Genomic DNA, 111,675 nt, shown 5'->3' with positions numbered 1-111,675 from the left:
CAGGCGGGTTGACCACGGTTTTCAAGGGCGCGGCGTTGCGCACCAGCAGCGGCAGGTCGAGCACGCCGATATGCCCGTCTTCGCACAGCGCCACCAAGGTCCGCAGCACATTGCGCAATTGGCGCACGTTGCCCGGCCAGGAGAAATCCAGCAGCAGACGGCGCGCGGCCGGCTCCAGTTGCACCGCTTGCCGCCCGGCTTCCTCGGCGAGGATGAAGTCGAGCAACTGGCCCTTGTCGCTGCGCTCGCGCAACGCCGGCAGGGCGATTTCCAGACCGTTGAGGCGGTAATAGAGGTCTTCGCGGAAACTGCCGTCCTCGACCCGGCTCAGCAGGTCGCGGTGCGTGGCGCTGATGATGCGCACGTCCACCGCCTGCGGCTCGCCGCCGATGGGCACCACCTGGCGTTCTTCGAGCACCCGCAGCAGGCGGGTCTGCAAGGCGAGCGGCATATCGCCGATCTCGTCCAGCAGCAACGTGCCGCCATCGGCCTGTTGCAGCTTGCCGCGCATGCCTTCTTTACGTGCTCCGGTGAAACTGCCGCCGCGGTAACCGAACAGCTCGCTTTCGATCAGGCTTTCCGGAATCGACGCACAGTTGAGCGCGACAAACGCCTTGCCCGCCCGCTGACTGGCCTGGTGCACGGCCTTGGCGAACGCCTCCTTGCCGGAGCCGGTCTCGCCGTTGAGCAACAGCGGCACATCGCGCTCGAACACCCGCAGCGCCCGACGAAAATCGTTCTGCAGGGCCGGATCGAGCAGACAGATATCCGCAGGTTTGCTCGGCGCCGGCACACGCACCGGCGCAATCGGCTGGACCAGCGCCCGGGCCTGCCCGCGCAGGCTGGCGAACAGCAACCGGCCATCACGGGTGCGCAGCGGCCAACTGGTGCTGGCCATCGCGGTAGCGCGGCCCAGCAACTCGTCGAGGTGGCAGTCGAAGAACATTTCCACCGGCTTGCCCAGCAGGCCGCCACGGACATTGCCCAACAGGTTCAGCCCGCTCTGGTTGACCGCCTGAATCCGCCCTTCGCCGTCGAAGGCCAGCAGCCCCTCGCTGAACAGCCCGACGGATTCGGCCTGCAGGTGAAAGCGCAGCAACCAGTGGTTTTCGAAACAGCGCAGGAAATAACAGCTCTCGATCATCTTCGCCGAGAGGTTGACCAGGGCCATGGTGTGGAACTGGCTCTGCCGCGAGACCTCCGCCCGCGCCGACGACACGTCCAGCACCGCCAGCAGCTCACCGTGCGGGTCGAAGACCGGGCTCGCCGAGCAGGTCAGGCCGGTGTGGCGCCCGCGAAAATGTTCTTCCTGATGGATGGTCAGCGCCTGGCGTTCCACCAGGCAGGTGCCGATGCCGTTGGTGCCTTCGCGGGCCTCGCTCCAGTCGGCCCCCAACCACAGCCCGGCGCGCTCGAAAATGCGCCGCTCGGTGGGTGCGGTCACGCAATTGAGGATTACCCCGCGAGCATCCGTCAGCAAGACCGCATGGCCGGCGCCGGAAAGCTGCTGGTGCAGGCTGTTCATCTCGCTGTCGGCGATGCGCAGCACCTGGTGCAGGCGATCGCGGCTTTCCATGACCCGCTCGTGTTCGAGCACGGTGGGCGCCATGGCGAGGGCCGGATCGAGGTGGTAGTCCTCCAGACAGCGCAGCCAGGAGCGGGCGATCGAGGGATCGCTGCCCGGCCCCTGCAAACCGCCTTTGCCCTGGGTCACTGTAAGCACTTGCCGGGCGTGCCGGCTCAGATGATTACCCTGCACTTTTATTGTTCTCCGCGGGTGAGAGAAACCCAGCATCCTCCTCGCACTGGCGCTTTGCAATGGCGCCTTGACCACCGGGTCGCCGGCTGTACCGCCAGCGGTACAAAGTGTCACCCAGGCTGTACCGGAGGTGTCGCAGCCTGCGCCGAAACCCTCGGCAAAACTGCGTCAAGTCATTGATCCGACGTGGCCTCCGGGCACTGGCCCGACACTTGCTCTACGCTTGGAATCCTCCCCAACAAAACACATAAGCCAGGAGAGACACCATGCGTTACGCACATCCAGGTACCGAAGGCGCGAAGGTTTCGTTCAAGAGCCGCTACGGTAACTTCATCAATGGCGAGTTCGTGGCTCCGGTCAAAGGCGAGTACTTCACCAACACCTCGCCGGTGAATGGTCAGCCCATCGCCGAATTCCCCCGCTCCACTGCCGAAGACATCGATAAAGCCCTGGACGCCGCCCATGCCGCCGCCGATGCCTGGGGCCGCACCTCGGTCCAGGACCGCTCCAACGTCCTGCTGAAAATCGCCGACCGCATCGAGCAGAACCTCGAAGTGCTGGCCATCACCGAAACCTGGGACAACGGCAAGGCCGTCCGCGAAACCCTCAACGCCGACATCCCGCTGGCGGTCGATCACTTCCGCTACTTCGCCGGTTGCATCCGCGCCCAGGAAGGCGGCGCCGCAGAGATCAACGAAGGCACCGTGGCCTATCACATCCACGAGCCGCTGGGCGTGGTCGGGCAGATCATCCCGTGGAACTTCCCGATCCTGATGGCCGCCTGGAAACTCGCGCCGGCCCTGGCCGCCGGCAACTGCGTGGTACTCAAGCCGGCCGAGCAAACGCCGCTGGGCATCACCGTGCTGGTGGAGCTGATCGCTGACCTGCTGCCGCCAGGCGTGCTCAACGTGGTGCAAGGCTACGGCCGCGAAGCCGGTGAAGCGCTGGCCACCAGCAAGCGCATCGCCAAGATCGCCTTCACCGGTTCGACGCCGGTGGGCTCGCACATCATGAAATGCGCGGCCGAAAACATCATTCCGTCCACCGTCGAGCTGGGCGGCAAGTCGCCGAACATCTACTTCGAAGACATCATGCAGGCCGAACCGTCCTTCATCGAGAAGGCTGCCGAGGGACTGGTGCTGGCGTTCTTCAACCAGGGCGAAGTCTGCACCTGCCCGTCCCGCGCACTGGTGCAGGAATCCATCTATCCGAAGTTCATGGAAGTGGTGATGGAGAAGGTGAAGAAGATCAAACGCGGCGACCCGCTGGACACCGACACCATGGTCGGCGCCCAGGCCTCGCAGCAGCAGTTCGACAAGATCCTGTCCTACCTGGAAATCGCCGAGCAGGAAGGGGCCGAGTTGCTCACCGGCGGCAAGGTGGAAAAACTCGAAGGCGACCTGTCGACCGGCTATTACATCCAGCCGACCCTGCTCAAGGGCAACAACCGCATGCGCGTGTTCCAGGAAGAAATCTTCGGCCCGGTGGTCAGTGTCACCACCTTCAAGGACGAAGCCGAAGCCCTGGCGATCGCCAACGACACCGAGTTCGGCCTGGGTGCCGGCGTCTGGACCCGCGACATCAACCGCGCCTATCGCATGGGCCGCGGCATCAAGGCCGGCCGCGTGTGGACCAACTGCTACCACCTGTACCCGGCGCATGCCGCGTTCGGTGGCTACAAGAAGTCCGGCGTTGGCCGTGAAACCCACAAGATGATGCTCGATCACTATCAGCAGACCAAAAACCTGCTGGTGAGCTACGACATCAACCCATTGGGCTTCTTCTAAACCCGCCATCGCGAGCAAGCTCGCTCCTACAGAAAAATGAGCCGTCCCCGTAGGAGCGAGCTTGCTCGCGATGGGCTGCAAAGCAGCCCCAAAAACCAGAGCAACCCCTCTGGCCCGCTTCATGCACCGCATTCACCACTCAAAAACAACAACAGGTGACTTCATGCCAAGCGATCACTCCGCCGGGACACCGGCAGGTTCTTCCGTCGACTTCGAAAAGGTCGGCTCCGACTACTTCCAACAACGTGAACTGAAAAAAGGCGCCGCCGGCTGGATCCTGCTGGTCGGCCTCGGTGTGGCCTACGTGATTTCCGGCGACTATGCCGGCTGGAACTTCGGCCTGGCCCAAGGCGGCTGGGGCGGGATGTTCCTCGCCACGCTGCTGATGGCCACGATGTACCTGTGCATGTGCTTCTCGCTGGCCGAGCTGTCCTCGATGATCCCCACCGCCGGCGGTGGCTACGGCTTCGCCCGCAGCGCCTTCGGCCCCTGGGGCGGGTTTCTCACCGGCACCGCGATCCTCATCGAATATGCGATCGCCCCGGCGGCGATCGCGGTGTTCATCGGCGCCTACTGCCAGTCGTTGTTCGGCATCGGCGGCTGGATCATCTATCTGGTGTTCTACATCATCTTTATCGGCATCCACATTTTCGGGGTCGGTGAGGCGCTGAAGCTGATGTTCGTCATCACTGCGGTAGCGGCCATTGCCTTGGCAGTGTTCCTGATCGCGATGGTGCCGCACTTCGAGACGAAAAACCTGTTCGATATCCTTCCAACCCAGGCCGTCGGCGCCAGCGAGTTCCTGCCCTTCGGCTACGTCGGGGTGTGGGCGGCGATTCCCTACGCGATCTGGTTCTTCCTTGCTGTCGAAGGCGTGCCGCTGGCGGCCGAGGAAACCAAGAATCCCAAGCGCGACCTGCCGCGCGGCCTGATCGGCGCGATGCTGGTGCTGCTTGGTTTCGCCCTGTTGATCCTGGTCATCGGCCCGGGCGCCGCCGGTGCCGAAGCGCTGAAAAGCTCCGGCAACCCGCTGGTCGAAGCCCTGGCCAAGGCCTACGGCGGCTCGACCTGGATGGGCAGCTTCGTCAACCTGGTGGGCCTGGCCGGACTGATCGCCAGCTTTTTCTCAATCATCTACGCCTATTCGCGGCAGATCTTTGCCCTTTCACGCGCCGGCTACCTGCCGCGCGTGCTGTCGCAGACCAACAAGAGCAAAGCCCCGGTACTGGCGCTGATCATCCCCGGCATCATTGGCTTTGGCCTGTCGCTGACCGGCCAGGGTGACCTGCTGATCCTGGTGGCGGTGTTCGGCGCTACGCTGTCCTATGTGTTGATGATGGCGGCGCACATCACTCTGCGTATTCGTCGCCCCAAAATGGAGCGTCCGTATCGCACACCGGGCGGCATCTTCACCTCCGGCGTGGCCTTGGTGCTGGCCTGCCTGGCCGTGGTGGCGGGCTTTCTGGTGGATCCGCGGGTGGTGATCGGCGCCGCGATCATCTATGGCATCTTGATTGCGTACTTCGCCCTGTATAGCCGCCATCACCTGGTGGCCGGTACGCCGGAAGAAGAGTTCGCCGCAATCCAGAAGGCCGAAGAAGCCTTGCACTGACCGCCTCACCGCGCCGCCGGCACGCCCGGCGGCGCTCTGGAGATTCCGAATGGCAAGTTTCGTACACACGGCAGGTAACCAGACCTACCGTTTCGACAGCCTCAAAGAGGTCATGGCCAAAGCCAGCCCGGCCCGCTCCGGCGACTTTCTCGCCGGGGTCGCCGCCAGCAACGATGGCGAACGGGTCGCCGCGCAGATGGCTTTGGCCGATATTCCCCTCAGTCATTTCCTCAATGAAGCGCTGATTCCTTACGAGGAAGACGAAGTCACCCGGCTGATCATCGACACCCATGACAAACAAGCCTTCGCAGCGGTCAGCCACCTGACCGTCGGCGGCCTGCGCGACTGGCTGCTCGGCGATCAGGCCGACGAAAACAGCCTGCGCGCCTTGGCGCCGGGCCTGACGCCAGAGATGGCGGCGGCCGTGTCGAAAATCATGCGGGTGCAGGACCTGGTGCTGGTGGCGCAGAAGATCCGCGTGGTCACGCGCTTTCGCGGCACCATGGGCCTGCGCGGCCGGCTCTCGACCCGGCTGCAGCCCAACCACCCCACCGACGAACCGGCCGGCATTGCCGCGAGCATTCTCGACGGCCTGCTCTACGGCAACGGCGACGCCATGATCGGCATCAACCCGGCCACCGACAGCATCGCCTCGATCTGCGCGCTGCTGGAAATGCTCGACGCCATCATCCAGCGCTACGACATCCCCACCCAGACCTGCGTGCTGACCCACGTCACTACCTCCATCGAGGCGATCAACCGCGGCGTGCCGCTGGACCTGGTGTTCCAGTCCATCGCTGGCACCGAGGCGGCCAACGCCAGTTTCGGTATCAACCTCAATGTGCTGAAGGAAGGCTACGAGGCGGGCCTGAGCCTGAACCGCGGCACCCTCGGGCAGAACCTGATGTATTTCGAGACCGGCCAGGGCAGCGCGCTGTCGGCCAACGCCCACTTCGGCGTCGACCAGCAGACCTGCGAAACCCGCGCCTACGCCGTGGCCCGGCACTTCAAGCCATTCCTGGTCAACACCGTGGTCGGCTTCATCGGCCCCGAGTACCTGTACAACGGCAAGCAGATCATCCGCGCCGGCCTCGAAGACCACTTCTGCGGCAAGTTGCTGGGCGTGCCCATGGGCTGCGACATCTGCTACACCAACCATGCCGAAGCCGACCAGGACGACATGGACATGCTCCTGACCCTGCTCGGCGTCGCCGGGATCAACTTCATCATGGGCATCCCCGGCTCCGACGACATCATGCTCAACTACCAGACCACCTCCTTCCACGACGCCCTCTACGCCCGCCAGACCCTGGGCCTGAAGCCGGCGCCGGAGTTCGAGGGCTGGCTGGCGCGCATGGGCATCTTCACCCAGGCCGACGGCCGCGTGCGCTTCGGCGACAACCTGCCACCGGCCTTCCGCCAGGCCCTGGCGCAACTGGGATAAGCGAGCGACCTCATGGACAAGCAACCGACGCCCACCGACAACCCCTGGCTGGAACTGCGCCGCCTGACACCGGCCCGCATTGCCCTCGGCCGTTCCGGCACCAGCCTGCCGACCCAGGCACAACTGGACTTCCAGTTCGCCCACGCCCAGGCCCGCGACGCCGTGCACCTGCCCTTCGACCATGCCGGCCTGCGCGAGCAACTGCAGGCCCGCGGCCGCGACAGCCTGCTGCTGCGCAGCGCCGCCAATGACCGCCATCACTACCTGCAGCGCCCGGACCTGGGGCGGCGCCTGCATGAAGACTCCGCGCAGGTGCTTCGCGAGCATGCCCAGGGCAATCCCGGCGGGATCGACCTGGCCATCATCGTCGCCGACGGTCTGTCGGCACTGGCCGTGCACCGCCACACCCTGCCGTTTCTCAATCGCCTTGAAGAACAGACCGCCGCTGATGGCTGGTCCACCTCGCCCGTGCTGCTGGTGGAACAGGGCCGGGTCGCCGTGGCCGATGAAATCGGCGAGTTGCTGGGGGCGCGCATGACCGTGATCCTGATCGGCGAACGTCCCGGTCTCAGCTCGCCGGACAGCCTGGGGCTGTATTTCACCTACAACCCGAAAGTCGGGCTGACCGATGCCTACCGCAATTGCATCTCCAACGTTCGCCTTGAGGGCCTGAGTTACGGCATGGCCGCGCACCGCCTGGTCTACCTGATGCGCGAAGCCTGTCGCAGACAGCTTTCCGGGGTGAACCTCAAGGACGAAGCGCAGGTCCAGACCCTTGATTCGGAAACGGACGTGCAACAAAACGGAAACTTCCTGCTTGGAAAACCCTGAATGACGGCCGCTTTTTCGACGATTGCGATTTTTTTCCGCTTTAGGCAGCATCTGGGGCGACGGCTGCCCGAGATTCGCCGCCATTCCCTTCGAAACACGAGGCCTGCTTATGCGAATCATCCAAGCCACCCTTGAGCACCTGGACCTGCTTGCACCGCTATTCGTGAAGTACCGCGAGTTCTACGGGCAACTGCCCTACCCGGACTCGTCCCGCGCTTTCCTGAAAAAACGCCTGGAACGCGGCGAATCGATCATTTACCTGGCGCTGCCGGATGATGACGACAGCAAGCTGATGGGCTTCTGCCAGCTCTACCCGAGCTTTTCATCGCTGTCGCTGAAACGCGTGTGGATCCTCAACGACATCTACGTCGCCGAAGATTCGCGGCGCATGCTGGTGGCCGACCACCTCATGCGCGAAGCCAAACGCATGGCCAAGGAAACCAACGCGGTGCGCATGCGGGTATCCACCAGCAGCGACAACAAAGTGGCGATGCAGACCTACGAGTCCATCGGTTTTCGCGAGGACACCGAGTTCAAGAACTACGTTCTGCCGCTCAACTGACGACAACACGATCACTGTGGGAGCGCCGCCCGGTCAGCTCCCACAGTGGTTTGCCGCTCAGCACATTCAGCTACAAACTGCGTAAGCAGAAATCTCTCGTCGCCGTATAATGGCGCCCTTCGTATTGTGTGAATTCTTACCCTTCCTTGTGGGTAACTTTGCGCTCCTCGCACTGCCAGCCAACGTATTGAACACAGGTGTCGTACATGGACTTCAACCCGCTGGACCTCATTCTGCATCTCGACGCTTACCTCGATTTGCTGGTCAACAACTATGGTCCATGGATCTACGCCATCCTCTTCCTGGTGATCTTCTGCGAAACCGGTCTGGTGGTGATGCCGTTCCTGCCGGGCGATTCTCTGCTGTTCATCGCCGGCGCCGTGGCCGCGGGCGGCGGCATGGACCCGGTACTGCTTGGCGGCCTGCTGATGATCGCGGCCATCCTCGGCGACAGCACCAACTACGTGATCGGGCGAACAGCCGGGGAACGCCTGTTCAGCAACCCGAACTCGAAAATCTTCCGCCGCGACTACCTGCAGCAGACCCACGATTTCTATGAGCGCCACGGCGGCAAGACCGTGACCCTGGCGCGCTTCCTGCCGATCCTGCGGACTTTCGCACCGTTCGTCGCGGGCCTGGCGAAAATGCCCTACCCACGCTTCTTTGGCTTCAGCGTCGCCGGCACCATCCTCTGGGTGGGCGGCCTGGTGACCCTGGGTTACTTCTTCGGCAACGTGCCCTTCATCAAGCAGAACCTGTCGCTGATGATCGTCGCCATTATTCTGCTGTCGCTGGTGCCGGTGATCATCGGTGTAGTCCGCGGCCGCATGAACCGTGGCCCGGCCAAGGCGCACTGATCCGCCGACATGTGGAGCCTGAGCGACTGGCGTCGCCGCCGGACCCTGGCCCGGCACCCGATCGATCCACAACTGTGGCAGCAGGTGCGCGAGCGCCTGCCGATCCTCGACGGCCTGAACGACGAGGAAGACCAGTGGCTGCGCGAGGCCTGCATCCTGTTTCTGCGGGACAAACACCTCACCACCCTGCCCGGCGTCGAGCTGAACGACGGCGAGCGGCTGTTCCTCGCCGCCCAGGCGCAATTGCCGCTGCTGCACCTGGGACCGCTGAACTGGTACCAGGGTTTTCACGAAATCATTCTTTACCCGGATGACTTCCTCAGCCCCCAGCGCCACCGCGACAGCAGCGGCATCGAGCATGAATGGGACGCCGAGCACAGCGGCGAAGCCTGGCAGCGAGGGCCAGTGATCATGGCCTGGCCCGGCGTGCAGGCCAGCGGCGTGTGGGAAGGCTACAACCTGGTCATCCATGAGCTGTCGCACAAGCTGGACATGCTCAATGGCGACGCCAATGGCCTGCCGCCACTGCACGGCGACATGCGTGTCAGCGACTGGGCCGAGGCCATGCAGCACGCCTACGACGACCTCAACCGCCAGCTCGACCGCAACCCCGATGCCGAGACCGCCATCGACCCTTACGCGGCGGAAAACCCCGCCGAATTCTTCGCCGTGACCAGCGAATACTTCTTCAGCGCTCCCGATCTGCTGATGCAGGCGTACCCTGCGGTTTACGCGCAGCTTCGCGGGTTTTATCGCCAGGATCCCCTGGCGCGCCTTCAGCAACTCCAGCTCAGCCACCCGCAGTACAAAGATGCGCTGGAGTGAATCGGTCAAGCATCGGGGCGGGCATGGCAAGCGTTTCCGAATGTGCCTATAATCGCGGCCAATTTTTGGTCAAACACGGGGGCAACGCCCAATGAGCTACAGCAAGATTCCAGCTGGCAAAGACCTGCCGAACGACATCTACGTCGCCATCGAGATCCCGGCCAACCACGCGCCGATCAAATACGAGATCGACAAGGACAGCGACTGCCTGTTCGTCGACCGTTTCATGGCCACCCCGATGTTCTACCCGGCCAACTACGGTTTCATCCCGAACACCCTGGCCGACGACGGTGATCCCCTGGACGTGCTGGTCGTTACCCCTTACCCGGTTGCTCCAGGTTCGGTAATCCGCGCCCGTCCGGTCGGCATCCTGAACATGACCGACGACGGCGGCGGCGACGCCAAGGTCATCGCCGTACCGCACGACAAGCTGTCGCAGCTGTACGTCGACATCAAGGAATACACCGACCTGCCAGCCCTGCTGCTGGAGCAGATCAAGCACTTCTTCGAGAACTACAAAGATCTGGAGAAAGGCAAGTGGGTCAAGATCGATGGCTGGGGCAACGCTGATGCAGCCCGCGCCGAGATCACCAAAGCCGTTGCCGCCTACAAAGGCTAAGCTCCTCGCTTGACGAAAAAGCCCCGCACTTGCGGGGCTTTTTCATGGGCGCGTGGAATGTGAGCAGCGAATAATTAGCGACAATTCCTACGCCGCCATAGGCAATTACTGTAATTCCGACCCATCAACATTCCGAAATATCTCAACCCAATGTTTATAGGAAGCCGTGTTCCCGCCCTCTAGAATCAGTCCCCATGAATACATCCGGTGATCGACTGAAGGCACTGCTGAACGAGTGCAACCTGAGCGCTTCGGACTTCGCAGCCCAGCGCAAGGTGACGCCTCAACACGTGAACAACTGGTTCCATCGCGGTGTGCCGCAGGCTCGACTCGATGAAATCGCCGAATTGCTGTGCGTACGCAGCAAATGGCTGCGCACGGGCGAAGGTCCCAAGCACATCAACCCATTACCGCGAATACACCGCCCCCGCACACAGCCAAGAAGCGAGGTGCCGGACCACAGCGCCCTCACCACCTATGGCGAAGGCGATGCGCAGCTGCCATTTCACAGCCTGCGCAACCGCCAGCTTGAACCCATCGACAACCGCTACCTGCGCCTGCCGCGCCAGGCCCTCGACCGCCTCGGCGTCGACCCGACCCAGGCGCTGTGCCTGAGCATGCCGGACTACAACATGATGCCACTGATCCCGTTCGGCGCCCCACTGGCCATCGACCGCGGCCTGACGCGGGTGGTCGAGGGCGAGCTGTACGCGGTCCTGCACAACGGACGCTTGCGCATCCACAGCCTGAGCAAACGCACCAACGGCGTCTTGCGCCTGCACAGCCATGACAGCGAAGGGTTTCCCTGCGAAAGCTACAGCGTCAGCCAGGCTCGCAGCCAACAACTGGAGATCCTCGGCTGGGTGTTCTGGTGGGCCCAATACCGCAGCGAAAGGCCGGACTGAAGCGCATAAGCGTGCATTTTCCGCTGGGCATTGCGAGCCATTCCCAGTATGCTACGGCCCACCTCCACCCTGGCTGCCGCTTGCATGCCATGGGCGGGCGAGGCCTCACACAGCCCTCGCCTATCGACACCTCGTGTCGACCAACGATTTGAAGGCGGTTGCGGCTTACCAAAAGTCAGCCAAGACTGTCCCCGAGAAGCCGGCCACAAGCCGGCTTTTTAATTTCTACAGCCCTTGATTTACGGGGCTCCCGCCTAGACTGCCATCGCCAGCCCATACTTTGGCCCATACGTTGGCAGCAATCTGCATTCCTTCGCTACCAGTAGCGACCAGTTGAAATGGATCACCACCACAGCGCTTCCTGTAGCCGCTTCATGAGCGTGGGGTGGAAAGCATGGGGATATTTGAGGATTCGTCAGGCTTCGTCCTGTGACTGCCCCAGCAGCCTCAGAAACTCGATGGCGAGCCTACGATTCTTGGGAGTGAGCGCCTGGAAGTTCCGCCGCACCAGGATCACTTCGTTGCTCTGATCAGATGCAGCCTCTTCGCCACCTTCCGACTCAGATTCCGCGACAGCGTACAGCTCAGAGGTTTTCGTGCCCAGTGCATGACTGAGCTTGTGCAGCAGCTCCAAAGAGGGCAGTTGCTGCGATCTTTCGATCTTGGACAGGTTACCCGCGTACGTCCCCGCCTCCAGAGCGACAGCCTCCAGAGTGAGCCCCTTTTCCAGTCGAACCTTGCGTATAGCTGAGCCGATATTCATCCGGCGATTCTGTGGATGGGTTTCCAGCAGGGCAAAGTTACCGAGGAAAAATTTTCGCACATAACTTTTCCATGTGAGAACATTTGCGCAGCGACGGATTGCCTCAGGAGCAATACCGTCCGCCGGCATGGTCTCCAAGGACGGAAAGCGAATGGGTACTCAGCAGCGAAATAGTCAGAAGGCGGGATCTGGACGGGGTAGCGCTTGCGGTTTTGGGATCAGCCGGTCGCGTCTGGGGTGGCTCAGCGTCCGATTCGAAGGTGGTCCGTTTTACCCGGAGATGGTTACGATACTCAAAGAGATGGTGGATCAGTACGGAGGGCTTGTGAAACGCGGTGAAAGAATCTCAGGATATGAGTGGCTCCGACGCATCGACCAAAGAAGCGTGCCGATCACGGAAGCCCAAAGGCATGCAATCCAAACCCTTATGGGGTCCATTTGAACAAAAGCTCGGGTGTGGCGCCGCTCAGATGCTGAAATATTCAAACGGCCACATATATTCGGCTACACTGTATAATCCAATGTAGCCACTACACAACGAACTTATTCTAATCAAACAACTCTAGCTGTGATGTCCTAGTAAATCTAGCAGCCACCAAAGAACAGTCGTCTACCGGATGCAACCTCATGATTCGTCTACGTAAATTTGAAGCAAAACGATTTGGATCGCCCAAGGTACTTTCTAAAAAACGCGGCCTTACTTCCCAAGAGTGATAGGCCCCATCTGACATCAAGAACAAGCTTATGCTTCCGTCCTTATCGCAAAAGTCATTATAACTTAGAAAAATTTCTTGAAAATGCAAGTTTATGCTTTTTGAAATCGCTGAAAATAGAGTACTTTTCCCTCTTACTTCTTTGAGCTCCGACGGCCTGTACAATCCCTCATCAATAAGTTTCTGATGCTGCGTGTGATCCTTAGTAACCTGTCGGAGTTTGCCATTCTCCTTTAGATAAACGCGACAATCGCCTATATGACCGATTCTGACTCCATGCTCGTCTGCATAGCAGAACGTTAAAGTCGTAGCAGCCTCGAAGTAACTCGGGTTTTCCATAGCCAGATTGGATATACGAATTTTAATTTGCTCAAAAATCTGCCTTGTAGCATCACCACCCTCGAACGCGGATGGCGGTAGGCTTGTCAAATAATCAATAGCTGATTCAGACGCACTACTCGCGCCAGCGTATGCGCCCACACCATCTGCTACAGCCATTAAAAATCCGTCACCAACCTTACGAGGCGGCAAAATCGAATCTTCATTCTTTCTAGTCGGCTCTTTGGGAAACGAAAATGAGCTTGAGCTTAAAAGCTTAACCATTACCTTTCTCCTTGGATGGCAGCGACTAAATCATCTCGCATTTCTTGCACCTCGGCATAACGATCATTAGGCCGACGAGTAGTGCTCTTTTTAAACACTTCATGGACACCTGGACTACCCAGCAAGTCCAAATCTTCTAATAAGACACCTAAAGCAAACACATCACTTCTTTTACTATAATCTCCAGCCGCCGAAATTTCTGGAGCCATGTAATTTGCAGTACCCATAGCCATCGCAATCTTCGTAATAACTTCGGACTCGGCACTTTTATCCAGATTCTTAACCAATCCAAAATCTGAAACCTTGTACACATCGCCGAATCTGAGTATATTCGATGGCTTGATATCGCGATGCAGGTAACCCAAAGAGTGCAAATATATCAATCCTTCAAGCACCATTAAAACAACTTCAATCTTCTGCGATACCGCCAGAGCCCCACTGTCAATGTCATTCTGCAAGTCACCGTCAGCCAGATCCATGATAAACCATGGCTGCTCAGACTTTAGATCGCAAAGATAAATATTTGCGACATTGGTGTGCACACACGACGCTTGATAGGATACTTCACGAGCAAAACGCCTACGAAACTCGTCCCTTATCTCCTTCTCTAGATCGCCAAGAGACTTGCGGGCATATTCGCCACACCGAACACCTTCAATATTAAAAAGCTCAATCTTCTCGACAAACCCAAAACCACCTTTCCCAATACGCTCTATTATTCGATATTTATAGTTTCCGTGATGGCCATCCATTTTTATCCATGCTCCCTAATAATTCCAACCGAGTCATTGAAACGCATATTGCGTCGCGGGCCCCACCCGCCCCGACACGACATCATAGTGCCATGATGTTGTGCAAGGTGTCTCTAGGCTCCGCACGAAATGAGGTGTCGTAAACACCGCCGGCAGCAGGCCAGTGTCCTGGTTCGTTCATCTTCTCGGTGGTGTGACATGTGTCAAAACGAGTGGATGGCAGCGCGATCACCGCCACATCTATTCGGACAAGCGGCTGGGCCGCACCTGACCCGTAAGCGCTCCATAAACCCCACCCGATCAAATTCGAGCGGTGTGCCTAGCTCGATGATACCGGCGAGCAGTTCCACAGCAGCAAGGCTTCGTAGTTTTTCTACAGAAGTCGCCTTTGGTAGATATTCAAGTGTGTGGCGCAGCCACGCATAAGGCTCTTGGCCGTTGGCTTAAGCGGTCTCGACCAGACGGTAAAGTTGAGCACTGGCCGTGACGCCTTTTAGGGCGTCGTTAAATAGCCAGTTTTGCGACCGATAACTAAGGACAGGATGGTCCGTTCAGCAGTGCTATTATCGATAGGCAAGTAACCCGCCTCGTTATAGCATACAAGCTTGTTCCAGTTGATGGCTAATTACCCGACCGCCTTTCCCAACTCAAGATTAACAAAGCAGAGATAAGAAGCAAATTCATAACATGCACAGGACTTAGCTTACGCCAACTAGAGTGCTTCCGAGGGATGAAGCACTCTCAGTAAGTTTCCAGAAACGTTACCAAGCCTTTTCGAAAATGAATGGCGGGGGGGTAAACGGATCAGCGAGCCAATTAGCCCTTCCTTTACACTGCCAGCCTCCGGAAAAGACCGATGGATTTATCACAATAAGAAGATTTTCAGGATTTTTGAGGAAGTCTCCGGCACAGCGAAGCCCGTCTAGAAACCCCATCAGTTTAGCCTCGCTGGTATTCTCGACAAGCAGCGTTCGGTCGTCCAACAAATTGCCTCGAAGAAAGCCCAATCCACTATTTACTACCGCCAGCGATTCCCAACAGACATCCTTCAAACGCCCCCTACAAGGCGTTGAAGGGGCAGTCGAGGCATCCCCCTCGTACAATAACTGAGCATCACCCTCATGCTGAGCACTACCTGGATAGAGAAGAGGAGATGCGGCGCGACTACCTATTGCGGGTAACTGCCGCTTGGCATGCATAAAGCTCTTGTAGCCAGCAACTATTGCCGCCTCGTTAAGGGCTTGAGTGTGCTTTACCCCGCGCTCACGAGAGATTTTCTTAGCGAGACGAGAGATTCCAGCAATTGTGCTAGGAGGGGTATGAGGACGCGTCATGACTGTGCTCCAAATCTCATGGCTGCGTCACCCGTCTCCGCACCCGAACGAGACAGAGTCAAGTCGGTTTTTTCATACGTACAGTGCTGTTGCCAGCTTTAAATGACGGATGTTATGCGCCTGTCGAGCACGAATAGAAGCTATCAGATTCCAGATCTGTCGGGCAACCCTAGGAAGGCACATTCACATTGTCCCCCCGCACATGATCAACGCTTCTAACGCTCGACAGGCACTACAAATCGCGCGATGTAAACCGGCTAAAATCCCGCCCAAACGCCGACGTTCGCCTAATAACCCCTATCTTTCGACAAAAATATTAGCATAACGATGATCGTGCCCCAGGAAGTGGTGTAACTGAACTTCGTGTGATTACCAATCATGAATTTCGTTGCCAAAGGGGCAGAAAACCTAATGTTTCCCAAGGTAGATACCGGCTAAGGCGTCAAAAGCGATGCCTGATCGACGCCACTTCCCGCCTTTCGCTGATCTTTACTTGAATCAGAAATCTGCATCAAGCTGATCAGCCACCCATTGCTCGATCTCGATAGAGTCCCAACCCACAGCACGCCGTCCAATTGGCTTCCTCTGAGGGAACTTCCCTTGCTTCATCAGTGCATAGATATGGCTGCGCCGAAATCCACACATCTGCTCCGTCTCCTTGAGCCGCATGATCCGACGAACACTCCGCTGCTGAACAACCTCGATCTCTTGCTTGCCTTGCTTCATTTCTCAACCCTTACGCCTCTATGGCGGCCAATGGACTCGTGGCAGGGGAAGCTACGCAGGAAAACGCGCACACTAAGGTAATGCGCGGATTTCTTTTTTTGCCTTGTTGACCACTTTCCTTACTTGAGATGCTGACTTCTCTAACCGCTCAGCGATCTCAGAAGCAGCAAGCCCCTTCGCCTTCAGAGCAATTGCCTTTTCATGCCATGTGACCTTTTCTATTCTTTCTCTATTTTTCGCCACCGTCGCCCGCTGCTTCGCACGTACCACAGCCTTTAATTCATCGACAAGGTCGTTGACCATGCCAGAGCCTTCGATCTCTGCCAGTTGGACTAGCGAGTGGATGGTGTTCAAGTCCACAGATATCGTGCCTTGATACTCTGGCCCTTTGCGGATTTTGCGAGCGCTGTAGTACAGAGCCAGGGCGGCGATTTCCACACGGTGGAACTCATCCCATCCATCCACCTCAACAGCCCATGCAGCCGCGTTTTCTTGGCTGAGCTCTAGACCGTCCAGAACATCTGCTGGCGCGAACAGCAACAGCAACCCGGTGATTGCTTCCCCGTCCATGCGATTTCCTTATTGAGTCGTTTGCATTTCAAGATGGATGGCATCACCAAGCGCTAGCGTGCTGACGAAGGTGGCCCATGATTCCATCAACTCTCGCCGCTTCTTGAACAGATCCGAGCGCGAATAGGCTCCCTCGGTCTGATCTCGTTCGTCGTGAGCCAGCGCCAACTCACATACCTCACGGGGATGATTAGTGGTCTCTCCAGCCCAATCGCGGAACGAGCTACGGAAACCGTGGCGCGTGATGTCGTCGTGCTTCATGTCATGCAGCAAATTTCGGATCGCATTCGCGTGCATAACCCCGCTTCTCCCTCGACCAGGAAAGAGAAAGTTACTTTCTTCAACACGCGGTAGCACCTTCAACATCTCAACGACCTGTGGCGCCAGCGGAATGCTGAAGGCTTTTCTCATCTTCATACGGTCAGCAGCCAAGACCCAGATACCTGCATCCAGGTTGAACTCCGACCATTGGGCCTCTCGCACCATATGCGCACGAGCGGCGGTGAAGATGAGTAATCGGGCAGCGACCGCAGCACGGAATTCGCTCTCGGCAAGCCGGTGCATTAGCGCAGGCACTTCCTTCCAGCTCATCGCGGCGAAGTGCTCTCGTATCCGTGCTTTCTTTTTGTCGGCCTTGTTCAGCAGCTTATCCAGATGGCCCCGCCAGCGAGCCGGGTTTTCGCCATCGCGCATATTGCGCGCCTTGGCAGCATCCAGAACCAGCTCGATCTGCCCACGCACCTCATCTGCCGTTCGCGTTTTGGTGGCCCAGATAGGCTGGAGGACCTTGAGCACCAGGTCGGTATCGATCTCTCCGACAGGTATCGCACCAATCACTTCGAATGCATACAGCTCCAGCTTCCTGAGCCAGCCCTTACGCCATTTCTCAGACCATCCAGGGCCATGAGCCTCGGCATATTCCTTTGCCATCTGCTCGAAGAGCACGCGCTTCGCATCCTCGGCGCGGCGCTGGGTAATCAGGCGATCCTGCTCATCATCTCGGGCAGTTCTGGGACAGATGCCATTGGCCCGGAGCTTACGCGCGTCAGCATGTTTGATGCGGGCATCCGACAACGAGACTTCTGGATAACCTCCCAGCCCCATTTCGGTCGTTTTCTTGTTGAGCTTGTATTTGTAGATCCAGCTCGTACCGCCAGTTTCTCCAACCTTGAAGTACAAGCCGTTCCCATCATTCGCCATGTCCTTCTCGCCAACCCTGGCAAGTTGCTCCACCCTTTTGACTGTCAGCTTCCCCATGAGTCCTCCACTACACCCATCCTCCCAGCCCACACCCCAGCCCATACTTTGGTGGCTGGTTTTCCTTGGTGGCATCTGGCCTTTAGTGGACGAACATACACGGAAAACCCAGTAAAACCCAATGGCTACCGGGATCGCTTATAAAATCAGTGGAGTTCTCTGGACAACCTATAAGCCGGCCACAAGCCGGCTTTTTAATGCCCCCCGCCCTGCCCCAACAACTCCCGTCGCCGCCGCTCCCAGTTCGCCTGCCGCTTGGCAATATCCGCCGCCAGAATCTCCAGTCGCCGCTCACCCTCGGCAATGGCTTCGTCCTTTGACGGATAGAGCTCGCTGATCGGGTAGTTGTGCCCGGTTTCGGTGCGGTCGTAGGCGCTACCGTAGATGCCGCCAGCCACCAGTTCGACCTTCACGACCTGGAATGTGCGGGTCAGTCGCCAGGCGACGTAGGGGTATGTGCGTTGCTGCATCGGGGAAATCCTGCGGCTCGATCAGACTGCGGTGGTCACCGCCGGCAGAAGGCTACGCGCTTCGTTATATAGAATTCAATACAGCGGACTCGCGCCAGCGCTGTATATTTTTGTATATTCCGAATCCCGACTCCAACGCGGACCTCTCGCCGGGCTTGGGCACAACAAGGAATTCGCGATGTACATCATGCCGTTCGATCCCCGCCTCGATACGCCGCGGGGCGCCAGAAAACCCCGGCCCCGCACCGACGACGCGCCAGACTCGGTGTGCCGGACCATTCTCGACGCGGCGAGTGAAGCCTTCGCCGAGAAGGGCTACGCCGCCACCACCGTTGCGACCATCGCGCAACGGGCCGGGTTGCCCAAATCCAACGTGCACTACTACTTCAAGTCCAAGGAAAACATCTACGCCAAGGTGCTGGAGGACATCGCGCCCTCGTACCTGAGCGCCTGCATGCCGTCGCTGGACGACGATGAGACGCCGATCGAGGCGCTGACCCAGACGCTGATCCGCATGATCCGTCTGTTCGAGCGCCAGCCCTGCGCCTCGAAAGTGTTCATGGCTGAACTGCGTGAAGGTGCGCGGCGCCTGCCACGGGAGTTTTTTGCCCGCTGGACGACGCAGACCCAGCAAAGCCTCGCCGGCATTCGCCAGTGGGTCGATCGCGGCCTGCTGGCGCCCATCGACCCGGAACACGCGCTGCTGACCATCTGGGCCATCGCGCAATCCTGCGTCAGCCGTGGCTGGCAGCTTCCCGGCCTGCGCAGCGAAGCAATGGACTACGACATCGCGGTCAGCAACGCCGCGCGCCTGCTGCTCAGCGGTCTTGCACCGGGAGGCCGGGCAGCCCGCTGAGACGGGCTCCAGAGACCTCAATCAGACGGCGCTCAGGTGCTCATAGAGAATCGTCGCGCCCACCAGCATCAATACGACACCGCCAACAATCTCCGCACGTTTGCCCACCACCGAACCGAGCACACGGCCGAGCATCACACCGAGGGTGACCATGACGCAGGTGGCCAGGCCGATGCATGCGGCGGCAACCAGGATGTTGACGTTGACGAACGCCAGGCCCACACCGACCGCCATCGCGTCGATGCTGGTGGCAAATGCGGTCACCGCGAGAATCAAGAAGGAATGCTGGCTGGTTTTTTCTTCGGCTTCGTCTTCGTCCTTGAGGCCGTTCCAGATCATGTGCAGACCCAGCACCAGCAGCAGGCCGAAAGCGATCCAGTGATCCCAGTTTTCGACGAACTGGACGGCGACCTGGCCGATGCCCCAGCCGATGATCGGCGTGATGGCTTCGATCACGCCGAAGATCAGACCGGTGCGCAGGGCCTCGGCGAAACGCGGTTTATGCAGGCTGGAGCCTTTGCCTATCGCTGCCGCAAAGGCATCGGTCGACATGGCGAGCGCGAGGAAGAGGAGGGAAAAGGGATTCACGGTTACAGTCCAGTCGGGCTATGAGTCAACGACGCAACCACACGCCCGACTTCAGGCATGGATGCATCGTTGGTCTCGCCAACCAGAAAGGTGTTCACGCCACGGCTGCTGCCGAGAATGTTGACGTGAACGCTCACTGACCGGGGTCAGGAGCAGGCTACTCCCCAACAAGGGTGGCCACTATAGTGGCTAGAACGTGAAAAAAACATCAACCGCCGCACTGCCACCCGCACATCGGCAGGCGAAGCTCCGTAAAGGGCCGCACCGCGGCCCCAAGTCAACGCGAAATCACAGGTTCTCGTCGAGGAAGTTCACCACGGTGCCCATGCACGCGACCCGCTCTTCCACATGCGGCATGTGGCTGGAGTTCTCGAAGATCGCACTCTGGATACCCGGGATCAGGTCCAGGAATGGCTGGATCACCCGTGGCGTGGCTTCGTCATAGCGACCGGAAATCAGCAGGCAAGGTGCGTTGATCTCAGGCAGGTAGTTGGCGATGGTCCAGTCCTTGGTGCTGCCGGTGATGGTGAACTCATTCGGACCGGTCATCGCGTGGTACACGGTCGGGTCAGCGTCAACCTGGGCAAAGGTGCGTTCCACCTCTTCCGGCCACGGGCTGAGACGGCACACGTGCTTGTTGTAGAAGAACCGGGTCGCCGCCAGGTAATCAGCGGCGAGGTAATCACCGGTGGCTTCGTGCTTGAGCAGGGTGGCCTGAATGTCTTCGGGCAATTCTCCGCGCAGGCGATTGGCTTCTTCCATCCAGGTGCCCATGTCGACCGGCGAGTTGGCGATGATCAGGCAGCGCAGGCCGGCCGGCCTTCTCGCGGCATGAACACTGCCGAGCATGCCGCCCCAGGATTGGCCGAGCAGCGCATAGCGCTCGCTGATGCCGAGGTGCTCCAGCAGGTTGTCGAGTTCTTCGAGAAACAGGCTCACCGTCCAGAACGACGGCGGCATATCGGGCAGGTGCGTCGAATGGCCGTTGCCCAGTTGGTCATAGTGGATGACCGGATACCCGCCGGCAGCGACATCCTTGTAAGCGTCGACGTAGTCATAGGTGCAGCCTGGCCCGCCGTGGAGGATGACCAAGGGAGTGCGACCGCTTTCGAGGTCACCGGTAATGCGGTACCAGGTCTGGTGGCTGCCAAACGGGGCAAAACCTTCACGCGATTTGATGAGTTCCATTTCATCCGGCTCCGTGCGAATTGTGGCACTCACCATAACTGCTGCCCCGTCGGCGCATAACTAGAGAATTCTCTAGGTTTTCGGGATTTTTCCGCCAGCTAACCCTCTAAAAGCCGGTAATGCACGGCACGGGCCACCGCCTGCACACGGTTTTTTGCACCCAGCTTGTGCATCGCCGAGGTCAAATGAAGGGAAATCGTGGCCAGTGAGCGGTTCAATTGCTCGGCGATCTGCGCGGCGGTCAAGCCGTCGGCGGCCCAACGCAGGCATTCACGCTCACGCCGGGTCAGGCGAACGGTCTGCACGGCCGCTTCCTTGCCAAGCAAGGGATACGCCGCCTCCTGAAAGGCATGGGCGATCAGGCCAAAATCGGCAAGGCTGTGGCGCGCCTCCTCCAGGTCGCTGTCGCGGACCTCCGAGCGTAGCGCAGTCATCGTCGCCAACCCGCCACGCGGCATGTGGATGGGCACGGTAACGCCGCAGGTGAGTTGGGCATCTCTGAGGTAACTGGCCACCGGGGCGTGGCGACGGTCGATGTGCTGCTGCAGGACCGTCTTTCGCTTCGCCTCATAAGACCAGACGAACGGCGCGATGGCGGAAAGGGCGAGGTGCTGGACCGGATCGATCTGGTAGAAGCCTGAAACCCAGAGGTCTTCCCAGTCTTTCGGTGTATGACGCACGCGCACGACGGCGGGGGTGATCAATTCGCCGACGTGATCCAGCGGAACCGCGCTGTAGTCATACACCAGCGTATCGAAACCGAGTTGCGTCGCCATGTCGGCAACGCTGTCTATCTGTTCGTCCAGGCTCCTGCCAGACAACAGACGGGTATTGAGGTCAGCCAGCTTGGCCTGCATTCCTTGCACTCCCTGTGTGTATACCCCTGTTGGATTTCCATCTTGAAGTCCGGCAAGTAGAATGCCACGGCTCGGCGCGGGACTGCCAGATGAAACCTATAAGAAATACTAGCTTGTAGGTGGCGCATTCTCCTGCGCAGGGTATAGCGGTAAGCCATTGCCAACAGGAGAGTAGCGATGTGGCGTGAGATGCAACCGGACCAGCAGTTCAACCTTTCGGTCGATGGCCACAATCTCGTGGTGTACAGCTATGGCGAGGGCGACGAGGTGCTGCTGTGCCTCAACGGCGGGCCCGGCCTGCCCTGCGACTACCTTCGTGATGCCCATTCCTGGCTCAAGGACAAAGGCCTGCGGGTCGTGGCGTTCGACCAACTGGGCACCGGCGCCTCCGACCGGCCCGACGATCCTTCCCTGTGGGACATCACCCGCTACGTCGCTGAAGTCGAAACAGTGCGCGAAAGCCTCGGCCTGGGCCGCGTGCACATGCTCGGCCACTCCTGGGGCGGCTGGCTGGCGATCGAATACGCCATTCATCACCCGCAGGCACTGAAATCCCTGATCCTGGAAAACACCGTCGGCGACATCCCGCACCTGTCCAGCGAGCTGGATCGCCTGCGCAACGCCCTCGGCAGCGAAACCGTGGCGATGATGCAGCGCTACGAAGCCATCGGTAACCTCGATCATCCCCAGTACCAGGCTGCCATCACCCTGCTCAACTACCGCCATGTCTGCCGCCTGGAAGAATGGCCGGCGCCGGTCCAGCGTTCGCTGGGCGACTGGAACATGGGACCGTACGTCGCCATGCAGGGGCCCAACGAGTTCCTCTACACCGGCAACCTCAAGGACTGGAATCGCCTGAAGGAAATGGCCGACTTCCGCATGCCGGTGCTGATCACCACCGGCCAGCACGACGAACTCACCCCCGCCTGCGCCCTGCGCATGAAGCTCGCGCTCGACAACGCGGCCGAGCTGCATGTGTTCCCCAACAGCAGCCACATGCCGTTCTACGAAGAACCCCAGGCCTATTTCCCGGTGTTGCTGGATTTCCTGCAACGTCACCGGGGCTGATCGATGAATCTGGCGCGCTACCGGTTTGTCCTGACCCGTCCGTTGCAACTGCTGCCCGTGCTGCTCGGCATAAGCCTCATCACCTTCGTGCTGGTCCGCTCGATTCCCGGCGACCCGGCGCGGGCGCTGCTCGGCAGCCGCAGCACCCCGGACGCGATCCAGAAGATCCGCGCCCAGTACGCGCTGGACGAGCCGATCTGGACCCAATACCTGTACTTCCTGAAAAACCTGCTCAACGGCGACCTCGGCCAGTCCCTGCTGTACAAGATCGACGCGCTGAAGCTGATCACCACGCGCATCGAGCCGACCCTGATGCTGGTGTTCGGCAGCGTGCTGCTGGCGCTGATCATCGCCGTGCCGCTGGCCACCATCGCCGCACGCAACAAAGGCGGCTGGGCCGACAACCTGATCCGCCTGTTCACCACTGCCGGCCTCGGCCTGCCGGCGTTCTGGCTGGGGCTGATGCTGATCCTGCTGTTCAGCGTGCACTGGGGGCTGTTTCCGGTGTCCGGCTATGGGCGCACCTGGGATGACAAACTGCACCACTTGGTGCTGCCCTGCCTGACCATCGCCCTGGCGCTGTCGGCGGTGCTGGTGCGCAACCTGCGCGCCAGCATGCTGCTGGAAATGCAGGCCGACCACGTCACCGCCGCCCGCGCCCGTGGACTCTCGGAAAACGCGGTGTTCCGCCGCCACGTCCTACCCAATTCCATGGTGCCCACGGTCAACCTGCTGGCGGTCAACATCGGCTGGCTGATCAGCGGCACGGTGGTGATCGAAAGCCTGTTTTCCCTGCCCGGCATCGGCCAGTTGCTGGTCCGCGGAATCTTCACCCGCGACTACATGGTGGTTCAGGGCGTGGCGATGGTGCTGGCCTGCGCCACGGTAGCGGTCAACTTCATCGCCGACGTGGTGACCACCGCCATCGACCCGCGGGTGACGATCCAATGAGCGGCAGCCCGAGCGTCGCCGCCCCCGTTCGCTGGCGCCTGCGCTGGCAGCTCGGCAATGGCCGCCTGACCTTGTATTTCGGCCTCGCCATCGTCCTCGGCTGGATCCTGCTGGCGCTGTTCGCGCCCTGGGTCGCGCCCTACGACCCGCTGCTGCAGAACGGCGACATGCGCCTTGCCGCGCCAAGCCTGGCGTACCCCTTCGGCACCGACAATTTTGGCCGCGACATCCTTTCCCGGGTGATCTGGGGCGCGCGCATCGACCTGCAGATGGCGTTGATCGGGGTGATCTTCCCGTTCCTGCTCGGCACTTGCATCGGCGCCATCTCCGGTTATGTCGGCGGGCGCCTGGACGCGCTGTGCATGCGCCTGATCGATATCGTCCTGGCCTTCCCTTTTCTGGTGCTGATGCTGGCGATCATGGCCATTCTCGGCCCGGGATTGAGCAGCTTCTATATCGCCATGGCGCTGGTCGGCTGGGTGTCCTACGCGCGGCTGATCCGCTCGCAGATCCTCGTGCTCAAGGAAAGCGACTTCGCCCTGGCGGCCAAGAGCCTGGGCTTCAGCCACCGGCGCATCCTGTTCGGCCACCTGATGCCCAACGCCCTGTTCAGCTCGGTGGTGTTCTGCATGTCCGACGCCGTGCTGGTGCTGCTCAATGGCGCGGCGGTCAGCTACCTCGGCCTCGGCGTGCAACCGCCCACCGCCGAGTGGGGCACGATGGTTGCAGAAGGACAGAGCTTCATTACCAGCGCCTGGTGGATCTGCACCTTCCCCGGCCTGGCGGTGGTGACCCTGGCCATGGGCTTCAGCCTGTTGGCCGACGGCGTCGCCGAACGCCTGGGAGACCGTTCATGAGCGCACCGCTGCTTCAGGTCGAAGACCTCAGCGTGATCGCCCGCCTTGAGGGGCGTGATGTCGCGGTGGTCGATCGGCTGTCGTTCAGCCTCGGCGAAGGCGAGATTCTTGGTCTGGTGGGCGAAAGCGGCTCGGGCAAGACCATGGCCTGCCGCGGCCTGATGCGCCTGCTGCCGTCGCCGAAGCTGCGGGTCGAAGGCAAGGCCGTGCACCTGGCCGGAAACAACCTGCTGCACCTGGACGAGGCCGGCATGCGCCGCATGCGCGGGCGCGAGCTGGGGATGATTTTCCAGAACCCCAGCAGCCACCTCGACCCGCTGATGCGCATCGGCGAACAGATCGCCGAAGGCATCCGCCTGCACCAGGGCGCCTCGCGCCGCGAAGCGCGGGCGCAGGCCATCGACGTGTTGCGCCAGGTCGGCATTCCCGACCCACAGTCGCGGGTCGACAACTACCCGCATGAATTTTCCGGTGGCATGCGCCAGCGGGCGATGATCGCCGTGGCCCTGGGCTGCAACCCGAACGTGCTGATCGCCGACGAACCGACCACCGCGCTGGACGTCACCGTGCAGGCGCAGATCCTCCGCCTGCTGCTGGAGCTGCGCGACCGCCGCGGCTTGTCGATCATCCTCATCAGCCACGACCTCGGCGTGGTGGCGCAGACCTGCGACAGCATCGCCGTGATGTATGCCGGCCGCCTCTGCGAACACGGCAGCAAGCAGGACCTCCTCGCCCGTCCGCAACACCCGTACAGCGCCGGCCTGCTCGCCTGCCACCCGGCGGCGCAAAGCGTTCAGCGGCTGATGAACACCATTCCCGGACAACCGCCCTTGCTCGACGCCATGCCGCAAGGCTGTCGCTTCGGCCCGCGTTGCGCGCACGCCGCGCCTACCTGCCGCGAGCAGTTGCCGGAGCTGCGGGAAACCGCGCCCGGCCACCGCCTCGCCTGCCACACGCCGCTGTTTGCCGGAGGTCTGTCATGACCACGCTGTTGCAGGTCAAGGACCTGCACGTGCAGTTTCCCGCCGCGGGCAGCGGCCTGTTCGGCTTGCGCCAGCGCAAGGTCAGCGCGGTCAACGGCGCCTCGCTGGAACTGAAGGCCGGCGAGACCCTCGGCCTGGTCGGCGAGTCCGGCTGCGGCAAGAGCACCCTGGCCCGCGCCATCCTGCACCTGAACGAGACGGCCGGCGGGCAGATCCTCTTCGACGGCATCGACATGGCCCACGGCAGCAAGGCCGACATCGCCCGCCTGCGCCATGAAACCGCGATGATTTTCCAGGACCCGTACACCGCCCTGAACCCGCGCCAGAGCATCGGCCAAATTCTCGCCGAAGTGCTGCGGGTGCAGCGCAAAGTGCCGGCGCAGCAGGTCGAGGCGCGGGTCGCCGAACTGCTCAATCTGGTCGGCCTGCGCCCTGAACTGGCCGACCGCAAACCGCGCTCGCTCAGTGGCGGCCAGTGCCAGCGGGTCGGCATCGCCCGGGCGCTGGCCATCGAGCCGCGGTTGATCGTCGCTGATGAATGCGTCGCCGCGCTGGACGTGTCGATCCAGGGCCAGATCATCAACCTGCTGCTGGAACTGCGCGAACGCATGGACCTCGCGCTGCTGTTCATCACCCACGACCTGACCGTGGTACGCCGGCTGTGCGACCGGGTGGCGGTGATGTACCTCGGACGCATCGTCGAGGAAGGTCCAGTGCGCGACGTTTTTGATTCGCCGCGCCATCCGTATACCGCCGCACTGATCCAGTCGATCGCCGATATCGACCCGGCACGCCGCCTGCCCGAGCAACCGCTGCCGGGCGAACCGCCGAGTCCGCTGCACCTGCCGTCGGGCTGCGCGTTCCATCCGCGTTGCCGGCACGCCCTGCCGGTGTGCCGCGAAACCTCTCCACCCACCCATTCGCTGGGCGCACGGCGCTACACCTGCGTTCACCCGGAGCCGTTGTACTGAAGAAATAACCACACCATCAAAAGGAGCTTGAGCATGAAACCCGGAGCATTGAAGTTACTCACCGCAGCATTGCTGGCCGCCAGTGCCCTGACCAGTGGCCTGGCCCACGCGGCGGGGGTATTGACCATCGGCTGCCGTGAGGAAAGCACCACCTTCGACCCGATCAAGAGCGCGCAGAACCGCGACAGTTGGGTCTTCGCCAACGTCTACGACGTGCTGATCCGGGTGGACAACAGCGGCACCAAACTGGTCCCGGGCCTGGCGGAAAGCTGGAAGGTTTCCGATGACGGCCTGACCTACACCTTCAAGATCCGCGATGCCAAGTTCTCCGACGGCTCGCCCCTCACCGCCAGCGACGCCGCCTTCTCGCTGCTGCGCATCCGCGACAACCCCGCCTCGCTGTGGGCCGACTCCTACAAGATCATCGACAAGGCCGAAACCCCAGACGACCGCACCCTGGTGGTGACCCTGAAGAACAAGTCGGTGCCATTCCTCGCGCAACTGGGCACCGCCAACGTCTCGATCCTTTCGAAGAAGGCCATGGACAAGATCGGCGAGGACGCCTACGCCCAGGACCCGGTGACCTCCGGTGCGTTCAAGGTCAAGGAATGGCTGCGTGGCGACCGGGTAATCCTGGAGAAGAACCCCAACTTCTGGGAGGCCGACAAGGTCAGCCTGGATGGCGTGGAGTGGATCTCCATCCCCGACGACAACACCCGCATGCTCAAGGTGCAGGCCGGCGAACTGGACACGGCGATCTTCGTGCCGTTTTCCCGCGTCGACGCGCTGCAGAAAGACAAGAACCTGAACATCCATATCGACCCGTCGACCCGGGAAGATCACCTGCTGATCAACCACTCCAAAGGCCTGCTGGGCAAAGCGGAAGTGCGCGAGGCGATCGACCTGGCGATCGACAAGAAAGCCCTGGTCAACACCGTGACCTTCGGCCATGGCGAAGTGGCGTACTCGTACATTCCCAAAGGCTCGCTGTACCACAACGCCGACAACCTGCAACGCCCGTACGACCCGACCAAGGCCCGCGAGCTGCTGAAAAAGGCCGGGGCCGAAGGGCTGAAGGTCAACTACGTGGTCAACGCCGGCAACGAGGCCGACGAGCAGATCGCCGTGCTGGTGCAGAAGCAACTGGCGGACGTCGGCATTACCGCCACCCTGCAGAAGGTTGACCCGACCGCGAGCTGGCAGATGCTGGTGGACGGCGACTACGACCTGTCGGTGATGTACTGGACCAACGACGTGCCCGACCCGGACCAGAAGAGCACCTTCGTGCTGGGTGATGACACCAACCAGAACTACATGACCCGCTACAAGAACGACACGGTCAAGGATCTGGTCGCCGCGGCGCGGATCGAAACCGACCCGGTCAAGCGCGGGCAGATGTATCAGGAACTGCAAAAACTAGCGAAGCAGGACGTGCACTGGATCGACCTGTACTACAGCCCGTACATCAACATCTCACGCAGCAATATCCAGAACTTCCTGCAGAACCCGTTGGGGCGGTTCACCCTGGAAGAAACGGTGAAGCTGGAGCCTGGGGTTAAAACGGCGAAGAACTGAGGCAGAACCTCATGGCTGCATGACGGCCATGAGGCGCCAGTCCGGAGATCGGGTAGCGGCTACCAGGTTCTAGCCGACAGTTTTTCAGAGTTCTTGAGACCGAGCGCCGCGCGGGCGGCGCTCGGTCTCAAGGGCGCTGGAAAACTTACGACATGCACCTGGTAGCCATTGCCCGGCTTTATGACAAGCGCCTTCCAATCACCACATGATTGAAAGATGCGAGCCAGCGATGCTTCACTTCACCCCCAACTGCCCCCGCAAGAACCCATACAACCCACCCGCACTGCGCCGATACCCTTCGGCGCTCAGATGAATCAGATCGCCCCGCGCCAAGCCGCTTGCCTGCCACTGCAGGATCGAGCACTCGCCGCCCATGAACGCCTGCCAATCCCAGAACAACGCCCCAGACGCCTTCGCCACGTCCCGCTGAATGTCGATGATCGCCGGCAGGGGCCCCGGCATGCGCGCCGCGCAGCCTTGGGCATTGCGCTGTTTGATGGAGTCCGGCGGGCCGACCAGCAGCAACACCGCCCGCGGCATCTGCCGGCGCAGTTCGGCGAGGGTGTGGGTCAGTTGCTGGCGGTACTGGTCCAGGTCCAGCCGAGGGTCGAAGGCTTCATTGGTGCCGTAGGCCAGAATCACCAGATCCGGCCGCAGCGCCTTGAGGCTCTCCTGCCAGCCAGCCTGCCACTTGCTCATCACTTCCAGTTGCGCGCCATTGATGCCCAGCGCGGACAGGGTCACCCCGGCATTCTTCTGGCCCTGGATATACCAGCCGCCCAGCGCCTCGCCCGCTGGCGCCTCGACGGACAGTTCCAGCGGCAGCCGTGCGTTGTTCAGCACCGGACTGAAGCGCCATTGCCCGCCGGTGGCGGCGAGCATCAGACGGCGGTCGGGGTTGGTGCCGTCGCGGGCGTTGAGGCTGGCATGTTGTTGCGCCTGGTACAGCGCCGAGACCCGGTAACGCTTGTCGTCCGGCTGGCGCGCTTCGATGCGCACCGTGGCCTTCGATGCCTGCGGCAGTGACAAGTAACCGCCCAGCGGGAACTGCTCACTGTGCTGGTTGCGCGCCGACACCAATTGCCATTGCGACTCGGCCGCCTTGAGCACCACCTGCTCGTAACGGGTGCCGGGCACCGGCGTCGCCGCCACCAGGCCAATCCCGCCATCGCCGTACTCGGCCTGGAACAAGCGGCGCAGTTCGCCACTGAAGATATCGGCGGCCGTGTGCGAGTCGCCGAACTGGACGATGTTCACCGGCGCCCGCGCCGCGGAACGCAGCTTGCCGGCCAGCACGCCGAGGTTGCCATCGCGGCTGACCGGCGCGGCGCGCGGTACCTCCATCGCCGCGTTCGGGCTGCAACCAGGCAACAAGCAACTGAGCACGAGCAGGGCGAAAAAACAGGGGGCTCGGCGCATCTCAATGTCCCGTCACGGTGGGGCCGGGAAACGCGATCAGCGACAACACCTGGTTGGCGATCAGCTTTTGCCCGGGAATGGTGAAGTGAATCCCGTCGTCAGCGCGAGTGCGGATCTGGCCGCCTTGGCTGTTCTGCACGGTATAGGAAAATTCGTCAGCCCTGTAACCCAGCACGGCGTTGGCCGACACATAGTGCTGGCGATGCTGCAACGCCTGCTGCCGGTACAGGCCGCTGAGGTAGCCCATTGCCGTGGACAGCCGCGCCTGCTGCATGTTCGGCGGACCAACCCAGATCACTTGCACGCCATGGGCCTGCGCCTGTTCGAACATCGTGTCGATGCGCTGGCGGTAGGCCTGCTCCCAGGGCGCCGTCCTGAAACGCAAGAACGGCTTGCCCTTGCCTTGCGGCATGTCCCACGGATCGTTGGGACCAAGGAACACCACCATCAGACGGATCTTCGGGCGCTCATTCAAGGTCCGGCTCACCGTCTGCGGCCAGTTGAAGAAGCCCGGATACGCAAGCCCGGTGCTCTGCCGGCTGAGGTTGACGCTGCGAATGCCGTAACGCTTGAGCAGGGTGTTGGACAGGTGCGGCGCCACGCCCTGCATCATCGAGTCACCCACCAGAAACACTTCATCACCGCTGCTCAGGGTGACGACCGGCGACCCCATCGACACGGGCATCGGCACGGGCATCGCGGGCGCCGGCGCTATGGGCTGCGCCTTCGCGGCTGGCGGCGCAACTGCGGCGGCGACCACCGGCCTGGCTTTTGCCGGTGGCGGTACGGGCAGCGGCGCAGGCGCGGGCTTCGGGGCTGCCGTGGCGATGTCCACGGTCACCACCGGCATGTTCGGCGGCAGTTCGACCATCACCGGCGCTTCCACCACGGGTGCTGGCGGTGCTGGCGGCGCCTCGGCCAGTTGCTCGCGGAGGCTCTCGACAAAGCGCTCGCGGGCGTCGGCGAAGGCTTGGTTCAGGTTGCCGCCCAGGCGCCACAACGTGCTTTGCCCAACACCGGGCAGTTCACAGCTCTGATGGTATTTCTGCTGGCAATACAGGGCGATGGACTGCTGGTTCAGCCAGACCAGCAACACGCTGGTCAACAGCAGCGCATACAGCACCCGCGCCGCGCCCAGTTGCGTGTTGAACAGGTGACGGATATCAGAAGCCGGCATAGATGAACCCCGGCACACCCGACGGCGCGGCGAAGATGACCAGCGCGAGGAACAGCGCCAGCGGCAGCGGATAGAACTGCCACGGCAAGCGGCTGCTGGCGGCGAAGCCCCGGCGCATCAGCAGCAGTGCCTGTGGATAAATCGCCAGCGCGGCAATGCAGGCCAGTAGCAGCGCCCCGGTAGCGCCGGACAAACCGGCGACGGACAGGCCGCCAAGCCCGGCGAGCATATCCAGCGCGCCATCCAGGCTGGTGCTGCGGAAGAAGATCCAGGCGAACGCTACGTAGTGAAACGTCAGCAGCCGCGCCAGCAAACCCGCGCCCGGCCAGCGTGGCGGCTGCGGCAGCCAGTGATTCGAAAGCTTGTACAGCGCCAGCCCGAAACCGTGCAGCGCGCCCCACACCAGGAAGTTCACGCTCGCGCCATGCCAGAGCCCGGAGATCAGCATGGCCAGGAACATGTACAGCGTGGCGAACCAGGCACCGTGGCGGTTGCCGCCCAGCGGGATATAGATGTAGTCGCGGATGAAGGTGGACAGGCTGATATGCCAGCGGCTCCAGAACTCCCGCAGATTGCGCGCGGCGTACGGCGCATCGAAGTTGACCGGCAGACGAAAGCCCAGCAGCAGGGCGATGCCGGTGACCAGATGGGTATAGCCGCTGAAGTTCAGATAGATCTGCACGCTGTAGCCATACACCGCCAGCAGGATGCGCTCGGCGGAGAAATTACCGGGCGTCTCGAACACCGGGTCCACCCACTCGCTGGCCAGCCAGCCGCTGAGCAGGAACACCTTGACCACCGCCAGGGCGATCAGCCCGAGGGCGCGCTGCGGTTCCAGCAACTGACGCATCTGTGGCGGACGAATCTGCGGCAGCAGGTGCGTGGCGCGATTGACCGGCCCGGCCACCAGGCTGGGGAAGAACGCCAGGTACAGCGCAAGGTCCAGCAGCGGAGCCGGCGCCAGCTCGCGGCGGTTGATCGACACCAGGTAACTGACCGAATGGAAGGCATAGAAGGAAAAGCCGATCGGCACCAGCAACTGCAACACCGGCAGCGAGACGCTCAGGCCAAGCCCCGTCAGCGCGGCCTGCACGCCACCGACGAAGAACTCCTGGTACTTGAACCAATAGAAGCCGCCAAGCACCAGCACCAGGAGCAACAGCGTATTGAGGCTGCGCCCCGGATAACGCCCCGCCAGACGCCCGAGCAACCACACCGCCGCGGTATACCCCAGCAGCACATAAAGGGCCCACGGGCTGAAACTGCTGACCAGACCGTAGCTGGCCGCCAGCAATACGGCGTTCTGCAACCGGAGATTCCAGCACAGGCTCCAGTACAGGGCGAAGAACAGAATGAAGGCGAGACCGAACTCGATCGAAAGAAAGCTCACAACGTAGTCCATTACGCAACGACGGGAGGGGCGCGGACACGACAGGAACGTCTGGGCGCAGAGCGGCGGCGATTATGGCAGAGAGCCATAAGCCCCCACAACGCGCCGGACAGTGTTCGAATACGACAAAAGAAGCGGCCCCTGATTTGCCCCCACTGCCCTGCTCTGCTAGTGTCGCGCCGTTCCGACAGCCACCGAGATAGCCGCCATGGCCCGAAAAAAAGCCGCCATCGATTTCGAGCAATCCCTCGCTGACCTGCAAGCCCTGGTCGAGCGTCTGGAGAACGGCGAACTGTCGCTGGAAGACTCGTTGACCGCCTTCGAACAAGGCATCCGCCTGACCCGTGACTGCCAGGGCGCCCTGACCCAGGCCGAGCAGAAAGTGCAGATCCTGCTGGAGCGCGACGGCGAACTCGCCGCGGAGCCCTTCGACGCGGAACAAGAACAATGATCAAGGCGTACCAGGACAGTTGCCAGGCCCGTGTCGATGGCGCATTGGAGCATCTGTTCCAACCACCTTCGGTCGAACTGACCCGCCTCTACGAAGCCATGCGCTACAGCGTGATGAACGGCGGCAAGCGGGTCCGCCCGCTGCTCGCCTATGCGGCCTGCGAAGCGCTGGGCGGCGCGGCCGAACAGGCCAACGGCGCGGCCTGCGCGGTTGAACTGATCCACGCCTACTCCCTGGTCCACGACGACCTGCCGGCCATGGACGACGACGACCTGCGCCGTGGCCAGCCAACCACCCACAAAGCCTTCGACGAAGCCTGCGCGATCCTCGCCGGCGACGGCCTGCAGAGCCTGGCCTTCAGCGCCCTGCTCGACCCGCGCCTGAGCCCGCAGAGCGACGCCATCCGCATCGCCATGGTGCAGACCCTGGCCAGCGCCGCAGGCCCCGCCGGCATGGTCGGCGGCCAGGCCATCGACCTCGGCTCGGTGGGTTTGAAACTCGACCAGACCGCCCTCGAATTCATGCACCGGCACAAGACCGGCGCGCTGATCGAAGCCAGCGTGCGCATCGGTGCACTGGCCAGCAACAGGGCGGGCGACGCTGAACTGCAGGCCCTGCAACAGTACGCCCAGGCCATCGGCCTGGCCTTCCAGGTGCAGGACGATATCCTCGACGTCGAAAGCGACACCGAAACCCTCGGCAAGCGCCAGGGCGCCGATATCGCCCGTGACAAACCGACCTACCCGGCCCTGCTCGGCCTCGACGCGGCCAAGGCCTACGCCCTGGAACTGCGCGACCAGGCCCTCGACGCCTTGCGGCCGTTTGACGCAGCCGCCGAGCCGCTGCGGGCGCTGGCGCGGTATATCGTCGAACGACGTAACTGACTTACAGGCCTTATCGCAGTCACCCCAAAATGGGCAGTCACTCCCCAATGGGGTAAACTTCCGCGTCTTCAAACCTATAACGACTCGCCTGATGCCCACGACGTTTCAAGAGATCCCCCGCGAACGCCCGGTCACGCCGCTGCTTGACCGTGCCGATACGCCAGCCGGCCTGCGTCGTCTGGCCGAAGCCGACCTGGAGAACCTGGCTGACGAACTGCGTCAGGAGTTGCTCTATACCGTTGGTCAGACCGGCGGGCACTTCGGTGCCGGCCTGGGCGTCATCGAGCTGACGGTTGCCCTGCATTACGTCTTCGACACGCCGGACGACCGTCTGGTGTGGGACGTCGGGCACCAGGCCTACCCGCACAAGATCCTCACCGGCCGCCGCCAGCGCATGAACACCCTGCGCCAGAAAGACGGCATCGCCGCCTTCCCGCGCCGCAGTGAAAGCGAGTACGACACCTTCGGCGTCGGTCACTCCAGCACCTCGATCAGCGCCGCGCTGGGCATGGCCATCGCCGCCCGCCTGCGCAACGAGTCGCGCAAGTCCATCGCGGTGATCGGCGACGGCGCCCTGACCGCCGGCATGGCCTTCGAGGCGTTGAACCACGCCCAGGAAGTCAACGCCGACATGCTGGTGATCCTCAACGACAACGACATGTCGATCTCGCGCAACGTCGGCGGGCTGTCCAACTACCTGGCCAAGATCCTCTCCAGCCGCACTTACGCGAGCATGCGCGAAGGCAGCAAGAAAGTGCTGTCGCGCCTGCCCGGCGCCTGGGAGATCGCCCGCCGCACCGAAGAATACGCCAAGGGCATGCTGGTCCCCGGCACGCTGTTCGAAGAGCTGGGCTGGAACTACATCGGCCCGATCGACGGCCACGACCTGCCGACCCTGATCGCCACCCTGCGCAACATGCGCGACCTCAAGGGTCCGCAGTTCCTCCACGTGGTGACCAAGAAGGGCAAAGGCTTCGCCCCGGCCGAGGTCGACCCGATCGGCTACCACGCCATCACCAAGCTGGAGCCCGCCGACAAACCGGCCGCGCCGAAAAAGGCCGGCGGACCGAAGTACTCGGCCGTGTTCGGCCAGTGGCTGTGCGACATGGCCGCCGCCGACGAGCGCCTGGTGGGCATTACCCCGGCGATGAAGGAAGGCTCCGACCTGGTGGCCTTCAGCGAACGTTATCCACAGCGCTACTTCGACGTGGCGATCGCCGAGCAGCACGCCGTGACCCTGGCCGCCGGCATGGCCTGCGAAGGCTCCAAGCCGGTGGTGGCGATCTACTCGACGTTCCTGCAGCGCGCCTACGACCAGTTGATTCACGACGTCGCGGTGCAGAACCTCGACGTGCTGTTCGCCATCGACCGCGCCGGTCTGGTGGGCGAAGACGGCCCGACCCACGCCGGCAGCTTCGACCTGTCCTTCCTGCGCTGCATCCCCGGCATGCTGGTGATGACCCCGAGCGACGAAAACGAGCTGCGCCGCATGCTCAACACCGGCCACTTCTACAACGGTCCGGCGGCGGTGCGCTACCCACGCGGCAACGGCCCCAACGCCGCCATCGAGAACAGCCTGGAACCCCTGGAAATCGGCAAGGGCGTAATTCGCCGCCAGGGCAGCAAGGTCGCCCTGCTGGTGTTCGGCGTGCAGTTGGCCGAAGCCCTGAAAGTCGGCGAAACCCTCGATGCCACCGTGGTCGACATGCGCTTTGTCAAACCGCTGGATGAAGCGCTGGTGCTGGAACTGGCCGCCGGTCACGACCTGCTGGTGACCATCGAAGAGAACGCCATCATGGGCGGCGCCGGTGCCGCGGTCAGCGAATTCCTCGCCCGCGAAGCCGTGCTCAAGCCGATCCTGCACCTGGGCTTGCCAGACCTCTATGTCGAGCACGCCAAGCCGGCGCAGATGCTCGCCGAATGCGGTCTGGACGAGGCCGGCATCGAAGATGCGGTGCGCCAGCGCCTGGAGCGGCTCGGCCTGTAACCTCATCGCTGGCAAGCCAGCTCCCACAGGGTTGTGAACTGCGCACGATACCTGTGGGCGCTTGTCGGGGCGCCAAACCGCAGCGATAGCGATAGAACGGCCAAATGAAAATCCCCCGCCTCGCCCCACTCTTGCTCTGCCTCCCCACCCCGCTTCTCGCCGAGCCGCTGGACCGCGACGCCGCCCTGCAACTCCCTGACGTGGTCATCAGCGCCAACCGCCAGGTCGAGGACCGCAACCAGTCCGCCAGCGCCAGTACGGTCTTCACCCGCGACGATATCGAGCGCCTGCAACCCACCAACGTCACCGACCTGCTGACCCGCGTCCCCGGCGTGCAAGTCGCTCGCACCGGTGGTCGCGGCAGCCTGCCGGGGATCTTCATTCGCGGCACAAAGTCGGCGCAGAGCCTGGTGCTGGTCGACGGTCAGCGCATCGCCAACACCTCGTCCGGCGACAGCGGCCTGCAATACCTGGATATTGGCCAGATCGAGCGGGTGGAGGTGCTGCGCGGGTCACGTTCGGCGATCTACGGCAGCGATGCCATGGGCGGGGTGATCCAGATTTTCACCCGTCGCGGCAGCGAGCAGAACCTGCACGCCAACCTGCGTCTGGCCGTGGGCAGCCAGCAGACCGTCCAGCGCAGCCTCGGCCTGTCCGGCGGCGACGAGCGCACCCGCTTCAGCCTCGGCGCCAGCCTGGATGAAAGCGCCGGCATCGACGACACCCGGCAGTCCTACGCGAGCGACAGCGACCACGACGCCTACCGCAACCGCTCACTCAGCCTGAGCCTGTCGCACCAGCTCGGCGAGAACCTCGAAGTCGGCGCCAACCTGCTGGACAGCCGTGGCCGACGGGAATTCGACAATCCCTTCGGACGCTACATCGAGGACACCGGCGCCGTCGTCCCGCAGGCCCCGTACAGCGATTTCACCGTCAGCAGCGTCGGCACCTGGCTCGCCGCCCAGATCACCGAGCAATGGCACAGCCGCGTGGACCTGGCCCACAGCGAAAACCGCGACCGCAGCCGCGACAAGCTCAGCAACCAGTCCGACGTACTCAACACCTACCGCGACGCCATCACCTGGCAGAACGACCTGAACCTCAACGACCGGCACAGCCTGATGCTCGGCGGCGACGCCTACGTCGACCGCCTGCATGCCAACGTGGACTTCGCCGAAGACAGCCGCTGGAATCGCGCGGCCTTCGTCCAGCACCGCTATCAGGGCGAACACTTCTCGACGGAACTGGGCCTGCGCCGCGACCGTAATCAGCAGTTCGGCGGGCAGAACACCTGGAGCGCCAGCCTGACGCTGCCGGTCAATGTCGATAACGATGTGCTGCTGTCCTACAGCGAAGGCTTCCGCGCACCGACCTTCAATGACCTGTATTACCCAGGCTTCGGCAACCCGAACCTCAAGCCGGAGCGTTCGAAAAGCTATGAGCTGCAATGGCGCAGCCAGTTGAGCGAGGACAGCCGCCTGGAAACCTCGCTGTACCGCACCGACCTGCGCGACGCGATCATCTTCCGCGACATTCCCTACAACGTCAGCCAGGCGCGGATCATCGGTTTCGAAGCCGCGCTGAAGCAGGACTGGAACGGCTGGCAAAGCCAGTTGGCCGTGGCGCTGATGGACCCGCGCGACCGCGAAAGCGGCCACACCCTGGAGCGTCGCGCGCGGCGCACCCTGAGCCTGGACCTGGACCGGCAGTTCGACCGTCTTGGCCTCGGCGCTTCCTGGCAAGCGGTGAGCAGCAGCTACGCCGACGACAAGAACCAGCGCCAGCTCGGCGGCTACGGCCTGCTGGGTGCGCGGGCCAGTTGGCGGCTGACGCCGGAGATTCGTCTGGAACTGAAAGCCGACAACCTGCTGGACAAGGACTACGCCCGAGCCCAGTACAACCACTTCGGCACGGACTACGGCTATCGCGAGGAAGGCCGCACCTGGCTGCTGGCGATCAACTGGACGCCGGCGCTGTAGCCAGCGTTCGGCACAACTTCGCCGTGGCCTCGATCATCTGACCGCTGGGGCGCTCCAACCCCTTGTCCGGCACACGCAGCAACTGTCCGGCGCGAACCGCCGAGAGCTGCGTCCAGCTTTTCCAGGCGGCCAATTGCGCCGCGTCGCTGGCGAGGATCACCTGCGGATCGCGCAACAACACACTTTCGATGCTGACCTGCGGAGCCGGCAGTTGCAGGTCGTCGAACACGTTGCGGGCACCACAGACCTTCAAGGCATCGCTGATGATTTGTCCGGCACCCACGGTGTACAGCGGCTTGTCCCAGACCTGATAGAACACCCGCACCGGCTGTTCGCGACGGTACTGCGCGCGCAGCGCCTGCAAGCGGTCGCGCAGTGCGCTGGCGTATTGCCGGGCGGATTCGGCCCGGCCCAGTCGCTCGCCGATGGCTTCGATCTGCGCGATCAGGCTGTCAAGGTCATGGGGTTCGGCGGTGTACAGCGGGATGCCAAGGCGTTCGAGTTGGGCGCGCTGGGCCGGCGGCACGCTGGCGGGCCAGAGCAGAATGAGGTCGGGTTTGAGGCTGAGCAGGCGTTCCAGGTCGAGTTGCCCGTAACGTCCCACCGACGGGACCTGCACCAGGGCCGCCGGACGTTCGCCGGCATCGAGCACGCCCACCAGCAGATCGGCGGCTTGCAGTTCAACGACGATTTCCGTCAGCGAGGGCGCCAGGCTGACCACCCGTGGCGCTGCCGCCAGTGGCCAGGCAAGCGCCAGCGCCACCAGCAACACGAGCGCGCGCATCAGGCGAGTTGGCGGGGAATGCGGTAGAGGTAGAGGATGACCACGCTGGAGATCGCCAGCAGAATCTGCGGCACCGTCTCCAGACCCACCAGCACCGACAACGCGGCGATCCACGCCGGCAAGCAGGCGAACAACATGCCCAGGCGGCGCACCCGCGCCAGTTCGATCCAGGCGGCGGGTTCTTCTTCGGTATTGAGGGCTTTGCCGGTGGCGATCAGCGCGTGCTTGTAGACGGTGAAACGCGGCAGGGTCAGGAACATCGATGCCACGCCGGCAATGAACATCGGCATGGCCAGGACCGGAATGACCGGCTCACTGCCACCGAACGCCCAGGAAAACACCAGCAGCGGCGCCAGCGCCACCGCCAGGTACTGCAACCAGGCGATGGTCAGGCGACGACGAACCTGGCCGCGGGTCACGCCCGGCCGGCCTCACCCTGGTGCTCGTTGCCCATCATGTGGCCGAGCTTGCCGGCCTTGGTGGCCAGGTAGTGTTTGTTGTGCGGATTGTGACCGGTGTGCAGCGGCACACGCTCGGCGACCACGATACCCATGTCGGTCAGTGCCTTGACCTTGCGCGGGTTGTTGGTCATCAAGCGCAGCGAGGTGATGCCCAGGTGCTCCAGCATTGGCCGGCACATGGCGTAGTCACGCAGGTCAGCGGCAAAGCCCAGACGCTCGTTGGCCTCGACGGTGTCGGCGCCGCCGTCCTGCAGCTCATACGCGCGAATCTTGTTCAGCAGACCAATGCCACGGCCTTCCTGGCGAAGATAAAGCAGCGCGCCACGCCCTTCCCGGGCGATGGCCTGCAGGGCCGCTTCGAGCTGGGAACCACAATCGCACCGCTGGCTGAACAGAGCATCACCGGTCAGGCATTCGGAATGCAGGCGACCCAGCACCGGCTGGCCGTCGGCGATATCGCCGAGGCTGAGCACGACGTGCTCGCGGCCAGTGGCTTCGTCGAGAAAGCCGTGCATGGTGAAAGTCGCGAAAGGAGTAGGCAGCTTGGAAGCAGCAACAAAAACGACGGGCACCTTGTGCTCCTGAATATGCATGAAAATTGACGTGGGCCGATTGTAACAGCAGCTTGCCGCACCTGCTTATGCTGAATTACTGGGCCAACAGATCGAAAAGTTCGATACCAAGCCGTCGAACCATTGCCCCAAAGCCCCTACTTGCCCGACTGATCGAACGGGTATGGCTGCTTCCAGCGCTGGAAAATCGGCTTCAGTTCGCCGCTTGGCACCAGCACGTCCATGCGCTTGTCGAACAGCTCGCGCAGCGCCTTGCCCTCCGGCGTGTTGCCAAATGCCAGGTACAACGGCAGTTCTGCCACATGGGTGCTGCGGAATTGATCCGGGTGCTCGGCATGGCTGCGCACGTATTCCACTTCGGTCTGCGCATCGATATAGAAATCCACCCGCTCGCGTTCCAGCATCGGCAGGATGCCGTCGCGGCGCTGCACTTCGCGGTAGTTGCCGGTGATATTGGGCAGGTAGTTCTGATAGTCGTAGCCGCGGACCCAGGACAGGCGAAACTGGCCAAGGGTTTCCAGGGTCGGCCGCGGATGAGTGGCCAGGCCCAGGGCATAGATATGGTCGGAATCGAAATTCCAGCGCGGGTAGAGGTTGTCGTCGTTTTCGGCGGCGTAGGAGCCCACCCAGGCGTCCGCCTCTCCCCGTTTGACCAGGCCGACGGCGCGGGTGTACGGCGCGCTGAGCACCGTCACCTTGACCCCGGCAGGCTCGAAGATCTTGCGCAGCAGGTCCCAGGCCAGGCCGGTGCCATCGGCATTGGTGTAATCCAGCCAGCTCTCACTGGCCAGGCGAACCTGCGGCGGCAGCCCCTCGGCAGCAGCGATTCCCTGCATTCCTGCCGCCATGACCAGCATCAGCAGCCATTGTCGCCATACACGCATTGCCGACTCCCTTTAAATCAGACTCCATACCAACACTTGCATCGCCAGCCAGGCGAACACCCCGGCCAGCACATCATCGAGCATGATCCCGACACCGCCGTGCACATGCCGGTCGATCCAGCGGATGGGCCAGGGCTTGAGGATGTCGAAAAAGCGGAACATCAGAAAACCTGCCAACAACCATAGCCAACCCTCGGGCACCAGCCAAAGGGTGATCCACATGCCGACCATCTCGTCCCAGACGATGCCTTCATGATCGTGCACGCCCAGGTCATCGGCGACCTTGCCGCACAGCCAGAAGCCGAACAGCATGGTCAGCCCGAGCATCAGCCAGTAGCCCCAGTCCGGCAGCATCTGCCACAACGGGACGAACGGCAGCGCCACCAGCGAACCCCAGGTGCCCGGGGCCTTGGGCAGCGTGCCGGAGCCGAAGCCGAACGCGAGGAAATGCCAGGGGTTGCGCCAGACCGATGGCGGAACGTTTTCCGCTGGCACCTGATTGGGGTGGTCGGTCACGGTGTCTCCCTGAAATGTTGATACCCGCGCACAGCCGGGGTGATGTCATTGCCAGCGGCGTCGTGCAGGCTGACGCCGCTGCCCGCCTCGACCCGACCGACCACGTGCACCGGCCAGCCGGCGTCCCGCAGCCCGGCCAGTTCGGCGGGCGGCAGGGTGAAGGCGATCACGTAGTCATCGCCGCCGGTCAGCGCCGCCTGACGGGCCTGATCCAGACCGAGGAAGCCAAGCAGCGCCGGACTCAGCGGCAGCCGCTCCAGTTCCAGGCGCAGTGCCACGTTCGAGGCCGTGGCGATATGCCCGCAGTCAGCCAGCAGGCCGTCGGAAATATCCAGCGCCGCCGTGGCCTTGTTCCGCAGTGCCTGACCCAGCGCCAATTGCGGCGAAGGCGACCAATAGTGGGACAACAGCGGCTCGGCCAGGGTTGCATCGGCCTGACGCTCGCCCAGCACCAGCGGCAGCGCGCCTGCGGCATTGCCCAGCTCGCCACCGACGCAGACCAGATCGCCCGCCCGCGCGCCGCCACGGGTCAGCGCCTGCCCCACGGGAACACGACCGAACACGGTCATGGTCAGGCTCAGCGGGCCGCGCGTGGTGTCGCCACCGATCAGGGTCAGCCCGCATTGGGTCGCCATCCGGTTCAAACCCTGGGCATACGCGAGCAACCAGTCGGGACTGACGTCCGGCACGGTCAGGGCAAGGGTAAAGGCAAGGGGGGTGGCGCCCATGGCGGCCAGGTCGCTGGCCGCTACCGCCAGCGAGCGCTGGCCGAGCAGGAAAGGATCGCTGACGGCGGGGAAGTGCATCCCGGCCACCAGCGTATCGGTGGAGATTGCCAACTGTTCGCCGGGAACCGGCGCCAGCAGCGCGCAATCGTCACCGATGCCAAGGGCGATGCCTTCGCCGCCCTGCGCACAAGGCGCGGCGGCGAAGTACTGGCGGATCAGCTCGAACTCACCCATGGTCAGGCAGCGCCGGAATCAGCGCTTGAACGCCTTCACTTCGGCTTCGCGAAGCCGTGGCGCGAGCTTGTCGAGCACGCCGTTGACGAACTTGTGGCCATCGGTGGAACCGAAGACCTTGGCCAGTTCGATACCTTCGTTGATAACAACGCGGTATGGCACGTCAACGCGCTTGAGCAGTTCCCAGGTGGACAGACGCAGGACCGCGAGTTCGACCGGGTCGAGCTCTTCCAGGGCCATGTCCAGGCAAGGGGTGAGCGCAGTGTCGATTTCGGTCTTGCTTGCCGGAACCCCGTGCAGGATCTCCCGGAAGTAAGCGCCATCGACATCGCTGAAATCGTTATCGACCCGGAACTGCGCTTCGACCTCGTTCAGCGAATGCTTTGCAATGTGCCACTGATACAGGGCCTGGGTCGCGAGCTTGCGGGCTTCACGACGCTTGGCGCTTTTCGACGGCTTGCCTGCATCAGCGGGCTGCGGGTCGCGCGGGTTGAAACGATCGCTTTCGTCGCTAATCACTTGGCCTCCAACTGCGCCAGCAGACTGACCATTTCCAGAGCGGACAGGGCAGCTTCAGCGCCCTTGTTGCCGGCCTTGGTGCCGGAACGCTCGATGGCCTGTTCGATCGAGTCGACGGTCAGGACACCGAAGGCAACCGGTACGCCGAATTCCATGGACACCTGGGCCAGGCCCTTGGTGCATTCGCCCGCAACGTATTCGAAATGTGGGGTGCCGCCACGGATCACCGCGCCCAGGGCGATGATTGCCGAGTATTCACCCTGTTGGGCGACTTTCTGTGCGACCAGCGGGATTTCGAACGCGCCAGGAGCACGGATGACAACGATGTCGCTTTCGCTCACGCCATGACGAACCAGGGCGTCAACGGCACCGCTCACCAGGCTTTCGACGACGAAGCTGTTGAAGCGGCCAACCACCAAAGCATAGCGACCTTTGGGGGCAATGAAGGTACCTTCGATGGTCTTCAGGGACATTGCGGGATTCTCATCTTAAAGAGCCAGGCCGCAAAAACGCGGCCTGTGGGAGTTTTGGTCACGAAAAGCGAGCGGTCAAACACCGCCGGCTCATTCGGAGGGCACGTATTCTACAACTTCCAGATCGAATCCGGATATCGCGTTGAACTTCATCGGCGAACTCATCAGGCGCATCTTGCGCACACCGAGGTCGCGGAGGATCTGCGAACCGGCACCGACGGTGCTGTAGGTAGTCGGCGTCTTGGTCTGGGCATCGCCCGCGCTTTCGCGGATGTGCGCCAGCAGCACGTCGCCGTCCAGCGGATGCCCCAGCAGCAGCACCACGCCGCTACCGGCGTCGGCCACGGCGCTCATCGCGGCGCGCAGGCTCCAGCGGCCCGGCTGCTTGACCAGCAGCAGGTCGCGCAGCGGGTCCATGTTGTGCACGCGGACCAGGGTCGGCTCTTCGGCGCAGATCTTGCCGAGGGTCAGGGCCATGTGCACGTCGCCTTCCACGGAATCGCGGTAAGTGACCAGGTTGAAGTGACCCAGCTCGCTGTCCAGCGGCTGCTCGGCGATGCGCTGGATGGTGCGCTCGTGGATCATGCGGTAGTGGATCAGGTCGGCGATGGTGCCGATCTTGATGCCGTGCTCGGCGGCGAACACTTCCAGCTCCGGACGACGGGACATGGTGCCGTCGTCGTTCATCACTTCGCAGATCACCCCGCTCGGCTCGAACCCGGCCATGCGCGCCAGGTCGCAGGCGGCTTCGGTGTGGCCGGCGCGGGCCAGGGTGCCACCCGGCTGGGCCATCAGCGGGAAGATGTGGCCGGGGCTGACGATGTCTTCAGCCTTGGCGTCCTTGGCGGCAGCAGCCTGCACGGTGCGGGCGCGGTCGGCGGCGGAGATGCCGGTGGTCACGCCTTCGGCGGCTTCGATGGACACGGTGAACTTGGTGCCGAAGCCGGAACCGTTGCGCGGCGCCATCAGCGGCAGCTTCAGGGTTTCACAGCGCTCGCGGGTCATCGGCATGCAGATCAGGCCACGGGCGTGCTTGGCCATGAAATTGATGTGCTCAGGCAGGCAGCATTCGGCCGCCATGATGATGTCGCCTTCGTTTTCGCGGTCTTCGTCATCCATGAGGATGACCATTTTGCCCTGGCGGATGTCTTCAACCAGTTCTTCGATGGTGTTGAGCGCCACGCGGCACCCCCTTCTAATCAGGATTTCAGGTAGCCGTTGGCGGCCAGGAAGCTTTCGGTAATACCGCTGCCGTTGCTCGGCTCGGCGGCTTTGTCGCCCAGGAGCAGGCGCTCCAGGTAACGGGCCAGCAGATCGACTTCGAGGTTGATCCGGCGCCCGGGGCGGTAGTCGGCCATGATGGTCTCGGCCAGGGTATGCGGGACGATGGTCAGCTCGAACTCGGCGCCATCGACCTGGTTGACCGTCAGGCTGGTGCCGTCGACGGTGATCGAGCCCTTGTGGGCGATGTACTTGGCCAGTTCCTTTGGCGCGCGCAGGCGGAACTGGATGGCGCGGGCGTTATCGGCGCGCGAGATGACTTCGCCGACGCCGTCGACGTGGCCGCTGACCAGATGGCCACCCAGGCGGGTGGTCGGCGTCAGGGCCTTTTCCAGGTTGACCCGGCTGCCGCTCTTGAGGTCGTCGAAGGCGGTGCAGTCGAGGGTCTCGCGGCTGACGTCAGCCCAGAAACCGTCGCCCGGCAGCTCAACTGCAGTCAGGCAAACGCCGTTGACCGCGATGCTGTCGCCCAGCTTCACGTCGCTCAGGTCGAGCTTGCCGGTTTCGACATAGACCCGCACGTCGCCGCCCTTGGGGGTGATGGAACGGATGCTGCCGATGGATTCGATGATGCCGGTAAACATTGAGTCCTCCTCGAGAACAGGCCACGCCGGGGGCGCAAGCCGCGAATTATACGCCTGGGGCGGGCACAGGGATGGCAGTGACTCGCCAGTCATCGCCTACCGCGCGCATGTCAGTGATTTTCAGTGCCGGGGCTTCGCTCATCCGCGCCAGCGGCCAGTCGAGCAGCGGCCGGGCACTGGAGCCGAGAAACTTGCCGGCGATGAACAGTTGGTATTCGTCCACCAGGCCGAGCTGGGCGAAGGCACCGGCAAGGCCGGGGCCGGCCTCCACCAGGACTTCGTTGACGCCACGCCCGGCCAGCTCAACCAGCAACTGGCGCAGATCGACCTGGCCGTCGGCGCCGGGCAAACGCAGCAGCTCCTGGCCGTTGGCGGCGTAACGCGGGTCGTCCGCGGCGGCGGTGACCACCAGCGCCGGACCGGCTTGATAGAACGGGGCATCCAGCGGCAGGCGCAAGCGCCCGTCGATCAATACGCGCAGCGGCGGACGGCTCAGTGCAAGGGCGGCGGTGTCGGCGTCCAGACCCAGTTCCGCGCCACGCACGGTCATTCGCGCGTTATCCGCCAGCACGCTGCTGGCGCTGCTCAGCACCACGCTGGAGCGCGCGCGCAGCCGTTGCACCGCCGAGCGCGCCGCCGGGCCGGTGATCCACTGGCTTTCGCCGCTGGCCATGGCAGTGCGCCCGTCCAGGCTCATCGCCAGTTTCACCCGCACATACGGCAGGCCGTGTTCCATGCGCTTGAGAAAACCGGGGTTCAGCGCCCGCGCTTCGGCTTCGAGCACGCCGCTGGCGACTTCGATGCCGGCGTCGGCGAGACGCTTGAGGCCGTTGCCGGCGACTTGCGGATTAGGGTCCTGCATCGCCGCGACGACCCGTGCCACGCCAGCCTTCACCAGCGCTTCGGCGCAGGGTGGCGTGCGGCCATGGTGGCTGCACGGTTCCAGGGTGACGTAGGCGCAGGCGCCGCGAGCCAGTTCGCCGGCCTGGCGCAAGGCGTGGACTTCAGCGTGGGGCTCGCCGGCGCGCACGTGCCAGCCTTCGCCGACCACCTCGCCGTCGCGGACGATGACACAGCCGACCCGCGGGTTCGGGTGCGTCGAGTACAGGCCCTTGCGCGCCAGCTCAAGGGCGCGGGCCATGTAATGAGCGTCGAGCACGGCGCGTTCTGTGGACATGTTCACTCTTTGGACGGCTCGCGGGCCAGGCGGTCGATTTCTTCGCGGAATTCGTTGAGGTCCTGGAAGCGCCGGTACACGGAAGCGAAACGGATGTAGGCGACTTCGTCGAGCTTTTGCAGCTCGGTCATCACCAGTTCACCGACCACCAGCGACTTGACCTCACGCTCTCCCTTGGCGCGCAGCTTGTGCTTGATGTGGGCGAGCGCGGCTTCCAGGCGCTCGACGCTGACCGGGCGCTTTTCCAGCGCGCGCTGCATGCCGGCGCGGAGTTTTTCTTCGTCGAAGGGCTGACGGCTGCCGTCCTGCTTGATCAGGCGGGGCAGCACCAGTTCGGCAGTTTCGAAGGTGGTGAATCGCTCGCCGCAGGCCACGCATTCGCGGCGGCGGCGCACTTGCTCGCCCTCGGCGACCAGTCGCGAGTCGATGACTTTGGTGTCGTTGGCACCGCAGAAGGGACAGTGCATGGTGGCAGGCAACAAAAAAAGGGAGGGCCATGGTAGCGCATCCGACTGGCAAGACAAGCCAAAGGGGTTACCATCCAGTGAGGAAATACGCCCCCGAAGGAAAAACACCATGCCGTTTCGAGCGCTCGCCGTGCTCGGCTTCGCGACCCTGCTGGCCGCCTGCAGCAGCGAAGCCCCCAAACCCGTGCCACCGCAACCACCGGCCAATCCGGTGGCAAAACACGTCCATGTGCCAACGCCGCTGCCTGCCTACCAGCGTGAACTGACCGGCAGCTTCAGCAACATTCCCCGCGGCGCCGAGGTTGAAGTCGCCTTGTTGGTGATCGACGAACGCGGCCGCCCGCAGCGCCTGCTGGCCAGCGACACCCTGGACGGCACCGGCCAGGCCCTGCCATTTCAGTTGCGCTTCAATCCCGAAGTGTTCCCCAGCGGGGCCCGTGTGGAACTGCGCGCCCGCGCCAGCCAGTCCGGGCAACTGATCCTGCACCTTAAACCGCTGTCGGTGACCCGCGCCGAAACCCAGGCCTTCGGCCCGCTGCAACTGGAAAAGGCGCCGTAAATGGCGCCTGTTCACCTGCAGAGTGCATTGAGTGAATTGCTCGGCGACGCCCGTCTTGTCGCCAGCGACCTGCCCGATTGCCCTCTGAAACTGTGGTTGATCGACGCCGACAACATGGACCGCGCCTTCAGTCCCGAAGAAACCCGGCGCATCCTCGAAGAGCCGCCCTACTGGAGTTTCTGCTGGGCCAGCGGCCTGGCCATGGCCCGCTACCTGGCCGAGCGCCCGGAGTGGGTCGAGGGCAAGCGGGTGCTGGATTTCGGCGCCGGCTCCGGCATCGCCGGGATCGCCGCGAAGAAGGCCGGGGCACTGGAAGTGGTGGCCTGCGACCTCGATCCGCTGGCGCTGCACGCCAGCCGCGCCAACGCCGCGCTCAACGGCGTGGAACTGAATTACTCCAGCGACTTTTTCGCCGAGGACGACCGCTTCGACCTGATCCTGGTCGCCGACGTGCTCTACGACCGCGCCAACCTGCCGCTGCTCGACCAGTTCCTCAGCCGTGGTCGCCAGGCGCTGGTGGCAGACTCACGGGTGCGCGACTTCCGTCATCCGCTGTACCGGCAACTGGACACGCTGCACGCACTGACGTTGCCGGACCTGGCCGAGCCCCATGAGTTTCGCCAGGTCAGCCTGTACCACGCCAGCCGCTGAGTCCGTATAGTTGGCGCCATTCATGCGTTCGCGAGAGTCGAGATGAGTCAGGACAACCCGTACATATTCGATACCACCGTCGCCAACTTCGATCAGGTGGTGATCGCCAACTCGCACCACAAGCCGGTGCTGGTGGATTTCTGGGCCGACTGGTGTGCGCCGTGCAAGGCGATGATGCCGGTGCTGGCGAAGATCACCGAGGAATACCAGGGCGAACTGCTGCTGGCCAAGGTCAACTGCGATGTGGAGCAGGACATCGTCGCCCGCTTCGGCATCCGCAGCCTGCCCACCGTGGTGCTGTTCAAGGACGGCCAGCCGGTGGACGGCTTCGCCGGCGCCCAGCCGGAATCGGCCATCCGCGCCCTGCTCGAACCTCATGTGCAAATGCCGCCGCCGGCTGCCGCCGATCCACTGGAAGTGGCCCAGGCGCTGTTCGCCGACGGTCGCTACAGCGAGGCTGAAGCCACCCTCAAGACCCTGCTGAGCGAAGACAACAGCAACGCCGGCGCGCTGATTCTCTACGGCCGCTGCCTGGCCGAGCGCGGTGAGCTGGGTGAAGCGCAAACCGTGCTGGACGCGGTCAAGAGCGATGAGCACAAGGCCGCGCTGGCCGGTGCCAAGGCGCAACTGACGTTCCTGCGCCAGGCACAGAGCCTGCCGGAAGTGGCAGACCTGAAAACCCGTCTGGCGCAGAACGCCGAAGACGATGAAGCGGCGTATCAACTGACCATCCAGCAGTTGTCGCGCCAGCAGTACGAGGCGGCGCTGGATGGGTTGTTGAAGCTGTTCAAGCGCAATCGCGGCTATGAAAACGGGCTGCCGCACAAGACCCTGCTACAGGTGTTCGAGTTGCTGGGCAATGACCATCCGCTGGTGGGCGTTTACCGTCGCAAGCTGTTTGCTGCTCTGTATTGAGTCAGGCGGGGTCTCATCGCTGCGGTTCGGCGATGAGGCCCTAAGATTCAATCACCCCACCCAGTGATACACCGGCGCATCCGCCCCGCTTTCCACCTTCACCTCACTGCTGTGCCGTAACCGCACCAGCAGCCGCTTGCCCGCTCCGGTACTGCCGGACAGCCCCTCCAGTTGTTCCAGCAATGCCGGCCCGTCCAGCGAACCCGCCTTGCGTAAAAGCTTCTTCGCCGCCAGCCACTGCACATCGTCGCCCCTCGGCTGCGCCACCGGCGCGGCAGCATTCACCGGCGCCTCGGCCGGCTCCACCGCTCGCCCAGCCAGCATGGCCCACTCGGTGGGGTCCAGTTCGAGGGTCAAATCCACCGGCCATTCGCCGATGTGTCCGCGAATTCGCACGTTTCCATCCTCCACACGTCAAGGTCGCCATGCTCCCACGCTCATGAAGGATCGCCAAGGACCCTAGCAAGCCGCGCCGAACTTGTTATAACATTTCAAAACTTTTCCAAGCCCGCTCCGGAGTCCCGCCATGCGTCGCCTGTTGCTTGCGTTGCCTTTCGCCCTGCTGCCCCTGGCCGTGATGGCCCATGACGATCACGAGCATGACCACGCTCACGGCAGCCTCGGCGCCCACGAACATGGCGTCGCCCACCTCAACGCGGTACTCGACGGCAACACCCTGGAGCTGGAGCTGGAAAGCCCAGCGATGAACCTGGTGGGCTTCGAGCACGCCGCCGTCAGCGATGCCGACAAAGCCAAGGTCGCCGCGGTGCGTGCGCAGCTTGAACAACCCTTGAAGCTGTTCGGCCTGACCGCCGCCGGCAACTGCAAGGAAAGCGACGAAGAACTGCAAAGCCCGCTGTTCGGCGACAAGCCGGCCAAGGACGACGATGGCGACGGCGACGAGCACGGCCACAGCGATATCCATGCGCACTACCGCCTGGAATGCGCCAACCCCGAGAAGCTCAAGGCGCTCGACCTGGCCCCGCTGTTCAAGACCTTCCCCGCCACCCAGAAAATCCAGCTACAACTGATCGGACCGAATGGCCAGCAAGGGGTGGAAGTCACGCCCGGCAATGCCACGATCAACTTCTAAGTCACCTTTTGCCAGTGAAGCGCCCGGGGTAACCCGGGCGTCCATTTATGAGCCAGGCACTGATTGAACTGACCGACCTGGGCTTCGCCTGGCCGGGACACCCGCCCCTGCTGGACATCCCGGCGCTGCGCCTCGAAGCCGGCGAATCGCTGTTTCTCAAGGGCCCCAGCGGCAGCGGCAAGACCACCCTGCTGGGCCTGCTCGGCGGCGTGCAGAAGGCCGATCGCGGCAGCATCCGCCTGCTCGGCCAGGACCTGAGTGAACTGAGCCAGAGCGCCCGCGACCGTTTCCGCGTCGACCACACCGGCTACATCTTTCAGCAGTTCAACCTGCTGCCGTTTCTCTCGGTGCGCGAGAACGTCGAACTGCCCTGCCGCTTCTCCAGGGCACGCGCCGAGCGAGCCACGCAACGCTTTGGCAGCATCGCCAGCGCCGCCGCCGAACTGCTCGCGCACCTGGGCCTGAAAGACCCGGCGCTGCTCGCCCGCCGCGCCGACAGCCTGTCGATCGGCCAGCAGCAACGCGTGGCCGCAGCCCGCGCGCTGATCGGCCAGCCGGAACTGGTGATCGCCGACGAACCGACCTCGGCACTCGACGCCGACACCCGCGAGGCCTTTATCCGCCTGCTCTTCGCTGAATGCCGCGACGCCGGTTCCAGCCTGTTGTTCGTCAGCCACGACCAGAGCCTGGCACCGCTGTTCGACCGCCAGCTATCCCTCGCCGAACTCAACCGCGCGGCGCAGCCTGCCAGCGATACGGAGGCCTGATGTACCTGCTTCGTCTTGCCCTGGCCAGCCTGGCCAACCGCCGTTTCACCGCCTTTCTTACCGCGTTCGCCATCGCCTTGTCGGTGTGCCTGCTGCTGGCCGTCGAACGGGTCCGCACCGAAGCCCGCGCCAGCTTTGCCAGCACCATCAGCGGCACCGACCTGATCGTCGGCGCCCGCTCCGGTTCGGTGAACCTGCTGCTGTATTCGGTGTTCCGCATCGGCAACGCCACCAACAACATCCGCTGGGACAGCTTCGAGCACTACGCCAACGATCGCGGGGTGAAGTGGGCGATCCCGATTTCCCTCGGCGACTCGCACCGCGGCTACCGGGTGATGGGCACCACCGACGCCTACTTCGCGCATTACCAGTACGGCCGCAAACAGAACCTGCAACTGGCCCAGGGCCGCGCCTTCGCCAGCGACCCGTTCGAGGTGGTGCTCGGCGCCGAAGTAGCCGAAGCCCTGCACTACACGCTCGGCGACAAGCTGGTGCTGGCCCACGGCGTCGCCGCCATCAGCCTGGTCAAGCACGACGACAAACCGTTCACCGTGGTCGGCGTCCTGCAGCGCACCGGCACACCGGTGGACCGCACGTTGCACATCAGCCTCGGCGGCATGGAAGCCATTCACATCGACTGGCACAACGGCGTGCCGGCCCGCGGTGCCGGGCGGGTCAGCGCCGAGCAGGCGCGCAACATGGACCTGACGCCCACGGCGATCACCGCCTTCATGCTCGGTCTGAACAGCAAGGTCGCGACCTTCTCGCTGCAACGGGAAATCAACGAATTCCGCAACGAACCACTGCAGGCGATTCTTCCCGGCGTGGCCTTGCAAGAGTTGTGGAGCCTGATGGGGACAGCGGAACAGGCGTTGTTCGTGGTCTCGCTGTTCGTCGTGCTGACCGGGCTGATCGGCATGCTCACCGCCATCCTCACCAGCCTCAACGAACGCCGTCGGGAAATGGCGATCCTGCGCTCGGTGGGCGCCCGCCCCTGGCATATCGGCGGCCTGCTGGTGCTCGAAGCCTTCGCCCTGGCGTTGGCCGGAATCGGCGCCGGGCTGGGCTTGCTGTATGCGGGCATCGCCGTGGCCCAGGGTTACGTGCAGGCCAACTATGGGCTATACCTGCCGCTGGCCTGGCCCAGCAGCCACGAATGGCTGTTGCTCGGGATCATCCTCGGCGCCGCGTTGCTGATGGGCAGCATCCCTGCCTGGCGGGCCTATCGACAGTCACTGGCCGACGGCCTGTCCATCCATCTCTGAGTAACCCTGTAATGCGTCGTGTCCTGCTGCTCCTGCTGTTGATCGCCGCGCCCGTCTGGGCCGGCGAGCCGCGTACCCTGGAATGGCCGCAACTGATTCCGCCGGGTGCGCCGGTGATCACGCCGCAGTTGGCGCCGCTGCACAACCTCTCGCAACTCTCGCAGTTGGGCGATGCGCTGGCCGCCGAAGCGGCGCCAGCAGCTCGCCAGGAGGTGCCGGACGCACCGGTGGTCAAAGAGCTGGACGGCCAGCAGATCAAGCTGCCGGGTTATATCGTGCCGCTGGAAGTGAGCGAAGAAGGTCGCACCACAGAGTTTCTCCTGGTGCCGTATTACGGCGCCTGCATTCATGTGCCGCCGCCGCCGTCGAACCAGATCGTGCATGTGTTCAGCGAGATCGGGATCAAGGTCGAGGAGTTGTACCAGCCGTACTGGATCGAAGGGCCGATGCGCGTCCAGTCGTCGGCCAGTGAGCTGGCCGAAGCGGGTTATCAGATGGAGGCCGAGAAAATCTACGCCTACGAACTACAATGAATGCCCGCACCCCGGCGCCTTCGCTTTCATTGAGCTGAATCAAAATTCCCGAGGCGGTAGCTCCTTAACATTGGAACCAATGAATCCAAATGTCCCCCGGAGCTTCCATGAACAAGTCTTTGCTCGGCGCCTCGCTCGTTGCCCTCGCGCTTGTAGCCCCTGCCGCCCACGCCTACCAGGCCGGTGATTTCATCCTGCGCGCCGGTGCCGTCACCACCGCGCCAAACGAAGACAGCGGCGAGCTGAAGTTCGACGGCGTCAAAGCCTCCGGCACCAAAGCCACCCTGACCAGCGACACCCAACTGGGTCTGGCCTTCGCCTACATGCTCACCGATCACTTCGGCCTGGAGCTGCTGGCAGCCACCCCGTTCCAGCATGAAGTGGGCGTGAAAGGCCTCGGTGGCCTGGACGGCAAGCTTGCCGACATCAAGCAACTGCCACCGACCCTGTCGCTGCAGTACTACCCGATGGAAGCTAGCTCGAAATTCCAGCCGTACGCCGGTATCGGTGTGAACTACACCCTGTTCTTCGACGAAGAACTGACCAGCGACCGCAAGGCCCAGGGCTTCAGCAACATGAAACTGAAGAACTCGGTAGGCCTGGCCGGCCAACTGGGCATGGACTACCTCGTCAACGACCACCTGCTGGTCAACGCCGCGATCTGGTACGTCGACATCAACACCGAAGCCAGCATCGACGGCCCGAGCGCACTGTCGATCGGCAAGACCAAGGTCGACGTAGACGTCGATCCATGGGTCTACATGGTTGGCCTGGGTTACAAGTTCTAAGCATTCGAAAACAGTTGGGGCCGTTTTGCGGCTCCTTCGCGAGCAAGCTCGCTCCTACAAGGACCCCGTCGCAATTGACGCAATCCCTGTAGGAGCGAGCTTGCTCGCGAAGGGGCTACAAAACGGCCCCACTGTTTTTACGAACTCAGCGCCCCAACAACCGCGCCAGACCCTCGGCCAACGGCGTCACCACCGGAAACGCGAAACGCGCCAGCAAGCGCTGATTGTCCGCCCGCGAATGGCGGATATCACCACTGCGCGCCGGCCCATGACTGACCGCGGGCAACCCGCCCAGCACCGTGCGCAGCGCCTCCAGCAACTGATTCAGCGAAGTCGCCTGGTTCAGGCCGATATTCACCGCGCCCTCTTCCACCTGCGCCATCTCCAGCGCCTGCACCATCACCGACACCAGGTCGCCGACATACAAAAAGTCGCGGGTCTGCTCGCCATCACCGAACACGGTAATCGGCGTGCCGCTCAAGGCGCGCTCGCAGAAGATGCTGATCACCCCGGAATACGGCGAGGACGGATCCTGACGTGGCCCGAAGATGTTGAAGAAGCGGAACACCACCGGTTCCAGACCGTGCTGACGACGGTAGAAATCCAGGTACTGCTCGCCGGCCAGCTTGTCCACCGCATAAGGGGTCAGCGGCGCCTTGGGGGTATCTTCGGCGATGGACTGGCCTTCACCGTTGTTGCCGTAGACCGCAGCGCTGGAGGCGAACACCACACGGCGGATGCCGTTCAGGCGCATGGCCTCGCAGACATTCAGGGTGCCGATGAAGTTGCTCTGGTGAGTCTTGACCGGGTCTTCCACCGAGGCCTGCACCGAGGCCACCGCCGCCAGGTGCACCACCGCGCGGCAACCGGCGGCAGCCTGGTTGACCAGGGCGGCATCGGCGACGTCGCCTTCGATCAGGTGCAGGTTCGGGTGATCCAGTTGCAGGTTGTCGCGCTTGCCGGTGGAGAGGTCGTCCAGCACGCGCACGGCGTAGCCTTTTTCCAGCAGCGCATCACACAGGTGGGAGCCGATGAAACCGGCACCACCGGTGATCAGAATGGGGGCATCAGCCATGACGGTAGAATCGATCCAGTAGGGTCGGCAGGCCGGAGCGCCAGGCGCGTGGCTTGATGCCGAAGGTGTGGAGAATTTTCTTGCAGGCGAGCACCGCGTGTTGCGGTTCTTCGCTGGCGTCGGAACGCGCGGCGTGGGCCTGGGGGGTGGGGCTCTCGACCGCCAGCGTGCGCAATTGCGAGGCCTCGCCGAGGATCGCCTGGCCCAGCGCCAGCGGCGTGGTCGCTTCGTTGCCGGCGTAGTGGTAAGTGCCCCACAACGGCGCCGCGCAATCGAGTTGCTTGAGCACCGAGAGAATCACCCGCGCGGCGTCGTCCACCGGGGTCGGATTGCCGCGGCGGTCGTCGGCCAGCAGCAGTTCCTGAGCCGTTTCGGCACGGGTCAGGAAGCGACCGAGAACACCGTCGACGCTGTCGTCGAGCACCCAGCCGAACCGCAGCAGCACATGCTGCGGGCAGGTGGCGCGCACGCTCTGCTCGATGCGCCACAGCGCCTGGCCACGCAGGCCCAGCGGCACCGGTTCGTCCTTCTCGCTGTAGGCGGTGGCGCGCGAGCCATCGAACACCCGGTAGCTGGAAGGCTGGACGAGGATGATGTTGTGGTGCTGACACAGCTCGGCGAGGCGCTCGACCGAGCGCTCCTGCGCGGCCAGCCGCTGCTCGCTGACCGACTCGGCCTGGAACCAGTCGAAGTAATAGGCCAGGTTGACCAGCGCGTCCGGGCGGGTGTCGTCGAGTAACTGGGTCAGGCTGGCGGTGTCCCAGCCCTGCTCTGGCGGACGCGGCGCGAGAAAGCCGATGTCCTCCTCGGCCCCGAGACGAATCAGCGCTTGCCCAAGGGCATTTCCACCACCCAACAGCATCAGGCGCATTCGCATAACGTTTGGCAGGTCCGCTCAGGTTGATTGAAAAAGAAAGCGCGTAGTTTGCGGCTTCCGCCAGGGGAAGTCCAACCCGCCCCGAGACACAGTGTGTTTAACGTCAGGCGCAATATGCCCGCTTTCCCACACCAATAAATAAGAATTAGCTTACAAATCCAAAAGAACCCACTGACTTCTACGGTTGAAAAAACCGCCTTCAATTAGCGCTAACCGGTTACCTGTCCTGCCGTCAGGAGCCATTCGGGGCGTGGAATGCCCTAAAACCCGCCAGATCGCTAAGGAAGGTTCTCCATGCAGGACTCCGAAGTCGCCACGCTCTACTTCGATGAAGACCAGCTCGACCAACTGCACAAAGCCAGCCAGGACCTCGCTCACCACGGCGGCCCGCAGGTGCTCGGCGCTGCGCTCAAGGCCCGCCTCTGGGCCCGGTTGCTGGAGACAACCCTGAGCCCGCTGCAGCAGGCCATCATCAACCTGTTCGCCGATGGCCGGTTGTCAGTGCTGCTGTTTTCCCGCTTGCTGCCACCGCGCAACGATGAACTGCCCGAGCAGTTGCCCGCGCTCGCGGCCCTGGAACGGGACCACCCGTGCCTTTACCTCGCCTCGCGCAATCAGGTGCTGCTGGAGCTGGTCCACTACCGGGCCTTCGCCTTCGATATCGACAACGACGGCAAACACGTGCGCCTGGTCGGCAATTTCAAGGGCGGTGGCCAGCAACCGCGCCCCGATGAAGACCCCTACGAGGCCGTGGAGCTCAGCTCCCACGCCGGCCTGCGCCTCGGACCGCACACCGAGGCGCCGTACCATTGCTCGGTAGTGGCGCGCGACGGCCATTCGCCCGCCCCTTCCGCACTGATCCTGAGTGCCCGCTGGAACCCGGCGAACGAGGCCACCCATATCGTTCCGCTGCGCAGTGTCATCGAAGGGCTGGGAAGCCTGGACGTGTTGGCCCTGGCCTCCAACTCCTTCGATTTCACTCGCAGCGAATGCTTCGTCGACGGCCACGGCGACGCCGGCCACGCCACCTCCATCGTCCAGTTCGACGAACAGGGCGGGTTCAGCGTGCGTTACAACGCTTACCGTTTTTCCGTCAACGAGCAGGCCAGCGACGCCGCAGCACGGGCGTTCGATGCCTTCAAGGCACGCCTGGCGCAGACCCCGCCGCTGGAATTCGTGCTGCAGCCGGACAGCGTTCTGCTGGTCAACAACACCCGCGCGCTGCATGGCCGCGAACTGCTGCAAGACAACCGCCGCCTGCTGGTGCGGCTGTTCGGCTATTCGCGTTTCGCCCGCCCCCTGGTCATCAAGGAAGACCCGCTGCTGGTCCGCGGCTGAATGGTCTGGAGTTCCTCACACATGCTCGAAGTCGATCTGACGCTATTGCTCGCCCTCTCCGGTCTCGCCCTGCTGGCCGGCTTTTTCGACGCCATTGCTGGTGGCGGCGGGCTGATCACCCTGCCCATGCTGTTTCTCGTCGGTATCGATCCGCTGGCGGCGCTGGCCACCAACAAGTTCCAGGCCGCCAGTGCCACCGTCTCGGCCACCGTCGCCTTCTCCCGCCGCGGCATGCTCGACTGGCGCAGCGGCTGGCCAATGGCGCTAATGGCTTTTGCCGGTGGAGCCTTGGGCGCGCTGTCGGTCAGCCTGGTGCCGAAAGACCTGCTGCAGGCCTGCGTGCCGGTGCTGCTGGTGGTGGTCGCCGCCTGGTTCGCCTTCAGCCCCCGGCTGGACGATCAGCAGATGCGCACGCCGCGGATCTCCATCAGCCTGTTCTGCCTGCTGATCGCCCCGCTGATCGGTTTCTATGACGGCGTGTTCGGCCCCGGGGTCGGCTCGTTCTTCATGCTGGCGTTCATGCTGCTGCTCGGCCAGGGCATGCTGCGTGCGGTGGGCAACAGCAAACTGTTGAACGCCGCGTGTAACCTCGGTGCCCTGTCGGTGTTCGCCTCGACCGGCACCATTCTCTGGCCGCTGGCCCTGGCGATGGCGTTCTGCGCCATGCTCGGCGCGCAATTCGGGGCACGCTGCGCGGTGTACTTCGGGCCGCGGCTGATCCGCCCGCTGGTGGTCTTCGTCTGCTGTGTGATGGCGATGAAGCTGTTTCTCGATGCCGGCAACCCGCTGGTGGAGTGGGTCGCGCACCAATGGCCGTAACGCTTACTCGATCTCGAACAGGCCGTTGCTGATCGGCCCGGCGGTCAGCCGTTCACGCACGTCGTCGTCGATGCGCGGATCGTCCGGGCGATACAGCTTCACCTGGCGATAGGCGTTGATGCGGTTGATCTCCGGGCCCAGGTATTCCCAGACCACCCGGGTGCAGGCCGGGGTGCGTCGGTCGCCGCTGGACACACCGGTCTTGAGGCCATTGAGGCGGGTGATGCGGCTCTTGAAGCTGGGAATCAGGATGGTCTGGCTCATCTCGTTGACGGTCAGTGACTCGTAATCCAGCAGAAACAGCCGATCCTGCAACTGGAATGCGGCGCCCAGGTAACGGCAACGCACCCAGTCCTCGGCTTGCACATCGGTGCTGCTGGAGCGCTCCTGGCGTTCCTGGCGTTCAAACAGGAAATTGCCGTTCTCCTCGCGCAAATGCACCAGCGACAGCAGGACATTGCCCGGCACCGACATGCAGTTGGAGTACTCGAAGTAGTAACCGCAGTAGCGCGACAGGTTGCCACTGTGCTCGCGCAACGGACGCAGCAACTCCAGCAGCGGGTCGTTTTTGGCCGGCAGGTTGAGGCTGCTGCTGCGCGCACCGATCAGGCGGGCGAACTGCTCCGGTGGCAGGCACAGCTCGTAATCCTCGACGCCGAAGAAATCGCCGATGCGCTTGAGGTTGTAGGCCGTCGGCTGGCTCTGGCCGCTCAGGTACTTGTTGAACTGCGCCCGGTTGATCGAGAGCTGCCGGCAAACCTCGGAAATAGAGCGGTAGTGGCTGCAGGCCAACTTGAGGTTGGGGCCAAGGTGTTCACTCATGGGGAAATCCGGACTGATGCGATGGGCGCGAGTTTAGCATCAAGTCGCATCAAGTGAGAGCAACTGGCGAAATTGTAACCACCGGTGTCATAGCCAAACATGCGCCCCACGGACCAGGCGCGTCGACGCCGGCCGATCTGTCTTTCATGCAAAGAATAAGAATCCGAGGTCACTTCCATGCTCGAAGCGCTCAACGATTTCCTCTCGGGGAAACTCCTCATCGTGCTTATCGTCGGACTGGGCAGCTATTTCACCCTCCGCTCCCGTTTCGTCCAATTCCGCCATTTCGGCCACATGTTCAGTGTGTTCAAGGAATCGTTGCGCGGCCAGGCTGGCCAACTGAGCTCTTTCCAGGCGCTGATGCTGAGCCTGGCCGGTCGTGTCGGTGCCGGTAACATCGCCGGTGTCGGTATCGCCGTGACCCTCGGCGGCCCGGGTGCCGTGTTCTGGATGTGGGTCACCGCACTGGTCGGCATGTCCAGCAGCTTCTTCGAATGCACCCTGGCCCAGGTCTACAAGCGCGCCGATGGCGATGGCCTGTACCGCGGCGGCCCGGCGTACTACATCCAGCACGGCCTGAAGCTGAAAAGCATGGCGGTGGTGTTCTCGATCCTGCTGCTGGTGACCTACGGCTTCGCCTTCAACGGCCTGCAGTCCTATACCGTGACCCACTCGCTGCAGAACGCCTTCGGCTTCGATCCAAGCCACACCGGCATCGCCCTGGCCGTGCTGCTGGCCATCGTGTTCCTCGGTGGCATCAAGCGTATCGCCGCGGTGTCCGACCTGCTGGTTCCGGTCAAGACCCTGGCCTACATCGGCGTCACCCTGTACGTGATCGGCAGCCAGATCGACCACGTCCCGGCGATGCTGGAAACCATCTTCAAAAGCGCCTTCGGTCTTGACCCCGCCTTCGCCGGCCTGCTCGGCAGCGCCATTGTCATGGGCGTGAAGCGTGGCGTGTTCGCCAACGAAGCCGGTCTGGGCAGTGCGCCAAACGTCGCCGCCGTCGCCGCGGTGAAACACCCTGGCGCCCAAGGCGTAGTCCAGGCGTTCAGCGTGTTCCTCGACACCTTCGTCATCTGCACCTGCACCGCCCTGCTGATCCTGCTGTCGGGCTTCTACACCCCGGGCTTCGAAGGTGACGGCATCGTCCTGACCCAGAACTCCCTGGCGGCGGTCGTCGGTGACTGGGGTCGTCTGTTCGTCAGCGTCGCGCTGTCGCTGTTCGTCTTCACCTGCATTCTCTACAACTACTACCTGGGCGAAACCAGCCTGCAGTTCCTGACCCGCAACCGCGTGGTGCTGATGGCCTACCGTGGTCTGGTCCTGGCCCTGATCGTCTGGGGTTCGGTGCAGAACCTGTCCACCGTGTTCGCCTTCGCCGACATCACCATGACCTGCCTGGCCTTCGTCAACCTGATCGCCCTGGCCATGCTGTTCAACATCGGCCTGCGGGTGATGCGTGACTACGACGAGCAGCGCAAGGCCGGCATCAAGCAGCCGGTGTTCGACTCGGCGAAATTCGCTGACCTGGACCTGGACCGTGACGCCTGGCCGAGCATCACCAAGACCGAAGCCGAGACCGATCGTGCAGTCGCGGTAGGCAACGCGCAAACCCAGCGCTAAGCCTTCCTGGCTGTCGCTCGACAAGAAAGCCGCCCCTTCGCGGGCGGCTTTTTTTTGCCCCGATTTTTCTTTTCATGCTCCGGAATACCCCCATGCGCGCAGTAAAGAACCTTCTTGTCCTCTACACCGGCGGCACCATCGGCATGCTGGAAACCCCTCAGGGCCTGGCACCGGCGGGTGGCTTCGACGCGCGCATGCGTGCCTGGCTCGAACAGCATCCCGAGACACCGTGCCCGCATTGGACACTGCGCGAAATGGCGCCGCTGCTCGACAGCGCCAACATGCAGCAGGCGAACTGGCTGGCGATGCGTGATGCCATCGTTGAGGCGGTAAAACAGGATGGCCACGATGGCGTCCTGCTGCTGCACGGCACCGACACCTTGGCCTACAGCGCCGCGGCGCTGTCGTTCCTGCTGCTTGGCCTGGACGTGCCGGTGGTGCTGACCGGCTCGATGCTGCCGGCCGGCGCGCCGGACAGCGATGCCTGGGACAACCTCGGCGGCGCCCTGGCGTTGTTCGCCGCGGGCGTGGAAAGCGGCGTGCAGTTGTTCTTCGCCGGCAAGCTGATGTCCGGCGTGCGCGCCAGCAAATTGCGCAGCGAAGCCTTTGACGCCTTCGCCGCCCTGCCCCGTCATCGCGAAGGCGAGCGCGCCGCTGAAGTGCCCGCGGTGCTGAGCTACTGCCAGCCGCGCATCGCCGTGAACCTCGCGGTGGTGCCGGTGTATCCCGGCCTGCAGGCGGCGCACGTCGAGGCGCTGGTGAAGACCGGCGTGAAGGGATTGCTGCTGGAGTGCTACGGCAGCGGCACCGGCCCATCGGATGACGACGCGTTGCTCGATGCCCTGCGCGAAGCCGGCAAGCGCGGCGTGCTGGTCGCGGCGATCAGCCAGTGTGCGGAAGGCAGCGTGGTGTTCGACACCTACGCCGCCGGCAGCCGGCTGCGGGATACCGGGCTGGTTTCAGCCGGTGGCATGACCCGCGAGGCGGCCTTGGGCAAACTGTTCGCCCTGCTCGGCGCCGGGCTGGACCTGGGCACAGCGCGGCATTGGTTCGCGCTGGACCTGTGCGGCGAGCGGGCCTGAGTTTCAGGCCTTCGCGACGGCTCGGCGTGCCGAACCGTCGCGCTCAGTCAGAAACCATCACCACAGCGCAAGCGTGTAATCCACATTCACCCGCAGTTCATTGCCGTCCCTGAAGGTCGCCGCCGGGGCGAAGTCATTGCGGTACCAGGCGTGCCGCACCCGCAATCCCACGCCCTTGAAGGTTCCGGACTGCAGCACGTAGGAGACTTCGACATCAGTTTCCCGCTCGTGCCGGTCATCGCCGCCCAGCGCGGTCGGCAGGCTGATGTTGCTGCCATCGATGTAGCGCAGCATGCCTTTCAGGCCCGGCACGCCTACCCCGCCGAAGTCATAGTCGTACTTCACCTGCCAACTGCGCTCATCCGCGTTGATGAACTCCGAACTCAGCGAGCCCTCGGTAATCACCAGCGGCTCGGTGCCCGCCACATAAGGCATGGCGCTGTCGCCACTGAGGTGCATGTAGCCGGCACCGAAGGTGTGGGCGCCCAGCGCATAGCTGAACATCGCCGCCAGATTGCGGTTATCCACACGCCCCGCCTTGGCCGCACCGTCCTCGCCAGCCATGAAATAACGCACGTCGCTCTTCAGCTTGCCGGCGCCCACCGGCGTCACGTGCTCGAAGCCGACGAAGTCCTTGCGATACAGATCCTGCAAGGCGGCGTGGTAGTACTTCAGGGTCAGCGCCTCGGACCAGCGCCAGTCCGCCCCGAGAAACAGGAACTGGTCCGACTCGGCCCTGCCATTGAAGCGGCCATTGGGCGCGGCGACGGTGAATTTCTGATAGTTGCTGGAATCCCGCTGGTTCATCCTGTCGAGCCAACCAGCGTGCAGGGTGAAGCCGTCGATGTCCTCGGAGCGCAGGTAGCTGCCGCGCAGGGTCTGCGGCAACAGGCGGCTGGGGCTGGCGAACATCACCGGCAACAGGGTGCTGATGGTGCCGGCCTGCAACTCGGTCTTCGAGATTTTCATCTTGGCGGTGAGGCCGAGTTCCGAATAGTTGTCGTCGGGCTCGCGGGTCGCCGGGTCGTAGGGCAGCAGACCGGTGCCGACGCGGTCAGGCGAGGAATCCAGCTTGATCCCCAGCATGCCCTGGGCATTGAGTCCAAAGCCCACCGGACCTTCGGTGAAACCCGAGTTGAACCGGACGATGAAACCCTGGGCCCACTCGCGCGCAGCGGACTGGGCCGACGTGCCTTTGTAGTCGCGATCGAAGTAGTAGTTGCGGGCGGTCAGGCTGGCTTTGCTGTCCTCGACGAAACCCGCGGCGCAGGCGTTGGAAAGCAGGACGAACGGCAACCACAGGCCGAGCGCCCGGAGCAGAAATGCAGGCATGGTCATTCACTTTATTGTTGTTGTAAGCGAACCCGCGCCAGCGGCCTGGCGCGGGAAATGGAGTGAGGCAATCAGTCGGCCTGTCGGCTGCGCTGCGACAGGCAGAACATCGCTGCCGCGGCCAGCACGATGCCCGGCGCCGAGGCCAGCATCACACCCGCCGTGCCCGTGCCCAGCGCCAGCATCTTGCCGGCGATCAGCGGACCGCTCATGGCGCCGAGCCGCCCCACCGCCACCGCCGAACCCACGCCAGTGGCGCGCATGCGGGTCGGATAGAACAGCGGCGTAAAGGCATAGAGCACGCCTTGCCCACCCGTGGCGAACAGCCCGGCGACGAAGCCGGCCGCCAGCATGCCGGGCAACGCGTTGGCCAGGCCCAGCGCCGCCAGCGAACCGAGGATGCCGACATAAATCAGCAGCGCCATGGCCCACGCAGGCAGACGGTCCATCAGCGCGCCCAGCGCCAGCGTGCCTACCGCCGCGCCCAGTTGCAGCGCCAGCATCACCCAACTGGCCTGGCGCGCATCGAAGCCCTGGGCGACCAGCAGGCTCGGCAGCCAGTTGACCAGGATGTAGACCACCATGAGGGTGAAGAAGTAGCTCAGCCACAACAGCAAGGTGGCCGGCGCCGCGCCGTTGCGAAACAGTCCGTGCCAGACGCCGTGTTCCTCGGCGCTCGCCGTCTCGGACTGCCGGGCCTGGAACTGCGCCGACTCCGGTAGGTAGCGCCCGAGCAGCGGCACGATCAACAGCGGCACCAGGCCGCCGACGTAGAACACCACTTTCCAGCCGCCGGAAAACCCGATGATGCCGATGACCGCCGCCAGCGCCGCGCCCAGCGGCACACCGCAATACATCATGCTCACCGCCGTGCCACGCAGGCGTGGGCCGGCGGCTTCGGAGGTCAGTGCGATCAGGTTCGGCAGCGCAGCGCCGAGGCCGATGCCGGTCAGGCAGCGGGCGGCCACCAGACTATGGAAATCCCAGGCCACGGCGGTGGCCAGCGAGAACAGGCCGAACAGCGCCACGGCGGCCATCAACACCCGCTTGCGGCCGATCCGGTCGGCCAGCCAGCCGCCGACGAACGCGCCGGGCAACAGGCCGAGAATCCCGGCGCTGAACACCCAGCCCATCTGCATCTTGTCCAGCCCGAAGGCCGCGGCCATACCTTGCGCGGCGATGCCGGCGGCCTGCAGGTCGAGACCTTCCATCAGTGCCACCAGGAAGCACAGGGCGATGGTGGTGGCGAGTTGCACGCGATTTGTTGCGGTTATCCCGGTCATGGGATGTACCTCGATTTATTGTTGTAGAGGCCTTTGTTTTTGGCTACAAGGGACCTGCGTACGCAAGCCCCCCTGTAGGAGCGAGCTTGCTCGCGATTTCGGCTAATTCCGCCGAGCCAGCAGATCCAGCGCCACATCCACAATCATGTCCTCCTGCCCCCCGACCATCCGCCGCTTGCCCAGCTCCACCAGAATGTCCACGGTCTTCAACCCATACCGTGCTGCCGCGATTTCCGCATGGCGCAGGAAGCTCGAATAAACCCCCGCATACCCCAGCGCCAGCGACTCGCGGTCCACGCGAACCGGCCGGTCCTGCAAGGGCCGGACGATGTCGTCCGCCGCATCCATCAAGGTGTACAGGTCAGTGCCATGATTCCAACCGAGGCGCTCGGCGGCGGCGATAAACACTTCCAACGGCGCATTACCCGCGCCCGCACCCATGCCCGCGAGACTGGCATCAATGCGATCACAGCCCTCTTCCACCGCCGCAATCGAGTTGGCGACGCCGAGGCTCAGGTTGTGATGCGCATGCATGCCGGTCTGGGTACCCGGGTTCAACACGGCCTTGAACGCGCGCATGCGGTCGCGGATGTCCTGCATGTTCATCGCGCCACCGGAGTCGGCCATGTAGATGCACTGCGCGCCGTAGCTCTCCATCAATTTGCCCTGCGCCGCCAACTGCTCGGCCGGGATCATGTGGCTCATCATCAGGAAGCCGACGGTGTCCATGCCCAGTTCGCGGGCGTATTCGATGTGCTGGCGGGACACGTCGGCTTCAGTGCAATGAGTGGCGACGCGGACCACGCGGGCGCCAGCATCGTAGGCGGCCTTGAGGTCGTGGACCGTGCCGATCCCCGGCAACAGCAGCGTGGCGATTTTCGCGTGGCTGACCACATCCGCCACCGCCTCGATGTACTCCAGATCGGTGTGTCGGCCGAAGCCGTAGTTGAAACTGGAACCCTGCAAGCCGTCACCGTGGGCGACTTCGATGGAGTCCACTTTGGCCTTGTCCAGCGCCCGGGCGATATCGCGGGCGTTGTCGAGGGTGTACTGATGGCGCACCGCGTGGCTGCCGTCGCGCAGGGTGACGTCGGAGATGTAGATTTTTTTCATGGTCGTTCCTCAGCCGTTGATCATCGACAGGGCCATGCGCTCGGCGGTGGCCATGGCGGCGGACGTCATGATGTCGAGGTTGCCGGCGTAGGCCGGCAGGTAATGGGCGGCGCCTTCGACTTCGAGGAACACCGAGGTCTTCAGGCCGGAGAAAATCCCGAGCCCCGGAATCTTCAGGTCGCTGACCTCTTCGAACTGCACCTTCTGCTTCAGTCGATAACCCGGCACATAGGCCTGCACCGCCTGCGCCATCTCTTCGATGGACGCTTCGACCTGCGTCCGATCAGCCGCTTCGGACAGCACGAACACCGTGTCGCGCATGATCAGCGGCGGCTCGGCCGGGTTCATCACGATGATCGCCTTGCCCTTGGCCGCGCCGCCGATCACTTCGATGGCGCGGGAGGTGGTTTCGGTGAATTCGTCGATATTGGCGCGGGTGCCGGGGCCGGCGGATTTGCTGGCGATGGACGCGACGATTTCCGCGTAATGCACCTTCGCCACGCGGGACACCGCAGCGACCATCGGGATGGTCGCCTGGCCGCCACAGGTGACCATGTTGACGTTGAGCTGAGCGAGGTTCTGCTCCAGGTTCACCACCGGCACGCAGTACGGGCCGATGGCCGCCGGGGTCAGGTCAATCAGGCGGATGCCGGGTTTGATCGAGCGCAGGAAGGCGTCGTTCTTGACGTGGGCGCCGGCGCTGGTGGCATCGAAGACGAAGTCGATGTGCTGGAATTCCGCCATACGGGTCAGGCCTTGCACGCCTTCGTGGGTCGTGGCCACGCCCATGCGAGCAGCTCTCGCCAGTCCATCGGAGTTCGGGTCGATGCCGACCATCACCGACATTTCCAGGTGCTGCGCGTTGCGCAGGATCTTGATCATCAAATCGGTGCCGATGTTGCCGGAGCCGATGATGGCGACGTTGAGTTTTTTCATTGTGTTCATCTCTTGTGCACGCAGGTCGCAATCACTCGACCGTGAATTCCACGGCCACCTGGCCGATACCGTCGATCTCGGCTTCGAAGCGATCACCGGCAGCCACCGCGACCATCGGCCCGAGGGCGCCAGTGAGGATCACGTCGCCAGCTCGCAACGGTTCGCCCAGCCGGGCCATGGTCCGCGCCAGCCATACCGCGGCGTTGAGCGGATGGCCCAGGCACTGGGCGCCGCTGCCGCTGGAGACTTCTTCGCCATTGCGGGTCATGCGCATGACCGCGTTGCGCAGGTCGAGGCCATCAATGCGCCGCACCGGCCCGCCGAGCACGAAGCAGCCGCTGGAAGCGTTGTCGGCGACGGTGTCGACGAAGCGGATGTTCCAGCCCGCCACCCGGCTACCGACGATCTCCAGCGCCGGCATCACCCAGCCGGTCGCCGCGACGACTTCGGCAAACGTGGTGTCCGCGGCCGGCAAGTCGCGCTTGAGGACAAGGGCGATTTCCGCCTCGATCTTCGCTTGCTGCACACGGCCAAACGGCACGGTTTCGTTGTCGCCGTAGCACATGTCGGCGAACAACGTGCCGAAGTCGGGCTGGTCGACACCCAGTTGGGCCTGCACCTTGGGATTGGTCAGGCCGATCTTGCGCCCCACCACCCGCCGCCCGCCGGCCACGGCATGGGCGATGTTCAGGCGCTGGATGGCGTAGGCCGCGTCGCCGTTGTCTTCGCCGATGCGCTCGCGCAACGGGACGATAGCTTCACCGCTGGCTTCGGCCTGGCGCAGTTCGGCGGCCAGTTGGTCCAGGGTCTGTTGGGAAATTGTCATGCTCGACTCCAGGTCAGTGGCTGAGGAAATCCAGGACCATGCGGTTGAAAGCGTCGGCGTGTTCCCACTGCGCCCAGTGGCCGCAACGGTTGAACACATGCAGTTGCGCGTTGGGCAGGCCGGCGAGCAGACGCAGGCCGGCGTCCATAGGTACGAAGCGGTCTTCGCGGCCCCAGACCACCAGAGTCTGGGCGCTGATTTCGTGCAGCCGTGGGCCGAAGTCGGGGAACTGCTTCGGATTGGCGGCCAGGCTGGCGACGAAGTTTTCCAGGTGGTCGCGGCGCGCCAGCATGTTGTCGAGGCGGGTCTGGAACAGTTCTTCGGTGAGGCTGCTGGCGTCGAAAACGAAGACATTCATCATCTTCTTCAGGTTGTCGATGGTCGGCTCGCGGTACAGCCCATTGAGCAATTTGATGCCCTCGGTGGGCATCGGCACGAACGGGCTGGCGCCGCCGGTCCCGCCGCCCATCAGCACCAGCTTGCCGACCCGCTGCGGATTGGCGAGGGCAAAGGCGACGGCGCTGTGGCCGCCCATGGAGTTGCCGAGAATGTGCACGCGGTCGAGGTCGAGGGCGTCGAGCAGGCCCTTGAGGGCGCGGGCGTTGAGGTCCGAGCGCGAGCCGCGGCAGACGATCGGATCGCTTTTGCTCCAGCCCGGGCAGTCCATCAGGATCACCCGGTAACCGGCGGCGGTCAGTGGTTCGATGTTGCGGTTGAAGTTGGCCCAGCCGCTGGCGCCAGGGCCGGAACCGTGCAGCATGACCACGGTTTCATCACCCTGGCCAACGTCGTTGTAATGCAGTTGCAGATCGAGATCGCCTTCCTGGATTCGAACCAGACGGCTGCTGGAGGCTTCGGTTGCGGTAGTCATGTTCAGGCTTCCTTCGATGCGGTGGATACGGGGCGCGCCGCAAGGGCGCCGAAGCCGGCGATCCATTCGGGGATCGGCCGGTAATAGCGGTCGCTGGCCGCATAGGGACCGAACGCCGACAGCGCGGCGAACGCGGCGACCCAGGTCTTCACTTCATGGGTGGATTTGCCGGCCAGGGCGGACAGTTCGGCGTTGCTCAAGCCGTCCAGCTCGGCCAGCCGGCCTTCGCTGAGGGCGTCGAGAAACTGCTGGTCCCAGACTGGATTGAGCGGATGCAGCGAGTGCTGGTCCTCGACGAAACGCCGGGCGGCCTGAATGACCCGCTGTTGGCGCGCCTCGCGTTCATCGGCGGGCAAGTTGCGGCCGCTGCCCATCAGGCGGTCGGCCATGCGCGCGTCCACCTTCGCCAACTCCGGCACCGGCGGCTGATGCGACAGGCCACCGGAACCGATGAACAGCACGCGTTTGTTCAGCGTCCGGGCGTACCGGCCAATCGCCTCGCCGAACAGGCGAGCGCGCTGGAACCCCGGCAACGGCACCGCGACCGAATTGATGAACACCGGGATCACCGGGCAACGGTCGATGCCGCCGAGCAGCAGTTCCAAAGGCTGGGCGAAACCGTGATCGACCTGCATGCAGTAGGACACCGCGGCGTCCACTCCCGCCTCCAGCACCGCATCGGCGCAGGCTTCGGCGAGGTCCTTCGGTACGTTCAGCGGACCGGCGGCGGTGTCGAAATCGCCGATCGCCTGCGCCGACATGCCGATGCAGAACGACGGCATGACGTCATAGAAAAAGCCGTTGTAGTGGTCCGGCGCGAACAGGAACACCAACTCCGGGTCGAAGGCTTCGACCTGGGCCCGGGCGTTGGCGATCACACCGCCCACTTCATCCAGCACCGCCTGCGCGGGATCGACAAACCCCACCAACGGCGTGTGCGACAGGCATTGCACGAGGGCGACCATCTCAGGCCACCTTGCTGGCGACAGGCTGATTGACCAGCGGCGCGGTGGCATGAACCGCCTGCGCCAGCGCGTCGCAGGCCTTGTCCAGCGACTGTGGAATGGCCAGCGCCGCGAGGAAGCGGTCCGGGCGCACCACGGCGACGGAGGCTGGATAACGACCGAACCACTCCTTCAAACTTCCGCTGCAATCGCCGACCCGGATCACACCGTCGATGGCCTCGCGCCCAGCCTCCAGTTGCACGGCCGGCAGCACCTGAATGAAGCGGGTGCCGAGGCGTTGCCAGAACGCCACCTGCGCCGCACTCAGGCCCCAAATCGGGTTGGTGCCCCAGGCGATGATCGCAAAGTTGTTGCCGATCACGTCGTCCAGCAACACCTGGCGGCCATCTTCGGTCTGCACCTTGGGCTGGATGAACATGCGACCCACCGGCGAGTTCGCCAGTTGCGGCGTGCTGGCCACCAGGGCACCGGCGCTGTACTGCGGCATCGGCTTGAAGCGCATTTCCAGGAAGTAGCGTTTGACCGGCGGCAGGTAGTTGAGCAGCCAGGAAATCCCGTCGCGCAGCGCGCCCTGCCAACGCTTCGGCGGCGCCAGCACATGGCCCGCCAGCACCGACAGATTGATCATCGCCTGGGCGTGGTCACGACGCTCCAGTTCGTAGGTGTCCAGCAGCCCCTCGCCGGCCAGGCCCTTGACCACCATCGCCAGTTTCCAGCCGAGGTTGCTGGCATCGCGCATGCCGCTGTTGTAACCCTGCCCCTGCCAGACCGGCATGATGTGCGCGGCATCGCCGGCAAGCAGGACCCGCTTGCTGCGGAACTGCCCGGCGAGGCGCGCGTTGTGGGTGTAGACGCGGCTGCGGATCAGCTCGATGCGGTCCGGGTCCGGCAGCACCTTGGCCAGCAGGCGGCGCATGTTTTCCGGCTTGCTCAGTTCCGCCTCGGTTTCACCGGGCATCACCATGAATTCGAAGCGGCGCACGCCGTGGGGCAATGCGGCGGAAACATAGGGGCGCACCGGGTCGCAGCACAGGTACACGTTCGGCGTGCCCAGCGGATCGTTGGCGATATCGACGACGATCCACTGGTTCGGCGCGGTCTTGCCGTCGAACGAAATGCCAAGGGTGCGGCGCACATAACTGTTGCCGCCATCGCAAGCCACCAGATAGTCGCCGCGCACGGTTTCCTGAACTGCCCCAGGACCTTCCATGCGCAGGCTCACACCGCTGTCATCCTGGGTGAATTCGGTGACGTCACGGCTGAACAGGATGCGCACATTGCCGAAGCGCTTCAGGCCATTAAGCAACACGGCATCCACCTGCGGCTGGATAAAGGCATTGCGCCGCGACCAGCCGAATTCCTCCGTCAGCGGCTGAATATCGGCGAAGCAACGCCCTTTGGGCGTGAGGAAACGCATGGCGTGCCACGGGGTGGTGTGCGGCAATACTTGGTCCACCAGACCGATGGCCTGCACGGTACGTAGCGACTCATCATCGATGCCGATAGCGCGGGGGTAGTCGATCAGCTTGTCGAGCTTCTCCACCACCAGCACGTCGATGCCGGACTGGCCGAGGTAGTTGGCGATCGCCAGGCCCACCGGGCCAGCACCCAGCACCACAACCTGGGCCTTGTGGTCAGTCTGCGAGGAAAAGGTAGGGGTTGTTTTCATTGTTTTTCACCGTATCGGACAGCGTCACGGCGGCCGGCTGGACAAACATCAGGCAAGCCGGGGCCAGCCCCCGAACCTGGAAAAGTTCGTGGGTGTGAAGGTTGCAAAAGGGTTCGGTGGGCGACCTTGCTCAGAGGTGGCAGGGTCGGGCCGTCAGTGCGTCAAGACGGCGCGTCGGGCAGAGAGGGGGCGCGGGCAGGCAGCATGGTGGTTTCCCTTGTAAGGGTGTTCGTTCTTGTTGGCGCTAGTATAAGAACGCCATTTCTTGCCCTACAATCAAAAACCGCCGCGCCGTGCACCTAGTGCACAGCACTGATTTACAACGAATTTCTGGTGAATTCATGGCATCCGAAGGCGAATCCGACTACAAGACGGTTCGCGGACTGACCCGCGGTCTGCTGCTGCTCAACACCCTCAACCACCTCGGCGGTGGCGCCAGCCCGACCCGTCTGGCCGAGCTGACGGGCCTGCACCGCACCACCGTGCGACGCCTGCTTGAGACCTTGCAGGAAGAAGGCTACGTACGTCGCAGCGAATCAGACGACAGCTTCCGCCTGTGCCTGAAGGTACGCGAACTGAGCGAAGGTTTCCGCGACGACCAATGGATCTCCGCCCTCGCCGCTCCACTGCTGGCCGAGCTGCTGCAGGAGGTGGTGTGGCCGACCGACCTCTGTACCCTGGATGTCGATGCGATGGTGGTGCGTGAATCGACCCACCGCTTCAGCCGCCTGTCGTTTCACCGCTCCATCGTCGGCCGACGCCTGCCCATCCTGCTCACCGCCACGGGCCTGGCCTACCTCGCCTTCTGCCCGGATGCCGAACGCGAACACATCATCGAGTTGCTGGCCAGCCGCGACGACGAAGACAGCCGTCTGGCACGTAATCCCGAAGCGCTGGACAACCTCCTGCGCAAAACCCGCCACCGGGGTTACGGGGAAAACTTCATGACCTGGGACCAGGAAGAAAAGATCGCCTCCATCGCCGTGCCGATCCGTGGTAAGCAGCAACTGCTGGGGTGCCTGAATCTGGTGTATGTGGCGAAGGCGATGAGTATCGAGCAGGCGGTTGTGCGTTATTTGCCGGCGTTGCAGAGGACGGCGTTGCGGATTGAGCAGGAGGCGAGCAGCACGATGGGCGCGTGAGCGCTGAGTCTCAACCTTCGGATTGATACTTGATCAAGAAATTTCCCTTACCCATATATCGGAGTGAGTAAGAACCATCGCGTAGCACACCCTCCTTTCCTGACAACTCATATTCGTCAGCTAGAAACTGCTCACGCGATACGCCTTTGGCCCCCCTGAAAAGCTTCACTCCAACTGAAGACAGAAAAGCGCCAAGACTAAATACATAGCCTGGATAAAGTTGAATGTATTGAAAAAAGGTCGGACCAGATACGACACTTACCATGATGCTGTCAGGACCAAACAACATCATCAGCAATCCGATCACTGCAATTACCCCACCAACCAACGTCAACAATAGGTCGGGCACCTTATTGAGCGGACGACAGGAGGGATTTTCATCAATAAATGTTTCATATGCTTCGACAAAGCCTTTGACCTGAAACTTTTCGTCAACGCCAGATAGACTGACTGGAATCTTACTTTTCTTCGTGTGTTCTTCCCCACAGGCAACCTGCCGACCTGAATTCTCCATATGACCGGCATTTATATTGTCTGCATCCTCACCTGAAAAATCTTTGCTCGTGTAGTTCTGCACCGAAGGTGAGAAGACTACTTTTTGTTTTTCCGACTCAACCAACTTTTCTTTCATGCGTACCTCCCGAAAGAGGCCAATACTACCTCGCATGATCCTCCGATACCGCCACGAACCCGCCAGACTATAAAAATCAGAATACGCCTACAGCGGGAACTAATAGGGACTACAGAAAGCAAGCCAGAAGACGAAAGAGTGCATCTGAATTGATCTAATCCAGCAACCAGCAAACTCGAACTAAAACTTCGACAGTTTGTCCAGCCAGCATTAGCCAGACTCGTCACGCGCCCAGATACATTGCCCTTGCAGCATTGCCATTGCGCTGATCAATATCTTTAAACGGCAGAAACGAAGAACCCCCGCATGGCGGGGGTTCTGTGAGGCAACTCTACAAAGAGTTTCTACAGCTGATATCAGAACGGAATATCGTCATCAAAGCTGTCGAAATCCGGAGCCGGCTGCGGCGCTGGTTGCTGAGGAGCCGGACGCTGAGGAGCCTGCTGCGGACGAGGCGCTTGCTGGCGTGGAGCCTGCGGCGCCTGGTTGTAGTTGCCTTGCGGCGCACCGCCACCATCCTGGTTCTGCGGACGACCGCCCAGCAACTGCATGGTGCCTTGCATGTCGACGATGATTTCGGTGGTGTAACGCTTGATGCCGTCTTTTTCCCACTCGCGGGTTTGCAGCTTGCCTTCGATATACACCTGAGAACCCTTGCGCAGGTACTCACCAGCAATCTCGGCGACCTTGCCGAACATCGAGACGCGGTGCCACTCGGTGCGCTCGACCTTCTGGCCGGTCTGCTTGTCGGTCCACTGCTCGCTGGTGGCCAGGCTCAGGTTAGTCACGGCGTTGCCGTTCGGCAGGTAGCGTACTTCAGGATCCTGGCCACAGGTGCCGACCAATATGACTTTGTTAACCCCACGGGCCATAACGTTCTCCTAGGCTTCGCACGCCGCGGACGCCGGATTGACCAGGCGTTCCAGGGTCGAACGATCCAAAATTTGTGTATCCAGTTTGATATAGATGGCGGCTTCATCTGCCACCACCACTGCGTCGGTCACACCCGGCACGGCCTTCAGGCGCTCGGTCAAGCCCGCTTCGCGTAGCGCTTCGGGCGACAACGGCATGCGCAGGCTTGTCACATAAGGTGGTTCGCGCATGGTAACAGCTACGGCAAGCCAGAGCCCGCACAAACCCGCGCAGCCGAGGAACACCGTGGTCAAGCCACCATGCTGGAACATCCATCCACCCAATATCCCGCCCAGCGCCGCGCCAAGGAACTGGCTGGTGGAATAGACCCCCATCGCCGTGCCCTTGCCGCCGGCAGGCGACACCTTGCTGATCAACGACGGCAACGACGCTTCCAGCAGGTTGAAGGCGGTGAAGAAGATCACGGTCCCGATCACCAGGGCCGACAGGCTGTTCCCCCACTCCCAGAAGAATAGCTCCGTCAGCAGCAAGACACTGACCGCGCCCAGAAGGACACGTTTCATCTTGCGCTTTTTCTCACCATAGATAATGAAGGGAATCATTGCGAAGAATGAAATCAGCAGAGCGGTCAGGTACACCCACCAGTGCTCTTCCTTGGGCAGCCCGCCGCGTTCAACGAACGCCAGTGGCAGGGCAACGAAGCTGGCCATGAGGATGGCATGCAGGACGAAAATACCAACGTCCAGGCGCAACAGGTCAGGGTGTCGCAAGGTCGGGCCGAGCGCTTGCTTCGCCACCCCGGACTCGCGGTGGTGCAGCGGTCCGCTGGAAGCAGGCACGACGAACGCGATCAGAGCGATACCCACCAGTGCCATCGCCGCTGTCGCCAGAAACAGCCCGGACAGACCGAAGCTGCGGGTCAACAAAGGCCCGACAACCATCGCCACGGCAAACGACAAACCGATGCTCATGCCAATCATGGCCATGGCCTTGGTGCGGTGCTGCTCACGGGTCAGGTCCGACAGTAACGCCATTACCGCCGCCGAAATCGCCCCGGCACCTTGCAGGATCCGTCCGGCAATCACGCCCCAGATCGAGTCGGCCTGAGCCGCCAGCACACTCCCCAGCGCAAAGATCACCAACCCCAGGTAGATCACCGGACGCCGGCCGATGCGGTCGGATATGACGCCGAATGGAATCTGCAATACCGCCTGGGTCAGCCCATAGGCGCCAATAGCCAGACCAATGAGTGCCGGCGTCGCGCCCGCCAGGTCCATGCCATAGGTAGCCAGTACCGGCAGGACCATGAACATGCCCAGCATACGGAAGGCGAACACCAGGGCCAGGCCGCCTGCGGCGCGGGTTTCGCTGCCACTCATGCGTTCGCTGTGGGGATCGTGCATGGATTAACCTCGTGTGAACCGGCGGCGATTCTACCAGTCCCATCGTTTAACAGCATCTACGCGACGCTTTGCCGCGCACCGGCGGCGAGCCGTATACTGCTCCGTTTAAGCCCGCCAAGCGAGGCCGTAGTGGACAAGATCCTGATTCGTGGGGCACGTACCCACAACCTGAAGAACATCGACCTGACGCTGCCCCGCGACAAGCTGATCGTCATCACCGGCCTGTCCGGGTCTGGCAAGTCATCCCTGGCATTCGACACCCTCTATGCCGAAGGCCAGCGGCGCTACGTGGAGTCGCTGTCGGCCTATGCGCGGCAGTTCCTGTCGATGATGGAAAAGCCGGACGTCGATACCATCGAAGGCCTCTCGCCAGCGATTTCCATCGAGCAGAAGTCCACTTCGCACAACCCTCGCTCCACCGTCGGCACCATCACCGAAATCTACGACTACCTGCGCCTGCTGTATGCCCGCGTCGGTACGCCACGCTGCCCGGACCACGACATTCCGCTCGAGGCCCAGACCGTCAGCCAGATGGTCGACCTGGTCCTGGCGCAGCCGGAAGGCAGCAAGCTGATGTTGCTGGCCCCGGTGATTCGTGAGCGCAAGGGCGAGCACCTGGCGGTATTCGAGGAGCTGCGCGCTCAAGGCTTCGTCCGTGCCCGTATCAACGGCAAGCTCTGCGAGCTGGACGAGTTGCCCAAGCTCGACAAACAGAAGAAGCACAGCATCGATGTGGTAGTGGACCGCTTCAAAGTCCGCGAAGACCTGCAGCAGCGTCTGGCCGAGTCGTTCGAAACCGCGCTGAAACTGGCCGACGGCATTGCGCTCGTCGCGCCGATGGATGATGAAGGCGGCGAAGAGATGATCTTCTCCGCACGCTTCGCCTGCCCGATCTGCGGCCACGCCATCAGCGAGCTGGAGCCGAAGCTGTTCTCCTTCAACAACCCCGCCGGCGCCTGCCCGACCTGCGACGGCCTGGGGGTCAAGCAGTTCTTCGACGCCAAGCGCCTGGTCAATGGTGAGCTGACCTTGGCCGAGGGCGCGATCCGCGGCTGGGACCGACGTAACGTCTATTACTTCCAGATGCTCGGGTCGCTGGCGGCACACTTCGGCTTCAGCCTGGAAGTCCCGTTCAACGAACTGCCCGCCGACCGCCAGAAAATCATTCTCAGCGGCAGCGGTAACCAGAACGTCGACTTCAAGTACCTCAACGACCGTGGCGATATCGTCAAGCGCTCGCACCCGTTCGAGGGCATCGTGCCGAACCTGGAGCGCCGCTATCGGGAAACGGAATCGGCTACGGTCCGCGAGGAGCTGGCCAAGTTCCTCAGTACCCAGCCGTGCCCGGACTGCCGCGGCACCCGTCTGCGCCGCGAGGCGCGTCACGTGTGGGTTGGCGAGAAGACCTTGCCTGCGGTGACCGGCCTGCCCATCGGCGATGCAAGCCAGTATTTCGGTGGCCTGAAGCTGACCGGACGCCGTGGCGAAATCGCCGACAAGATCCTCAAGGAAATCTGCGAGCGTCTTCAGTTCCTGGTGAACGTTGGCCTCGATTACCTGACCCTTGATCGCAGTGCCGACACACTGTCCGGCGGCGAAGCCCAGCGCATCCGTCTGGCCAGCCAGATCGGCGCCGGCCTGGTCGGGGTGATGTATATCCTCGACGAGCCATCCATTGGATTGCACCAGCGTGATAACGATCGCCTGCTGGCCACCCTCAATCACCTACGCGACATCGGCAACACGGTGATTGTGGTGGAGCACGACGAGGACGCCATCCGTCTCGCGGACTATGTGGTCGACATCGGTCCCGGCGCCGGAGTACACGGTGGCCAGATCGTTGCCGAAGGTACGCCCGCAGAAGTGATGGCGCACCCTGACTCACTGACCGGGAAATACCTCTCCGGGCGGATCAAGATCGCGGTGCCGGCCAAGCGCACGCCACGCAACAAGAAGCTCTCGATCAAGCTCAAGGGCGCGCGCGGCAACAACCTGCAGAGCGTCGACCTGGAGATTCCAATCGGCCTGTTGACCTGCGTGACCGGTGTATCCGGTTCTGGCAAGTCGACGCTGATCAACAATACCTTGTTCCCTCTCGCAGCCACCGCCCTCAATGGTGCCACGACCCAGGAAGCCGCCGCGCACGACAGCTGCGACGGCCTGCAGCACCTGGACAAGGTGGTGGATATCGACCAGAGCCCGATCGGCCGTACGCCACGTTCCAACCCGGCGACCTATACCGGTCTGTTCACGCCGATCCGCGAATTATTCTCCGGCGTCCCGGAATCGCGCTCGAGGGGCTACGGCCCGGGCCGCTTCTCCTTCAACGTCAAGGGCGGACGCTGCGAAGCCTGCCAGGGCGACGGGCTGATCAAGGTGGAGATGCACTTCCTGCCAGACATCTACGTCCCTTGCGACGTCTGCAAGAGCAAGCGCTACAACCGCGAGACGCTGGAGATCAAGTACAAGGGCAAGAACATCCACGAAGTGCTGGAAATGACCATCGAGGAAGCCCGCGAGTTCTTCGATGCGGTGCCAGCGCTGGCTCGCAAGCTGCAAACGTTGATGGATGTGGGTCTGTCCTACATCAAGCTCGGGCAGTCGGCTACAACGCTGTCCGGCGGCGAGGCGCAACGGGTCAAACTGTCCCGTGAGCTATCCAAGCGCGATACCGGCAAAACCCTGTACATCCTCGACGAACCCACCACGGGCCTGCACTTCGCTGATATCCAGCAGTTGCTCGATGTACTGCACCGACTGCGCGACCACGGTAATACCGTGGTGGTGATCGAGCACAACCTGGATGTGATCAAGACCGCAGATTGGCTGGTCGATCTTGGTCCGGAAGGTGGTTCCAAGGGCGGTCAGATCATCGCCTGCGGCACGCCAGAAGAAGTGGCGAACATGAAGCAGTCCCACACCGGGCACTACCTCAAGCCACTGCTGGAACGGGACCGAGCCTGATCCGGCACTGAAATGAAAAAGCCCCTGTCGCTCACACGACAGGGGCTTTTCTTTGCCGGACTCATTACATCTGCGATTGCAGGTAGTTCTCCAGTCCCAGCGACTTGATCAAGCCTTTCTGCTTTTCCAGCCAGTAGGTGTGATCTTCTTCGGTGTCAGCCAGTTGCAGACGGAGGATGTCGCGGCTGATGTAGTCCTTGTGCAGTTCGCACAGCTCAATGCCTTTGCACAGTGCAGCGCGGACTTTGTATTCCAGGCGCAGATCGGCGGCGATCATGTCTGGCACGGTAGCACCGATATCCAGATCGTCCGGACGCATGCGCGGCGTACCTTCCAGCATCAGGATGCGGCGGATCAAGGCATCAGCGTGTTGGGCTTCTTCTTCCATCTCGTGATTGATGCGTTCGTAGAGCTTGCTGAAGCCCCAGTCTTCGTACATCCGCGAGTGAATGAAGTACTGATCACGTGCCGCCAGTTCGCCCGTCAGCAACGTGTTGAGATAGTCGATTACGTCCGGGTGACCTTGCATCGTCCCGCCTCTCCCTGTGTGAAAGCCATAGTTTGAACCAGGATGACTGGGAGGTCACTGTGATTTACGCATAAATGTCGAAAAAAGCGGGCGAACAGTAGTGATTTTCATTGAAAAGCGTCCAAATGAGGGAGTTTCTCCTTATCACTTCGAGTTAAGCGCAATGTTTCTTCAAAACGGCGCAACAGCGGACTGCATATCGACTAGCCAATAGGAAAAGCGATCACTAGAAAACAAAAAACCGGGCACAAGGCCCGGTTTTTTGTTCAAGACTGTTCGTCTTACTCAGCAGCTTCTACCGAGCCACCGACAGGACGATCAACCAACTCGACGTACGCCATAGGCGCGTTGTCGCCAGCGCGGAAACCGCACTTGAGGATACGCAGGTAGCCGCCCTGACGGGTGGCGTAGCGCTTGCCCAGATCGTTGAACAGCTTGCCGACGATTTCTTTCGAACGAGTACGGTCGAAAGCAAGGCGACGGTTAGCTACGCTGTCTTCCTTGGCCAGGGTGATCAGCGGCTCGGCAACGCGGCGCAGTTCCTTGGCTTTTGGCAGGGTAGTTTTGATCAGCTCGTGCTCGAACAGCGACACCGCCATGTTCTGGAACATGGCCTTGCGGTGAGAGCTGGTACGGCTCAGGTGACGTCCACTTTTACGATGACGCATGATTCATTCCTTACCAAACACTACGTTCGGTGATTACGACGATCAGGCAGTCGCCTTGTCGTCTTTCTTAAGACTTGCAGGCGGCCAGTTGTCGAGGCGCATGCCGAGGGACAGACCACGGGAAGCCAGAACGTCCTTGATTTCAGTCAGGGACTTCTTGCCGAGGTTCGGAGTTTTCAACAGCTCTACTTCGGTGCGCTGAATCAGATCGCCGATGTAGTAGATGTTCTCCGCCTTCAGGCAGTTGGCCGAACGCACGGTCAATTCCAGATCGTCAACTGGACGAAGCAGAATCGGATCGATCTCGTCTTCCTGCTCGACTACCACGGGTTCGCTGTCACCTTTGAGGTCGACGAACGCAGCCAACTGCTGTTGCAGGATGGTTGCAGCACGACGGATAGCCTCTTCAGGATCCAGGGTACCGTTGGTTTCCAGATCAATAACCAGCTTGTCCAGGTTGGTACGCTGCTCGACACGGGCGTTTTCCACCACGTATGCGATACGGCGAACCGGGCTGAACGAAGAGTCAAGCTGCAAGCGACCTATGCTGCGGCTTTCGTCTTCATCGCTCTGACGCGAATCGGCCGGCTCATAACCACGACCACGAGCTACGGTGAGCTTCATGTTCAAAGCGCCGTTGGACGCCAGGTTAGCGATTACGTGATCGGGGTTAACGATCTCGACATCATGATCCAGCTGAATATCGGCAGCGGTAACCACCCCCGAACCCTTCTTCGACAAGGTCAGCGTAACTTCGTCACGACCATGCAGTTTGATAGCCAGGCCTTTAAGGTTCAACAGGATTTCAATGACATCTTCCTGTACACCTTCGATCGCGGAGTACTCATGGAGTACACCGTCAATCTCGGCCTCGACTACTGCACAGCCAGGCATAGAGGACAACAGGATGCGGCGCAGCGCGTTGCCCAGGGTATGGCCAAAACCACGCTCGAGAGGCTCGAGCGTGATCTTAGCGCGGGTTGGACTGACGACCTGCACATCGATGTGGCGGGGCGTCAGGAACTCATTTACCGAAATCTGCATGGATGCACCTATTTTCTAGCCCTTACTTGGAGTAGAGCTCGACAATCAGGTTTTCGTTGATGTCGGCAGACAGGTCGCTGCGAGCAGGAACGTTCTTGAAAACGCCCGACTTCTTGGCAGCGTCCACTTCTACCCACTCAACGCGGCCACGCTGAGCGCACAGTTCAAGGGCTTGAACAATGCGCAGCTGGTTCAGCGATTTCTCGCGAACTGCGACCACGTCACCCGGACGAACTTGGTAGGACGGAACGTTTACAGTCTTGCCGTTTACGCTGATCGCTTTGTGCGAAACCAGCTGACGGGATTCGGCACGAGTAGCGCCAAAGCCCATACGATAAACGACGTTATCCAGACGGCATTCGAGCAGTTGCAGCAGGTTCTCACCAGTAGCGCCTTTCTTGGAAGCCGCTTGCTTGTAGTAACCGCTGAACTGACGCTCGAGCACGCCGTAGATACGACGGACTTTTTGTTTCTCACGCAGCTGGGTGCCGTAGTCGGACTGACGGCCACGGCGCTGACCGTGGATACCTGGGGCTGCTTCGATGTTGCACTTCGATTCCAGAGCGCGAACGCCACTCTTCAGGAACAGATCGGTGCCTTCACGACGAGACAGTTTGCATTTTGGACCAATGTAACGTGCCATTTATCTGTCTCCTGATTACACGCGACGCTTCTTCGGCGGACGGCACCCGTTATGCGGGATTGGCGTCACGTCGGTGATGCTGGCGATCTTATAGCCGCAGCCGTTCAATGCACGAACAGCGGACTCACGACCTGGACCTGGACCCTTGACGTTGACGTCGAGGTTCTTCAGGCCGTATTCCAGCGCAGCTTGACCAGCACGTTCTGCAGCTACCTGAGCGGCGAACGGGGTCGATTTGCGGGAACCACGGAAACCCGAACCGCCGGAGGTAGCCCAGGACAGAGCGTTACCTTGACGATCGGTGATGGTCACGATGGTGTTGTTGAAAGACGCGTGGATGTGGGCGATGCCATCAACCACTGTCTTTTTGACTTTTTTACGAGGACGAGCAGCAGGTTTTGCCATGTCTAAATTCCTGTCGATTCGCTGGTGCGATTACTTGCGGATCGGCTTGCGCGGACCTTTACGGGTACGGGCATTGGTCTTGGTACGCTGACCGCGTACTGGCAGACCCCGACGATGACGCAGGCCGCGGTAGCAACCCAGGTCCATCAACCGCTTGATTTTCATGTTGATGTCGCGACGCAGGTCACCTTCAGTGGTGAACTTCGCAACTTCGCTACGCAGCTGTTCAATCTGCTCGTCGCTCAGATCCTTGATCTTTGCGGCTGGGTTTACCCCAGTGTCTGCACAGATTTTCTGTGCAGTGGTGCGACCAACACCGTAGATGTAGGTCAGCGAGATAACAGTATGCTTGTTATCTGGAATGTTAACGCCTGCAATACGGGCCATTCAGTGGGACTCCAATTGACAGCTACCTACGCCCCGGAAGCCAAGAAATAGGGCGCGAGATAATATCGCTGTAGAAACAATTAATCAACCCAGCAGCACACTAGCTGCTGGGCTTGAAGCGCAGATCACACTCAGCCTTGGCGCTGTTTGTGACGTGGTTCCGCGCTGCAAATTACTCGAACGACACCTTCGCGGCGAATAATTTTGCAGTTACGGCACAGTTTTTTCACCGATGCACGAACTTTCATCACCAACTCCTCGAACCTTAGGGGTTTCAGCGCAGCAGACCGCTGCCGCCGTAGCCTTTCAGGTTGGCTTTCTTCATCAGGGATTCGTACTGGTGCGAAACGAGGTGCGATTGTACTTGGGACATAAAGTCCATCACAACCACTACCACAATCAGCAACGAGGTCCCGCCAAGGTAGAACGGAACGTTTGCTGCGACCACCAGGAACTGGGGAAGCAGGCACACGGCCGTCATATAAAGAGCACCGAACATGGTCAAACGGGTCAGAACGCCATCAATGTAGCGCGCCGACTGCTCGCCAGGACGGATACCCGGAATAAAGGCACCGGACTTCTTCAGGTTTTCCGCTACGTCTTTCGGATTGAACATCAACGCCGTATAGAAGAAGCAGAAGAAAATGATCCCTGCACTAAACAGCAGAATATTCAACGGCTGACCAGGAGCGATCGACTGCGAGATGTCCTGCAACCAGCCCATACCCTCAGACTGACCGAACCAGGCACCCAGCGAAGCCGGAAACAGCAGAATGCTGCTTGCGAAAATAGCCGGAATAACACCGGCCATGTTCACTTTAAGCGGCAAGTGGCTCGTCTGCGCAGCAAAGACCTTGCGGCCCTGCTGACGCTTCGCGTAGTGAACAGCAATACGACGCTGACCACGCTCGATGAAGACCACAAAACCGATAATCGCTACTGCCAGCAAACCGATAGCGACCAGGGCGAAGATGTTGATATCGCCTGTACGCGCAGACTCGAAAGACTGCCCGATTGCTCTCGGAAGACCGGCAACGATACCCGCGAAAATAAGCATCGAGATACCGTTGCCCACACCGCGCTCGGTAATCTGCTCGCCTAGCCACATCATGAACATTGCGCCGGCCACAAACGTGGAAACCGCAACGAAATGGAAGCCGAAACCAGCAGCAAACGCCACACCCTGACCAGCCAGACCAATGGACATGCCAATGGCCTGGACCAACGCCAGAGTAACGGTGAGGTAGCGGGTGTACTGGCTGATCTTGCGACGGCCAGCTTCACCTTCCTTCTTCAACTGCTCCAGCTGTGGGCTGACAGCGGTCATGAGCTGCATGATGATCGATGCCGAAATGTACGGCATGATCCCCAGTGCAAATACGCTCATACGCTCCAGCGCACCGCCGGAAAACATGTTGAACAAGCTAAGAATGGTCCCCTCATTCTGTCGAAACAGTTCCGCCAGCCGCTCAGGGTTAACGCCTGGAACCGGGATGTGTGCGCCTATTCGATAGACGATGATCGCCAGGAACAGAAAACGCAGACGAGCCCAGAGTTCAGACATTCCGCCTTTGCCGAGCGAAGAGAGAGCACCTTGCTTAGCCATTTATTCCTCGAACTTGCCGCCAGCTGCTTCGATAGCCGCACGTGCACCTTTGGTGACGGCGATACCCTTGATGGTGACCGCGCGAGTAACTTCGCCCGACAGCATGATTTTCACACGCTGTACGTTCTGGTTAATCACGTTGGCGTCCTTCAGGGACTGAACGGTAACAACGTCGCCTTCCACTTTGGCCAGCTCGGACAGACGCACTTCTGCGCGGTCCATGGCTTTCAGGGAAACGAAGCCGAACTTCGGCAGACGACGGTGCAGCGGCTGTTGACCGCCTTCAAAGCCAGGAGCAATGGTGCCACCGGAGCGGGAGGTTTGACCTTTGTGGCCGCGGCCACCAGTCTTACCCAAACCACTACCGATACCACGACCCGGACGATGCTTCTCGCGACGGGAACCCGGCGCTGGACTCAGATCATTGAGTTTCATCGATTAACCCTCGACGCGCAGCATGTAGTAAGCCTTGTTGATCATCCCGCGATTCTCGGGAGTATCCAGGACTTCTACAGTGTGACCGATGCGGCGCAGACCCAGACCTTTAACACACAGTTTGTGGTTAGGCAGACGGCCGGCGGTGCTTTTGATCAGCGTTACTTTAACGGTAGCCATGATCAGAGAATCTCCTCAACGCTCTTGCCGCGCTTGGCAGCAATGGACTCAGGAGATTGCATAGCCTTCAGACCCTTGAAAGTGGCGTGAACCACGTTTACAGGGTTAGTCGAGCCGTAGCACTTGGCCAGGACGTTCTGAACGCCAGCAACTTCCAGGACGGCACGCATGGCGCCACCGGCGATGATACCGGTACCTTCGGAGGCAGGCTGCATGTAAACCTTCGACGCGCCATGGGCGGACTTGGTTGCGTACTGCAGAGTGGTGCCATCCAGGTCAACCTGAATCATGTTGCGGCGAGCAGCTTCCATAGCCTTCTGGATCGCAGCAGGTACTTCACGCGACTTACCACGGCCGAAACCAACGCGACCTTTGCCATCACCTACCACGGTCAGCGCGGTGAAGGTGAAGATACGGCCGCCTTTTACGGTCTTGGCAACGCGGTTAACCTGAACCAGCTTCTCGATGTAGCCTTCGTCGCGCTTTTGATCGTTATTTGCCATAACTTAGAACTCCAGCCCGCCTTCACGAGCAGCATCAGCCAGCGCTTTGACGCGGCCGTGATACTTGAAGCCGGAACGGTCAAAGGCAACTTGAGATACACCGGCGGCTTTCGCACGCTCAGCTACCAGCTTGCCAACCTTAGTGGCCGCGTCGATGTTGCCGGTGGCGCCATCACGCAGTTCTTTGTCCAAAGTCGAGGCACTGGCCAAGACTTTGCTGCCGTCGGCCGAGATGACCTGGGCGTAGATATGCTGCGAGGAGCGGAACACGCAGAGACGCACGACTTCGAGTTCGTGCATTTTCAGGCGTGCTTTGCGAGCGCGACGCAGACGAGTAACTTTTTTGTCGGTCATTTGCTATGCCCTACTTCTTCTTGGCTTCTTTACGACGGACTACTTCGTCCGCGTAACGCACACCCTTGCCTTTATAAGGCTCTGGTGGACGGAAGTCGCGGATTTCAGCGGCCACCTGACCTACCAGCTGCTTATCGATACCCTTGATCAGGATATCGGTCTGGCTTGGAGTTTCAGCGGTGATACCGGCTGGCAGTTCGTAGTCCACTGGATGCGAGAAGCCGAGCGCCAAGTTGAGCACGGTGCCTTTGGCTTGTGCTTTGTAACCAACACCGACCAGCTGGAGCTTGCGCTCGAAGCCTTGGCTTACGCCTTGGACCATGTTGTTTACCAGGGCACGGGTAGTACCGGCCATAGCGCGGGTCTGTTGATCGCCGTTGCGAGCAGCGAAACGCAGCTCACCAGCTTCTTCGATCACTTCTACAGACGAGTGAACATTCAGTTCGAGAGTGCCCTTGGCACCCTTCACCGAAAGCTGTTGGCCGGCGAATTTTACTTCGACGCCAGCTGGCAGCTTAACGGGGTTCTTAGCGACGCGAGACATGCTTATCCCCCCTTAGAACACTGTGCAGAGAACTTCGCCGCCAACACCGGCAGCGCGCGCAGCACGATCCGTCATCACACCTTTGTTGGTGGAGACGATAGACACGCCCAGACCGCCACGTACTTTCGGCAGTTCATCGACGGACTTGTACTGACGCAGACCTGGACGACTTACGCGCTTGACTTCCTCGATGACCGGACGGCCTTCGAAGTATTTCAGCTCGATGGAGAGCGATGGCTTTACATCGCTGCTGACTTGGTAGCCAGCAATGTAACCTTCGTCTTTCAGAACTTTGGCGACCGCAACCTTCAGAGTTGACGAAGGCATGCTTACGACGGACTTTTCAGCCATCTGGGCATTACGGATGCGAGTTAGCATGTCCGCTAACGGGTCCTGCATACTCATGGGCTAGACGCTCCTGATGCAAAAAAAATTAGCCTTTCGGCTACTACTGTCGCCCGAAGCTGCACGGAAAAACCCGGGCTCAGGCGAGCCGGTCATTCTAGACATATACCAAAAACGAAACAAGCCCCAAAAGGGGCTTGTTTCGATGCCGGGCCACCGGTGGTCGGAAGATCGCTCTTCCACCACCGGGACACTGCAGGTACGTCTTACCAGCTGGCTTTGACCAGACCTGGAACGTCACCGCGCATTGCTGCTTCACGCAGCTTGTTACGGCCGAGGCCGAACTTGCGGTAAACGCCGTGTGGACGACCAGTGATGCGGCAGCGGTTACGCAGGCGCGAAGCGCTGGCGTCACGTGGCTGCTTCTGCAGAGCTACAACCGCAGCGAAACGCTCTTCTGGAGTTACTTCCAGATTAACGATGATCGCTTTGAGCTCAGCACGCTTCTTGGCGAACTTAGCAACCGTCAGCTGACGCTTCAGCTCGCGGTTTTTCATGCTCTTCTTGGCCATTTTCCTACTCCAATCAGTTGCGGAACGGGAATTTGAAAGCACGCAGCAGAGCGCGGCCTTCGTCATCCGTACGAGCAGTGGTGGTCAGGGTAATGTCCAGACCGCGCAGAGCATCGATCTTGTCGTAGTCGATTTCCGGGAAGATGATCTGCTCTTTCACGCCCATGCTGTAGTTGCCACGACCATCGAAGGACTTGGCATTCAGGCCGCGGAAGTCGCGAACCCGAGGCAGGGAGATCGCCAGCAGGCGGTCCAGGAACTCGTACATACGATCACGGCGCAGAGTGACTTTGACGCCGATCGGCCAACCTTCACGGACTTTGAAGCCTGCGATGGATTTCCGAGCGAAAGTCACAACGGCTTTTTGACCGGTGATCTTTTCCAGGTCAGCAACAGCGTGCTCGATGACTTTCTTGTCGCCGATCGCTTCGCCCAGACCCATGTTCAGGGTGATCTTGGTAACGCGCGGAACTTCCATCACGTTCGCCAGCTTAAGTTCTTCCTTAAGCTTCGGAGCGATTTCCTTCCGATAAATCTCTTTCAGTCGTGCCATGGTCTTCTACCTAGCAGTGTTCAAGCATCAACCGCTTTTTGGGTCGACTTGAAGACACGAATTTTTTTGCCTTCTTCTACTTTGAAACCAACGCGGTCAGCCTTGTTGGTTTCGCCGTTGAAAATGGCGACGTTGGAAGCGTGCAGAGGCGCTTCTTTCTCGACGATACCGCCTTGTACGCCCGACATCGGGTTAGGCTTGGTATGACGCTTCACCAGGTTGATCCCACCAACGACCAGACGGTCGTCAGCGAGCACCTTCAGCACCTTACCGCGCTTACCTTTGTCTTTGCCGGCGATCACGATGATCTCGTCGTCACGACGAATCTTTTGCATGTCGGATCTCCTTACAGCACTTCTGGGGCGAGCGAGACGATCTTCATGAACTTCTCGGTACGAAGTTCACGGGTCACTGGCCCAAAGATACGGGTGCCGATCGGCTCTTGCTTGTTGTTCAACAGAACAGCAGCGTTGCCATCAAAGCGAATGATGGAGCCGTCAGCGCGACGAACACCGTGGCGAGTGCGGACTACAACAGCAGTCATCACTTGGCCTTTTTTCACTTTACCGCGCGGAATTGCTTCCTTGACGGTTACTTTGATGATGTCACCGATACCGGCGTAACGGCGGTGCGAACCGCCGAGAACCTTGATGCACATGACGCGACGAGCGCCGCTGTTATCGGCCACATCGAGCATGGATTGAGTCTGAATCATAAAATTTCTCCGACCCTTAGCCCTTAGACTTCAACAGCGCGTTCGAGAACTTCAACCAGCGCCCAGGACTTGGTCTTGGCCAGCGGACGGGTTTCACGGATGGAAACCTTGTCGCCGATATGGCATTGGTTGTTTTCGTCGTGCGCGTGCAGCTTAGTCGAACGCTTAACGTATTTACCGTAGATCGGGTGCTTTACGCGACGCTCGATCAGAACGGTGATGGTCTTGTCCATCTTGTCGCTGACGACACGGCCAGTCAGCGTACGGACGGTTTTTTCAGCTTCAGCCATGATCACTTACCTGCCTGCTGGTTGAGCACAGTTTTCACGCGAGCAATGTCACGCTTAACTTGCGAGAGCAGGTGCGACTGCCCCAACTGGCCAGTTGCTTTCTGCATACGCAGATTGAACTGGTCGCGCAGCAGGCCGAGCAGTTGCTCGTTCAGCTGCTGTGCTGATTTTTCACGAAGTTCATTCGCTTTCATCACATCACCGTCCGCTTAACAAAGGAGGTGGCGAGAGGCAGCTTTGCAGCAGCCAGGGCGAAAGCCTCACGCGCCAGCTCTTCAGAAACACCCTCGATCTCGTACAGGACTTTGCCTGGCTGAATCTGGGCAACCCAGTACTCAACGGAACCCTTACCTTTACCCATCCGCACTTCGAGAGGCTTCTTGGTAACCGGCTTGTCCGGGAATACACGGATCCAGATCTTGCCGCCACGTTTTACGTGACGAGTCAGAGCACGACGTGCCGACTCGATCTGGCGAGCGGTGAGACGACCGCGAGCAACAGCTTTCAGGGCGAACTCGCCGAAGCTGACCTTGCTACCGCGCAGTGCCAGACCACGGTTGTGGCCAGTCATCTGCTTACGGAATTTTGTACGCTTTGGTTGCAACATTTGGCGTACCCCTTACTTAGCAGCTTTTTTACGAGGCGCTGGTGCTTGTGGTTTCAGTTCTTCTTGGCGACCACCAATAACTTCGCCTTTGAAGATCCAAACCTTGACACCGATCACACCGTAAGTGGTGTGAGCTTCGTAAGTGGCATAGTCGATATCGGCACGCAGGGTGTGCAGTGGCACACGACCTTCGCGATACCATTCAGTACGTGCGATTTCAGCACCGCCGAGACGACCGCTCACTTGGATCTTGATGCCCTTGGCACCAATACGCATGGCGTTCTGTACGGCGCGCTTCATAGCACGGCGGAACATGACACGACGCTCCAGCTGCTGAGCTACGCTCTGAGCAACCAGCATACCGTCGAGCTCCGGCTTGCGGATCTCTTCGATATTGATGTGCACAGGCACACCCATTTGCTTGGTCAGGTCCTGACGCAGTTTCTCAACATCTTCACCTTTCTTCCCGATAACGATACCTGGACGAGCGGTGTGGATGGTGATGCGTGCAGTTTGGGCCGGACGATGAATATCGATACGGCTCACGGACGCGCTTTTTAGTTTGTCTTGGAGGTACTCACGGGTTTGCAGATCCTTCAACAGGTAATCTGCGTAAGTCCTACCGTCGGCGTACCAGACGGAGGTGTGCTCCTTGACGATTCCCAGGCGAATGCCAGTGGGATGTACTTTCTGACCCATCTGTATCGACTCCGTTACTTGTCCGCAACCTTGACAGTGATATGGCAAGACCGCTTGACGATGCGATCAGCGCGGCCTTTGGCACGCGGCATGATGCGCTTCAGCGAACGCCCTTCGTTGACGAAAACGGTGGAGACCTTCAGGTCATCAACGTCTGCGCCTTCGTTGTGTTCGGCGTTGGCTACGGCCGACTCGAGGACTTTCTTCATGATTTCAGCAGCTTTCTTGCTGCTGAAGGCCAACAGGTTGAGCGCTTCGCCCACCTTCTTCCCGCGGATCTGGTCGGCGACCAAGCGGGCTTTCTGGGCGGAGATTCGAGCGCCCGACAACTTAGCGGCTACTTCCATTTCCTAACCCCTTAACGCTTGGCTTTCTTGTCAGCCACGTGCCCGCGGTAGGTGCGGGTACCGGCAAACTCGCCCAGTTTATGGCCGACCATGTCTTCGTTCACGAGAACTGGGACATGTTGACGACCGTTGTGTACCGCGATGGTCAGACCGACCATTTGTGGCAGGATCATCGAACGACGCGACCAGGTTTTAACTGGTTTGCGATCGTTCTTTTCCGCCGCCACTTCGATCTTCTTCAGTAGGTGAAGATCGATAAAAGGACCTTTTTTCAGAGAACGTGGCACTGTCGTATCCCTCTATTTACTTGCGACGACGGACGATCATTTTGTCGGTACGCTTATTACCACGAGTCTTCGCACCCTTGGTCGGGAAGCCCCATGGCGATACCGGATGACGACCACCGGAGGTACGACCTTCACCACCACCATGCGGGTGGTCAACCGGGTTCATGGCAACACCACGAACGGTTGGGCGAACGCCACGCCAGCGTTTGGCACCAGCTTTACCCAGCGAACGCAGGCTGTGCTCGGAGTTCGAGACTTCGCCCAGGGTCGCACGGCACTCAGCCAGTACTTTACGCATTTCGCCAGAGCGCAGACGCAGGGTCACGTAGACACCTTCGCGAGCGATGAGCTGAGCCGAAGCACCAGCGGAACGAGCGATTTGCGCACCTTTACCCGGCTTCAGTTCGATGCCGTGAATGGTGCTACCGACTGGGATGTTACGCAGCTGCAGCGAGTTGCCCGGCTTGATAGGAGCCAGAGCACCTGCGATCAGCTGGTCACCAGCGCTCACGCCTTTAGGGGCGATGATGTAGCGACGTTCGCCGTCCGCATAGCACAGCAGAGCGATGTGAGCAGTACGGTTTGGATCGTATTCGATACGCTCGACAGTGGCGGCGATGCCGTCCTTGTCGTTGCGACGGAAGTCGACCAGACGGTAATGCTGCTTATGACCACCACCAACGTGACGAGTGGTAATACGGCCATTGTTGTTACGACCACCAGACTTCGATTTTTTCTCGAGCAGCGGTGCGTGAGGAGCGCCTTTATGCAGCTCCTTGTTGACCACCTTGACCACAAAACGGCGGCCAGGGGAAGTCGGTTTGCATTTAACGATTGCCATGATGCACCCCTTCCTTACTCAGCACTGCTGCTGAAATCGAGATCTTGGCCTGGTTGAAGGGAGATGATCGCCTTCTTCCAGTCATTACGCTTGCCCAGGCCGCGAGCGGTGCGCTTGGACTTACCCAGAACGTTCAGGGTAGTTACGCTTTCCACTTTCACGCTGAACAGGCTTTCGACGGCCTTCTTGATTTCCAGCTTGGTTGCGTCAGTAGCAACCTTGAAAACGAACTGGCCTTTCTTGTCAGCCAGAACCGTGGCCTTCTCGGAAACGTGCGGGCCAAGTAGAACTTTAAATACGCGTTCCTGGTTCATCCCAGCAGCTCCTCGAATTTCTTCACGGCCGACACAGTGATCAACACTTTGTCGTATGCGATCAGACTGACCGGATCGGAGGCCTGTACATCGCGCACGTCAACGTGCGGCAGGTTACGGGCAGCCAGGTACAGATTCTGATCAACAGCATCAGAAACGATCAGTACGTCGCTCAGACCCATGCCATTCAGCTTGTTCAGCAGGTCTTTGGTTTTCGGTGCTTCAACAGCGAAGTCTTGAACCACGACCAGACGGTCGGTACGCACCAGCTCAGCGAGGATGGAACGCATTGCTGCGCGGTACATCTTCTTGTTGAGCTTCTGCGAGTGATCCTGAGGACGAGCTGCGAAAGTGGTACCGCCGCCACGCCAGATTGGGCTACGGATAGTACCGGCACGAGCGCGACCAGTACCCTTCTGACGCCAAGGGCGCTTACCGCCACCAGACACGTCGGAACGGGTTTTCTGCTGCTTGGTGCCTTGACGGCCGCCGGCCATGTAGGCCACGACTGCTTGGTGAACCAGCGTCTCGTTGAATTCGCCACCGAAAGTCAGTTCGGAAACTTCGATCGCTTGAGCGTCATTTACATTTAGTTGCATGTCAGCTTCCCCTTAACCGCGAGCCTTGGCAGCCGGACGCACAACCAAATTGCCACCAGTGGCGCCCGGAACGGCACCCTTGACCAGCAACAGATTGCGTTCAGCGTCGACGCGCACTACTTCCAGGGACTGAACGGTCACGCGCTCGGCGCCCATGTGACCGGACATTTTTTTGCCCTTGAATACACGACCAGGAGTCTGGCACTGGCCGATAGAGCCCGGGACGCGGTGGGAAACGGAGTTACCGTGGGTGTTGTCTTGACCGCGGAAGTTCCAGCGCTTGATGGTACCGGCAAAGCCTTTACCCTTGGACTGACCGGTAACATCTACCAGTTGGCCTGCAGCGAAGAGTTCAGCGTTGATCAAGTCGCCAGCCTGGTATTCGCCGTCTTCAAGACGGAATTCCCAGACACCACGACCAGCGGCAACGTTTGCTTTAGCGAAGTGGCCTGCTTGAGCAGCAGTCACACGCGAAGCACGACGCTCACCGACAGTGACTTGCACTGCACGATAGCCATCGGTTTCTTCAGTTTTGAACTGGGTGACACGATTCGGCTCGATCTCAATGACCGTGACCGGAATGGAGACACCTTCTTCGGTGAAAATGCGGGTCATACCGCACTTACGACCGACTACACCAATAGTCATGTTGTAAACCTCATGAGTGTACGGGGCTTTCACCCGCTATGGCCGCCCATTTCAGAGCGTTACACGACTAAGACCCAAGTCTTAGCCGAGGCTGATCTGCACTTCCACACCTGCTGCAAGATCAAGCTTCATAAGTGCATCAACGGTTTTATCCGTTGGCTGGACGATGTCCAGAACGCGCTTATGAGTACGGATCTCGTACTGGTCGCGCGCGTCTTTGTTGACGTGCGGGGAGACCAGAACGGTGAACCGCTCTTTACGGGTAGGCAGTGGAATTGGACCACGTACCTGAGCACCAGTACGTTTCGCGGTTTCCACGATTTCCTGGGTGGATTGGTCGATCAGGCGATGGTCAAAAGCCTTCAACCTGATACGGATTTGCTGATTTTGCATTGGATTTCAGACTCCAGGCTGCTATTCCCACCGGGCGCACTACGCCCGTTAAAAGGAGGCGTGATTCTATAGACGCCCCCATTAGGTGTCAACCCAATAAAAAAACCCCCGCTAAGCGGGGGTTTTTTCATCGATCGAAATTACTCGATGATTTTGGCTACGACGCCGGCGCCGACGGTACGACCGCCTTCACGGATAGCGAAGCGCAGACCATCTTCCATCGCGATGGTTTTGATCAGGGTAACAGTCATCTGAATGTTATCGCCTGGCATTACCATTTCAACGCCTTCTGGCAGCTCGCAGTTACCGGTCACGTCAGTAGTACGGAAGTAGAACTGTGGACGGTAGCCTTTGAAGAACGGAGTATGACGACCGCCTTCTTCCTTGCTCAGAACGTAAACTTCTGCGGTGAACTTGGTGTGCGGCTTGACCGAACCTGGCTTGACCAGAACCTGGCCGCGCTCAACGTCGTCACGCTTTGTGCCACGCAGCAGAACGCCGCAGTTCTCACCAGCACGACCTTCGTCCAGCAGCTTGCGGAACATCTCAACACCAGTACAGGTAGTAGTGGTGGTGTCACGCAGACCAACAATTTCCAGCGGATCCTGAACGCGGACGATGCCACGCTCGATACGACCGGTAACAACGGTACCACGACCCGAGATCGAGAATACGTCTTCGATTGGCATCAGGAACGGCTTGTCGATAGCACGCTCAGGCTCTGGGATGTAGCTATCCAGAGTCTCAACCAGCTTCTTGACAGCGGTGGTGCCCATTTCGTTGTCGTCTTTGCCTTCCAGCGCCATACGAGCCGAACCGATGATGATCGGAGTGTCGTCGCCTGGGAAGTCATAGGTGGACAGCAGGTCGCGAACTTCCATCTCGACCAGTTCCAGCAGCTCAGCGTCGTCTACCAGGTCAGCCTTGTTCAGGAAGACCACGATGTACGGAACGCCAACCTGACGGGACAGCAGGATGTGCTCACGGGTTTGTGGCATCGGACCATCGGCGGCCGAGCAAACCAGGATCGCGCCGTCCATCTGGGCAGCACCGGTGATCATGTTCTTCACATAGTCAGCGTGACCTGGGCAGTCAACGTGAGCGTAGTGACGAATTTTCGAGTTGTACTCAACGTGAGCGGTGTTGATGGTGATACCGCGCGCTTTCTCTTCTGGAGCCGAGTCGATCTTGTCGAACTCAACGACTGCCGAACCGAAAACTTCGGAGCAGACGCGAGTCAGAGCTGCAGTCAGAGTGGTCTTACCGTGGTCAACGTGGCCGATAGTGCCGACGTTAACGTGGGGAAGGGAACGATCAAATTTTTCTTTAGCCACGACAGTGAACCTCTTGCCTAAAGGGCTGGATTAGCCTTGTTTTTTAACGAGCGCTTCGACGATGTTCGCCGGAGCTTCGGAGTATTTGGAGAATTCCATGGAGTAGCTCGCGCGACCCTGAGACATGGAACGAACGTCGGTCGCATAACCGAACATTTCACCCAGCGGCACCTCAGCACGGATCACCTTGCCGGAGACCGAGTCTTCCATACCTTGGATCAGACCACGACGACGGTTCAGGTCACCCATCACGTCACCCATGTAGTCCTCTGGGGTTACTACTTCTACCTTCATGATCGGCTCAAGCACCTTACCGCCACCTTTGGTAGCCAGTTGCTTGGTCGCCATGGAGGCAGCCACCTTGAACGCCATCTCGTTGGAGTCGACGTCGTGGTAGGAACCATCGAACACGGCTGCCTTCAGGCCGATCAGCGGATAGCCGGCAACAATGCCGTTCTTCATCTGCTCTTCGATACCCTTCTGGATCGCCGGGATGTATTCCTTAGGAACCACACCACCTACAACTTCGTTGGTGAATTCCAGACCTTCGGTAATGTTGCCCTGAGCGTCTACTGATGGCTGCGAGAAGCGAATCCAGCAGTGACCGAACTGACCGCGACCACCGGACTGACGAACGAACTTGCCTTCGATCTCGACGTTGTCCTTGCTGATCTGCTCGCGGTACGAAACCTGCGGCTTACCAATGTTGGCCTCAACGTTGAATTCGCGCTTCATGCGGTCAACAAGGATGTCCAGGTGAAGCTCGCCCATACCGGAGATGATGGTTTGGCCGGTTTCTTCATCGGTCTTGACGCGGAACGACGGGTCTTCCTGAGCCAGCTTGCCCAGTGCGATACCCATCTTCTCCTGGTCCTGCTTGGTCTTCGGCTCAACAGCTACCGAGATCACAGGCTCCGGGAAGTCCATACGCTCAAGAATGATTGGCTTGTCGGCGTTGCACAGAGTGTCACCAGTGGTGACGTCCTTCATGCCGATCAGGGCAGCGATGTCGCCCGCCAGAACTTCCTTGATTTCTTCACGCTGGTTGGCGTGCATCTGCACCATACGACCAACGCGCTCTTTCTTGCCCTTGACCGAGTTGATCACGGAATCGCCAGACTGCAGCATGCCCGAGTAAACGCGCACGAAGGTCAGGGTACCCACGAACGGGTCAGTAGCAATCTTGAACGCCAGAGCCGAGAACGGCTGGCTGTCATCTGCATGACGCTCGTCGTAGTCAGCCTCGACCAGCTCTTCCTTTGGCTTCTCGATCAGGTCTGGGTGGATACCCTTGATCGCAGGAATCTCGGTCGGAGCAGGCAGGAAGTCGATAACAGCATCGAGAACCAGAGGAACGCCCTTGTTCTTGAAGGAAGAACCACAAACAGCCGGAACGATCTCGCTAGCCAGGGTGCGCGCACGCAGGCCTGCCTTGATCTCGTCGACGGTCAGCTCACCTTCTTCAAGGTACTTGTTCATCAGCTCTTCGTTGGCTTCGGCAGCAGCCTCAACCATGTTGGCACGCCATTCTTCAGCCAGGTCCAGCATATCGGCAGGAATTTCTTCCTCGCGATAGGTGGTGCCTTTGTCGTCGTCGTTCCAGTAGATAGCCTTCATCTTGATCAGATCGACCTGACCCTGGAAGTTCTCTTCCGAACCGATGGCCAACTGAACAGGAACCGGGGTGTGACCCAGACGGTTCTTGATCTGACCTACGACGCGCAGGAAGTCGGCACCGGCACGGTCCATTTTGTTCACGTAAACAACACGTGGAACACCGTATTTGTTGGCTTGACGCCATACGGTTTCGGACTGCGGCTCAACGCCGGAGGTACCGCAGAACACAACGACCGCACCGTCAAGTACGCGCAGCGAACGCTCAACTTCAATAGTGAAGTCAACGTGGCCAGGGGTATCGATGACGTTTACGCGATAGTTGTCGTACTGACCACGGGAACCCTGCCAGAAAGTGGTAACAGCAGCGGAGGTAATGGTAATACCCCGCTCCTGTTCCTGCACCATCCAGTCGGTGGTCGCGGCGCCATCATGCACCTCGCCCATTTTGTGGCTCAGGCCTGTGTAGAACAGGATCCGCTCGGTAGTGGTAGTTTTACCCGCATCAACGTGCGCGCAAATACCAATGTTACGGTAGCGGTTGATTGGTGTAGTACGAGCCATAAAGCCCTCGCGAAAATAGTGATGCCAGAATTAGAAGCGGTAGTGCGAGAACGCTTTGTTGGCTTCGGCCATACGGTGTACGTCTTCACGCTTCTTGACTGCAGCACCTTTGCCTTCAGCAGCATCCAGCAATTCGCCGGCCAGGCGCAGAGCCATGGACTTCTCGCCACGCTTACGGGCGTAGTCTACCAACCAGCGCATTGCCAGAGCGTTACGACGGGATGGACGAACTTCAACAGGAACCTGGTAAGTAGCACCGCCAACACGGCGCGACTTCACTTCGACCAGCGGAGCGATGGCGTCGAGAGCTTTCTCGAAGATTTCCAGGGGATCGCTGTTCTTGCGCTCTTTGACCTTGTCCAGCGCACCGTAAACGATACGCTCGGCAACGGCCTTTTTGCCGCTTTCCATCACGTGGTTCATGAACTTGGCGAGGATCTGGCTTCCGTATTTCGGATCGTCCAGAATCTCACGCTTGGCTGCTACACGACGTCTTGGCATTGATAAGCCCTCAAACGGTCTTCAGGTTAGCCCGGGACATCCACCCTCTCGAGGGTTTGCGCCCGACCTTACTCTTATCGACTCAAAAAAATGAATGAACTACTGCAAGCGACCAATTACTTCGGACGCTTGGTACCGTACTTCGAACGACCCTGGTTACGGCCTTTAACGCCCGAGGTATCCAGAGAGCCGCGAACGGTGTGGTAACGAACACCTGGCAAGTCTTTTACACGGCCGCCGCGAATCAGTACGACGCTGTGCTCTTGCAGGTTGTGGCCTTCACCGCCGATGTACGAGGAAACCTCGAAACCGTTGGTCAGACGCACACGGCATACTTTACGCAGTGCCGAGTTAGGTTTTTTCGGCGTAGTAGTGTACACACGGGTGCACACGCCACGACGTTGCGGGCAGTTCTGCAGCGCAGGTACGTCGGATTTCTCGACGGTACGCTTACGCGGCTGACGTACCAGCTGGTTGATAGTTGCCATCTACTAGCTCCACTGTTGTCTTGCGACGCTATTGTCTTGCAAGAAAGCATAAATTGGCAGGGCAGAGCCCTACCAAATTTAGGGGTACAAGAGTCTAAAGAGGATCTTGTACTCAGTCAAGACAAGGCCCCGGCTTACCGACTCCGGTCATCGGTGACAATTCATGTCACCGATGACTGAAGAAGATCCGCCGAGGCCCTGCCCTACTGTCAGTTACCGCTGGAATTCAGCGCTTCGGTCAGTGCGGCTTCCACCTCACTGGCACTTACGCGCAGCGGCTTGTCGGCATCACGGCGACGCTTGCGCTCGCTGTGGTATGCCAGACCAGTACCGGCCGGGATCAGACGACCCACGACCACGTTTTCTTTCAGGCCGCGCAGGTAATCGCGCTTACCGGTTACCGCCGCCTCGGTCAGAACCCGGGTGGTCTCCTGGAAGGAGGCCGCCGAGATGAACGATTCGGTGGACAGCGAGGCCTTGGTGATACCCAGCAGCACGCGCGAGAACTTGGACACGAACTTGTCGTCGGCAGCCAGGCGCTCGTTTTCGACCAGCACGTGAGTCAGTTCCATCTGGTCACCTTTGATGAAGGTGGAGTCACCAGACTCGCTGATCTCAACTTTACGCAGCATCTGACGCAGAATGGTCTCGATGTGCTTGTCGTTGATCTTCACGCCTTGCAGACGATAAACGTCCTGAATCTCGTTGACGATGTACTTGGCCAGCGCGCTCACACCCAGCAGACGCAGGATGTCATGCGGATCGCTCGGACCGTCGGAGATAACTTCGCCGCGGTTCACTTGTTCGCCTTCGAAGACGTTCAGGTGACGCCACTTCGGAATCAGCTCTTCGTACGGATCGGTACCGTCGTTCGGAGTGATGACCAGACGGCGCTTGCCTTTGGTCTCCTTGCCGAATGCGATGGTGCCGCTGACTTCCGCAAGAATCGAAGCTTCTTTTGGACGACGCGCTTCGAACAGGTCGGCAACACGCGGCAGACCACCGGTGATGTCACGGGTCTTCGACGTTTCTTGCGGGATACGCGCGATAACGTCACCAACACCGATCTGAGAACCGTCCGCCACACCGACCAGGGCGTTCGCCGGCAGGAAGTACTGTGCCGGTACGTCGGTACCTGGCAGCAGCAGATCCTTGCCATTGGCGTCGACCATCTTGATTGCAGGACGGATTTCCTTACCTGCAGCCGGACGGTCTTTGACGTCCAGAACCTCAATGTTGGTCAGGCCGGTCAGTTCGTCTGTCTGACGCTTGATCGTGATGCCTTCTTCCATGCCCACGAAGGTCACGGTACCTTTCATTTCGGTAACGATCGGGTGGGTGTGCGGGTCCCACTTGGCGACGATTGCGCCAGCGTCGACCTTGTCGCCTTCCTTGACCGAAATCACCGCACCGTAAGGCAGCTTGTAACGCTCACGCTCACGACCGAATTCGTCGGCAATGGCCAGCTCACCGGAACGCGACACCGCGACCAGGTTGCCATCAGCACGCTCAACCTGCTTCAGGTTATGCAGACGGACCATACCGCCGTTCTTCACTTGGACGCTGTCGGCAGCCGAGGTCCGGCTTGCAGCACCACCGATGTGGAACGTACGCATGGTCAGCTGGGTACCCGGCTCACCGATCGACTGTGCAGCGATAACGCCGACAGCTTCACCGATATTCACCTGGTGACCACGGGCCAGATCACGGCCGTAGCACTTGGCGCAGATGCCGTAACGGGTTTCGCAACTGATTGGCGAGCGGACGATTACTTCGTCGATGCTGTTCAGTTCGATGAACTCAACCCACTTCTCGTCGACCAGGGTACCGGCCGGAACGATGACGTCGTCGGTGCCGGGCTTGAACACGTCGCGGGCAATAACACGGCCCAGTACGCGCTCACCCAGTGGCTCGACCACGTCGCCGCCTTCAATGTGCGGCGTCATCAGCAGGCCCTGCTCGGTGCCGCAGTCGATCTCGGTCACGACCAGATCCTGGGCAACGTCTACCAGACGACGGGTCAGGTAACCGGAGTTCGCGGTTTTCAACGCGGTATCCGCCAGACCTTTACGAGCACCGTGAGTCGAGATGAAGTACTGGAGTACGCTCAGACCTTCACGGAAGTTCGCGGTGATCGGCGTCTCGATGATCGAGCCGTCCGGCTTGGCCATCAGACCACGCATACCCGCCAACTGACGGATCTGAGCAGCCGAACCCCGGGCACCGGAGTCAGCCATCATGTACATCGAGTTGAACGATTCCTGCTCGACTTCGTTACCTTCGCGGTCGATGACTTTCTCTTTCGAGAGGTTGGCCATCATCGCCTTGGAAACTTCATCGTTCGCCTTCGACCACAAGTCGATGACCTTGTTGTACTTCTCGCCCTGGGTAACCAGGCCGGAGGCGTACTGGCTCTCGATTTCCTTCACTTCATCAGTTGCGGTACCGATGATGCGGGCCTTCTCATCCGGGATAACGAAGTCGTTAACACCGATGGAGACGCCGGAAATGGTCGAGTAGGCAAAACCGGTGTACATCAGCTGGTCAGCGAAGATCACGGTCTCTTTCAGACCAACCACGCGGTAGCACTGGTTGATCAGCTTGGAGATCGCCTTTTTCTTCATAGGCTGGTTGACCACGTCGTACGACAGACCTGGCGGCACAACCTGGAACAGCAGCGCACGGCCGACAGTGGTGTCGACGATACGGGTGTTCTTGACGCTGCCACCATCACGGTCGTTCACGGTTTCGTTGATACGAACCTTGATCTTCGCGTGCAGGGCAGCTTCGCCGGCGCGGAATACGCGGTCGACTTCCTGCAGGTCAGCGAACACGCGACCTTCGCCCTTGGCGTTGATGGCTTCACGGGTCATGTAGTACAGACCCAGTACAACGTCCTGCGAAGGAACGATGATTGGCTCACCGTTGGCTGGCGACAGGATGTTGTTGGTCGACATCATCAGCGCGCGCGCTTCCAACTGGGCTTCCAGCGTCAGCGGCACGTGCACGGCCATTTGGTCACCGTCGAAGTCGGCGTTGTACGCGGCGCAGACCAGAGGGTGCAGCTGGATAGCCTTACCTTCGATCAGAACCGGTTCAAAGGCCTGGATACCCAGACGGTGAAGGGTCGGTGCACGGTTGAGCAGTACGGGGTGTTCGCGAATCACTTCAGCGAGAACGTCCCAGACCTCAGGCAGCTCGCGCTCGACCATCTTCTTGGCAGCCTTGATGGTGGTCGCCAGACCACGCATTTCCAGCTTGCCGAAGATGAACGGTTTGAACAGCTCCAGGGCCATTTTCTTCGGCAGACCGCACTGATGCAGACGCAGGGTCGGGCCTACGGTAATTACCGAACGACCAGAGTAGTCAACGCGCTTACCGAGCAAGTTCTGACGGAAACGACCCTGTTTACCCTTGATCATGTCAGCCAGGGATTTCAGAGGACGCTTGTTCGAACCGGTGATTGCGCGACCACGACGACCGTTGTCCAGCAGGGCGTCGACCGCTTCCTGCAGCATGCGCTTTTCGTTGCGCACGATGATGTCCGGAGCGGACAGATCGAGCAGGCGCTTCAGACGGTTGTTACGGTTGATTACGCGGCGATACAGGTCGTTCAGATCGGAAGTCGCGAAGCGACCGCCATCCAGCGGAACCAGAGGACGCAGATCTGGCGGCAGAACCGGCAGAACGGTCAGGACCATCCACTCAGGCAGGTTGCCCGAGCCTTGGAAGGCTTCCATCAGTTTCAGACGCTTGGACAGCTTCTTGATCTTGGTTTCCGAGTTGGTCTGCGGAATTTCTTCGCGCAGGCGGCCAATCTCGTGCTCCAGGTCGATAGCGTGCAGCAGCTCGCGGACAGCTTCGGCACCCATACGGGCATCGAAATCGTCACCGAACTCTTCCAGCGCTTCGAAGTACTGCTCGTCGTTCAGCAGTTGGCCTTTTTCCAGGGTGGTCATGCCCGGGTCGATAACGACATAGCTCTCGAAATAGAGAACGCGTTCGATATCACGCAGGGTCATGTCCATCAGCAGGCCGATACGGGACGGCAGGGACTTCAGGAACCAGATGTGGGCAACCGGAGAAGCCAACTCGATGTGAGCCATGCGCTCACGACGAACCTTGGCCAGCGCGACTTCAACGCCGCACTTCTCACAGATCACACCACGGTGCTTCAGGCGCTTGTACTTGCCGCACAGGCACTCGTAGTCTTTGACTGGGCCAAAGATCTTGGCGCAGAACAGGCCGTCACGCTCAGGCTTGAACGTACGGTAGTTGATGGTTTCCGGCTTTTTTACTTCACCGAACGACCACGAACGGATCATCTCAGGCGAGGCCAGTCCGATACGGATGGCGTCGAACTCTTCGACTTGACCCTGGTTTTTCAGCAAATTCAGTAGGTCTTTCAAGGCCTTTCCTCCTGGCGGAGCAGGGAGCGGGCTTTTCAGCCACGCCCCCGATTCGCGTCACGTGTTATTCGGTTTCCAGATCGATATCGATACCGAGCGAACGGATCTCTTTGATCAACACGTTGAAGGACTCGGGCATGCCCGGCTCCATACGGTGATCGCCGTCCACGATGTTTTTGTACATCTTGGTCCGGCCGTTCACGTCGTCCGACTTCACTGTGAGCATTTCTTGCAGGGTGTATGCCGCGCCGTATGCTTCCAGCGCCCACACTTCCATCTCCCCGAAACGCTGACCACCGAACTGCGCCTTACCACCCAGCGGCTGCTGGGTAACCAGGCTGTAAGAACCAGTGGAACGCGCGTGCATCTTGTCGTCCACCAAGTGGTTCAGCTTGAGCATGTACATGTAACCAACGGTCACTGGACGCTCGAACTTGTTGCCGGTACGACCGTCGAACAGCACCATCTGGCCGCTCTCTGGCATGTCAGCCAGCTTGAGCATGGCCTTGATCTCGCTCTCTTTGGCACCGTCGAAGACCGGGGTGGCCATAGGCACGCCCTTCTTCAGGTTGCCAGCAAGCTCGAGGATCTCCTGGTCGGTGAACTCTTCCAGGTTTTCCTGGCGACCGCCGATCTCGTTGTAGATCTCAGTCAGGAAGCCACGCAGTTCTGCGACCTTACGCTGCTCTTCGAGCATGCGGTTGATCTTCTCGCCCAGACCTTTGGCTGCGAGGCCCAGGTGGGTTTCGAGGATCTGACCAACGTTCATACGCGAAGGTACGCCCAGCGGGTTGAGAACCACGTCGACCGGAGTACCGTCGGCGTCGTGCGGCATGTCTTCGACCGGCATGATCACGGAGACCACACCTTTGTTACCGTGACGACCGGCCATCTTGTCGCCCGGCTGAATGCGACGACGGATTGCCAGGTAGACCTTGACGATCTTCAGCACGCCCGGAGCCAGGTCATCGCCTTGCTGCAGTTTGCGCTTCTTGTCTTCGAACTTGTCGTCCAGCAGACGGCGGCGATCAACGATGTAGGCCTGAGCTTTTTCCAGCTGTTCGTTCAGCGCATCTTCAGCCATGCGCAGTTTGAACCACTGGCCGTGCTCCAGACCGTCCAGGACTTCGTTGGTGACCACGGTGCCTTTCTTCAGGCCCGCACCACCATCGACTACCTGACCATTCAGCGCGGAACGCAGACGCTCGAAGGTCGCACCTTCAACGATACGGAACTCTTCGTTCAGGTCCTTGCGGATCTCGTCCAGCTGCATCTTCTCGATGGACAGCGCACGACTGTCGCGCTCGACGCCATCACGGGTGAAGACCTGTACGTCAATGACGGTACCCTTGGTGCCGGTCGGCACGCGCAGGGAAGTGTCTTTAACGTCGCTAGCCTTCTCACCGAAGATTGCGCGCAGCAGCTTCTCTTCCGGAGTCAGTTGAGTCTCGCCTTTTGGCGTGACTTTACCGACCAGGATGTCACCAGCGCCGACCTCGGCACCAACGTAGACGATACCGGCTTCGTCCAGCTTGTTCAGCGCAGCTTCACCGACGTTCGGGATGTCCGCGGTGATTTCCTCTGGACCAAGCTTGGTGTCACGCGCCACACAGGTCAGTTCCTGGATGTGGATCGTGGTGAAGCGGTCTTCCTGAACAACACGCTCGGACAGGCAGATGGAGTCTTCGAAGTTGAAGCCGTTCCACGCCATGAACGCGATACGCATGTTCTGACCCAGTGCCAGTTCACCCATGTCGGTGGACGGGCCGTCGGCCATGATGTCGCTGCGCTTGACCACATCACCTTTGCTGACCAGCGGACGCTGGTTGATGCAGGTGTTCTGGTTCGAGCGGGTGTACTTGGTCAGGTTGTAGATGTCGACACCAGCTTCGCCGGTTTCAACTTCGTCATCTGCAACACGAACAACGATACGGCTGGCATCAACGGAGTCGATCACGCCGCCACGACGGGCCACGACGCAAACGCCGGAGTCGCGAGCAACGTTACGCTCCATGCCGGTACCTACCAGCGGCTTGTCGGCACGCAGGGTTGGTACAGCCTGACGCTGCATGTTCGAACCCATCAACGCACGGTTGGCGTCGTCGTGCTCGAGGAACGGAATCAGCGACGCAGCAACCGAAACTACCTGCTTCGGCGAAACGTCCATCAGGGTCACATCTTCAGGTGCCTTGACGGTGAATTCGTTCAGGTGACGAACAGCTACCAGCTCATCGATCAGTTGCTTCTTCTCGTTCATCGCGGCCGAAGCCTGTGCGATGACGTGATCAGCTTCTTCGATCGCCGACAGGAACACGATCTCGTCGGTAACCACGCCCTCTTTAACCACACGGTACGGGCTTTCCAGGAAGCCGTACTGGTTGGTGCGAGCATAGGCCGCCAGGGAGTTGATCAGACCGATGTTCGGACCTTCAGGGGTCTCGATCGGGCAAACTCGACCGTAGTGAGTCGGGTGTACGTCACGGACTTCGAAGCCTGCGCGCTCACGAGTCAAACCACCAGGGCCGAGTGCGGAGACACGACGCTTGTGGGTAATCTCGGAAAGCGGGTTGTTCTGGTCCATGAACTGCGAGAGCTGGCTGGAGCCGAAGAACTCTTTGACCGCGGCTGCAACTGGCTTGGCGTTGATCAGGTCCTGAGGCATCAGGCCTTCACTTTCGGCCATCGACAGACGCTCTTTGACCGCGCGCTCAACACGCACCAGGCCAACGCGGAACTGGTTCTCGGCCATCTCGCCTACACAGCGAACACGACGGTTACCCAGGTGGTCGATGTCGTCGACGATGCCTTTGCCGTTACGGATGTCGACGAGGGTCTTCAGAACCTCGACGATATCTTCCTTGCTCAGCACGCCCGAACCTTCGATCTCGGTTCGACCGATACGACGGTTGAACTTCATGCGGCCTACGGCAGACAGGTCGTAGCGCTCGGCACTGAAGAACAGGTTGTTGAACAGGGTTTCTGCGGCGTCCTTGGTTGGCGGCTCGCCAGGACGCATCATGCGATAGATCTCGACCAGCGCTTCCAGTTGGTTGCTGGTGGAGTCGATCTTCAGGGTATCCGAGACGAACGGACCGCAGTCGATATCGTTGGTGTACAGCGTCTGGATGAGGACAACTTGAGCCTTGGCGATCTTGATCAGCAGCTCAGTGGTCAGCTCGACGTTGCACTCGGCAAGGATTTCGCCGGTAGCCGGGTGCACGATCGCCTTAGCGGTGGTGCGGCCCAGCAAGTACTCCATCGGCACTTCCAGTTGCTTGACGCCAGATTTTTCCAACTGGTTGATGTGGCGGGCAGTGATCCGACGACCTTGCTCGACAATGATCTTGCCGTTCTCGTCCTGGATGTCCATCACCGCGATTTCACCACGCAGGCGCTGAGGCACCAGCTCCAGGCTCAGCTTCTCGCCGGACACATGGAATACGTTGGTGGTGTAGAAGGCGTCCAGCACTTCTTCAGTGCTATAGCCCAGCGCACGCAGCAGCACCGAAGCCGGCAGCTTGCGGCGACGGTCGATACGGACGAACACGCAGTCTTTCGGGTCGAACTCGAAGTCCAACCACGAACCGCGGTAAGGAATGATACGAGCGGAGTACAGCAGTTTGCCGGAGCTGTGAGTCTTGCCACGGTCGTGGTCGAAGAACACACCTGGCGAGCGGTGCAACTGGGAAACGATTACACGCTCGGTACCGTTGATAACGAAGGTACCGTTCTCAGTCATCAGGGGAATTTCACCCATGTAGACTTCTTGCTCTTTGATGTCCTTGATCGCTTTGTTCGACGATTCTTTGTCGAAAATGATCAGACGGACCTTTACCCGCAGCGGAACGGCATAGGTTACGCCACGCAGTACGCATTCTTTGACATCAAAGGCCGGTTCGCCCAGACGATAGCCAACGTACTCCAGGGCAGCATTGCCGGAGTAGCTGATGATCGGGAAAACCGATTTGAAGGCCGCATGCAGGCCCACGTCGCGGAACTGATCTTTGGTCGCTCCCGCTTGCAAGAATTCACGATACGAATCCAGCTGGATGGCCAGGAGGTAAGGCACATCCATGACGTCCGGCAACTTGCTAAAGTCCTTGCGGATACGTTTTTTCTCAGTGTATGAGTAAGCCATCAGCGTTCCCCAGCTTGGTCACCTGCTTGTTTGGCCCCCCCCGGCGGGAGTAGCCAGAAAATCGTGCAAACCCCTTGGTTTGCGCCACCATCGTCGGTGGTTGCATCTCGTTATCGGCGCCGGCCTGACCGGCAGCCAATAACGGAAAAAGGCCGGTGGCAAGAGCCACCAGCCATCAGCCGTTTGCTTAACGCTTGGGCTGGAGTCGCAAAGTCGAAATTACTTAACTTCGACTTTAGCGCCTGCTTCTTCCAGCTTCTTCTTGGCGTCTTCAGCAGCTTCTTTCGAAACGCCTTCAGCTACGACTTGAGGAGCGGTGTCAACTTTCTCTTTGGCTTCTTTCAGGCCCAGACCGGTCAGTTCACGAACGGCCTTGATCACGTTGACTTTCTTCTCGCCGGCTTCAACCAGAACAACGTTGAACTCGGTTTGCTCTTCAACAACGGCAGCAGCAGCAGCTGGGCCAGCAGCGGCAACAGCAGCGGTAACGCCGAAGGTTTCTTCCATTGCTTTGATCAGCTCAACAACTTCCAGAACGGTTTTCTGGCCGATTGCTTCGATGATTTGTTCGTTAGTCAGAGACATGACTTGAATCCTGTATTGGGGTGACAGCCTACGCAGCCATCAAATTAAACGTATGATTTTGAAAGCGCTTTCGGTGCCTTAGGCAGCAGAAGCTTCTTTCTGGTCGCGAATGGCCGCCAGAGTACGAGCCAGCTTGCTGGTAGCGCCTTGAATCACGCTCATCAGCCTTGCAATGGCTTCGTCACGGGTCGGCAGCGATGCCAACACGTCGATCTCGTTTGCTGCGAGGTACTTGCCCTCGAACGCAGCTGCCTTGATCTCGAACTTGTCCTGACCCTTGGCGAACTCTTTGAACAGACGAGCAGCAGCGCCCGGGTGTTCGTTGGAGAAAGCAATCAGGGTCGGGCCGGTGAAGACGTCGTTGAGGACACTGTATTCAGTGTCAGCAACAGCACGCTTGAGCAGGGTGTTACGCACTACACGTACGTAAACGCCAGCTTCACGAGCCTCTTTACGGAGTCCGGTCATTGCGCCTACAGTCACGCCACGGGCATCAGCCACGACAGCAGACAGAGCGACTTTGGCAGCCTCGTTGACTTCAGCGACGATGGCCTTCTTGTCTTCGAGTCTAATTGCCACGGGTTTAACTCCTGCTTGTTACCGTTTCATCTGGCCGAAGCCGGATGTCGTTTTGGTGTCTGATTCGGTAAGGAACCGGGAGCACCATCTGCGTAGGCTTTTGGTTTAAGGCTTGCGCCGCCTACGGTCTTGGATAGCCCCCGCCAGGCAGGGACCCCAATTTTTTCAACGATGGGGTGATTACTCACCCCGTCGTTTCATTACGCGTCCAGCGAGCTCTGATCGATGACCAGACCTGGGCCCATAGTGGTGCTCAGGGTAACGCGCTTGACGTAGATACCTTTCGAGGAAGCTGGCTTGATACGCTTCAGATCAGCGATCAGTGCTTCAACGTTTTCCTTCAGCTTGTCAGCTTCAAAGCCGACTTTGCCAACGGAGGTGTGGATGATGCCGTTTTTGTCGGTGCGATAACGAACCTGACCAGCCTTGGCGTTTTTGACAGCGCCAGCGACGTCTGGAGTCACGGTACCAACTTTCGGGTTAGGCATCAGGCCGCGAGGACCCAGAACCTGACCCAGTTGACCTACAACACGCATTGCGTCCGGGGAAGCAATAACGACGTCATAGTTCAGGTCGCCGGCTTTCATTTCGGCAGCCAGATCGTCCATACCTACACGGTCAGCGCCTGCAGCCAAAGCGGCTTCAGCAGCAGGACCCTGGGTGAAGACAGCTACGCGGACAGTCTTGCCAGTGCCGTGAGGCAGCACGGTAGCGCTACGAACGACCTGGTCGGATTTACGCGGGTCAACACCGAGGTTGACAGCAACGTCGACGGACTCGCTGAACTTTACAGTAGAGAGTTCAGCCAGCAGCTTTGCTGCGTCTTCGAAGTTGTAGGCTTTGCCCGCTTCTACTTTAGAAGCGATCGCCTTTTGACGCTTGGTCAGCTTAGCCATTACACACCCTCCACGTTGAGGCCCATGCTGCGAGCAGAACCGGCGATGGTACGCACGGCTGCATCCAGGTCAGCAGCGGTCAGATCGGCAGACTTGGCCTTGGCGATCTCTTCCAGCTGAGCACGGGTCACAGTACCCACCTTGACGGTGTTAGGGCGCGCAGAACCGCTGGACAGGCCAGCGGCCTTTTTCAGCAGAACCGAAGCAGGGGTGCTTTTGGTTTCGAAAGTGAAGCTGCGGTCGCTGTAAACGGTAATGATTACAGGGGTCGGCAGACCTGCTTCCTGGCCCTGAGTACGGGCGTTGAAAGCCTTGCAGAACTCCATGATGTTCACGCCGTGCTGACCCAGAGCTGGACCAACGGGTGGACTTGGGTTGGCCTGGCCGGCCTTAACCTGCAGCTTGATGTAAGCCGTAATTTTCTTAGCCATGAGCTACTCCAATATCGGGTACAAGCGCCAAATGGCTCCCCGGTTTACTTGCGTTTTATCCCAGTGACGAAAAAACCCCGCAGCTCGCTGGCTGCGGGGTGTGGGATGCGTCGCTCAACTAGACCTTTTCGACCTGGCTGAACTCGAGCTCTACCGGAGTAGAGCGACCGAAAATGAGCACTGCAACCTGCAGACGGCTCTTCTCGTAGTTAACCTCTTCGACCGTACCGTTGAAATCAGCAAACGGACCGTCGACAACGCGAACCACTTCACCCGGTTCGAACAGAGTCTTCGGCTTCGGCTTGTCGCTGCCGTCAGCAACGCGACGCAGAATAGCCTCAGCTTCTTTATCTGTAATCGGGGCCGGCTTATCTGCCGTTCCACCGATGAAGCCCATGACGCGCGGGGTATCCTTGACCAAGTGCCAAGTCCCTTCGTTCATTTCCATCTGAACCAGCACGTAGCCTGGGAAGAATTTACGCTCGCTTTTGCGCTTCTGGCCATTACGCATTTCAACCACTTCTTCAGTGGGAACCAGAATCTCGCCGAAGCCTTCTTCCATACCAGCCAGCTTCACACGCTCAACCAAGGAGCGCATAACATGCTTCTCGTAGCCCGAGTAAGCATGCACAACATACCAACGCTTAGCCACAGGACACCCTTAGCCAACAATCAAGGAAATCAACCAGCCGAGCAGGGAGTCGAGCCCCCACAACAGCAGCGCCATGACCAGAACAACAGCCACTACAATAAGCGTGGTCTGCGTAGTCTCTTGGCGGGTTGGCCATACGACTTTACGAATCTCGGTGCGAGCTTCCTTAGCCAGCGCAAAGAACGACTTACCCTTCACCGTCTGCAGCGCAACGAAGGCGGCAGCAGCAGCAAGAACGAGCAGGACGATTACGCGATACAGGACTGGAGAGGCTGAGTAATACTGATTACCCACAACGCCCACGACCACCAAAGCAACAACAGCAAGCCACTTGAGCAAATCAAAACGAGAGTCTTGGGCTTCAGACTTGGAAGTCATACGGAAAGGTCCTGTGAAAAGAAAGCCAGATGCACGAGGCGAATCTGGCAGGTCAGGAGGGAATCGAACCCCCAACCTACGGTTTTGGAGACCGTCGCTCTGCCAATTGAGCTACTGACCTAAAAGCTTAATCAGGCCGACCAATATACCGGCCTGATAGAGTTAAATCAACTACTTATTCGATTACTTTAGCTACGACGCCGGCGCCGACGGTACGACCGCCTTCACGGATAGCGAAGCGCAGACCATCTTCCATCGCGATGGTTTTGATCAGGGTAACAGTCATCTGAATGTTATCGCCTGGCATTACCATTTCAACGCCTTCTGGCAGCTCGCAGTTACCGGTCACGTCAGTAGTACGGAAGTAGAACTGTGGACGGTAGCCTTTGAAGAACGGAGTATGACGACCGCCTTCTTCCTTGCTCAGAACGTAAACTTCTGCGGTGAACTTGGTGTGCGGCTTGACCGAACCTGGCTTGACCAGAACCTGGCCGCGCTCAACGTCGTCACGCTTTGTGCCACGCAGCAGAACGCCGCAGTTCTCACCAGCACGACCTTCGTCCAGCAGCTTGCGGAACATCTCAACACCAGTACAGGTAGTAGTGGTGGTGTCACGCAGACCAACAATTTCCAGCGGATCCTGAACGCGGACGATGCCACGCTCGATACGACCGGTAACAACGGTACCACGACCCGAGATCGAGAATACGTCTTCGATTGGCATCAGGAACGGCTTGTCGATAGCACGCTCAGGCTCTGGGATGTAGCTATCCAGAGTCTCAACCAGCTTCTTGACAGCGGTGGTGCCCATTTCGTTGTCGTCTTTGCCTTCCAGCGCCATACGAGCCGAACCGATGATGATCGGAGTGTCGTCGCCTGGGAAGTCATAGGTGGACAGCAGGTCGCGAACTTCCATCTCGACCAGTTCCAGCAGCTCAGCGTCGTCTACCAGGTCAGCCTTGTTCAGGAAGACCACGATGTACGGAACGCCAACCTGACGGGACAGCAGGATGTGCTCACGGGTTTGTGGCATCGGACCATCGGCGGCCGAGCAAACCAGGATCGCGCCGTCCATCTGGGCAGCACCGGTGATCATGTTCTTCACATAGTCAGCGTGACCTGGGCAGTCAACGTGAGCGTAGTGACGCACTGCCGAATCATATTCCACGTGCGCAGTGTTAATGGTGATACCACGAGCTTTCTCTTCCGGAGCGCTGTCGATCTTGTCGAACTCGACCTTGGCCGAACCGAAAACCTCGGAGCAGACACGAGTAAGCGCTGCAGTCAACGTAGTCTTGCCATGGTCAACGTGACCAATGGTGCCAACGTTAACGTGCGGCTTATTACGCTCAAACTTTTCCTTAGCCATCGACACCATCCTCTAACAGAAGAATTTAGCTGTGATACCAACCATTAAAACAAAGGCAGATATTTTCATATCTGCCTTGTTATATGGAGCTCTTGAGCGGATTTGAACCGCTGACCTCACCCTTACCAAGGGTGTGCTCTACCAACTGAGCTACAAGAGCGAAACACATGTTGCAAAAACAGCAAACTTGGAGCGGGTAGCGGGAATCGAACCCGCATCATCAGCTTGGAAGGCTGAGGTTCTACCACTAAACTATACCCGCGGAGCTTGCGGCTCTCGCTAAAATGGTGGAGGGGGAAGGATTCGAACCTTCGAAGTCGTAGACGTCAGATTTACAGTCTGATCCCTTTGGCCGCTCGGGAACCCCTCCTGAGCTTGGTTGGCATTTTCTATTTTTGCCCACCTACTGTCAAGCTTTTTCTCTTTAAAATCTTGAGGTTAGCTATTTGACAGCTACTTCGTAGGTCCGCCACTTAGTGGTTATCCCTGTGAAGCGGGCGCCATTCTATGCAAACTATTCGACGGTTGCAATACCCTCGCACTGCATTATTTTACTCTTTAAGTCTTTGAAATCGCGGGAAAGAGTCGCAACCAAGGTTTCATCCAGCAAACGCTGGCTCTCAGGCCTGATTTGAAGCCACCAACCCGGATTGTCAATTATCCTCCCCACCACTTTGCGGGATGAGATATCCAGGGCAGTCAACCGCTGCCGCAGCACCTCCAGCACTTCTGGCGTCTCCAGACCGCCGAGATACATGCACTGCTTTTCCGACTTGAGCTGCTCAGCCTCGCTCAAGAGACGAATATCCTGCTGACTGCCCTTATAAAGAGAGAGCGACTCGACCTCTTTCGCCCTAAGCGGCGCTTCCTGCTGGTGCCAGATGTAATAGAAGACGTTCAGAACCAGGAATAAAAGAAACAGCCAACGCATACGCACCTCAGTCCAACGGACAAGCAATGGCAAGCCCAACAAAGACCAGATCGGGCACGATCCGAGCCATCGGTGCCACCTGGTGCACCAGTGCCGCATCACCGCCCGTTATGAACAACGCGAAGTCATCCCCCCAAAGCCGATGCGCCTCCTGAAGCTGCGCCAGGACAAATCCCTGCAGCATCAAGGTGCAACCACGCTCGACCGCCTCTACTGTAGAACGGCCCGGCTCAAGACATTCCAGCGCCTGCTCGGCCGAGGCACCGTCGTAGCGAATTCTACGAGTATGCGTGCGTAGCTGATTTCGCATCAAAGGCATGCCCGGACAAATGAATCCACCGAGATGCTCACCTGCGGCGGTGACAAAGTCCGAGGTGACCGCCGTCCCGAGATCAATGACTACACTGGCAGTCTTGGCGAGATGATAGCCACCCAGCAGTGCGAGCCAGCGGTCGAGCCCCAGGCGCTCATAGTCCACATAACCATTCCGAACACCAGCCAGGCTTTTCGCCGGAACAGCCTTCTTGACCGTCAACCCGAATGCCGCGACTAGAGCCGACACCAGAAGCGACGTCTCCTCTTCACTACGCACACTCACCAGGCGGCAATGTTCTGGAGCCAGCCCTGCCTCGCGAACAGCGAGGAGCAAGGCTTCGTCCGAGTCAACCACGCCACCAAGGAGAACCACACCACTCCCCTGAATAACGCGCCACTTGATAAAGCTATTCCCACAATCAAGCTCAAGAATCATCGCGCAACCTCAAGCTGAGTTCACCACCACTAAAGCTCTTTTCCACACCAGCAACCTGAAGGCGCAAAGCTCCCTGGCCATCAATACCCACTACAACCCCGTCGATACTGTTCACTCCAGCAACCAGCGACACAGCCCGCCCCTGCCACAGGTGAGCCACCTCCCACTCCTCTCGCATACTGGAAAAACCCTTCTCGCGGTGCCGGGCCAAATAGCGCTCGAGGTTATCGCAAAGCAATGCAGCCAAGGTGTTTCGGTCACTCATCCGCCCCGTCTCCAGGCTGACTGACGTCCAGGCCTGATCGACTTCCGCCTCGCGCATGTTGACGTTGATCCCAATGCCAAGCACGACATGACAGACGTCAGCAGGATCACCCACCAGCTCCAGAAGGATTCCGGCTATTTTACGATCATCTACCAGTACATCGTTTGGCCACTTCAAACCAGCCGACGCAACACCAATAGATAACAACGCTTGCCTGACCGCGAGCCCCACCACCAGACTGAGCCCTTCTAACTGGCGCATACCGCCCTCTATTCGCAAAACCAGGCTGAAATAGAGGTTTTCCGCGAACGGGCTTACCCAAGAGCGGCCACGACGCCCGCGACCTGCGGTCTGCCGCTCAGCCAGCACCAGGAAGGGCGCGGCTTGCCCGGCAGCAATCAATCGCAATGCCTCGGCATTGGTCGAGTCGATTTCATCATGAATCAATACCGGCCAGCTAATTCCGGCCGACGCCTGAGCAATGCTTTCTGCATCCAGCAGCAACAAAGGTGTCGACAGCCGATAGCCCCGCCCCCGGACTTTGTAGACCGTCAGGTTCAACTCGGACTCCAGGAGCTGCAACTGTTTCCACACCGCGCTCCGACTCACCCCTAACGCCGCCCCCAAGGCTTCGCCCGAATGAAATCGACCATCTTTCAGGAGTTTTAACAACTTCAGCATGCCAATCTCGACTCACAATGAGGCAGGCATGATAGCCATGCACAAGGAGATTGCATAGAAAACAGAAGAGCACTAGATGGCGCAAAGAAGCAGCAAAGGAGATGTGTACCGGGAACAGGGCAAATAGCAGCTT

120 protein-coding genes, 4 tRNA genes, 1 pseudogene and 1 riboswitch (1 of these 126 only partly in view) are annotated in these 111,675 nt (G+C 60.7%); of the genes and pseudogenes, 34 read left to right on the top strand and 91 right to left on the bottom strand.

The window, feature by feature from the left end:
• Positions 1-1,759 carry the 5' portion of a sigma-54-dependent Fis family transcriptional regulator gene (locus NTD88_RS24355; protein WP_262154013.1) on the bottom strand. It extends 164 nt beyond the left edge of the window, so 1,759 of the gene's 1,923 nt are visible here — the first part of the coding sequence; it begins with the start codon at positions 1,757-1,759; its stop codon lies beyond the left edge, outside the window.
• A gap of 266 nt (positions 1,760-2,025) precedes the next feature.
• Here NTD88_RS24355 and NTD88_RS24350 point away from each other — a divergent pair, with 266 nt between their 5' ends.
• The 9 genes from NTD88_RS24350 (at position 2,026) to NTD88_RS24310 (ending at position 11,201) form a co-directional block, all read left to right on the top strand.
• Positions 2,026-3,546 carry an aldehyde dehydrogenase family protein gene (locus NTD88_RS24350; protein ID WP_095159340.1) on the top strand — a complete coding sequence of 507 codons (1,521 nt, stop codon included), beginning with the start codon at positions 2,026-2,028 and terminating at the stop codon, positions 3,544-3,546.
• A gap of 163 nt (positions 3,547-3,709) precedes the next feature.
• Entirely contained in the window at positions 3,710-5,158 is a 1,449-nt protein-coding gene (gene eat, locus NTD88_RS24345) for an ethanolamine permease (protein WP_262154012.1), read from the top strand.
• Positions 5,159-5,207: 49 nt separating this feature from the next.
• A complete protein-coding gene (locus NTD88_RS24340) occupies positions 5,208-6,602 on the top strand; it encodes an ethanolamine ammonia-lyase subunit EutB (RefSeq protein WP_262154011.1) in 1,395 nt (464 codons plus the stop codon).
• Between the two features lie 12 nt (positions 6,603-6,614).
• Positions 6,615-7,433, top strand: coding sequence for an ethanolamine ammonia-lyase subunit EutC (eutC, locus tag NTD88_RS24335; protein ID WP_262154010.1), 819 nt, complete (start codon positions 6,615-6,617; stop codon positions 7,431-7,433).
• Positions 7,434-7,542: 109 nt separating this feature from the next.
• Entirely contained in the window at positions 7,543-7,995 is a 453-nt protein-coding gene (locus NTD88_RS24330; protein ID WP_262154009.1) for a GNAT family N-acetyltransferase, read from the top strand.
• A 206-nt stretch (positions 7,996-8,201) separates the two neighbouring features.
• Positions 8,202-8,852, top strand: a complete 651-nt coding sequence (locus tag NTD88_RS24325) for a DedA family protein (protein ID WP_095159345.1) — start codon at positions 8,202-8,204, stop codon at positions 8,850-8,852.
• Between the two features lie 9 nt (positions 8,853-8,861).
• Positions 8,862-9,677 carry a zinc-dependent peptidase gene (locus NTD88_RS24320; RefSeq protein WP_262154008.1) on the top strand — a complete coding sequence of 272 codons (816 nt, stop codon included), beginning with the start codon at positions 8,862-8,864 and terminating at the stop codon, positions 9,675-9,677.
• 91 nt (positions 9,678-9,768) lie between these two features.
• Positions 9,769-10,296 carry an inorganic diphosphatase gene (gene ppa / locus NTD88_RS24315; RefSeq protein ID WP_095159347.1) on the top strand — a complete coding sequence of 176 codons (528 nt, stop codon included), beginning with the start codon at positions 9,769-9,771 and terminating at the stop codon, positions 10,294-10,296.
• Between the two features lie 194 nt (positions 10,297-10,490).
• The gene (locus tag NTD88_RS24310) at positions 10,491-11,201 is read left to right on the top strand and encodes a helix-turn-helix transcriptional regulator (RefSeq protein ID WP_095159348.1); all 711 of its coding nucleotides are present in this window, start codon (positions 10,491-10,493) and stop codon (positions 11,199-11,201) included.
• A 415-nt stretch (positions 11,202-11,616) separates the two neighbouring features.
• On the opposite strand, the gene NTD88_RS24305 is transcribed toward NTD88_RS24310, so the two are convergent.
• From NTD88_RS24305 to NTD88_RS24270, 8 genes and pseudogenes are all read right to left on the bottom strand, one after another.
• A complete protein-coding gene (locus NTD88_RS24305; RefSeq protein ID WP_262154007.1) occupies positions 11,617-12,024 on the bottom strand; it encodes a helix-turn-helix domain-containing protein in 408 nt (135 codons plus the stop codon).
• A gap of 488 nt (positions 12,025-12,512) precedes the next feature.
• The gene (locus NTD88_RS24300; protein WP_262154006.1) at positions 12,513-13,280 is read right to left on the bottom strand and encodes a PP2C family protein-serine/threonine phosphatase; all 768 of its coding nucleotides are present in this window, start codon (positions 13,278-13,280) and stop codon (positions 12,513-12,515) included.
• Positions 13,280-14,032 carry a serine/threonine protein kinase gene (locus tag NTD88_RS24295; protein ID WP_262154005.1) on the bottom strand — a complete coding sequence of 251 codons (753 nt, stop codon included), beginning with the start codon at positions 14,030-14,032 and terminating at the stop codon, positions 13,280-13,282. The genes NTD88_RS24300 and NTD88_RS24295 overlap by 1 nt, the downstream gene beginning before the upstream one ends.
• 319 nt (positions 14,033-14,351) lie before the next feature.
• Positions 14,352-14,678: pseudogene (locus NTD88_RS24290) on the bottom strand (transposase domain-containing protein); the annotation flags it as partial.
• Between the two features lie 1,186 nt (positions 14,679-15,864).
• Complete coding sequence (locus NTD88_RS24285) at positions 15,865-16,092, bottom strand: AlpA family transcriptional regulator (RefSeq protein WP_262154003.1); 228 nt, start codon at positions 16,090-16,092, stop codon at positions 15,865-15,867.
• 72 nt (positions 16,093-16,164) lie between these two features.
• Entirely contained in the window at positions 16,165-16,662 is a 498-nt protein-coding gene (locus NTD88_RS24280) for a hypothetical protein (protein WP_262154002.1), read from the bottom strand.
• Between the two features lie 9 nt (positions 16,663-16,671).
• Positions 16,672-17,919 (bottom strand): tyrosine-type recombinase/integrase, encoded by a 1,248-nt coding sequence (locus NTD88_RS24275; protein WP_262154001.1) that lies wholly within the window; start codon positions 17,917-17,919, stop codon positions 16,672-16,674.
• A 194-nt stretch (positions 17,920-18,113) separates the two neighbouring features.
• Positions 18,114-18,389 (bottom strand): hypothetical protein, encoded by a 276-nt coding sequence (locus NTD88_RS24270; protein ID WP_262154000.1) that lies wholly within the window; start codon positions 18,387-18,389, stop codon positions 18,114-18,116.
• Between the two features lie 178 nt (positions 18,390-18,567).
• Here NTD88_RS24270 and NTD88_RS24265 point away from each other — a divergent pair, with 178 nt between their 5' ends.
• Positions 18,568-19,245, top strand: a complete 678-nt coding sequence (locus tag NTD88_RS24265; protein ID WP_262127397.1) for a TetR family transcriptional regulator C-terminal domain-containing protein — start codon at positions 18,568-18,570, stop codon at positions 19,243-19,245.
• A 21-nt stretch (positions 19,246-19,266) separates the two neighbouring features.
• On the opposite strand, the gene mntP is transcribed toward NTD88_RS24265, so the two are convergent.
• From mntP to NTD88_RS24250, 3 genes are all read right to left on the bottom strand, one after another.
• Entirely contained in the window at positions 19,267-19,833 is a 567-nt protein-coding gene (mntP, locus tag NTD88_RS24260; protein WP_262153999.1) for a manganese efflux pump MntP, read from the bottom strand.
• A gap of 4 nt (positions 19,834-19,837) precedes the next feature.
• A riboswitch (yybP-ykoY riboswitch) is annotated at positions 19,838-20,006 on the bottom strand.
• 115 nt (positions 20,007-20,121) lie between these two features.
• Positions 20,122-21,021, bottom strand: a complete 900-nt coding sequence (locus NTD88_RS24255) for a proline iminopeptidase-family hydrolase (RefSeq protein ID WP_095159350.1) — start codon at positions 21,019-21,021, stop codon at positions 20,122-20,124.
• 98 nt (positions 21,022-21,119) lie between these two features.
• A complete protein-coding gene (locus tag NTD88_RS24250; protein WP_095159351.1) occupies positions 21,120-21,878 on the bottom strand; it encodes a LuxR family transcriptional regulator in 759 nt (252 codons plus the stop codon).
• A 177-nt stretch (positions 21,879-22,055) separates the two neighbouring features.
• On the opposite strand from NTD88_RS24250, the gene NTD88_RS24245 reads away from it, so the two are divergent.
• Genes NTD88_RS24245 through NTD88_RS24220 form a run of 6 tightly spaced genes read left to right on the top strand, consistent with a single transcriptional unit; the run spans position 22,056 to position 28,283 of the window.
• Positions 22,056-22,946, top strand: coding sequence for a proline iminopeptidase-family hydrolase (locus NTD88_RS24245; protein WP_262127400.1), 891 nt, complete (start codon positions 22,056-22,058; stop codon positions 22,944-22,946).
• Positions 22,947-22,949: 3 nt separating this feature from the next.
• Positions 22,950-23,897: an ABC transporter permease gene (locus NTD88_RS24240; protein ID WP_262153998.1), complete on the top strand. Its 948-nt coding sequence runs from the start codon at positions 22,950-22,952 to the stop codon at positions 23,895-23,897.
• Positions 23,894-24,754, top strand: a complete 861-nt coding sequence (locus NTD88_RS24235) for an ABC transporter permease (RefSeq protein ID WP_095159354.1) — start codon at positions 23,894-23,896, stop codon at positions 24,752-24,754. The genes NTD88_RS24240 and NTD88_RS24235 overlap by 4 nt, the downstream gene beginning before the upstream one ends.
• Positions 24,751-25,737 (top strand): ABC transporter ATP-binding protein, encoded by a 987-nt coding sequence (locus tag NTD88_RS24230; protein WP_262153997.1) that lies wholly within the window; start codon positions 24,751-24,753, stop codon positions 25,735-25,737. The genes NTD88_RS24235 and NTD88_RS24230 overlap by 4 nt, the downstream gene beginning before the upstream one ends.
• On the top strand, positions 25,734-26,708 hold the full coding sequence (locus NTD88_RS24225) for an ABC transporter ATP-binding protein (RefSeq protein ID WP_262153996.1): 975 nt from the start codon (positions 25,734-25,736) through the stop codon (positions 26,706-26,708). The genes NTD88_RS24230 and NTD88_RS24225 overlap by 4 nt, the downstream gene beginning before the upstream one ends.
• A gap of 33 nt (positions 26,709-26,741) precedes the next feature.
• Positions 26,742-28,283 carry an ABC transporter substrate-binding protein gene (locus NTD88_RS24220; RefSeq protein ID WP_262153995.1) on the top strand — a complete coding sequence of 514 codons (1,542 nt, stop codon included), beginning with the start codon at positions 26,742-26,744 and terminating at the stop codon, positions 28,281-28,283.
• A 234-nt stretch (positions 28,284-28,517) separates the two neighbouring features.
• On the opposite strand, the gene NTD88_RS24215 is transcribed toward NTD88_RS24220, so the two are convergent.
• From NTD88_RS24215 to NTD88_RS24205, 3 genes are all read right to left on the bottom strand, one after another.
• The gene (locus NTD88_RS24215) at positions 28,518-29,627 is read right to left on the bottom strand and encodes an SGNH/GDSL hydrolase family protein (protein ID WP_262153994.1); all 1,110 of its coding nucleotides are present in this window, start codon (positions 29,625-29,627) and stop codon (positions 28,518-28,520) included.
• Between the two features lie 76 nt (positions 29,628-29,703).
• Positions 29,704-30,879, bottom strand: coding sequence for a DUF459 domain-containing protein (locus NTD88_RS24210; protein ID WP_262153993.1), 1,176 nt, complete (start codon positions 30,877-30,879; stop codon positions 29,704-29,706).
• On the bottom strand, positions 30,866-32,269 hold the full coding sequence (locus NTD88_RS24205) for an MBOAT family O-acyltransferase (RefSeq protein ID WP_262153992.1): 1,404 nt from the start codon (positions 32,267-32,269) through the stop codon (positions 30,866-30,868). The genes NTD88_RS24210 and NTD88_RS24205 overlap by 14 nt, the downstream gene beginning before the upstream one ends.
• Positions 32,270-32,477: 208 nt before the next feature.
• Between NTD88_RS24205 and NTD88_RS24200 the strand changes: the two genes are divergently transcribed.
• The 4 genes from NTD88_RS24200 to NTD88_RS24185 all read left to right on the top strand — a co-directional run bounded on the left by NTD88_RS24200 (position 32,478) and on the right by NTD88_RS24185 (position 37,570).
• Positions 32,478-32,720 carry an exodeoxyribonuclease VII small subunit gene (locus tag NTD88_RS24200; RefSeq protein ID WP_095159361.1) on the top strand — a complete coding sequence of 81 codons (243 nt, stop codon included), beginning with the start codon at positions 32,478-32,480 and terminating at the stop codon, positions 32,718-32,720.
• Entirely contained in the window at positions 32,717-33,604 is an 888-nt protein-coding gene (gene ispA, locus NTD88_RS24195; RefSeq protein ID WP_095159362.1) for a (2E,6E)-farnesyl diphosphate synthase, read from the top strand. The genes NTD88_RS24200 and ispA overlap by 4 nt, the downstream gene beginning before the upstream one ends.
• A 91-nt stretch (positions 33,605-33,695) precedes the next feature.
• The gene (dxs, locus tag NTD88_RS24190) at positions 33,696-35,591 is read left to right on the top strand and encodes a 1-deoxy-D-xylulose-5-phosphate synthase (RefSeq protein ID WP_262153991.1); all 1,896 of its coding nucleotides are present in this window, start codon (positions 33,696-33,698) and stop codon (positions 35,589-35,591) included.
• A gap of 104 nt (positions 35,592-35,695) precedes the next feature.
• Entirely contained in the window at positions 35,696-37,570 is a 1,875-nt protein-coding gene (locus NTD88_RS24185) for a TonB-dependent receptor domain-containing protein (RefSeq protein WP_262153990.1), read from the top strand.
• On the opposite strand, the gene NTD88_RS24180 is transcribed toward NTD88_RS24185, so the two are convergent.
• From NTD88_RS24180 to nrdR, 12 genes are all read right to left on the bottom strand, one after another.
• Positions 37,548-38,354, bottom strand: a complete 807-nt coding sequence (locus tag NTD88_RS24180) for a cobalamin-binding protein (protein WP_262153989.1) — start codon at positions 38,352-38,354, stop codon at positions 37,548-37,550. The two genes, NTD88_RS24185 and NTD88_RS24180, sit on opposite strands and share 23 nt — an antisense overlap.
• Positions 38,354-38,773, bottom strand: a complete 420-nt coding sequence (locus NTD88_RS24175) for an MFS transporter (RefSeq protein WP_175653511.1) — start codon at positions 38,771-38,773, stop codon at positions 38,354-38,356. Before NTD88_RS24175 ends, NTD88_RS24180 begins: the two co-directional genes overlap by 1 nt.
• Positions 38,770-39,387, bottom strand: coding sequence for a GTP cyclohydrolase II (gene ribA, locus NTD88_RS24170; RefSeq protein ID WP_175653510.1), 618 nt, complete (start codon positions 39,385-39,387; stop codon positions 38,770-38,772). Before ribA ends, NTD88_RS24175 begins: the two co-directional genes overlap by 4 nt.
• 137 nt (positions 39,388-39,524) lie before the next feature.
• Positions 39,525-40,271: a substrate-binding periplasmic protein gene (locus NTD88_RS24165; RefSeq protein ID WP_095159368.1), complete on the bottom strand. Its 747-nt coding sequence runs from the start codon at positions 40,269-40,271 to the stop codon at positions 39,525-39,527.
• 12 nt (positions 40,272-40,283) lie between these two features.
• On the bottom strand, positions 40,284-40,787 hold the full coding sequence (locus NTD88_RS24160) for a phosphatidylglycerophosphatase A (RefSeq protein ID WP_262127412.1): 504 nt from the start codon (positions 40,785-40,787) through the stop codon (positions 40,284-40,286).
• Positions 40,784-41,749: a thiamine-phosphate kinase gene (gene thiL / locus NTD88_RS24155; RefSeq protein ID WP_262153988.1), complete on the bottom strand. Its 966-nt coding sequence runs from the start codon at positions 41,747-41,749 to the stop codon at positions 40,784-40,786. Before thiL ends, NTD88_RS24160 begins: the two co-directional genes overlap by 4 nt.
• 18 nt (positions 41,750-41,767) lie before the next feature.
• Positions 41,768-42,268, bottom strand: coding sequence for a transcription antitermination factor NusB (nusB, locus tag NTD88_RS24150; RefSeq protein ID WP_095159371.1), 501 nt, complete (start codon positions 42,266-42,268; stop codon positions 41,768-41,770).
• The gene (gene ribE, locus NTD88_RS24145; protein ID WP_095159372.1) at positions 42,265-42,741 is read right to left on the bottom strand and encodes a 6,7-dimethyl-8-ribityllumazine synthase; all 477 of its coding nucleotides are present in this window, start codon (positions 42,739-42,741) and stop codon (positions 42,265-42,267) included. The genes nusB and ribE overlap by 4 nt, the downstream gene beginning before the upstream one ends.
• Positions 42,742-42,831: 90 nt before the next feature.
• Positions 42,832-43,923, bottom strand: a complete 1,092-nt coding sequence (gene ribBA, locus NTD88_RS24140) for a bifunctional 3,4-dihydroxy-2-butanone-4-phosphate synthase/GTP cyclohydrolase II (protein ID WP_095159373.1) — start codon at positions 43,921-43,923, stop codon at positions 42,832-42,834.
• A gap of 17 nt (positions 43,924-43,940) precedes the next feature.
• Positions 43,941-44,606, bottom strand: coding sequence for a riboflavin synthase (locus tag NTD88_RS24135; RefSeq protein ID WP_095159374.1), 666 nt, complete (start codon positions 44,604-44,606; stop codon positions 43,941-43,943).
• Positions 44,607-44,652: 46 nt separating this feature from the next.
• On the bottom strand, positions 44,653-45,783 hold the full coding sequence (gene ribD / locus NTD88_RS24130) for a bifunctional diaminohydroxyphosphoribosylaminopyrimidine deaminase/5-amino-6-(5-phosphoribosylamino)uracil reductase RibD (RefSeq protein WP_262153987.1): 1,131 nt from the start codon (positions 45,781-45,783) through the stop codon (positions 44,653-44,655).
• 2 nt (positions 45,784-45,785) lie between these two features.
• Positions 45,786-46,250 (bottom strand): transcriptional regulator NrdR, encoded by a 465-nt coding sequence (gene nrdR, locus NTD88_RS24125; RefSeq protein WP_110969093.1) that lies wholly within the window; start codon positions 46,248-46,250, stop codon positions 45,786-45,788.
• Positions 46,251-46,359: 109 nt separating this feature from the next.
• On the opposite strand from nrdR, the gene NTD88_RS24120 reads away from it, so the two are divergent.
• From NTD88_RS24120 to trxA, 3 genes are read left to right on the top strand one after another with little or no spacing between them, the layout of a single operon-like run.
• Complete coding sequence (locus tag NTD88_RS24120) at positions 46,360-46,809, top strand: YbaY family lipoprotein (protein ID WP_095159377.1); 450 nt, start codon at positions 46,360-46,362, stop codon at positions 46,807-46,809.
• Positions 46,810-47,460 (top strand): class I SAM-dependent methyltransferase, encoded by a 651-nt coding sequence (locus NTD88_RS24115; protein ID WP_095159378.1) that lies wholly within the window; start codon positions 46,810-46,812, stop codon positions 47,458-47,460.
• Between the two features lie 42 nt (positions 47,461-47,502).
• On the top strand, positions 47,503-48,375 hold the full coding sequence (gene trxA / locus NTD88_RS24110) for a thioredoxin (RefSeq protein ID WP_095159379.1): 873 nt from the start codon (positions 47,503-47,505) through the stop codon (positions 48,373-48,375).
• Between the two features lie 51 nt (positions 48,376-48,426).
• Here the strand turns inward: trxA and NTD88_RS24105 are convergent, their stop codons facing one another.
• Entirely contained in the window at positions 48,427-48,771 is a 345-nt protein-coding gene (locus NTD88_RS24105; protein ID WP_262153986.1) for a hypothetical protein, read from the bottom strand.
• 130 nt (positions 48,772-48,901) lie between these two features.
• On the opposite strand from NTD88_RS24105, the gene NTD88_RS24100 reads away from it, so the two are divergent.
• From NTD88_RS24100 to NTD88_RS24080, 5 genes are all read left to right on the top strand, one after another.
• On the top strand, positions 48,902-49,468 hold the full coding sequence (locus tag NTD88_RS24100) for a DUF2796 domain-containing protein (RefSeq protein WP_262153985.1): 567 nt from the start codon (positions 48,902-48,904) through the stop codon (positions 49,466-49,468).
• A 47-nt stretch (positions 49,469-49,515) separates the two neighbouring features.
• Positions 49,516-50,235, top strand: a complete 720-nt coding sequence (locus NTD88_RS24095) for an ABC transporter ATP-binding protein (protein WP_262153984.1) — start codon at positions 49,516-49,518, stop codon at positions 50,233-50,235.
• On the top strand, positions 50,235-51,500 hold the full coding sequence (locus tag NTD88_RS24090) for an ABC transporter permease (RefSeq protein WP_262153983.1): 1,266 nt from the start codon (positions 50,235-50,237) through the stop codon (positions 51,498-51,500). Before NTD88_RS24095 ends, NTD88_RS24090 begins: the two co-directional genes overlap by 1 nt.
• A gap of 11 nt (positions 51,501-51,511) precedes the next feature.
• Positions 51,512-52,033: a DUF3299 domain-containing protein gene (locus tag NTD88_RS24085; RefSeq protein WP_095159384.1), complete on the top strand. Its 522-nt coding sequence runs from the start codon at positions 51,512-51,514 to the stop codon at positions 52,031-52,033.
• A gap of 107 nt (positions 52,034-52,140) precedes the next feature.
• Positions 52,141-52,821, top strand: a complete 681-nt coding sequence (locus tag NTD88_RS24080; RefSeq protein ID WP_095159385.1) for an OmpW/AlkL family protein — start codon at positions 52,141-52,143, stop codon at positions 52,819-52,821.
• Between the two features lie 145 nt (positions 52,822-52,966).
• Here NTD88_RS24080 and NTD88_RS24075 read toward each other — a convergent pair whose 3' ends face one another.
• Both NTD88_RS24075 and NTD88_RS24070 read right to left on the bottom strand, forming a co-directional pair.
• On the bottom strand, positions 52,967-53,896 hold the full coding sequence (locus NTD88_RS24075) for an NAD-dependent epimerase/dehydratase family protein (RefSeq protein ID WP_262153982.1): 930 nt from the start codon (positions 53,894-53,896) through the stop codon (positions 52,967-52,969).
• Positions 53,889-54,773 (bottom strand): NAD(P)-dependent oxidoreductase, encoded by an 885-nt coding sequence (locus NTD88_RS24070; RefSeq protein WP_262153981.1) that lies wholly within the window; start codon positions 54,771-54,773, stop codon positions 53,889-53,891. Before NTD88_RS24070 ends, NTD88_RS24075 begins: the two co-directional genes overlap by 8 nt.
• A 294-nt stretch (positions 54,774-55,067) precedes the next feature.
• Between NTD88_RS24070 and NTD88_RS24065 the strand changes: the two genes are divergently transcribed.
• Positions 55,068-56,111, top strand: coding sequence for a TauD/TfdA family dioxygenase (locus NTD88_RS24065; protein WP_262153980.1), 1,044 nt, complete (start codon positions 55,068-55,070; stop codon positions 56,109-56,111).
• A gap of 21 nt (positions 56,112-56,132) precedes the next feature.
• On the top strand, positions 56,133-56,930 hold the full coding sequence (locus NTD88_RS24060) for a TSUP family transporter (RefSeq protein WP_095159389.1): 798 nt from the start codon (positions 56,133-56,135) through the stop codon (positions 56,928-56,930).
• 3 nt (positions 56,931-56,933) lie between these two features.
• Here NTD88_RS24060 and NTD88_RS24055 read toward each other — a convergent pair whose 3' ends face one another.
• On the bottom strand, positions 56,934-57,752 hold the full coding sequence (locus NTD88_RS24055; RefSeq protein WP_095159390.1) for a helix-turn-helix domain-containing protein: 819 nt from the start codon (positions 57,750-57,752) through the stop codon (positions 56,934-56,936).
• Positions 57,753-57,929: 177 nt separating this feature from the next.
• On the opposite strand from NTD88_RS24055, the gene NTD88_RS24050 reads away from it, so the two are divergent.
• Together NTD88_RS24050 and NTD88_RS24045 are read left to right on the top strand one after the other, a co-directional pair.
• Positions 57,930-59,378, top strand: a complete 1,449-nt coding sequence (locus NTD88_RS24050; RefSeq protein ID WP_095159391.1) for an alanine/glycine:cation symporter family protein — start codon at positions 57,930-57,932, stop codon at positions 59,376-59,378.
• A gap of 92 nt (positions 59,379-59,470) precedes the next feature.
• Positions 59,471-60,460 carry an asparaginase gene (locus NTD88_RS24045; RefSeq protein ID WP_262153979.1) on the top strand — a complete coding sequence of 330 codons (990 nt, stop codon included), beginning with the start codon at positions 59,471-59,473 and terminating at the stop codon, positions 60,458-60,460.
• 57 nt (positions 60,461-60,517) lie between these two features.
• Here the strand turns inward: NTD88_RS24045 and NTD88_RS24040 are convergent, their stop codons facing one another.
• From NTD88_RS24040 to NTD88_RS24005, 8 genes are all read right to left on the bottom strand, one after another.
• Positions 60,518-61,792 (bottom strand): OprD family porin, encoded by a 1,275-nt coding sequence (locus NTD88_RS24040; protein WP_262153978.1) that lies wholly within the window; start codon positions 61,790-61,792, stop codon positions 60,518-60,520.
• Between the two features lie 71 nt (positions 61,793-61,863).
• Entirely contained in the window at positions 61,864-63,075 is a 1,212-nt protein-coding gene (gene mhpT, locus NTD88_RS24035) for a 3-(3-hydroxy-phenyl)propionate transporter MhpT (protein WP_262153977.1), read from the bottom strand.
• Positions 63,076-63,177: 102 nt separating this feature from the next.
• A complete protein-coding gene (gene dmpG, locus NTD88_RS24030) occupies positions 63,178-64,188 on the bottom strand; it encodes a 4-hydroxy-2-oxovalerate aldolase (RefSeq protein WP_262153976.1) in 1,011 nt (336 codons plus the stop codon).
• A 9-nt stretch (positions 64,189-64,197) separates the two neighbouring features.
• The gene (locus NTD88_RS24025) at positions 64,198-65,124 is read right to left on the bottom strand and encodes an acetaldehyde dehydrogenase (acetylating) (RefSeq protein ID WP_262153975.1); all 927 of its coding nucleotides are present in this window, start codon (positions 65,122-65,124) and stop codon (positions 64,198-64,200) included.
• A gap of 31 nt (positions 65,125-65,155) precedes the next feature.
• Positions 65,156-65,950: a 2-keto-4-pentenoate hydratase gene (gene mhpD, locus NTD88_RS24020; protein ID WP_262153974.1), complete on the bottom strand. Its 795-nt coding sequence runs from the start codon at positions 65,948-65,950 to the stop codon at positions 65,156-65,158.
• A 13-nt stretch (positions 65,951-65,963) separates the two neighbouring features.
• Positions 65,964-66,821: an alpha/beta fold hydrolase gene (locus NTD88_RS24015; RefSeq protein ID WP_262127443.1), complete on the bottom strand. Its 858-nt coding sequence runs from the start codon at positions 66,819-66,821 to the stop codon at positions 65,964-65,966.
• Positions 66,822-66,823: 2 nt separating this feature from the next.
• Positions 66,824-67,786, bottom strand: coding sequence for a 3-carboxyethylcatechol 2,3-dioxygenase (gene mhpB, locus NTD88_RS24010; protein WP_262153973.1), 963 nt, complete (start codon positions 67,784-67,786; stop codon positions 66,824-66,826).
• A gap of 1 nt (position 67,787) precedes the next feature.
• Complete coding sequence (locus tag NTD88_RS24005) at positions 67,788-69,455, bottom strand: bifunctional 3-(3-hydroxy-phenyl)propionate/3-hydroxycinnamic acid hydroxylase (protein WP_262153972.1); 1,668 nt, start codon at positions 69,453-69,455, stop codon at positions 67,788-67,790.
• Positions 69,456-69,796: 341 nt separating this feature from the next.
• Here NTD88_RS24005 and NTD88_RS24000 point away from each other — a divergent pair, with 341 nt between their 5' ends.
• On the top strand, positions 69,797-70,597 hold the full coding sequence (locus NTD88_RS24000; protein WP_095160064.1) for a DNA-binding transcriptional regulator: 801 nt from the start codon (positions 69,797-69,799) through the stop codon (positions 70,595-70,597).
• A 10-nt stretch (positions 70,598-70,607) separates the two neighbouring features.
• Here the strand turns inward: NTD88_RS24000 and NTD88_RS23995 are convergent, their stop codons facing one another.
• The 3 genes from NTD88_RS23995 to NTD88_RS23985 all read right to left on the bottom strand — a co-directional run bounded on the left by NTD88_RS23995 (position 70,608) and on the right by NTD88_RS23985 (position 73,504).
• Positions 70,608-71,228: a hypothetical protein gene (locus NTD88_RS23995; protein WP_262153970.1), complete on the bottom strand. Its 621-nt coding sequence runs from the start codon at positions 71,226-71,228 to the stop codon at positions 70,608-70,610.
• A 356-nt stretch (positions 71,229-71,584) separates the two neighbouring features.
• Positions 71,585-72,100, bottom strand: a complete 516-nt coding sequence (locus NTD88_RS23990) for a single-stranded DNA-binding protein (protein WP_095159993.1) — start codon at positions 72,098-72,100, stop codon at positions 71,585-71,587.
• A 9-nt stretch (positions 72,101-72,109) separates the two neighbouring features.
• Positions 72,110-73,504: an MFS transporter gene (locus NTD88_RS23985; protein ID WP_095160022.1), complete on the bottom strand. Its 1,395-nt coding sequence runs from the start codon at positions 73,502-73,504 to the stop codon at positions 72,110-72,112.
• Positions 73,505-73,633: 129 nt separating this feature from the next.
• On the opposite strand from NTD88_RS23985, the gene uvrA reads away from it, so the two are divergent.
• Positions 73,634-76,468 (top strand): excinuclease ABC subunit UvrA, encoded by a 2,835-nt coding sequence (gene uvrA / locus NTD88_RS23980; RefSeq protein WP_175653479.1) that lies wholly within the window; start codon positions 73,634-73,636, stop codon positions 76,466-76,468.
• Between the two features lie 64 nt (positions 76,469-76,532).
• Here the strand turns inward: uvrA and bfr are convergent, their stop codons facing one another.
• From bfr to birA, 49 genes are all read right to left on the bottom strand, one after another.
• On the bottom strand, positions 76,533-76,997 hold the full coding sequence (gene bfr, locus NTD88_RS23975; RefSeq protein ID WP_095159994.1) for a bacterioferritin: 465 nt from the start codon (positions 76,995-76,997) through the stop codon (positions 76,533-76,535).
• A 281-nt stretch (positions 76,998-77,278) separates the two neighbouring features.
• Complete coding sequence (rplQ, locus tag NTD88_RS23970) at positions 77,279-77,665, bottom strand: 50S ribosomal protein L17 (RefSeq protein WP_002555463.1); 387 nt, start codon at positions 77,663-77,665, stop codon at positions 77,279-77,281.
• A 42-nt stretch (positions 77,666-77,707) separates the two neighbouring features.
• The gene (locus NTD88_RS23965) at positions 77,708-78,709 is read right to left on the bottom strand and encodes a DNA-directed RNA polymerase subunit alpha (RefSeq protein ID WP_003186012.1); all 1,002 of its coding nucleotides are present in this window, start codon (positions 78,707-78,709) and stop codon (positions 77,708-77,710) included.
• A gap of 22 nt (positions 78,710-78,731) precedes the next feature.
• The gene (rpsD, locus tag NTD88_RS23960; RefSeq protein ID WP_095159995.1) at positions 78,732-79,352 is read right to left on the bottom strand and encodes a 30S ribosomal protein S4; all 621 of its coding nucleotides are present in this window, start codon (positions 79,350-79,352) and stop codon (positions 78,732-78,734) included.
• 15 nt (positions 79,353-79,367) lie between these two features.
• Positions 79,368-79,757, bottom strand: coding sequence for a 30S ribosomal protein S11 (gene rpsK, locus NTD88_RS23955; protein ID WP_002555466.1), 390 nt, complete (start codon positions 79,755-79,757; stop codon positions 79,368-79,370).
• Positions 79,758-79,787: 30 nt separating this feature from the next.
• The gene (rpsM, locus tag NTD88_RS23950) at positions 79,788-80,144 is read right to left on the bottom strand and encodes a 30S ribosomal protein S13 (protein WP_095159996.1); all 357 of its coding nucleotides are present in this window, start codon (positions 80,142-80,144) and stop codon (positions 79,788-79,790) included.
• A gap of 131 nt (positions 80,145-80,275) precedes the next feature.
• Entirely contained in the window at positions 80,276-80,392 is a 117-nt protein-coding gene (rpmJ, locus tag NTD88_RS23945; protein ID WP_002555468.1) for a 50S ribosomal protein L36, read from the bottom strand.
• Positions 80,393-80,418: 26 nt separating this feature from the next.
• On the bottom strand, positions 80,419-81,750 hold the full coding sequence (gene secY / locus NTD88_RS23940) for a preprotein translocase subunit SecY (protein ID WP_095159997.1): 1,332 nt from the start codon (positions 81,748-81,750) through the stop codon (positions 80,419-80,421).
• Complete coding sequence (gene rplO / locus NTD88_RS23935; protein WP_095159998.1) at positions 81,751-82,185, bottom strand: 50S ribosomal protein L15; 435 nt, start codon at positions 82,183-82,185, stop codon at positions 81,751-81,753.
• 3 nt (positions 82,186-82,188) lie between these two features.
• The gene (gene rpmD, locus NTD88_RS23930; RefSeq protein ID WP_010220317.1) at positions 82,189-82,365 is read right to left on the bottom strand and encodes a 50S ribosomal protein L30; all 177 of its coding nucleotides are present in this window, start codon (positions 82,363-82,365) and stop codon (positions 82,189-82,191) included.
• A 2-nt stretch (positions 82,366-82,367) separates the two neighbouring features.
• The gene (rpsE, locus tag NTD88_RS23925) at positions 82,368-82,868 is read right to left on the bottom strand and encodes a 30S ribosomal protein S5 (RefSeq protein WP_042123536.1); all 501 of its coding nucleotides are present in this window, start codon (positions 82,866-82,868) and stop codon (positions 82,368-82,370) included.
• A 3-nt stretch (positions 82,869-82,871) separates the two neighbouring features.
• Positions 82,872-83,222: a 50S ribosomal protein L18 gene (rplR, locus tag NTD88_RS23920; RefSeq protein ID WP_009397496.1), complete on the bottom strand. Its 351-nt coding sequence runs from the start codon at positions 83,220-83,222 to the stop codon at positions 82,872-82,874.
• Between the two features lie 10 nt (positions 83,223-83,232).
• Positions 83,233-83,766: a 50S ribosomal protein L6 gene (gene rplF, locus NTD88_RS23915; RefSeq protein WP_095159999.1), complete on the bottom strand. Its 534-nt coding sequence runs from the start codon at positions 83,764-83,766 to the stop codon at positions 83,233-83,235.
• A gap of 12 nt (positions 83,767-83,778) precedes the next feature.
• A complete protein-coding gene (gene rpsH, locus NTD88_RS23910; protein WP_095160000.1) occupies positions 83,779-84,171 on the bottom strand; it encodes a 30S ribosomal protein S8 in 393 nt (130 codons plus the stop codon).
• A 206-nt stretch (positions 84,172-84,377) separates the two neighbouring features.
• A complete protein-coding gene (gene rpsN / locus NTD88_RS23905) occupies positions 84,378-84,683 on the bottom strand; it encodes a 30S ribosomal protein S14 (protein WP_095160001.1) in 306 nt (101 codons plus the stop codon).
• A gap of 13 nt (positions 84,684-84,696) precedes the next feature.
• Positions 84,697-85,236 carry a 50S ribosomal protein L5 gene (gene rplE, locus NTD88_RS23900; RefSeq protein ID WP_009397500.1) on the bottom strand — a complete coding sequence of 180 codons (540 nt, stop codon included), beginning with the start codon at positions 85,234-85,236 and terminating at the stop codon, positions 84,697-84,699.
• Between the two features lie 20 nt (positions 85,237-85,256).
• Positions 85,257-85,571 (bottom strand): 50S ribosomal protein L24, encoded by a 315-nt coding sequence (gene rplX / locus NTD88_RS23895; protein WP_008374158.1) that lies wholly within the window; start codon positions 85,569-85,571, stop codon positions 85,257-85,259.
• A gap of 11 nt (positions 85,572-85,582) precedes the next feature.
• The gene (rplN, locus tag NTD88_RS23890) at positions 85,583-85,951 is read right to left on the bottom strand and encodes a 50S ribosomal protein L14 (protein ID WP_002555479.1); all 369 of its coding nucleotides are present in this window, start codon (positions 85,949-85,951) and stop codon (positions 85,583-85,585) included.
• Between the two features lie 23 nt (positions 85,952-85,974).
• Positions 85,975-86,241, bottom strand: coding sequence for a 30S ribosomal protein S17 (rpsQ, locus tag NTD88_RS23885; RefSeq protein ID WP_031303185.1), 267 nt, complete (start codon positions 86,239-86,241; stop codon positions 85,975-85,977).
• A gap of 2 nt (positions 86,242-86,243) precedes the next feature.
• On the bottom strand, positions 86,244-86,435 hold the full coding sequence (gene rpmC / locus NTD88_RS23880; RefSeq protein WP_002555481.1) for a 50S ribosomal protein L29: 192 nt from the start codon (positions 86,433-86,435) through the stop codon (positions 86,244-86,246).
• Positions 86,435-86,848 (bottom strand): 50S ribosomal protein L16, encoded by a 414-nt coding sequence (gene rplP, locus NTD88_RS23875; protein WP_009397508.1) that lies wholly within the window; start codon positions 86,846-86,848, stop codon positions 86,435-86,437. Before rplP ends, rpmC begins: the two co-directional genes overlap by 1 nt.
• Before the next feature lie 12 nt (positions 86,849-86,860).
• Positions 86,861-87,547 carry a 30S ribosomal protein S3 gene (rpsC, locus tag NTD88_RS23870; protein WP_095160002.1) on the bottom strand — a complete coding sequence of 229 codons (687 nt, stop codon included), beginning with the start codon at positions 87,545-87,547 and terminating at the stop codon, positions 86,861-86,863.
• A 14-nt stretch (positions 87,548-87,561) separates the two neighbouring features.
• Positions 87,562-87,894, bottom strand: a complete 333-nt coding sequence (gene rplV / locus NTD88_RS23865) for a 50S ribosomal protein L22 (RefSeq protein ID WP_003103908.1) — start codon at positions 87,892-87,894, stop codon at positions 87,562-87,564.
• Positions 87,895-87,905: 11 nt separating this feature from the next.
• Positions 87,906-88,181, bottom strand: coding sequence for a 30S ribosomal protein S19 (rpsS, locus tag NTD88_RS23860; protein WP_002555486.1), 276 nt, complete (start codon positions 88,179-88,181; stop codon positions 87,906-87,908).
• 16 nt (positions 88,182-88,197) lie between these two features.
• Positions 88,198-89,022 (bottom strand): 50S ribosomal protein L2, encoded by an 825-nt coding sequence (rplB, locus tag NTD88_RS23855; RefSeq protein WP_095160003.1) that lies wholly within the window; start codon positions 89,020-89,022, stop codon positions 88,198-88,200.
• Positions 89,023-89,036: 14 nt separating this feature from the next.
• The gene (rplW, locus tag NTD88_RS23850) at positions 89,037-89,336 is read right to left on the bottom strand and encodes a 50S ribosomal protein L23 (protein WP_095160004.1); all 300 of its coding nucleotides are present in this window, start codon (positions 89,334-89,336) and stop codon (positions 89,037-89,039) included.
• A complete protein-coding gene (gene rplD / locus NTD88_RS23845; RefSeq protein ID WP_095160005.1) occupies positions 89,333-89,935 on the bottom strand; it encodes a 50S ribosomal protein L4 in 603 nt (200 codons plus the stop codon). Before rplD ends, rplW begins: the two co-directional genes overlap by 4 nt.
• 12 nt (positions 89,936-89,947) lie before the next feature.
• A complete protein-coding gene (gene rplC, locus NTD88_RS23840) occupies positions 89,948-90,583 on the bottom strand; it encodes a 50S ribosomal protein L3 (protein ID WP_095160006.1) in 636 nt (211 codons plus the stop codon).
• An 81-nt stretch (positions 90,584-90,664) separates the two neighbouring features.
• Complete coding sequence (gene rpsJ, locus NTD88_RS23835) at positions 90,665-90,976, bottom strand: 30S ribosomal protein S10 (RefSeq protein WP_003186070.1); 312 nt, start codon at positions 90,974-90,976, stop codon at positions 90,665-90,667.
• 140 nt (positions 90,977-91,116) lie between these two features.
• Positions 91,117-92,310 carry an elongation factor Tu gene (gene tuf / locus NTD88_RS23830; RefSeq protein ID WP_095160007.1) on the bottom strand — a complete coding sequence of 398 codons (1,194 nt, stop codon included), beginning with the start codon at positions 92,308-92,310 and terminating at the stop codon, positions 91,117-91,119.
• Positions 92,311-92,340: 30 nt separating this feature from the next.
• Positions 92,341-94,488, bottom strand: a complete 2,148-nt coding sequence (gene fusA / locus NTD88_RS23825) for an elongation factor G (protein WP_095160008.1) — start codon at positions 94,486-94,488, stop codon at positions 92,341-92,343.
• 30 nt (positions 94,489-94,518) lie between these two features.
• On the bottom strand, positions 94,519-94,989 hold the full coding sequence (gene rpsG, locus NTD88_RS23820) for a 30S ribosomal protein S7 (RefSeq protein WP_008089143.1): 471 nt from the start codon (positions 94,987-94,989) through the stop codon (positions 94,519-94,521).
• A gap of 116 nt (positions 94,990-95,105) precedes the next feature.
• Positions 95,106-95,477: a 30S ribosomal protein S12 gene (gene rpsL / locus NTD88_RS23815; protein WP_003257088.1), complete on the bottom strand. Its 372-nt coding sequence runs from the start codon at positions 95,475-95,477 to the stop codon at positions 95,106-95,108.
• A gap of 209 nt (positions 95,478-95,686) precedes the next feature.
• Positions 95,687-99,886, bottom strand: coding sequence for a DNA-directed RNA polymerase subunit beta' (rpoC, locus tag NTD88_RS23810; protein ID WP_095160009.1), 4,200 nt, complete (start codon positions 99,884-99,886; stop codon positions 95,687-95,689).
• A 64-nt stretch (positions 99,887-99,950) separates the two neighbouring features.
• Entirely contained in the window at positions 99,951-104,024 is a 4,074-nt protein-coding gene (gene rpoB, locus NTD88_RS23805; protein WP_095160010.1) for a DNA-directed RNA polymerase subunit beta, read from the bottom strand.
• Between the two features lie 219 nt (positions 104,025-104,243).
• Positions 104,244-104,609 carry a 50S ribosomal protein L7/L12 gene (gene rplL, locus NTD88_RS23800; protein WP_054916699.1) on the bottom strand — a complete coding sequence of 122 codons (366 nt, stop codon included), beginning with the start codon at positions 104,607-104,609 and terminating at the stop codon, positions 104,244-104,246.
• A gap of 78 nt (positions 104,610-104,687) precedes the next feature.
• Positions 104,688-105,188 (bottom strand): 50S ribosomal protein L10, encoded by a 501-nt coding sequence (gene rplJ / locus NTD88_RS23795; RefSeq protein ID WP_095160011.1) that lies wholly within the window; start codon positions 105,186-105,188, stop codon positions 104,688-104,690.
• A gap of 200 nt (positions 105,189-105,388) precedes the next feature.
• Positions 105,389-106,084, bottom strand: a complete 696-nt coding sequence (rplA, locus tag NTD88_RS23790; protein WP_095160012.1) for a 50S ribosomal protein L1 — start codon at positions 106,082-106,084, stop codon at positions 105,389-105,391.
• Positions 106,084-106,515 (bottom strand): 50S ribosomal protein L11, encoded by a 432-nt coding sequence (gene rplK / locus NTD88_RS23785; RefSeq protein ID WP_095160013.1) that lies wholly within the window; start codon positions 106,513-106,515, stop codon positions 106,084-106,086. Before rplK ends, rplA begins: the two co-directional genes overlap by 1 nt.
• Positions 106,516-106,633: 118 nt before the next feature.
• On the bottom strand, positions 106,634-107,167 hold the full coding sequence (gene nusG, locus NTD88_RS23780) for a transcription termination/antitermination protein NusG (RefSeq protein WP_095160014.1): 534 nt from the start codon (positions 107,165-107,167) through the stop codon (positions 106,634-106,636).
• A 9-nt stretch (positions 107,168-107,176) separates the two neighbouring features.
• Positions 107,177-107,545: a preprotein translocase subunit SecE gene (gene secE, locus NTD88_RS23775; protein WP_175653477.1), complete on the bottom strand. Its 369-nt coding sequence runs from the start codon at positions 107,543-107,545 to the stop codon at positions 107,177-107,179.
• A gap of 45 nt (positions 107,546-107,590) precedes the next feature.
• Positions 107,591-107,666 (bottom strand) — tRNA-Trp (locus NTD88_RS23770).
• A 54-nt stretch (positions 107,667-107,720) separates the two neighbouring features.
• Complete coding sequence (gene tuf / locus NTD88_RS23765; RefSeq protein ID WP_175653476.1) at positions 107,721-108,914, bottom strand: elongation factor Tu; 1,194 nt, start codon at positions 108,912-108,914, stop codon at positions 107,721-107,723.
• 84 nt (positions 108,915-108,998) lie between these two features.
• Positions 108,999-109,074: transfer RNA gene (locus NTD88_RS23760), tRNA-Thr, on the bottom strand.
• 28 nt (positions 109,075-109,102) lie between these two features.
• Positions 109,103-109,176 (bottom strand) — tRNA-Gly (locus tag NTD88_RS23755).
• Between the two features lie 23 nt (positions 109,177-109,199).
• Positions 109,200-109,284: transfer RNA gene (locus NTD88_RS23750), tRNA-Tyr, on the bottom strand.
• 144 nt (positions 109,285-109,428) lie between these two features.
• Positions 109,429-109,845 (bottom strand): hypothetical protein, encoded by a 417-nt coding sequence (locus NTD88_RS23745; RefSeq protein ID WP_095160017.1) that lies wholly within the window; start codon positions 109,843-109,845, stop codon positions 109,429-109,431.
• Positions 109,846-109,852: 7 nt separating this feature from the next.
• Complete coding sequence (locus tag NTD88_RS23740) at positions 109,853-110,596, bottom strand: pantothenate kinase (RefSeq protein ID WP_262153969.1); 744 nt, start codon at positions 110,594-110,596, stop codon at positions 109,853-109,855.
• Positions 110,586-111,542: a bifunctional biotin--[acetyl-CoA-carboxylase] ligase/biotin operon repressor BirA gene (birA, locus tag NTD88_RS23735; protein WP_262127460.1), complete on the bottom strand. Its 957-nt coding sequence runs from the start codon at positions 111,540-111,542 to the stop codon at positions 110,586-110,588. Before birA ends, NTD88_RS23740 begins: the two co-directional genes overlap by 11 nt.
• Positions 111,543-111,675 lie beyond the last annotated feature (133 nt).

The sequence above is a fragment of the Pseudomonas sp. 20P_3.2_Bac5 genome (assembly GCF_025466035.1).
GTDB lineage: Bacteria > Pseudomonadota > Gammaproteobacteria > Pseudomonadales > Pseudomonadaceae > Aquipseudomonas.
This window is presented reverse-complemented; position numbering and strand designations above follow the sequence as displayed.

Bases quoted from the DNA above. Each gene is read 5' to 3' on its own strand.
- NTD88_RS23990 (WP_095159993.1), bottom strand. From the start codon at position 72,100: ATGGCCCGTGGGGTTAACAAAGTCATATTGGTCGGCACCTGTGGCCAG.
- secY (WP_095159997.1), bottom strand. From the start codon at position 81,750: ATGGCTAAGCAAGGTGCTCTCTCTTCGCTCGGCAAAGGCGGAATGTCT.
- NTD88_RS24215 (WP_262153994.1), bottom strand. From the start codon at position 29,627: ATGGAGGTACCGCGCGCCGCGCCGGTCAGCCGCGATGGCAACCTCGGC.
- NTD88_RS24210 (WP_262153993.1), bottom strand. From the start codon at position 30,879: ATGCCGGCTTCTGATATCCGTCACCTGTTCAACACGCAACTGGGCGCG.
- NTD88_RS24050 (WP_095159391.1), top strand. From the start codon at position 57,930: ATGCTCGAAGCGCTCAACGATTTCCTCTCGGGGAAACTCCTCATCGTG.
- NTD88_RS23745 (WP_095160017.1), bottom strand. From the start codon at position 109,845: ATGCGTTGGCTGTTTCTTTTATTCCTGGTTCTGAACGTCTTCTATTAC.
- NTD88_RS24295 (WP_262154005.1), bottom strand. From the start codon at position 14,032: ATGGATGGCCATCACGGAAACTATAAATATCGAATAATAGAGCGTATT.
- rplF (WP_095159999.1), bottom strand. From the start codon at position 83,766: ATGTCTCGCGTCGCTAAGAACCCCGTTAAGCTGCCAGCTGGCGTCGAA.
- rplB (WP_095160003.1), bottom strand. From the start codon at position 89,022: ATGGCAATCGTTAAATGCAAACCGACTTCCCCTGGCCGCCGTTTTGTG.
- NTD88_RS24090 (WP_262153983.1), top strand. From the start codon at position 50,235: ATGTACCTGCTTCGTCTTGCCCTGGCCAGCCTGGCCAACCGCCGTTTC.
- ppa (WP_095159347.1), top strand. From the start codon at position 9,769: ATGAGCTACAGCAAGATTCCAGCTGGCAAAGACCTGCCGAACGACATC.
- NTD88_RS24120 (WP_095159377.1), top strand. From the start codon at position 46,360: ATGCCGTTTCGAGCGCTCGCCGTGCTCGGCTTCGCGACCCTGCTGGCC.
- NTD88_RS24045 (WP_262153979.1), top strand. From the start codon at position 59,471: ATGCGCGCAGTAAAGAACCTTCTTGTCCTCTACACCGGCGGCACCATC.
- NTD88_RS24085 (WP_095159384.1), top strand. From the start codon at position 51,512: ATGCGTCGTGTCCTGCTGCTCCTGCTGTTGATCGCCGCGCCCGTCTGG.
- NTD88_RS24065 (WP_262153980.1), top strand. From the start codon at position 55,068: ATGCAGGACTCCGAAGTCGCCACGCTCTACTTCGATGAAGACCAGCTC.
- mhpD (WP_262153974.1), bottom strand. From the start codon at position 65,950: ATGACAATTTCCCAACAGACCCTGGACCAACTGGCCGCCGAACTGCGC.
- rpsN (WP_095160001.1), bottom strand. From the start codon at position 84,683: ATGGCCAAGAAGAGCATGAAAAACCGCGAGCTGAAGCGTCAGCTGACG.
- fusA (WP_095160008.1), bottom strand. From the start codon at position 94,488: ATGGCTCGTACTACACCAATCAACCGCTACCGTAACATTGGTATTTGC.
- NTD88_RS24000 (WP_095160064.1), top strand. From the start codon at position 69,797: ATGGCATCCGAAGGCGAATCCGACTACAAGACGGTTCGCGGACTGACC.
- NTD88_RS24245 (WP_262127400.1), top strand. From the start codon at position 22,056: ATGTGGCGTGAGATGCAACCGGACCAGCAGTTCAACCTTTCGGTCGAT.
- NTD88_RS24185 (WP_262153990.1), top strand. From the start codon at position 35,696: ATGAAAATCCCCCGCCTCGCCCCACTCTTGCTCTGCCTCCCCACCCCG.
- rplC (WP_095160006.1), bottom strand. From the start codon at position 90,583: ATGACTATTGGTGTAGTCGGTCGTAAGTGCGGTATGACCCGCATTTTC.
- mhpB (WP_262153973.1), bottom strand. From the start codon at position 67,786: ATGGTCGCCCTCGTGCAATGCCTGTCGCACACGCCGTTGGTGGGGTTT.
- rpsE (WP_042123536.1), bottom strand. From the start codon at position 82,868: ATGGCAAATAACGATCAAAAGCGCGACGAAGGCTACATCGAGAAGCTG.
- NTD88_RS24330 (WP_262154009.1), top strand. From the start codon at position 7,543: ATGCGAATCATCCAAGCCACCCTTGAGCACCTGGACCTGCTTGCACCG.
- NTD88_RS24080 (WP_095159385.1), top strand. From the start codon at position 52,141: ATGAACAAGTCTTTGCTCGGCGCCTCGCTCGTTGCCCTCGCGCTTGTA.
- NTD88_RS24350 (WP_095159340.1), top strand. From the start codon at position 2,026: ATGCGTTACGCACATCCAGGTACCGAAGGCGCGAAGGTTTCGTTCAAG.
- rplK (WP_095160013.1), bottom strand. From the start codon at position 106,515: ATGGCTAAGAAAATTACGGCTTACATCAAGCTGCAGGTTAAGGCCGGC.
- NTD88_RS24100 (WP_262153985.1), top strand. From the start codon at position 48,902: ATGCGTCGCCTGTTGCTTGCGTTGCCTTTCGCCCTGCTGCCCCTGGCC.
- NTD88_RS24240 (WP_262153998.1), top strand. From the start codon at position 22,950: ATGAATCTGGCGCGCTACCGGTTTGTCCTGACCCGTCCGTTGCAACTG.
- rplL (WP_054916699.1), bottom strand. From the start codon at position 104,609: ATGTCTCTGACTAACGAACAAATCATCGAAGCAATCGGCCAGAAAACC.
- NTD88_RS24180 (WP_262153989.1), bottom strand. From the start codon at position 38,354: ATGCGCGCGCTCGTGTTGCTGGTGGCGCTGGCGCTTGCCTGGCCACTG.
- NTD88_RS24015 (WP_262127443.1), bottom strand. From the start codon at position 66,821: ATGACTACCGCAACCGAAGCCTCCAGCAGCCGTCTGGTTCGAATCCAG.
- rpsD (WP_095159995.1), bottom strand. From the start codon at position 79,352: ATGGCACGTTACATTGGTCCAAAATGCAAACTGTCTCGTCGTGAAGGC.
- birA (WP_262127460.1), bottom strand. From the start codon at position 111,542: ATGCTGAAGTTGTTAAAACTCCTGAAAGATGGTCGATTTCATTCGGGC.
- rplO (WP_095159998.1), bottom strand. From the start codon at position 82,185: ATGAAACTCAATGATCTGAGTCCAGCGCCGGGTTCCCGTCGCGAGAAG.
- rplR (WP_009397496.1), bottom strand. From the start codon at position 83,222: ATGACCGACAAAAAAGTTACTCGTCTGCGTCGCGCTCGCAAAGCACGC.
- secE (WP_175653477.1), bottom strand. From the start codon at position 107,545: ATGACTTCCAAGTCTGAAGCCCAAGACTCTCGTTTTGATTTGCTCAAG.
- NTD88_RS24075 (WP_262153982.1), bottom strand. From the start codon at position 53,896: ATGGCTGATGCCCCCATTCTGATCACCGGTGGTGCCGGTTTCATCGGC.
- rplV (WP_003103908.1), bottom strand. From the start codon at position 87,894: ATGGAAGTAGCCGCTAAGTTGTCGGGCGCTCGAATCTCCGCCCAGAAA.
- rplE (WP_009397500.1), bottom strand. From the start codon at position 85,236: ATGGCACGACTGAAAGAGATTTATCGGAAGGAAATCGCTCCGAAGCTT.
- eutC (WP_262154010.1), top strand. From the start codon at position 6,615: ATGGACAAGCAACCGACGCCCACCGACAACCCCTGGCTGGAACTGCGC.
- rpsJ (WP_003186070.1), bottom strand. From the start codon at position 90,976: ATGCAAAATCAGCAAATCCGTATCAGGTTGAAGGCTTTTGACCATCGC.
- NTD88_RS24325 (WP_095159345.1), top strand. From the start codon at position 8,202: ATGGACTTCAACCCGCTGGACCTCATTCTGCATCTCGACGCTTACCTC.
- rpsM (WP_095159996.1), bottom strand. From the start codon at position 80,144: ATGGCCCGTATTGCAGGCGTTAACATTCCAGATAACAAGCATACTGTT.
- rplN (WP_002555479.1), bottom strand. From the start codon at position 85,951: ATGATTCAGACTCAATCCATGCTCGATGTGGCCGATAACAGCGGCGCT.
- NTD88_RS24275 (WP_262154001.1), bottom strand. From the start codon at position 17,919: ATGGGGAAGCTGACAGTCAAAAGGGTGGAGCAACTTGCCAGGGTTGGC.
- rpsQ (WP_031303185.1), bottom strand. From the start codon at position 86,241: ATGGCTGAAGCTGAAAAAACCGTCCGTACGCTGACTGGCCGTGTCGTC.
- ribE (WP_095159372.1), bottom strand. From the start codon at position 42,741: ATGTCCCTGAAGACCATCGAAGGTACCTTCATTGCCCCCAAAGGTCGC.
- NTD88_RS24270 (WP_262154000.1), bottom strand. From the start codon at position 18,389: ATGCAGCAACGCACATACCCCTACGTCGCCTGGCGACTGACCCGCACA.
- mhpT (WP_262153977.1), bottom strand. From the start codon at position 63,075: ATGACCGGGATAACCGCAACAAATCGCGTGCAACTCGCCACCACCATC.
- ispA (WP_095159362.1), top strand. From the start codon at position 32,717: ATGATCAAGGCGTACCAGGACAGTTGCCAGGCCCGTGTCGATGGCGCA.
- rpsC (WP_095160002.1), bottom strand. From the start codon at position 87,547: ATGGGTCAGAAAGTACATCCCACTGGCATTCGCCTGGGAATCGTCAAG.
- NTD88_RS24310 (WP_095159348.1), top strand. From the start codon at position 10,491: ATGAATACATCCGGTGATCGACTGAAGGCACTGCTGAACGAGTGCAAC.
- NTD88_RS24255 (WP_095159350.1), bottom strand. From the start codon at position 21,021: ATGGAACTCATCAAATCGCGTGAAGGTTTTGCCCCGTTTGGCAGCCAC.
- NTD88_RS24230 (WP_262153997.1), top strand. From the start codon at position 24,751: ATGAGCGCACCGCTGCTTCAGGTCGAAGACCTCAGCGTGATCGCCCGC.
- tuf (WP_175653476.1), bottom strand. From the start codon at position 108,914: ATGGCTAAGGAAAAGTTTGAGCGTAATAAGCCGCACGTTAACGTTGGC.
- NTD88_RS24320 (WP_262154008.1), top strand. From the start codon at position 8,862: ATGTGGAGCCTGAGCGACTGGCGTCGCCGCCGGACCCTGGCCCGGCAC.
- rpsG (WP_008089143.1), bottom strand. From the start codon at position 94,989: ATGCCAAGACGTCGTGTAGCAGCCAAGCGTGAGATTCTGGACGATCCG.
- NTD88_RS24060 (WP_095159389.1), top strand. From the start codon at position 56,133: ATGCTCGAAGTCGATCTGACGCTATTGCTCGCCCTCTCCGGTCTCGCC.
- NTD88_RS23995 (WP_262153970.1), bottom strand. From the start codon at position 71,228: ATGAAAGAAAAGTTGGTTGAGTCGGAAAAACAAAAAGTAGTCTTCTCA.
- NTD88_RS24250 (WP_095159351.1), bottom strand. From the start codon at position 21,878: ATGCAGGCCAAGCTGGCTGACCTCAATACCCGTCTGTTGTCTGGCAGG.
- NTD88_RS24055 (WP_095159390.1), bottom strand. From the start codon at position 57,752: ATGAGTGAACACCTTGGCCCCAACCTCAAGTTGGCCTGCAGCCACTAC.
- nrdR (WP_110969093.1), bottom strand. From the start codon at position 46,250: ATGCACTGTCCCTTCTGCGGTGCCAACGACACCAAAGTCATCGACTCG.
- NTD88_RS24235 (WP_095159354.1), top strand. From the start codon at position 23,894: ATGAGCGGCAGCCCGAGCGTCGCCGCCCCCGTTCGCTGGCGCCTGCGC.
- rpmJ (WP_002555468.1), bottom strand. From the start codon at position 80,392: ATGAAAGTTCGTGCATCGGTGAAAAAACTGTGCCGTAACTGCAAAATT.
- NTD88_RS24115 (WP_095159378.1), top strand. From the start codon at position 46,810: ATGGCGCCTGTTCACCTGCAGAGTGCATTGAGTGAATTGCTCGGCGAC.
- eat (WP_262154012.1), top strand. From the start codon at position 3,710: ATGCCAAGCGATCACTCCGCCGGGACACCGGCAGGTTCTTCCGTCGAC.
- rpmD (WP_010220317.1), bottom strand. From the start codon at position 82,365: ATGGCTACCGTTAAAGTAACGCTGATCAAAAGCACCGCCGGCCGTCTG.
- rpsL (WP_003257088.1), bottom strand. From the start codon at position 95,477: ATGGCAACTATCAACCAGCTGGTACGTCAGCCGCGTAAGCGTACCGTC.
- NTD88_RS23740 (WP_262153969.1), bottom strand. From the start codon at position 110,596: ATGATTCTTGAGCTTGATTGTGGGAATAGCTTTATCAAGTGGCGCGTT.
- ribD (WP_262153987.1), bottom strand. From the start codon at position 45,783: ATGTCCACAGAACGCGCCGTGCTCGACGCTCATTACATGGCCCGCGCC.
- NTD88_RS24220 (WP_262153995.1), top strand. From the start codon at position 26,742: ATGAAACCCGGAGCATTGAAGTTACTCACCGCAGCATTGCTGGCCGCC.
- NTD88_RS23965 (WP_003186012.1), bottom strand. From the start codon at position 78,709: ATGCAGATTTCGGTAAATGAGTTCCTGACGCCCCGCCACATCGATGTG.
- NTD88_RS24200 (WP_095159361.1), top strand. From the start codon at position 32,478: ATGGCCCGAAAAAAAGCCGCCATCGATTTCGAGCAATCCCTCGCTGAC.
- rplQ (WP_002555463.1), bottom strand. From the start codon at position 77,665: ATGCGTCATCGTAAAAGTGGACGTCACCTGAGCCGTACCAGCTCTCAC.
- NTD88_RS24095 (WP_262153984.1), top strand. From the start codon at position 49,516: ATGAGCCAGGCACTGATTGAACTGACCGACCTGGGCTTCGCCTGGCCG.
- bfr (WP_095159994.1), bottom strand. From the start codon at position 76,997: ATGCAAGGTCACCCGGACGTAATCGACTATCTCAACACGTTGCTGACG.
- NTD88_RS23985 (WP_095160022.1), bottom strand. From the start codon at position 73,504: ATGCACGATCCCCACAGCGAACGCATGAGTGGCAGCGAAACCCGCGCC.
- NTD88_RS24225 (WP_262153996.1), top strand. From the start codon at position 25,734: ATGACCACGCTGTTGCAGGTCAAGGACCTGCACGTGCAGTTTCCCGCC.
- rpsK (WP_002555466.1), bottom strand. From the start codon at position 79,757: ATGGCAAAACCTGCTGCTCGTCCTCGTAAAAAAGTCAAAAAGACAGTG.
- NTD88_RS24165 (WP_095159368.1), bottom strand. From the start codon at position 40,271: ATGCGTGTATGGCGACAATGGCTGCTGATGCTGGTCATGGCGGCAGGA.
- NTD88_RS24135 (WP_095159374.1), bottom strand. From the start codon at position 44,606: ATGTTTACCGGCATCATCGAATCCATCGGCAGCATCCGTTCCATCACC.
- NTD88_RS24070 (WP_262153981.1), bottom strand. From the start codon at position 54,773: ATGCGAATGCGCCTGATGCTGTTGGGTGGTGGAAATGCCCTTGGGCAA.
- NTD88_RS24005 (WP_262153972.1), bottom strand. From the start codon at position 69,455: ATGAAAACAACCCCTACCTTTTCCTCGCAGACTGACCACAAGGCCCAG.
- NTD88_RS24300 (WP_262154006.1), bottom strand. From the start codon at position 13,280: ATGGTTAAGCTTTTAAGCTCAAGCTCATTTTCGTTTCCCAAAGAGCCG.
- NTD88_RS24280 (WP_262154002.1), bottom strand. From the start codon at position 16,662: ATGGACGGGGAAGCAATCACCGGGTTGCTGTTGCTGTTCGCGCCAGCA.
- trxA (WP_095159379.1), top strand. From the start codon at position 47,503: ATGAGTCAGGACAACCCGTACATATTCGATACCACCGTCGCCAACTTC.
- rplX (WP_008374158.1), bottom strand. From the start codon at position 85,571: ATGCAAAAGATTCGTCGTGACGACGAGATCATCGTGATCGCCGGCAAA.
- rpsH (WP_095160000.1), bottom strand. From the start codon at position 84,171: ATGAGTATGCAGGACCCGTTAGCGGACATGCTAACTCGCATCCGTAAT.
- dxs (WP_262153991.1), top strand. From the start codon at position 33,696: ATGCCCACGACGTTTCAAGAGATCCCCCGCGAACGCCCGGTCACGCCG.
- rplA (WP_095160012.1), bottom strand. From the start codon at position 106,084: ATGGCTAAGCTGACCAAGCGTCAAAAGGCGATCGCTTCTAAAGTAGAA.
- rplP (WP_009397508.1), bottom strand. From the start codon at position 86,848: ATGTTGCAACCAAAGCGTACAAAATTCCGTAAGCAGATGACTGGCCAC.
- thiL (WP_262153988.1), bottom strand. From the start codon at position 41,749: ATGGGTGAGTTCGAGCTGATCCGCCAGTACTTCGCCGCCGCGCCTTGT.
- NTD88_RS24340 (WP_262154011.1), top strand. From the start codon at position 5,208: ATGGCAAGTTTCGTACACACGGCAGGTAACCAGACCTACCGTTTCGAC.
- NTD88_RS24265 (WP_262127397.1), top strand. From the start codon at position 18,568: ATGTACATCATGCCGTTCGATCCCCGCCTCGATACGCCGCGGGGCGCC.
- rplD (WP_095160005.1), bottom strand. From the start codon at position 89,935: ATGCAACTAAATGTAAATGACGCTCAAGCGATCGAAGTTTCCGAACTG.
- rpoB (WP_095160010.1), bottom strand. From the start codon at position 104,024: ATGGCTTACTCATACACTGAGAAAAAACGTATCCGCAAGGACTTTAGC.
- rplW (WP_095160004.1), bottom strand. From the start codon at position 89,336: ATGAACCAGGAACGCGTATTTAAAGTTCTACTTGGCCCGCACGTTTCC.
- rpmC (WP_002555481.1), bottom strand. From the start codon at position 86,435: ATGAAAGCGAATGAACTTCGTGAAAAATCAGCACAGCAGCTGAACGAG.
- NTD88_RS24040 (WP_262153978.1), bottom strand. From the start codon at position 61,792: ATGCCTGCATTTCTGCTCCGGGCGCTCGGCCTGTGGTTGCCGTTCGTC.
- dmpG (WP_262153976.1), bottom strand. From the start codon at position 64,188: ATGAAAAAAATCTACATCTCCGACGTCACCCTGCGCGACGGCAGCCAC.
- NTD88_RS24285 (WP_262154003.1), bottom strand. From the start codon at position 16,092: ATGAAGCAAGGCAAGCAAGAGATCGAGGTTGTTCAGCAGCGGAGTGTT.
- NTD88_RS24025 (WP_262153975.1), bottom strand. From the start codon at position 65,124: ATGAAAAAACTCAACGTCGCCATCATCGGCTCCGGCAACATCGGCACC.